The sequence below is a fragment of the Moorena sp. SIO1G6 genome (assembly GCF_010672795.1).
Lineage (GTDB): Bacteria > Cyanobacteriota > Cyanobacteriia > Cyanobacteriales > Coleofasciculaceae > Moorena > Moorena producens.
Genome location: NZ_JAAHFZ010000013.1, coordinates 1 through 82444 on the forward strand (window position 1 = coordinate 1; position 82444 = coordinate 82444).

Annotated in this window: 45 protein-coding genes and 2 pseudogenes; 29 read left to right on the plus strand and 18 right to left on the minus strand. The window is 42.4% G+C overall.

Annotated features, from left to right (window positions below):
* Positions 1–74: 74 nt before the first annotated feature.
* The 10 genes from F6K63_RS14460 (at position 75) to F6K63_RS14505 (ending at position 37868) form a co-directional block, all read left to right on the plus strand.
* Complete coding sequence (locus F6K63_RS14460) at positions 75–482, plus strand: hypothetical protein (protein WP_287312482.1); 408 nt, start codon at positions 75–77, stop codon at positions 480–482.
* 102 nt (positions 483–584) lie between these two features.
* The gene (locus F6K63_RS14465) at positions 585–2366 is read left to right on the plus strand and encodes a fatty acyl-AMP ligase (protein WP_287312483.1); all 1782 of its coding nucleotides are present in this window, start codon (positions 585–587) and stop codon (positions 2364–2366) included.
* Positions 2367–2526: 160 nt separating this feature from the next.
* Complete coding sequence (locus F6K63_RS14470) at positions 2527–2958, plus strand: fatty acid desaturase (RefSeq protein ID WP_287312484.1); 432 nt, start codon at positions 2527–2529, stop codon at positions 2956–2958.
* A gap of 217 nt (positions 2959–3175) precedes the next feature.
* Positions 3176–9280: a type I polyketide synthase gene (locus tag F6K63_RS14475; RefSeq protein WP_287312486.1), complete on the plus strand. Its 6105-nt coding sequence runs from the start codon at positions 3176–3178 to the stop codon at positions 9278–9280.
* Positions 9277–15255, plus strand: a complete 5979-nt coding sequence (locus F6K63_RS14480) for an SDR family NAD(P)-dependent oxidoreductase (RefSeq protein ID WP_287312487.1) — start codon at positions 9277–9279, stop codon at positions 15253–15255. Before F6K63_RS14475 ends, F6K63_RS14480 begins: the two co-directional genes overlap by 4 nt.
* On the plus strand, positions 15252–21272 hold the full coding sequence (locus tag F6K63_RS14485; protein WP_287312488.1) for a non-ribosomal peptide synthetase: 6021 nt from the start codon (positions 15252–15254) through the stop codon (positions 21270–21272). Before F6K63_RS14480 ends, F6K63_RS14485 begins: the two co-directional genes overlap by 4 nt.
* A gap of 18 nt (positions 21273–21290) precedes the next feature.
* A complete protein-coding gene (locus F6K63_RS14490; protein ID WP_287312489.1) occupies positions 21291–24530 on the plus strand; it encodes a non-ribosomal peptide synthetase in 3240 nt (1079 codons plus the stop codon).
* Entirely contained in the window at positions 24527–29044 is a 4518-nt protein-coding gene (locus tag F6K63_RS14495; protein WP_287312490.1) for a non-ribosomal peptide synthetase, read from the plus strand. Before F6K63_RS14490 ends, F6K63_RS14495 begins: the two co-directional genes overlap by 4 nt.
* Positions 29044–33654, plus strand: a complete 4611-nt coding sequence (locus F6K63_RS14500; RefSeq protein WP_287312492.1) for a non-ribosomal peptide synthetase — start codon at positions 29044–29046, stop codon at positions 33652–33654. The genes F6K63_RS14495 and F6K63_RS14500 overlap by 1 nt, the downstream gene beginning before the upstream one ends.
* Positions 33651–37868 carry a non-ribosomal peptide synthetase gene (locus tag F6K63_RS14505; protein ID WP_287312493.1) on the plus strand — a complete coding sequence of 1406 codons (4218 nt, stop codon included), beginning with the start codon at positions 33651–33653 and terminating at the stop codon, positions 37866–37868. The genes F6K63_RS14500 and F6K63_RS14505 overlap by 4 nt, the downstream gene beginning before the upstream one ends.
* Before the next feature lie 140 nt (positions 37869–38008).
* Here the strand turns inward: F6K63_RS14505 and F6K63_RS14510 are convergent, their stop codons facing one another.
* A complete protein-coding gene (locus F6K63_RS14510; protein WP_287312494.1) occupies positions 38009–39382 on the minus strand; it encodes an RNA-guided endonuclease InsQ/TnpB family protein in 1374 nt (457 codons plus the stop codon).
* 67 nt (positions 39383–39449) lie between these two features.
* On the opposite strand from F6K63_RS14510, the pseudogene tnpA reads away from it, so the two are divergent.
* The 3 genes and pseudogenes from tnpA (at position 39450) to F6K63_RS14525 (ending at position 42390) form a co-directional block, all read left to right on the plus strand.
* Positions 39450–39868, plus strand: a pseudogene (gene tnpA / locus F6K63_RS14515) (IS200/IS605 family transposase).
* A gap of 250 nt (positions 39869–40118) precedes the next feature.
* A pseudogene (locus tag F6K63_RS14520) lies at positions 40119–41262 on the plus strand (ISAs1 family transposase).
* 222 nt (positions 41263–41484) lie between these two features.
* A complete protein-coding gene (locus tag F6K63_RS14525; RefSeq protein WP_287312495.1) occupies positions 41485–42390 on the plus strand; it encodes an alpha/beta fold hydrolase in 906 nt (301 codons plus the stop codon).
* A gap of 332 nt (positions 42391–42722) precedes the next feature.
* Here F6K63_RS14525 and F6K63_RS14530 read toward each other — a convergent pair whose 3' ends face one another.
* From F6K63_RS14530 to F6K63_RS14550, 5 genes are all read right to left on the minus strand, one after another.
* Complete coding sequence (locus F6K63_RS14530) at positions 42723–43454, minus strand: FkbM family methyltransferase (protein WP_287312496.1); 732 nt, start codon at positions 43452–43454, stop codon at positions 42723–42725.
* 4 nt (positions 43455–43458) lie between these two features.
* Positions 43459–45573 carry a nucleotide-binding protein gene (locus F6K63_RS14535; RefSeq protein ID WP_287312497.1) on the minus strand — a complete coding sequence of 705 codons (2115 nt, stop codon included), beginning with the start codon at positions 45571–45573 and terminating at the stop codon, positions 43459–43461.
* 249 nt (positions 45574–45822) lie between these two features.
* Entirely contained in the window at positions 45823–46656 is an 834-nt protein-coding gene (locus F6K63_RS14540) for a PIG-L deacetylase family protein (protein ID WP_287312498.1), read from the minus strand.
* 324 nt (positions 46657–46980) lie between these two features.
* On the minus strand, positions 46981–49065 hold the full coding sequence (locus F6K63_RS14545; RefSeq protein WP_287312499.1) for a glycosyltransferase: 2085 nt from the start codon (positions 49063–49065) through the stop codon (positions 46981–46983).
* A gap of 130 nt (positions 49066–49195) precedes the next feature.
* Complete coding sequence (locus F6K63_RS14550) at positions 49196–53440, minus strand: tetratricopeptide repeat protein (protein WP_287312500.1); 4245 nt, start codon at positions 53438–53440, stop codon at positions 49196–49198.
* Between the two features lie 190 nt (positions 53441–53630).
* Between F6K63_RS14550 and F6K63_RS14555 the strand changes: the two genes are divergently transcribed.
* The 4 genes from F6K63_RS14555 to F6K63_RS14570 all read left to right on the plus strand — a co-directional run bounded on the left by F6K63_RS14555 (position 53631) and on the right by F6K63_RS14570 (position 57286).
* Entirely contained in the window at positions 53631–54083 is a 453-nt protein-coding gene (locus F6K63_RS14555; RefSeq protein WP_287267650.1) for a MerR family transcriptional regulator, read from the plus strand.
* A gap of 149 nt (positions 54084–54232) precedes the next feature.
* Positions 54233–55123, plus strand: a complete 891-nt coding sequence (locus tag F6K63_RS14560) for an Rpn family recombination-promoting nuclease/putative transposase (RefSeq protein ID WP_008190431.1) — start codon at positions 54233–54235, stop codon at positions 55121–55123.
* Between the two features lie 32 nt (positions 55124–55155).
* Complete coding sequence (locus F6K63_RS14565; RefSeq protein ID WP_287312501.1) at positions 55156–55323, plus strand: hypothetical protein; 168 nt, start codon at positions 55156–55158, stop codon at positions 55321–55323.
* Positions 55324–55858: 535 nt separating this feature from the next.
* Positions 55859–57286, plus strand: a complete 1428-nt coding sequence (locus tag F6K63_RS14570; protein ID WP_287312503.1) for an FAD-dependent oxidoreductase — start codon at positions 55859–55861, stop codon at positions 57284–57286.
* Between the two features lie 95 nt (positions 57287–57381).
* Here the strand turns inward: F6K63_RS14570 and larE are convergent, their stop codons facing one another.
* From larE to clpS, 5 genes are all read right to left on the minus strand, one after another.
* Positions 57382–58209, minus strand: a complete 828-nt coding sequence (larE, locus tag F6K63_RS14575; protein ID WP_287312504.1) for an ATP-dependent sacrificial sulfur transferase LarE — start codon at positions 58207–58209, stop codon at positions 57382–57384.
* Positions 58210–58328: 119 nt separating this feature from the next.
* Entirely contained in the window at positions 58329–58529 is a 201-nt protein-coding gene (locus tag F6K63_RS14580) for a hypothetical protein (RefSeq protein WP_287312505.1), read from the minus strand.
* A 6-nt stretch (positions 58530–58535) separates the two neighbouring features.
* A complete protein-coding gene (locus tag F6K63_RS14585) occupies positions 58536–59309 on the minus strand; it encodes an ABC transporter permease (RefSeq protein WP_008190425.1) in 774 nt (257 codons plus the stop codon).
* Positions 59310–59565: 256 nt separating this feature from the next.
* Positions 59566–60336: a CPBP family intramembrane glutamic endopeptidase gene (locus F6K63_RS14590; RefSeq protein ID WP_008190423.1), complete on the minus strand. Its 771-nt coding sequence runs from the start codon at positions 60334–60336 to the stop codon at positions 59566–59568.
* A 105-nt stretch (positions 60337–60441) separates the two neighbouring features.
* Positions 60442–60723, minus strand: coding sequence for an ATP-dependent Clp protease adapter ClpS (gene clpS, locus F6K63_RS14595; RefSeq protein WP_044495357.1), 282 nt, complete (start codon positions 60721–60723; stop codon positions 60442–60444).
* Positions 60724–60847: 124 nt separating this feature from the next.
* Between clpS and F6K63_RS14600 the strand changes: the two genes are divergently transcribed.
* Together F6K63_RS14600 and F6K63_RS14605 are read left to right on the plus strand one after the other, a co-directional pair.
* Positions 60848–61750: an alpha/beta fold hydrolase gene (locus tag F6K63_RS14600; RefSeq protein WP_287312506.1), complete on the plus strand. Its 903-nt coding sequence runs from the start codon at positions 60848–60850 to the stop codon at positions 61748–61750.
* A 532-nt stretch (positions 61751–62282) separates the two neighbouring features.
* Positions 62283–63212 (plus strand): NF038130 family PEP-CTERM protein, encoded by a 930-nt coding sequence (locus F6K63_RS14605; protein WP_287250081.1) that lies wholly within the window; start codon positions 62283–62285, stop codon positions 63210–63212.
* Between the two features lie 351 nt (positions 63213–63563).
* Here F6K63_RS14605 and F6K63_RS14610 read toward each other — a convergent pair whose 3' ends face one another.
* On the minus strand, positions 63564–64871 hold the full coding sequence (locus F6K63_RS14610) for a dihydrolipoamide acetyltransferase family protein (protein WP_287312507.1): 1308 nt from the start codon (positions 64869–64871) through the stop codon (positions 63564–63566).
* Between the two features lie 801 nt (positions 64872–65672).
* Between F6K63_RS14610 and F6K63_RS14615 the strand changes: the two genes are divergently transcribed.
* Positions 65673–66416: a PEP-CTERM sorting domain-containing protein gene (locus tag F6K63_RS14615; protein ID WP_008190414.1), complete on the plus strand. Its 744-nt coding sequence runs from the start codon at positions 65673–65675 to the stop codon at positions 66414–66416.
* A 163-nt stretch (positions 66417–66579) separates the two neighbouring features.
* A complete protein-coding gene (locus F6K63_RS14620; protein WP_287250086.1) occupies positions 66580–67059 on the plus strand; it encodes a hypothetical protein in 480 nt (159 codons plus the stop codon).
* A gap of 110 nt (positions 67060–67169) precedes the next feature.
* Here F6K63_RS14620 and F6K63_RS14625 read toward each other — a convergent pair whose 3' ends face one another.
* Both F6K63_RS14625 and F6K63_RS14630 read right to left on the minus strand, forming a co-directional pair.
* Positions 67170–67619, minus strand: coding sequence for a YlqD family protein (locus F6K63_RS14625; RefSeq protein ID WP_044495479.1), 450 nt, complete (start codon positions 67617–67619; stop codon positions 67170–67172).
* A gap of 649 nt (positions 67620–68268) precedes the next feature.
* Positions 68269–70248, minus strand: a complete 1980-nt coding sequence (locus F6K63_RS14630) for an AMP-dependent synthetase/ligase (RefSeq protein ID WP_071102917.1) — start codon at positions 70246–70248, stop codon at positions 68269–68271.
* A gap of 372 nt (positions 70249–70620) precedes the next feature.
* On the opposite strand from F6K63_RS14630, the gene F6K63_RS14635 reads away from it, so the two are divergent.
* The 4 genes from F6K63_RS14635 to F6K63_RS14650 all read left to right on the plus strand — a co-directional run bounded on the left by F6K63_RS14635 (position 70621) and on the right by F6K63_RS14650 (position 74131).
* Positions 70621–70752: a hypothetical protein gene (locus F6K63_RS14635; RefSeq protein WP_267875534.1), complete on the plus strand. Its 132-nt coding sequence runs from the start codon at positions 70621–70623 to the stop codon at positions 70750–70752.
* 504 nt (positions 70753–71256) lie between these two features.
* On the plus strand, positions 71257–72225 hold the full coding sequence (arsM, locus tag F6K63_RS14640; protein ID WP_071102918.1) for an arsenosugar biosynthesis arsenite methyltransferase ArsM: 969 nt from the start codon (positions 71257–71259) through the stop codon (positions 72223–72225).
* A gap of 524 nt (positions 72226–72749) precedes the next feature.
* Entirely contained in the window at positions 72750–73745 is a 996-nt protein-coding gene (arsS, locus tag F6K63_RS14645) for an arsenosugar biosynthesis radical SAM (seleno)protein ArsS (RefSeq protein WP_071102919.1), read from the plus strand.
* A gap of 80 nt (positions 73746–73825) precedes the next feature.
* Positions 73826–74131, plus strand: coding sequence for an ArsR/SmtB family transcription factor (locus F6K63_RS14650; RefSeq protein WP_071102920.1), 306 nt, complete (start codon positions 73826–73828; stop codon positions 74129–74131).
* Between the two features lie 183 nt (positions 74132–74314).
* Here F6K63_RS14650 and F6K63_RS14655 read toward each other — a convergent pair whose 3' ends face one another.
* Entirely contained in the window at positions 74315–74476 is a 162-nt protein-coding gene (locus F6K63_RS14655; protein WP_287312508.1) for a hypothetical protein, read from the minus strand.
* Here F6K63_RS14655 and F6K63_RS14660 point away from each other — a divergent pair.
* From F6K63_RS14660 to F6K63_RS14675, 4 genes are all read left to right on the plus strand, one after another.
* Positions 74461–75315 carry a phosphate ABC transporter substrate-binding protein gene (locus F6K63_RS14660; RefSeq protein ID WP_287312510.1) on the plus strand — a complete coding sequence of 285 codons (855 nt, stop codon included), beginning with the start codon at positions 74461–74463 and terminating at the stop codon, positions 75313–75315. The two genes, F6K63_RS14655 and F6K63_RS14660, sit on opposite strands and share 16 nt — an antisense overlap.
* Before the next feature lie 249 nt (positions 75316–75564).
* Positions 75565–76422, plus strand: a complete 858-nt coding sequence (pstC, locus tag F6K63_RS14665; RefSeq protein WP_287312511.1) for a phosphate ABC transporter permease subunit PstC — start codon at positions 75565–75567, stop codon at positions 76420–76422.
* A gap of 100 nt (positions 76423–76522) precedes the next feature.
* The gene (pstA, locus tag F6K63_RS14670) at positions 76523–77323 is read left to right on the plus strand and encodes a phosphate ABC transporter permease PstA (protein WP_502708316.1); all 801 of its coding nucleotides are present in this window, start codon (positions 76523–76525) and stop codon (positions 77321–77323) included.
* Between the two features lie 294 nt (positions 77324–77617).
* The gene (locus F6K63_RS14675) at positions 77618–78463 is read left to right on the plus strand and encodes a phosphate ABC transporter ATP-binding protein (RefSeq protein WP_287312513.1); all 846 of its coding nucleotides are present in this window, start codon (positions 77618–77620) and stop codon (positions 78461–78463) included.
* A gap of 152 nt (positions 78464–78615) precedes the next feature.
* On the opposite strand, the gene F6K63_RS14680 is transcribed toward F6K63_RS14675, so the two are convergent.
* The 3 genes from F6K63_RS14680 to F6K63_RS14690 all read right to left on the minus strand — a co-directional run.
* Positions 78616–79602 (minus strand): mechanosensitive ion channel family protein, encoded by a 987-nt coding sequence (locus tag F6K63_RS14680; RefSeq protein ID WP_287312514.1) that lies wholly within the window; start codon positions 79600–79602, stop codon positions 78616–78618.
* 521 nt (positions 79603–80123) lie between these two features.
* A complete protein-coding gene (locus F6K63_RS14685; RefSeq protein ID WP_287254198.1) occupies positions 80124–81302 on the minus strand; it encodes a mechanosensitive ion channel family protein in 1179 nt (392 codons plus the stop codon).
* 407 nt (positions 81303–81709) lie between these two features.
* On the minus strand, positions 81710–82444 hold a 735-nt coding region (locus F6K63_RS14690; RefSeq protein ID WP_287263297.1), incomplete at its 5' end, for a mechanosensitive ion channel family protein.

Sequence of the window (82444 nt, forward strand, 5' to 3'; positions counted from 1 at the left end):
GTTAAAACAGTAAAAAACTGTGGCAGGGGAGCAAGTAAGCGTTGAAAAACGCTATCTACCAAGGAGGTTGAAACTTGAAAAATCTCAGATTTTTAGACCTTGACGAGAAGTTTGACAATCTGGTAGAGTTGTGGCGCTTGAGAGCCCATTCTCAGCCTGAACAAATCCCTTATACCTTCAAGGAAAAAGGGGAAAAAGAAACTGCTCGTATCACCTATGAGGTATTAGAGCAACGCTCAAGGGCGTACGCCTGCCAGTTGCCGTCTCTGGGGGCAACGGGGGAACGAGCAATGCTCGCTAGTAGTACCACCAGGTATAGACTTCATTGCTGCTTTGTTTGGGTGCTTGTATGCTGGCGTAATTGCAGTGCCCACATATCCACCACCGAGACGCAGTCAAAATCTGTCTCGGTGGTTAGCGTACGCATACCTATGCAGAGGAAAGCACTAGAACAAAACCAAGTAATACCCGTCTGTAGCTAGGTTACAGGTGTCCGTAAGGTTATAGGTTGTGGTCAGCCATGGTTAGACCAGAAAATTGCGTACGTTATTGGCAAACAATAGTGGTGAATCCAAATTGAGTATATGAAAAATGAGCAAGAATTTTATACTTTAATTGACCTTCTTCAATATCGCTCCCACTATCAATCTGCTCGAAAAGCTTACAGTTTCCTACAGAATGGGGAAAAAGAGGTAAATAGCCTAAGTTACAAAGAATTAGATGAAAAAGCCAGGGCAATTGCTGTAGAACTTCAAAAACAAGTAGATAGGAATGAAAGGGCTTTACTCCTATATCCACAGGGACTAGAATTTATCGCCGCCTTATTTGGGTGTTTGTATGCAGGAGTGGTTGCCATTCCGGCACCACCACCAGACCCAATTAGACTGAAGCGGACACTACCTAGGCTTGAAGCAATTGTCTTTGATGCCCAAGCTTCGGTAATACTTACTGATTTTTCCAAGTATTCCCAACTCAAAGAATCCACTTCTCAGTTGTCTTCAGAATTCCAAAGCATCAAATGGATAGTTAGCGATAAAATTCCTACTGCACTATCACAAAAATGGCAAAAACCAGATCTAAATAGCGATACTCTGGCTTATCTTCAATACACATCCGGCTCCACTTCAACACCAAAGGGTGTGATGCTAACCCACAAAAATTTAATACACCACTGTAGTTACATAAAAGAAGCTTGGGGTTATACATCAGACAGTATCGCCACAACGTGGGTTCCCCATTTTCACGATTATGGACTCGTTGATGGACTAATCCAACCGCTATATTCCGGTATTCCCTGCTATGTGATGTCGCCCATCGCCTTCTATATGCGACCCATTCGTTGGCTACAGACAATTTCACGCTACCGAGTTACCCATAGTCAAGGACCAAATTTTGCCTACGAACATTGCCTAAGAAGAACCACAGCAGAACAAAGGGCGAATTTAGACCTAAGTAGTTGGCGTACAGCTAGCAACGGAGCCGAGCCAGTTCGCCAAGAAACAGTGGAAAATTTTATTGCCACTTTTGAACCATTTGGTTTCCGTAGGGATGCTCTTTATCCAGCTTATGGACTAGCGGAAGCAACTTTGTTGGTTTCGACTAAAAAACATGGGGAAAAAGCCAGGGTGTTGACCTTAGCAGCAGAAGCCCTAGAAAAAAATAGAATTGTAGTAGTATCACCAGCAGAAAAAGAGCAGGTAGTACGATCTGTAGTGAGCTGTGGACCTCCCATTGGTGGGATGAAAGTGGCGATCGTTAATCGAAACACTTTGAGAAAATGTCAACCAGATGAGGTAGGAGAGATTTGGGTATGCGATCCCAGTATGGCTGTAGGATACTGGCATAGGTTAGAAGAGACAGAAAAGACATTTAATGCAAACCTTGCCGAAAGTGGTGAAGGGCCATTTATGCGCACAGGGGATTTAGGATTTTGGCAAGATGGGGAACTATTCATTACAGGGCGTATCAAAGACGTGATTATTATTCGTGGTCGCAACCATTATCCCCAAGATATTGAATTGACAGTGGAAAAAAGTCACCCATCACTGCGTTCTAGTCATGGAGCAGCATTGGCAGTGGAGATTAAGGGAGAAGAACGTTTAATAGTGGTTCAGGAGGTGGAGCGTAGTTACCAAAAGACACTAGATCTAAATGAGGTAGTAGGAAATATTAGAGAGGCAGTTACAGACGAACATGATCTACAGGTGTATTCTGTAATATTAATAAAAGCTGGGAGCATTCCTAAAACATCAAGTGGCAAAATACAACGCTCTGCTTGCCGAGTTAAGTTTTTGGAAGGGACACTAGAGGTCTTGGAAGCCAGGGTAAAAGTGGCAAGTAAAAGTGGAGCAGCGGTATCAAATTAAATGTAGGTATTTGGGAATTATGGGTTGATTATGATCAAGCATAATGATATCCTTTGAAAGTACAGGCATAAAGCAAATTATGAAACCTGTAAACTAGGTGTTATACCCCTTATAATTCGTTTTTTAAAAAAGAGCAAATGGCCAAAAAGGAGACAGTTTTATGTCAATGCCAATGGATGTGACCAAAGAATCTTTTAAACCAGCCAAAACTCAAAAGTCAAAAACTATATTAAATGACTACATAAAAGGTCTCCAGACCAAACACTTTCTGTTGTACAATGTCATTCCAGCAATCGGAACAGTAATAGCGATCGCTTTACTATGGTGGTACCCGATCAGTAGCGTGGAAATAGGACTACTAATAGGAATGTGGGCATTGAGTATGATTGGGATGAGTTTGGGACTACATCGCTACTTTGCCCATCGTGCTTTTAAAACCAGCGAGACGATGAGAGTCATTTTAGCAATTCTAGGTTGTATGGGCGCTCAAGGACCTGTAGTCTCCTGGGTAGCAGTGCATCGTCGCCATCACGAGTACAGCGACCTGCCTGGTGATCCCCCACTCGCGCTTTGCATCAAGACAATGAATTGAGGGTTAATTTCCGACTGTATCTTCCCTGATCCCATTGGCCTCAAAGCCTTATAGAGTAACATTTTTGGGGCTCATGTCACCCCCTCAGCATTAAATCGCATTAAAATGATATCGTACGATAAAGTTATTATTTGTAATAAAAATTATAAATAAATATCCGAAAAACAATCAAATATTTATTTATAATTTTTTTTGTGGATAAATAGAGCTATAACCCATGGATAGAGAAGCGATTGCAATTATTGGCATGGGATGTCGTTTCCCAGGAGCTAAAAATCCCGAAGCATTCTGGGAATTACTGTGTAATGGTATAGACGCAATTACCGAAGTGCCAGCTTCTCGGTGGGATAACGACTTATTTTACGACCCAGACATCTCCAAGCCAGGGAAAACGAACAGTCGGTGGGGTGGATTTCTCGAGCAGGTAGACCAATTTGATGCTCAATTTTTCGGTATTTCTCCTAGAGAAGTAAAACCCATGGATCCTCAGCAGAGAATCATGCTGGAGTTGAGTTGGTCTTGTCTAGAAGATTCGGGATATTCACCAAATGAACTGTCGGGAAGCCAAGTTGGGGTATTTGTAGGCGCTTGTAACTACGACTACGATCAGTTGCAACACCAGGATGAAAAAAATATTGAAGGACATACGGCAACAGGAACCTACACCTGTATCATTCCCAATCGAATATCTTACTTCTTCAATTTTCATGGTCCGAGTGTCCCTGTAGATACAGCTTGCTCTAGTTCGCTAGTAGCACTTCATCAAGCAATCAATGCGATCAAAGAAAAAGAATGTGAGATGGCACTGGTTGGTGGAGTAAGTGTGTTGTGTACCCCCACCAGTTATATCTCCTTTAGTCAACTGGGCATGTTATCCCCAACAGGTCAATGCAAAACATTTGATAGTCAAGCAGATGGTTATGTTAGGGGGGAAGGAGCTGGAATCATCTTATTAAAACCTCTGGGGAAAGCAATAGAGGATAAAGATTATATTTATGGTGTAATTAAGGGCAGTGCAGTTAATCACGGTGGGAAGGCACGAACTCTAACCTCTCCCAATGTTTATGCCCAAGCTCAAGTACTCAGAGCGGCTTATACAAAAGCGAATATTTCGCCAAATACAGTATCCTATATCGAAACTCATGGTACGGGCACACCATTGGGAGACCCAATTGAAATTAATGGTCTTAAACGAAGTTTTAGACAACTGCATCAACAGCATGAGTTACCCTTACCAGAAAAACCCTATTGTGGTCTAGGAACAGTCAAGACAAATATAGGGCATTTGGAAGCAGCAGCTGGAATTGCCGGGGTAATTAAAGTCCTATTGGCAATGAAGCATCGGAAGTTGCCCAAGATTGTTAATTTTGAGCAATTAAATCCCCGCATAGAGCTAGATGGAAGTCCATTTTACATCGTTCATGAAACCCAAGACTGGCAGCAGTTAAAGACAGACGCAGGAGAGTGGATTCCCAGGCGAGCTGGAGTAAGTTCTTTTGGGTTTGGTGGGGTTAATGCTCATGTGGTTTTGGAAGAGGCTCCGGTTCAAGTCCAAAGTGAAAGTTCTAGGGTACGCCAAATTCATATATTAACCCTGTCAGCCAAAACCGAAAAAGCGCTCTCAGAGTTAGTCAGTCGTTATCAAAACCATTTAGAAACTTATCCAGAATTGGCAGTTGCAGATGTCTGTTACACAGCTAACACAGGGCGTGCTATGTTCAAGCATCGCCTAGCCGTTATCGCCTCTGAGCCACAGGAATTAACACAAAAACTTCGGCAACACACAGCAGGGGAGGAAGTAGTCGGAGTCAACTGTTGGGAACCACGCAGTAGTAATAGTTATCCCAAAGTAGCATTCCTATTTACAGGTCAAGGTTCCCAGTATCTGAATATGGGACGGCAATTGTACGAAACACAACCTACTTTTCGTCAAGCGTTAGATCAATGTGATCAAATCCTACGTCCGGATCTGGAAAATCCGCTTTTAGAAGTACTTTATCCTCAAGAAGAACAAAACTCAAGTTCCTCTTTCCTAGACCAAACGGCTTATACCCAACCGGCTCTATTTGCTATTGAATATGCCCTTGCCAAGTTATGGTTTTCTTGGGGAATCAAACCCAAGGTGGTGATGGGGCATAGTGTGGGAGAATATGTGGCAGCTTGTGTGGCAGGAATTTTCAGTCTCGAAGATGGTTTGAAGTTAATTGCCATGCGGGGGCGGTTAATGCAGCAGTTGCCTGCTGGTGGCAAGATGGTATCGTTGTTGGCATCGGAGGAGCGGGTCAAAAAGGCGATCGCGGACTATAGTTCCCAAGAGGGGTTGCACAAGCCCGCTGTCAGCATTGCTGCCATCAATGGGCCAGAAAGTATCGTGATTTCTGGTGAGAGTGAAGCGATCGCAAGTATTTGTAGTAAACTAGAAGTAATGGGAGTTAAGACTAAACAGTTACAGGTATCCCACGCTTTCCATTCTCCTTTGATGGAGCCAATGTTGGCCAAGTTTGAAACTATAGCCAAACAAGTATCCTATAGTCAGCCTAAAATACCACTAATATCAAATGTCACTGGTCAAAAGGTGGGAGATGAAATTACTGGTCCTGAGTATTGGGTAGACCATATCAGACAACCAGTGCGTTTTGCTGAAAGTATGCAAACTCTTCACGAGCAAGGATATGAATTGTTCCTAGAAATTGGACCCAAACCAATATTGTTAGGAATGGGAAGGCAATGTGTATCAGAAGAGGTAGGTGTATGGTTGCCCTCACTGCGCCCACCTAAAGAAGAATGGCAACAGATGTTGGAAAGTTTGGGAAAGTTATATGTGAAAGGTTTGAAGGTAGATTGGTCAGGATTTAATAAAGATTATGCTGGTCAGAAAGTAGCATTACCTACTTATCCATTTCAAAGAGAACGATATTGGCTTGATATTCAAAACAATGGATACAAAAAAGTAGGTTCGATGAGTGAGTATAACCCAAACAAATCAGAACAACAAAACATAATTTTTGAGAAAGAAGATAAATTTATGCTGACACAAACACCAGAAAAAATATCCAGGCGACGAGATAATATTATTGCAAAAATTAGTGAAATTATCGCCCAAGAATTGGGATTTGAGCAGTCATCTCAAGTGGAGGTTCATAATAAATTATTGGAAATGGGGGCAGATTCACTAACTCTGATGGCAGCCGGAAAAAAGGTAGAAAAAAATTATGGGGTAAATATTACAATTAGGCAATTTTTTGAAGAATTGACAACTGTAGATGCTTTGGCAAAATATATAGATGAACATTTATCGCCGGAATGGGGCAAAGAGGAAACTGCTGAATCGCAATACCTACAGCAGGCTTCGCCAAAGCTAGAAGAAATATCATTGCCACAAACTATTGAAAAGAACAGAGAATTTACCACTGTTAAGCCAGAAATACCAGGAGATTCGACTGCTCTAGAAAGAATTATGCAGCAGCAACTCCAGGTTATGTCTCAGCAGTTAGAAGTTTTGCAAGGAAAGGTTAACTATACAAGCCAGATTTCAGTCCCGAATAATGGACATTCTCATGGGAGATTTGACAGAAAATATTCTGCTCCTAGAGTAGAAGTGAAACCAGAATCGACGAAGCCATATGCTCAAGTTAGCCAAGAGGATTCAAGGGTCAGTTTTGGTCAGTTATTACCTAGTGATTATTTAAGGACACCTGTAGAAATTGAACAGCAACTCAATAAAATTATTCCAGAATTAATAGTTCAGGCAGATTTAGATGGTTATCGGGAAATTCCAACGGAGTTGGAGAATTTGAGTGTAGATTATATTCTACAAGCTCTTAAAAAAATGGGTTGGTATTACAAACCCGGAGAGAGCTTTTACGCAGAATCAGCTGTCCAAAGTTTAAGTGTAGTTAGTGACCAGCAGCGATTGTTCAAGCGTCTGTTAGATATACTAGCAGAAGTTGGAATTGTGCAGTCAACCCAACAGCAGTGGCAAGTGCTGCAAACTATAGAGGGAGCTAAGCCAAAAGATAAAAGTCAGAAGTTGTTAAGTCAATATCCCAATGCTCAAGCTGAACTTACCCTGCTTGATCGTTGTGCTTCCCAACTGAGTGGGGTATTGCAAGGGAAATTAAATCCAATACAACTGGTTTTTCCTGAAGGAGACTTAAGTACCGCAACCCAACTCTATCAAGAATCTCCTCCAGCTCAGGTGATGAATAATATCATCCAAAAAGCGATCGCTATAGCTATAGAGAAGTTACCACCAAATTGTGGAGTAAGGTTGTTAGAAATTGGAGCAGGCACTGGAGGAACTACAAGTTATATTCTGCCTCATCTCAATCCCAGTCAAAGTAAGTATGTGTTTACAGATATAGGAGGATTTTTCAATGTCAGAGCTAAAGAGAAATTCCCAGATTATCCCTATGTCAGTTATCAAACCCTAGATATTGAGAAAAACCCAAAAAATCAAGGATTTGAGTCTCACAGTTACGATGTGATTATTGCGGCTAATGTGCTTCATGCTACTACTTATATGAGTGAGACTTTATCCCATGTGCGGCAATTATTAGCACCAGGGGGAATGTTAGTTTTGTGGGAAAAGACGGCTCCTCAAAGATGGTTAGATTTAATCTTTGGGTTATTAGGCGGATGGCAGAAATTCAATGATTTAGACTTACGCCCTGATTCACCTTTGCTAAGTTCATCCAAGTGGGAGCAGTTACTGAGTGAAAGTGGTTTTGCTGAAGTTGTCACTGTTCCTAAGACTGGGGGAAGATCAACAGCTTTATCTAAAGAAACAGTGATTATTGCTCAAGCAGAGTCAAATAAAATCAAGGAAAAGATATCTGCGACAAATACTTCCAGGAAAGTAGCCTTGAACAAACGTAAAGCAGCTTTGAATAAACAGCAACAGAGCTACTTAGATGAATTTATTACTACTTACACAAGGAAAACTCAAAAATCTCAAGAAACTGCCCAACGTTATCGTCCATTACTGGCTGATAAAAGAGCTACAGCAAAATGGATAATGGAACTAAAAGAGATGAGATATCCCATAGTTGGAGAATCAGCTAATGGGTCTAGGATGTGGGATGTTGACGGCAATGAGTATATAGACATCTCCTTGGGGTTTGGCGTACATCTGTTTGGTCATAAGCCACAATTTATCACTGAAGCTATCCAAAATTGGTTAAATCAAGGGGTACAAGTTGGTCCGCAAGCAAAATTTGTGGGGGAAGTAGCACAGTTAATTCAAGAACTCACAGGTATGGAGCGAGTTGCATTCTGTAACTCCGGTACAGAAGCAATGATGACAGCAGTACGTTTAGCACGTCTGACTACAGGTCGAGATCGGATTGTGATGTTTACTAACTCTTATCATGGTCATTCAGATGGAGTTTTAGCCGTTGCGCCGACTAATCTAGACAACAATCATCAAGCTGTTCCCGTATCTCCAGGGGTATTGCAAAATATGGTTGATGATGTTATTGTCCTAAATTATGGTGCTAGTGAATCTCTAGATATTATTAGAGCTAATGGCCATAAATTAGCTGCTGTTTTGGTAGAGCCAGTACAAAGTCGCCGACTAAGTTTACAACCAAAAGAGTTTCTTCAGGAACTAAGACAGTTTACTAAACAAGCAGGTATTGCTCTAATTTTTGATGAGGTAATCACTGGCTTTCGTATTCATCCAGGAGGGGCGCAGGCTTGGTTTGATATTGAAGCAGACATTGTTGCCTATGGTAAGTGTGTCGGTGGTGGTGTACCAATAGGGATTATTGCTGGTAAAGGTGACTATATGGACGGCCTTGATGGTGGCCAGTGGCACTATGGAGATGATTCCTATCCTCATAAACTACAGACATTCTTTGGTGGTACTTTCAACAAAAATCCTTTAGCGATGGCTACAGCAAAAGCAGTGCTGGAGCATTTGCAAAGGGAAGGACTATCACTACAAGAAAATCTCAATCAAGGTACTTCAAAGCTTGTAGAAACACTAAATACTTACTTTAAACAAGAAGATGTACCAGTTAAGGTGATATATTTTGCATCTATATTTCAGTTTGTTTCATCGGATAATGAGAGCTATATATTTCAACCAATAGAGGTGGAAATACTGATTCATCACCTAATAAAAAAAGGTCTTTATATATGGGAAGGGAGAATTTGTTTTCTTTCTACAGCTCATACAGAGCAAGATATTGATTATATTATTTCTGCTGTAAAAGAAAGCATATCAGAAATGCGTCAGGGTGGTTTTTTCCCGAAAAATAATCAGCAAATTTATCAAATTAATGTCAAACAACCGGAGCGTGTGAGAGGTGCATTATGAATAACTTAGTTGAATTTTTACAAGATATTTATCATCAAGGTTGGCAACTTTGGAGTGAAGATGGACAATTATTATACGATGCTCCCAAAGACCAGTCAACCGACTCAATATTAGCGACATTAAAGCAACACAAAACTGAAATTTTACAGTTACTGCCCAAAATTGACTTTCAGAAAACAGATGGGTTGTTAGTATCCTTTCCACTGACTGAAGCTCAAAAACAATGTTGGTTTCTGGACCAGGTTGATGAGAATAGCAGACAAGCTTATGTCGATCAAGTATGCCTTGAGTTAGAGGGAATATTGAATATCAATGCAATGGAGCAAGCAATCCAAAAAATTGTAGAACGCCATGAAGCTCTACGGACAATAATATGTTCTGAGGGGGATTTTCAGGAAGTCTTGCCTTCAGTAGAAATTAAGGTTCCTTTGATTGATTTCTCAAACTCATTAGCTAGCGGTCGCGAATCTAAAATAACTGAATGGTTAGAGGAAGAGATTCAAAAACCTTTCGACCTGAGTCAAGCACCTCTATTGCAAGCTTATATCCTTAGACTAGAAGAAAAATTACATCGGTTAGTATTAAGAATTCATCATATTATTAATGATGGTTTATCCATAGAAATAATCCTCAAAGAGATAGCTGCTTTTTATTCAGCCCAATGTGAAGGGAAAATCTGCAAACTAGAGCCACCGATGCAATTCAGAGAATATGTAGAGTGGCAAAACCAAATCAGTCAGACAGAAGAAATGGCTGCAAGCGAATCTTACTGGTTGGATAAATTTTCTGGTTCGATTCCGGTTTTAGACTTACCAAGCGATCGCCCACGTCCACAAATAATGGGCTATAAGGGGGGTAGACAAACTCTCAAATTGGATTTTAGTCTGGTCGAGCAAATAAAAAGGGTTAGTAAACAGCAGGGTTGTAGCTTGTTTATGACTCTTTTAGCAACTTATCAAATTTTAGTAAGCAAACTCACGAATGATGCAGATATTGTAATTGGTACTGCAACAATTGGACGTGCTTTGGAAGGAAGTAAAAATATGATTGGCTATTGTGCTAATATATTGCCGATTAAGAGTAGTGTTGATGACTCTTGTAGCTTCTCTGAATTTTTAATAAGTATGAGGGGGAATTTGTTAGAAGATTATCAAAATCAAGATTATCCCTACGCCAAATTGGTGAGTAAGCTTAATCTTGAAAGAGATCTTAGTAGAACAGTTTTGGTATCGGTATTATTTAACCTAGACCGATTCCATACTTTGCCAAGTATGTTTGGGTTGAAAACTAGCTTGATACCTACTCATAAGCGGTTTGTAACTTACGATCTTTTCTTGGATATTACTGAGATAGAGAATGAATTTTTGTTGAATTTAAACTACAATTTGGATTTATTTGATGATGTGACTATCAAGCGTTGGTTAAGTCATTTCCAAATGTTGTTAGAAGCTATAGTCAAGAACCCCGATCGGAAAATATCTCAACTCCCACTATTAACTGTAGCAGAGCAACAACAGTTATTAGAAATTAGTCAGAACCCAGACAAAAACACCTGTATTCCCCTAGATTGGTCAGATAACTTACCTATTTATATTCTAGATAATCACAAACAACTGGTTCCTCTTGGTGTAGAAGGAGAAATCTACATTGCTGCATCCGATAGCTCTTCAAACTCTGGTGACATATACAAACATCCCCAACTCGGTCTTCTACAGAAAACCCAACAGTGGGGACGTCGCTTAGGAGATGGTTTCCTAGAATGGCGAGGTAATGTGGAGCGGCTAGTAAAAGTGAAAGGCAACCGCATTAACCTGCAAGAAGTAGAAGTTGCCTTGCGCACCCATCCAGAAGTAAAAGACTGTTATGTATTAGTAAGAGAGGAACAGCTACTAGCTTATCTAGAAGTATCAAAAGCCATATCCACCGAGTCAATACAAACTCAGATCAAATCTCAATTATCAAATCATCAGCGACCTGATGCTTATGTACAAGTATCAGCATTACCCCTAACAGGATCGGGGAAAATAGATGAAAATGATCTGTTCGCTCTAGAAGTAATAGACTCCCAGTTAATAGAGCGTTGGGAAGAAAAACTGCATTCGCATCCACAAATAGAACAAGCAGCAGTAGTAGTGCAATCCAAACAAACTAAAGCACTTCCACCCGTTCATTTATTAGACCTAATTCCTGAAACAACTCCCACAGTAGAGTTCTCAACAACCACAGCCAAAATTACTTCTGAGGTAGAAATAGCATCTCAATCAGAAAGCCAAACAACTGTTGTTCCTGCCTTCAGTGATGGTGGTAAATTAACAATACCAGAAGATGCACCACAAACCCTAGCAGAAGCATTACAAAAAGCAGCCCAACAGCATTCAGAAAAAGGAATAATATACATCAACTATGATGGTTCCGAATCTACTCAATCCTATGGCGAACTACTAAAAAATTCGCAAAAGATATTAGCAGGATTGAGAAAAATCGGTCTGAAACCTCAAGACAAAGTAATTTTTAAACTTCAACAAAATCAAGATTTTATCAGCGCTTTATGGGGTTGTGTTTTAGGGGGATTTATTCCAGTACCAGTATCAATTGCCCGCAGCTATGACCAACCTAACACCACCCTGAGCAAACTGAAAAATAGCTGGCAAATGTTAGGAAAGCCATTAGTGCTGACAGATAGTAAGTTAGCACCAAAACTTCAGCGCTGGTCTCAAGAATCGAACTTAGAAAACTGGGAACAAGAAACCATAGAAGCTTTACAAAAGAGCGAAGCAGATAGTAATTTTTACCACAGTCAACCAGAAGATTTAGCAATCTTGCTGCTAACTTCTGGTAGCACCGGAATGCCCAAAGCTGTAATGCAAAGCCATCGCAGTTTGTTAAGTCGTTGTGCTGCCACTGCCCAGATGAACAACTTTACAGATAGAGAAATTTCCTTAAACTGGTTTCCCCTAGACCATGTGGGAGGAATAGTCATGTTTCATCTGAGGGATGTCTATTTAGGATGTCAACAGATCCATGCTCCAACAGAAATGGTGGTACAAACACCCACTAATTGGTTAGATTGGATTTACCAGTATGGGGTGACGATAACTTGGGCACCAAACTTTGCTTATGGATTAGTTATTGAGCAAATCGAAAAGCTCTCAAAACTAGGAGAAATAGTAGAGTCTAAATGGAATTTATCTTCCTTGACATTCATCCTCAATGCAGGGGAAGCAATAGTTGCCAAAACCAGCAGAAGATTCTTAGAATTACTGATTCCCTATCAGCTACCAGCTCAAGTAATGCACCCATCTTGGGGAATGTCTGAAACATCTTCAGCAGTAACATACTCCAATAACTTCTGGTTTGAGTCAACAACAAATGAGCAAAAATTTGTAGAAGTAGGTTCCCCAACACCTGGTACGAAAATCAGAATTGTAGATAATCAAAACCAGTTGGTAGCAGAAGGTAAAATAGGGAGCGTACAAATACAAGGAGTATCGGTCACATCTGGTTATTATCAAAATCCAGTAGCAACTAAAGACGCTTTGACAGAAGATGGTTGGTTTAATACTGGGGATTTAGGATTTATCCAGGCAGGAAATTTAACAATAACTGGACGACAAAAAGATGTAATTATTATCAATGGTCTTAACTATTATAGCCATGAAATAGAAGCAGTTGTGGAAGAATTATCAGGAATAGAGGTTTCTTATACTGCAGCTTGTGCTGTGCGAGAAGCTGATGGTAATACAGATAAATTAGCTATATTTTTGAGTACAGAAAAAACAGATGATAATGAGTTAATAAATCTGCTCAAAGAGATTCGCTCGGTTGTCGTTAAATCTATTGGTATTAATCCCGATTATTTAATTCCTGTAGACAAAGAACTAATTCCCAAAACTGCTATTGGAAAAATTCAACGCACACAACTGAAACAACGTTTTGAAGCGGGTGAGTTTAAGTCTATTCAGAAACGGTTTGATATTTTACTAGAAAATAGCAACACAGTACCTAAGTGGTTTTACCGCCCCACATGGCGAGATAAAGAAACAGTAATTGGCAAATATCCGACCCAAAAAGGTTTAAGTTTAATCTTCGTTGATGATTTAGAATTAGGAAATTTATTGTGGAATAAATTACAGCAAAATCATCAATATTGTTTGAAAATTGAGGCTAATTCAGAATTCAAAAAAATAAATGAGTATTATTACTTAATTGCTCCGGACAACCCACAACATTATCAACAGTTACTGGAGTCAATAGCACTCACAAAAGCACCCATTAGCAGAATCATACATCTAACTCAATACCAGGAATATGAAGAAATTACCAAGGTAGAGAGCATAGAACAGTCAAACTCTCAGGGAATTTATAGTTTATTACATTTGATTCAAAGCTTAGAAAAAATTCAGGGGACAAAACATCCGGTAGAATTATTGTGGGTGAGTAGTTACAGTCAGTCAGTTCTACCCACAGATAAAATAGCTTGTGAGAAAGCAACAGTGTTAGGGTTACTGAAAACTATCCCGATGGAAATGCCTTGGTTAAGTTGTCGTCACATCGATCTACCTGTAGCTGATTTGGAGGTAAATAGTAATTATATTTGGCAAGAGTTGTGGGATGTTTGCCCAGACTCAGAAATAGCATACCGAGATGGAAAACGCTTGGTATCAGGTATAGAAGCGGTAGATATGACATCAGCACCTCAACAGGAATTACCATTTAAACAAGGTGGTATTTATCTGCTGAGTGGGGGATTAGGAGGAATAGGTATAAAAGTTGCCAAATATCTGTTAGAGTATTATCAGGCGAAACTCATATTAGTGGGTAGAACGCCCCTAGATGAAATATCTGATAAAAATCAAACCTATCAACAGTTGCAGCAGTTGGGGGAAGTGACTTATGAAGCAGTAGATATTTGTAATTTAGAGAAGTTACAACAGATAGTAGGCAAAACTATATCAGAATGGGGAGGTCAACTGGATGGAGTAATCCATTTAGCTGGAATCTACCAAGAAAAAATGCTAGTTTCGGAAACCAAAGAAAGTATAGCTAGAGTTCTAAAACCGAAAGTTTGGGGGACTTTGGCGCTGCATGAATTACTTAAAGAAAATCCAGAGGGTTTGTTTGTCCACTTTTCTTCTATATTTGGCTTGTTTGGGGGAATATCTATAGGAGCTTATTCGGCGGCTAATCGTTTTATGCAAACCTTTTGTGATTACCAAAAATCTCACAACTCTATCAAAAGCTATTGTTTGGCTTGGAGTGCTTGGGATGAAACCGGTATGAGCCGAGGTTACCAAATCGAAAAACTCAAGCGTCAACAACGTGACAGAGGTTACTATTCTATGTCACCCTTACAAGGTATGTATTCGTTTTTGGCGTCTCTATCTTGTCATCATACTAATCTGCTAGTGGGTTTGGATGGTAGTAAGCCTCAGATCCAACGTTGGAGTTTTGATTGTCAAAGTTTACAACAGTTAACTGCTTATTTTACTGCTAAGACAGGGTTTATTATGAATCAGTTGCAAAAGTTGGAGGTACGCGATCGCTTTGGTCAACGAACTGATTGTCGGTGGATACAACAAGCACAAATACCTTTGACTGAGACTGGAGAAATAGATCGAGAGCAGTTGATAACGAGTGAGTTAGTCGGTTATAGCACTCATCAACAAACTAAACCACGGAATGAAACTGAACGTCAGCTTGTAGCTATTTTCCAGGAGGTATTGGGGGTATTAAGTGTGGGTATCCATGATAACTTCTTTGAATTGAAAGGCGATTCCCTAAAGATGACTCAAGTTGTTTCTCGTGTGCGAGAAACTTTGAACGTGGAGTTACCTGTAAGTCGTTTGTTTGAAAGTTCCACTGTGGCTAAATTAAGCGATTTATTTGAGGAGCGCGATAATAGTCACTTATCTTTAGCAAAACAACTACAAACTGCTTCTAATAATCAAGAAAATCGGGAGGAAATTGAACTGTGAAAACCTTAGAGAATTTTTTGTCTGAGCTAGCTCATCAAGATGTCAAATTATGGGTTGAGGATGGACGCTTGCGTTGTAATGCCCCAGAGGGGGTTTTAACATCAGATATCCGAACTCAGCTAACCGAACTTAAGCAAGAAATTATCACTTTTTTAGAACAAGCTAATTTAAATACAGACGACAAGCAGCTCCCACTTACACCTATTGAGCGAAATGGTAATCCTCTACCATTATCATTTGCCCAACAACGGTTGTGGGTTTTGGAAAAATTGGGTACAGTAAGCAATGCCTACAATGCCCCGTTGACCTTCCATCTGAGAGGGACATTGCAGCTAGTAGCTTTAAAGCAAAGTCTTAACCAGATAATCACTCGTCACGAAACTCTCAGAACCACATTTAAGGAAATCAATGGTACACCTATACAGGTAATCCAATCTCCTTATGAGTTAGAACTACCAGAAGTAGACTTGAGTGGATTAACACTATCCCAACAGAAAACACAGGTACAAAACTTGCTCCAACAAGAAAATCAGCAACTCTTCAACATAGAAGAACAAGATACACCAATACGGGCAAAGTTATTCAAGTTGGGTGAAAAAGAACACATACTCCTAGTGATATTACATCACATCGCAACTGATGGCTGGTCAGTGCCAGTATTTGCTAAAGAACTTTCAGCCTATTACCAAGCAGCAGTCACGGGGAAACCTTCTCCATTGCCAGAACTACCAGTGCAGTATGCTGACTTCGCTGTATGGCAACGTAACTGCTTGCAAGGGTCAGTCCTAGAAACACAACTGAATTACTGGAAGGAAAAACTCAAGGAACTACCTCAACTGCAACTGCCAACAGATCATCCCCGACCAGCTACAGAAACTTTCCGGGGTGGGGAGCAAATCATTAGTTTATCAGCACCACTGACAGCAAAATTAAACAAAATTAGCCAGGAGCAGAGTGTTACTTTATTTATAACTCTGTTAGCAGCTTTCAAAGTGTTACTGTGTCGTTACAGTGGTCAGGAACGGATAGTAGTGGGTTCACCCATCGCCAACCGCAACCGCAAGGAACTTGAAGGGTTGATCGGGTTTTTTGTGAACTCCCTGGTGATGTATACAGACCTGAGTGGGGAACCGACTTTCCTAGAAGTTTTGAATAGAGTCCGACAAACAGCATTAGAAGCTTACGCTCATCAAGACCTACCTTTTGAAAAATTAGTGGAGGAGTTGCAACCAGAGCGTTCTTTAAAGCATAATCCTTTATTTCAAGTTGTGTTTGCCCTTCAGCAGACAGAAACAGTGGTGTCAAATTTTAGCTTGCCCAACTTAGAGATGAGTTTACACCCAGTGGCAGAAGTTGAAATGACGGTGCGAATGGACTTAGAATTGCACTTATGGCAAGAGGGAGAAGAACTAAAGATATGGTGTGCTTATAACCGAGACTTGTTTGAAGCAGAAACAATCGGCAGAATGCTGTCACATTATCAAGTATTGTTATCTGCAGTTGTTGAGAATCTAGATGTACCAATCAGTCAATTGCCATTGATGACAGAGGCAGAGTTAGACCAGATACTGGTAGAATGGAACAACACAACAACAGATTACCCAAAAGACAAATGTATCCATCAATTATTTGAGGAACAGGTCGAAAACAACCCAAATTCCATAGCAGGAGTATTTGAGGAGCAAAAGCTGACCTATTCGGAATTAAATAGCAAAGCTAATCAACTAGCACATTATTTGCAAAAGTTGGGAGTAGTTCCAGAAACCCTAGTAGGTATATGTGTAGAGCGTTCAGCAGAGATGGTAGTAGGTTTATTAGCCATACTCAAAGCCGGAGGAGCTTATGTGCCATTAGACCCGGCCTATCCCCAAGAACGCCTAGAATATATGTTCGCTGACTCCCAAGTGTCAGTGTTACTAACTCAAGAACAATTATTAGCTCAACTCCCCCAACATCAAGCCCAAGTAGTCCTTCTAGATAAAGATTGGGAAAAAATAGCAACTGAAACACCAGAAAAAATAGAGAGTGAAGTCAGCCCCCAAAATTTAGCTTATGTAATTTATACATCAGGTTCCACAGGTAAACCGAAAGGAGTATTGGTAGAACACAAGGGACTGTGTAATCTGGTTACAGTTCAAATCCAAGGGTTTCAAGTCAACTCAAACAGCAGAGTCGTTCAGTTCGCATCATTAAGTTTCGATGCCTCCATCTGGGAAATAGTCATGGCTTTAGGTTCAGGAGCCAGTTTGTATATGGGCAGCCGAGATACCTTAATGCCTGGAACTGCTTTTTGTCAGTGGTTGCAGTCGAAAAAAATCACCCATATTACGATTCCTCCCTCAGCTCTGGCAGTGATGCCCAAAGAGGAATTACCTGATTTAAAGACCATAGTGGTAGCAGGAGAAGCTTGCCCACCAGAGCTAATATCGCACTGGGCAAAGGGACGACAATTTGTTAACGCCTACGGACCAACAGAATCAACAGTATGTGCTACCATGGCCGAATGCTCACCAGAGTGTTCTATGCCAGCCATAGGTAGGCCGATCAGCAATACTCAAATCTACATCCTAGACAGGAATTTACAACCAGTCCCCATAGGAGTACCTGGTGAAATTTATATAGGTAGTGTTGGTTTAGCTCGTGGGTATCTCAACCGAGAGGATTTAACAAATCAGAGATTTATCCCGAACCCCTTTGAAAAGTCAAAATTATATAAGACGGGGGATAATGGCCGTTATCTAGGTGATGGGAATATAGAATTTATCGGGCGGATAGACCACCAAGTCAAAGTCCGAGGATACCGGATAGAAACTGGAGAAATAGAAGCAACCTTAACTCAACATCCCAGTGTCAAACAAACAGTAGTAGTAGCCAGGAAAGATAACTCAGAGGCTCAACGTCTAGTAGCATATGTAGTACCTGAAGTTGAAAGCAGCATCACATCAAATCCAGAAGTATCAAACACTCAAATCAACAGTTGGCAAAACCTATTTAACCAACAAATTGATGAACAGAAGAGTGAAGTAACCGACCCATTATTCAACATCTCAGGTTGGAGTAGCAGTTACGACAACCAATCCTTACCAGAAAGGCAAATGCGAATTTGGGCAGGGGATATTGTAGCTCAAGTATTAGCACATAAACCGAAAAAAGTATGTGAAATAGGTTGTGGAACCGGGTTGCTACTATTTCAAATTGCCCCCCACACACAAGCCTATTATGGCATGGATATATCTAGTATTTCCCTAGAGTATATCCAACAACAAATACTCCAGGAACCAGAGAAATATGCTCAGGTCAATCTAGCACAGAAAAGAGCAGATGAGATAGGTGACATAGCAGGTCAAAGCTTCGATGTAGTGCTATTAAACTCGGTGATTCAATATTTTCCGAATGTAGAGTATTTGTTAGAAGCAATACCTGAGGCAATTCGGATAGTCAAACCAGGAGGGTTCATTTTACTAGGAGATGTCCGGTGTTTGCCATTAATGAAAGCCTTTCACAGTTCGGTGCAACTGTATCAAGCAACTCCCTCACTGTCACGACAAAAACTAAAGGAAAATATAGACAGAAACATGGAGCAGGAGAGAGAGTTGTTAGTGTCACCAGAGTTGTTTGTAGCTCTGAAAGAAAAACATCCAGAAATAACTCATGTACAAATGCGTTTACAGAGGGGAACAGAACACAATGAACTGAATAAATATAGGTATAGCGTACTGTTGCATATAGAGGCACAACCAGGAAAAGTAATAACACCGACTGTAGAAAGTGGAGCGGCTCTGAGTGTTCAACAGATAGAAACTTATCTGCGAGACAAAGGGCCAGAATCAGTTTGCTTTAGTGGTTTAGTCAATGGCAGAGTAGCTAATGATGTAGAGTTGGTAGAGTTGCTATCACAGACAGAATCAAAACAGAATGTGCAGCAGTTGAGGCAAAAATTAGAGTCAAAGGAAACCAAAAGCATTGATCCAGAGAGCTTATATGAACTAAGTACATCTTTAGGGTATAGTTTAGAGTTGTGTTGGTCTGCTCAGGGGAATCCAGAATTGATGGATGGGGTATTTGTGCGCAGTGAGTTAGCCAAAGAAGAGATAGTGTTAACACCCCTAACTCAAAAATCAGTGGTAGCAGGTAACTGGGTCAATTATGGGAATAATCCGTTGAGTTCCCAGTTGAGAAAGGAACTGATCCCGCAGTTGAGAGAGTATCTGGAGTCGCGGTTGCCAGAGTATATGGTGCCATCGGGGTTGATGGTGTTGTCGCAATTGCCTCTGACTCCCAATGGCAAAGTAGACCGTAAGGCTTTGCCTGTACCGGATGTGGCCAGTAGTGTGTCAACGGAGTATGTAGCTCCTGAAACGGAGACACAGAAGGTATTAGCAGAGATTTGGAGAGAAGTGTTGGGTATAGAACAGGTGGGTATACACGATAACTTCTTTGAACTAGGAGGAGATTCAATTATTAGTATTCAAATAGTAGCCCGTGCCCAAAAAGCAGGTATTCAACTGACGACTAAACAGCTATTACAAAATCAAACCATCGCCGAACAAGCAGCAGTGGCAGGAGCGATGGCAAACGTGCAACATCAACAAGGTTTAGTGACAGGGGAAATACCGTTGACTCCAATTCAGCATTGGTTTTTTGAACAAAATCTCCAACAGATGCACCACTTCAACCAATCTCTGCTGTTATCAGTTTCACCCGATATCAAACCAGATTTGCTATTGCAAGTAGTCGAAAAAATACTAGAACATCACGATGCCCTACGTTTGCGGTATCATAAAACAAGTAATTCTTGGCAGCAAATCAATTCTGGTAAGTTGGAAAGTATGTCATTCCAAGTAGTAGACTTATCAAAATTATCAGAAACTGAGCAACTAACCCTCTTAGAGCAGACAGCAACAGCACAACAGGCCAGCTTAAACCTGAGTGATGGTCCCATAATCAGAGTAGTGCTGTTTAACTTAGGTAGTCAAGTTGAGGGGCGTTTATTAATTATCATTCATCACCTAGCAGTAGATGGTGTCTCCTGGCGCATATTGCTAGAAGACCTATTTGAAGCATACGAACAATTGTCTAAGGGAGAAACTATAAAACTGCCAGAAAAAACTACAGCTTTTCAAGATTGGGCGATGCGCTTAGTAGAATATGGGCAATCTCAAAAGTTGCAGCCAGAACTGGATTATTGGTTAAATCAGCCCTGGTCAGAGATAGTTTCCTTACCGATAGATTATCCAGAGGGAAAAGCCAACAACACTGTAGGCAATGCTGTCAATGTGACTCAGACATTGAGCAAAGAGGAGACAACAGCTTTACTACAGGAAGTCCCATCTGCTTACAACACTCAAATAAATGATGTATTGGTGACAGCCTTAGTCGTGAGTTTAGGAGAGTGGATGGGAACAGAAACAATACTAATAGACTTAGAGGGGCACGGACGAGAAGAATTATTCGCAGATGTTGATTTATCTCGCACGGTGGGGTGGTTTACCAGTATGTTCCCAGTACAGCTACAACTGTCATCAAAAGAAGTTGGGGAGGTGCTCAAGTCTGTAAAAGAACAGTTGAGGGAGATTCCCGAACGTGGCATTGGCTACGGTATTCTACGGTATTTGAATCAGGATGAACAAATCCGCACTCAGCTAGCAGCATTGCCACCAGCAGAGGTGAGTTTCAACTACCTGGGTCAGTTTAAGAGTAGTCAATCTCAACAGGTGAGTTGGCAAGGGGCCTGGGAGTCGACTGGAGCTAATGAAAGTCCTCAAATAAATCGTGCCCATTTGTTGGAGATTAATGCCTTGATTGTAGAAGGTCAGTTCCAAATTATCTGGACTTACAATAGTCGTAATCATGATCCTTTAACCATTGAAAGCCTGGCAGAAAAATACATAAATGTTTTGCAAAATTTGATCGCTCACTGTCAGTCACCAGATGCTCAAGGATTTACTCCTTCAGACTTTCCTGCAGTTGATTTTACTCAGGAAGAACTTGACGATCTAATAGCAGAAATTAACTAAAATTAACTAAGATTAGCAATGGTAGGATCACAAAAATATCAAAAAAAAAATAATATTGAGTCGATCTATCCCCTTTCTCCTATGCAAGAAGGGCTCCTGTTTCACACCCTTTCCGACCCCAATTCCGGTGTTTACTTGGAGCAGATTTTACTAACACTCTCTGGTCAAGTCAATCAAGAGACCTTAAAACAGTCATGGCAACAAGTAGTACAACGACATGGAGTTTTACGTACCATGTTTGTTTGGGAGGGTCGTAAACAACCTTTACAAGTGGTGAGAAAACAGGTAGATTTACCTTGGAGCTATTTAGATTGGCAAGATTTGTCCTCAACAGAGCAACAGCAAAAACTAGAAGAATTTTTGAGGGAAGACCGCGAGAAAGGTTTTCAACTGAATCAAGCACCTCTGATGCGATGTACATTGATTAGGCTAGGAAATCAAACTTGTAAACTGATTTGGAGTGTCCACCATATCCTTGTAGATGGTTGGTGCTCCCCTATAATTGTCAAAGAAGTTCTGAGTTGCTACGAATCTTATAATCAAGGTAAGAGATGCAACCTACCACCTGTACCTCCTTACCAAGATTATATTCTCTGGTTACAACAGCAAAATCAAGAGGCAGCAGAAGAATTTTGGCGACAAAGTTTGCAAGGGTTTACTACTCCCACCCCGTTAGTAGTAGAAAGAAGCCAACAACAGCGACGGCAACATTCCTCCTCTTATCAAGAAGAGCAAATCAATTTAGGACAGACAACAACTAAAGCTCTCCAATTCTTAGTTAGAGAGCACCGTCTGACTATGGCTACTTTACTTAAAGCAGCTTGGGCTTTGCTACTAAGTCGCTATAGTGGGGAATCAGAGGTACTCTTTGGGGTAGGGGTATCTGGTCGTCCAGGTAATTTGTTGGGAGTAGAAAAGATGGTGGGGCTGTTTATGAATACCTTACCATTGCGGGTGCAAGTTTCCTCACAAGTCCAGTTAATTCCTTGGTTACAGCAGTTAAACCAAAAACAGTTGCAGTTACAGGAATATTCCTACAGCCACTTAGTTGAGATTCAACGGCTAAGTGAAATACCAGCAGGAATACCTTTATTTCAAAGCATTTTGGTTTTTGAAAACTATCCTGGTATTTCTTGGGAGCAGTGGGATAGCAATCTAAAGATAGCAAAGATAGATAGTTTTAGTCAAACTAACTATCCCCTGAGCGTCATAACAGGAGTAATAAATGAAGATTTATTATTGAATATTAGCTATGATACAAGTTATTTTGAAGCAGATCCTATTGCTAGGATGTTGGGACATCTACAAACTTTGCTAGAAGCAATGGTGGTAAAACCAAATATTAAGTTAGGGCAACTACCTTTAATTAAAGAGGCAGAGCGAGACCAAATACTGGTGGAGTGGAACAATACCAAAACAGATTACCCAAAAGACAAATGTATCCATCAGTTATTTGAGGAACAGGTCGAAAAAAAACCAGATGCAATAGCAGTAGTATTTGAACAACAAAAGCTGACCTATTCCCAATTAAATAACAAAGCCAATCAACTAGCCCATTACTTGCAAAAATTGGGAGTAGTTCCAGAAACCCTAGTGGGAATATGTGTAGAGCGTTCAGGAGAGATGGTAGTAGGTTTATTAGCCATACTTAAAGCAGGAGGAGCTTATGTACCATTAGACCCGAATTATCCAACTTCGCGTCTCAATTACATGGTAGAAGATGCACAACTATCCATCATCTTGACTCAAGAAAAATGGCAACATCATCTATCGGACACAAAAGCATCTGTGATTTGTTTGGATACAGACTCCGAAATTATTAATCAACAGAGTCAGCAAATGCCCGAAAATCAGGTAACAGCTAATCAGTTAGCTTACGTTATCTATACTTCGGGTTCGACGGGTCAACCAAAAGGAGTAACTATTCCTCATCAAGGATTGTTAAATTTAGTATTCTGGCATCAACGAACTTTTGAAGTCAAATCATCAGACAGAGTCTCGCAAATAGCAGGAGTAGCTTTTGATGCCTCGGTTGAGGAAATTTGGCCTTGTCTAAGTGCAGGAGCTTGCTTACACTTAGTTAACTCAGAAACTATCCTATCTCCAGAAGCGCTGAGAGATTGGTTAGTCTCAAAGAAAATAACGATTAGTTTTGTGCCTACACCTCTATTAGAAAACTTGTGTTCCTTAGAATGGCCTCTAGAAGCAGAATTGAGAATTGTATTTACAGGAGGAGACAAGCTGCGCCAGTATCCATCAGCAACCTTACCATTCCGTGTGTTTAATATTTATGGTCCGACAGAGAATACAGTTGCGACTACATCTGGGTTAGTAGTTTCAGGTCAAGGAGGTAGTATTACACCACCCATCGGTAAGCCAATATCCAATACCAAAGTATATATTTTGGATAGAAATTTGCAACCAGTGCCCATAGGAGTAGCAGGAGAACTACACATTGGAGGAGATGGTTTAGCAATAGGCTACCACAACCGCCCCGAACTCACAGCCGAGAAATTTATAGTCAACCCCTTTGACAAGTCACAAGCCACAAGATTATATAAAACTGGAGACTTAGGACGTTATCTACCAGATGGCAACATCGAATTTATAGGTCGAATTGACCATCAGGTAAAAATTAGAGGATATCGTATTGAAACCGGAGAAATAGAAGCTACCCTAACTCAACATAATACAGTCAAAGAAACAGTAGTATTAGCAACAGAAGATAACTCTGGCAATAAAAGTATAGTAGCTTATATAGTGCTAGAAAGTGAAACTCCAGAAGTATCAGAGACAGAACAAATAGATAAAGTGAAACAGTATCTGAAAGGGCAGTTGCCGGAATATATGATACCTAGTAGGTTTATACCGTTATCACAGCTGCCTCTGACTCCCAATGGCAAGGTAGACCGCAAGGCTTTACCAGCACCAGATTTAGCTATTAGTGCGTCAACAGAGTTTGTGGCTCCTGAGACGGAGACACAGAAGGTATTAGCAGAAATTTGGGCAGAAGTGTTGGGTATAGAACAGGTGGGAATACACGATAACTTCTTTGATTTGGGTGGCCATTCTTTGAAGGCAACTCAAGTTGTGTCTCGCTGCCGTCAGGCTTTTGGGAATGAACTGACTTTACAGCGTTTATTGGAGTCACCAACTATTGCTGGCATAGCTAAAAATATTGAAGTGCTGCGTCAGCTACCCCAAGATAAGACTACGTTAATTTCAGAAACAGAAGAATATGAGAGATTTGTGTTATGAAAACAGTTAATTTTATTTCTTACCTGCAAAATATGGGTGTTAAACTTTGGATAGAGCAAGAGCAACTGGAATGTTATGCTCCCAAGGGAGTAATGACAGCAGAGCTAAAACGGAATCTAGTGGAGCGCAAGACAGAAATTTTAGAGTTTCTTCGAGAAGTACAAATAACTCATAAATCTGTAGCTAGTTCCATTCAATCAATTTCTAGGGAGCAAGTTATCCCATTATCCTATGCACAACAAAGGCTATGGTTTATAGAAAAAATGGCCTTGAGTAGCAACGCCTACAATATGCCATTAACCCTACATCTAGTAGGTAAACTAGACTATGTAGCCCTGCAAAAAAGTATCAACCAAATCATTGCTCGCCATGAAACCCTGAGAACCACCTTCAGTGAAATCAATGGCACACCAGTACAAATAATTAAACCCCCCTTTGAATTAGAACTACCCAGAAAAGACCTAAGTGGATTAACACCATCAGAAGCTACCACCAAACTACAACAACTACTCCAACAAGAAAATGAACTTTCATTCAATCTAGAAATAGACCCCCCCATACGGGCTCAGTTGTTTCAATTAGGAACAACAGAACACATACTGCAAATCACATTACATCACATAGCTTCCGATGCCTGGTCAGTGACAGTGTTACCCAAAGAACTCTCAGCTATTTACACTGCTACACTGTTCGAGAAACCATCCCCATTACCAGAGCTACCCATACAATATGCCGACTTTGCAGTGTGGCAAAGGAACTACTTACAAGGTGAAACCCTCGAAAGTCAACTCAACTATTGGAAGCAAAAGCTTCAAAATTTATCTCAGTTACAACTACCCACAGACCACCCTCGATCCCCAGTTCAAACTTTTAATGGAGCAGGTATACCGATAAACATACCAGCAGCACTAACATCAAAAGTTAAACAACTCACCCAAAAGCAGGGAACTACCCTATTTATGACCCTGTTAGCAGTATTCAAAGTATTGTTATCTCGTTACAGTGGTCAAGAAAGTATAGCAGTAGGAACACCCATAGCTAACCGCAACCGCAGTGAAATAGAAGGATTGATAGGTTTCTTTGTCAACTCCCTAGTCATGTACACAGACCTAGGAGGAAACCCAAGTTTCACAGAAGTATTAAACCGAGTCAAACAAACAGCTCTAGAAGCATACTCTCACCAAGATATACCCTTTGAGAAGTTGGTAGAAGAGTTGCAACCAGAGCGGGTACTATCGCAAAACCCGTTATTTCAAGTAGTGTTTGCGGTGCAGCAGGAGGAAATATTCAAACCATCCTTTAGCCTGCCGAATTTAGATGTAGGTTGGTATGAAGGGACAGGAGCTGAGATGACAGTGCGGATGGACTTAGAGTTACATCTGTGGCCAGTAGGAGAAGAAATCAAAGGATTATGTGCTTACAACCGAGACTTGTTCTCAGCCGAAACAATTAGTCCCATGGTGTCACATTATGAAAACTTACTATCAGCAGCAGTAGAGACGACCGAGCGACCCATCAGCCAGTTGCCATTAATGACAGAGGCAGAGTTAGACCAAATACTGGTGGAATGGAACAATACGAAAACAGATTACCCAAATGACAAATGTATCCATCAGTTATTTGAGGAACAAGTAGAGAAAACCCCAGATGCAATAGCAGTAGTATTTGAAGAGCAAAAGCTGACCTATTCTCAATTAAATAGCAAAGCTAATCAACTAGCCCATTATTTGCAAAAATTGGGAGTAGTTCCAGAAACCTTAGTGGGTATCTGTGTAGAGCGTTCAGTAGAAATGATAGTAGGTTTATTAGCCATACTCAAAGCGGGAGGAGCTTATGTGCCATTAGACCCGGCCTATCCCCAAGAACGCCTGGAGTATATGTTCGGTGACTCCCAAGTGTCAGTGTTACTAACTCAACAACAATTATTAGCTCAACTCCCTCAACATCAAGCCAAAGTAGTTTTTTTAGATAGAGATTGGGAAAAAATTGCAACTGAAACACCAGAAAAAGTCAAGAGTGAAGTCAGCCCCCAAAATTTAGCATACATAATTTATACATCAGGTTCCACAGGTAAACCGAAAGGAGTATTGGTAGAACACAAGGGACTGTGTAATCTGGTTACAGTTCAAATTCAAGCGTTTCAAGTCAACTCAAACAGTAGAGTGCTTCAGTTCGCATCATTAAGTTTCGATGCCTCTATCTGGGAAATAGTCATGGCTTTAGGTTCAGGAGCCAGTTTGTATATGGGCAGCCGAGATACCTTAATGCCTGGAGCTGGTCTGAGTCAGTGGTTGCAGTCGAAAAAAATCACCCATATCACCATACCCCCCTCAGCTCTGGCAGTGATGCCCAAAGAGGAATTACCTGATTTAAAGACCATAGTGGTAGCAGGAGAAGCTTGCCCACCAGAGCTAATATCCCAGTGGTCTGTGGGGCGACAATTTGTTAACGCCTACGGACCATCAGAATCAACAGTCTGTGCCACCATGGCCGAATGCTCACCAGAGTGTTCTGTGCCAGCTATAGGTAGGCCGATCAGCAATACTCAAATCTACATCCTAGACAGGAATTTACAACCAGTTCCCATAGGAGTAGCTGGTGAAATTTATATAGGTGGTGTTAGTTTAGCTCGTGGCTATCTTAACCAACCTCAATTAACACAGGAAAAATTTATTTCCCATCCTTTGAGGAATTTAACCGAGGAGAGGCTGTACAAAACAGGAGATTTAGCTCGTTACTTACCGGATGGAAATATTGAGTTTATTGGTCGCATAGATAATCAGGTGAAGATACGAGGTTTCCGAATTGAACCTGGAGAAATTGAATCAGTTCTCAGGAGGCATCCCCAAGTCCAACAAGCTGTAGTAATCGACAGGGAAGATACTCCAGGGAACAAGCGGTTGGTAGCATATTTTGTTCCCGAACCAGAATTGGAACAAAATATCCAGAAGATGAAAGGCATAGAACTTTGGCCATCAATAGCAGAATACTATGTTTATGATGAGTTATTGTACTATGCGATGACTAATGACCATCGTCGAAACCAAAGTTATCAAGTGGCAATTAATCAACTTGTTAAAGATCGAGTAGTGGTAGAAATTGGTACAGGTAAGGATGCTATTTTGGCGAGATTTTGTGCCCAAGCAGGAGCTAATAAAATCTATGCTATTGAGAGAGATCGAGAAACCAGTCAGTTAGCTAAAGCTTGCGTGGATAAGTTGGGATTATCGGCACAGATTGAAATCATACATGGAGATGCGATGACGGTTAACCTACCAGAGTTAGCGGATGTATGTGTTTCGGAAATTGTGGGAGCAATAGGTGGTTCTGAAGGAGCAGCAGTAATTATTAATAATGCCAGAAGGTTTTTGAAGCCAGACGGTGCGATGATTCCCGAAAGAAGTGTGACTAAGATTGCAGCAGTAACTCTTCCAAAAGCATTACTCAATCAACCCAGATTCACAAAGGTTTCTGGTTATTATACCCAGAAAATTTTTGAACAGGTTGGGTATCCTTTTGATTTACGGGTTTGTATTAAAGGATTTCCTCAAGCAAATTTACTTTCCAATCGAGAAATATTTGAGGATTTAGACTTTACTAAATCTTTAGATACAGATTTGACTCATCAAATTCAGTTAAAGATAGAAAAATCAGGCAGATTAGATGGTTTTATGGTCTGGTTAAATTTGCATACTATTGAGAGTGAGTGTATAGATATTATCGAACATGAGCATTCTTGGTTACCAGTTTATTTTCCAGTGTTTGAGCCTGGTATTGATGTGAGTGAAGGAGATGTGATAGAAGCTGTTTGTAGCCGAAAGCTTGGCGATAATAATTTGAATCCAGATTATGCTATCCAAGGACGTATTATCAGGCAACAAGGAGAATATATTGATTTTGAACACATTTCTTATCACTGGAAACAACAGTTTAAGCAAACTCCTTTTTATCAAAGGTTATTTGCGGAAACAGAAACAGTTAGCCCTTATGACTTACAACTATTGAATCAAGAATCGGTTGTAACAGGTAATGGGAATAATCCCTTGAGTTCGTATCTAGGGAAGCAACTGATAGCACAGTTGAGAGAGTATCTGGAGTCGCAGTTGCCAGAGTATATGCTGCCATCAGGGTTGATGATGTTATCACAACTGCCACTGACTCCCAATGGTAAGATAGACCGTAAGGCTTTGCCTGCACTGGATGCAAGTAGTGTGTCAACAGAGTATGTAGCTCCTGAAACAGAGACACAGAAGGTATTAGCAGAGATTTGGAAAGAAGTGTTGGGAATAGAAAAGGTAGGGATACATGATAACTTCTTTGAATTGGGTGGCCATTCTCTGCTGGCAACTCAGGTTGTGTCTCGGGTGCAAAATACTGTTCAAGTGGAGTTACCTATCAGTAGGTTATTTGAAAATCCTACTATCGTTCAACTAGCAGAAGTTTTAGTTGAACAACAATTGCAACAAGTAGACAGTAATATACTTGAACAAATTTTAGCTGAGGTTGATCAATAATGAATGATATAAAAAAACGTTTGGCTAATCTTTCGCCAAAACAACGAGAACAGGTATTGGAAAAGCTCCGACAGCAGCAGTTGCTCCCAACTGCCAAGGAAAGTCAAGCTATTCCAATGATTTCTAGGGAGCAAGTTATCCCATTATCCTATGCACAACAAAGGTTATGGTTTATTGAAAAAATGGCCTTGAGTAGCAACGCCTACAATATGCCATTAATCCTACATCTAGTAGGTAAACTAGACTATGTAGCCCTGCAAAAAAGTATCAACCAAATCATTGCTCGCCATGAAACCCTGAGAACCACCTTCAGTGAAATCAACGGCACAGCAGCACAAATAATTAAACCCCCCTTTGAATTAGAACTACCCATAATTGACCTAAGTGGGTTAACACCATCAGAAGCTACCACCAAATTACAACAACTACTCCAACAAGAAAATGAACTTTCATTCAATCTAGAAGTAGACCCCCCCATACGGGCTCAGTTGTATCAACTAGGAACAACAGAACACATACTGCAAATCACATTACATCACATCGCTTCTGATGGCTGGTCGCTCACAGTATTACCCAAAGAACTCTCGGCTATTTACACTGCCACACTGGAAGACCAACCATCCCCATTACCAGAGCTACCCATACAATATGCCGACTTTGCAGTGTGGCAAAGGAACTACTTACAAGGTGAAACCCTAGAAACCCAACTCAACTATTGGAAGCAAAAGCTCCTTGACTTACCTCAACTACAACTACCCACAGACCATCCCCGACCCGCAGTTGAAACTTTTAATGGAGCAGGTATACCCATAAACATACCAGCAGCACTAACATCAAAAGTTAAACAACTGACCCAAAAGCAGGGAACTACCCTATTTATGACCCTGTTAGCAGTATTCAAAGTATTGCTGTCTCGTTACAGTGGTCAAGAAAGTATAGCAGTAGGAACACCCATAGCTAACCGCAACCGCTCAGAAATAGAAGGGTTGATAGGTTTCTTTGTCAACTCCCTAGTCATGTACACAGACCTGGGAGGAGACCCTAGTTTTACAGAGGTATTAAACAGGGTTAAACAAACAGCTCTAGAAGCTTATAGTCACCAAGACATACCCTTTGAGAAATTGGTAGAAGAGTTGCAACCAGAACGGGCACTATCGCAAAACCCCTTATTTCAGGTGATGTTTGCGGTGCAGCAGTCGGAAATCTTCAAACCATCCTTTAGCTTACCTAACTTAGAAGTAGGTTGGTATGAAGGGGCAGGAGCTGAGATGACAGTGAGGTTTGACTTAGAGTTACATCTATCCCAAGTAGGAGAGGAAATCAAAGGATTCTGTGCCTATAACCAAGACTTGTTTGAAGCCGAAACTATTAGCAGGATGCTGTCACATTATCAAAACTTACTCAAAGCAGCAGTAGAGACAACCGAGCGACCTATTAGTCAGTTGCCATTAATGACACAGAAAGAGCTAGACCAGATACTGGTAGAGTGGAACGATACCATAACAGATTACCCAAAAGACAAATGTATCCATCAGTTATTTGAAGAACAAGTAGAGAAAACCCCAGACGCAATAGCAGTAGTATTTGAGGAGCAAAAGCTAACCTATTCTCAATTAAATAGCAAAGCCAATCAACTAGCCCATTACTTGCAAAAATTGGGAGTAGTTCCAGAAATGCTAGTCGGTATATGTGTAGAGCGTTCAGTAGAGATGGTAGTAGGTTTATTAGCCATACTCAAAGCCGGAGGAGCTTATGTGCCATTAGACCAAAATTATCCAACTTCGCGTCTCAATTACATGATAGAAGATGCACAACTCTCTATACTACTGACTCAACAGAAATGGCAGCATCATCTATCGGAAACCATAGAAACTGTGATTTGTTTGGATACAGATGAAGAAATTATTAATCAACAGAGTCAGCAAATACCCGAAAATCAAGTAACAGCTAATCAGTTAGCTTACGTTATCTATACTTCAGGTTCGACGGGTAAACCAAAAGGAGTAACTATTCCCCATCAAGGATTATTAAATCTAGTGTTCTGGCATCAACGTACTTTTGAAGTCAAATCATCAGACAGAGCGTCTCAAATAGCAGGAGTAGGTTTTGATGCCTCTGTCTGGGAAATCTGGCCTTACCTGAGTGCAGGTGCTGGCTTACATGTAGTAAACTCAGAAACTCGTCTGTCTCCAGAAGCACTCAGAAATTGGCTAATCTCAGAACAAATAACAATTAGTTTTGTGCCCACACCTCTATTGGAGAATTTGTGTTCCTTAGAATGGTCAGCAGAAACAGAATTGAGAACTGTACTCACAGGAGGAGACAAACTGCACAATTACCCATCGGCAGCTTTACCATTCTGTGTATTTAATAACTATGGTCCGACAGAGAATACAGTTGTTACAACCTCTGGGTTGGTAGTTTCAGGTCAGGAGGGCAGTATTGCACCACCTATTGGTAAGCCAATATCCAATACCAAAGTATATATTTTGGATAGAAATTTGCAACCAGTCCCCATAGGAGTAGCAGGAGAACTCCACATCGGAGGAGATGGTTTAGCCAGAGGCTACCACAACCGCCCCGAACTCACAGCCTCCAAATTTATTCCCAACCCTTTTGAGGACTCAAAAGTAAACCCACCCCTCCCTAAGAAGTTGGGAAGTCAAAAGTCAAAACTATATAAGACAGGGGATTTGGCTCGCTACTTAGGGGATGGGAACATCGAATTCTTGGGTAGAATAGACCACCAAGTAAAAATCCGAGGTTTCCGCATCGAAACAGGAGAAATAGAAGCAGTTATCAATTCATACCCTCAAGTCAAAGAAACAGTAGTAGTAGCAAGAGAAGACAATCCAGGAGATAAACGTTTAGTAGCATACATAGTACCCGAAACTCAAACTACCACCACCACCAACCCCGAACTATCAGAAACTCAAGTAGACAGTTGGCAAAACATATTCAACCAACAAATCTATAATCAACTCAGTGAAGTAAGTGACCCACTATTCAATAATCAAGGGTGGTTAAGTAACTATGACAACCAAGCCATACCAGTAGAGCAAATGCGCATCTGGGCAGGGGATATTGTTAGCCAAGTATTAGCCCAGAAACCAGAGAGTGTGTGGGAAATAGGTTGTGGCACAGGAATGCTGCTATTTCAAATTGCACCCCAGACACAAAAATATTTAGGCACAGATATCTCCAAGGTCTCATTAGAATACATCAAACAACAAATAGAACAGGAACCAGACAAATATAGTCATGTCTCCTTAGCACAGAAACGAGCTGAAGACATGGCTGATATACCAGATAACAGTTTCGATGTAGTGCTACTGAGTTCAATAGTCCAGTATTTCCCTAGTGTGGAGTATCTGTTGCAAGTAATAGAAAACAGTATCCGGGTAGTCAAACCAGGAGGGATGATTTTCTTAGGGGATATCCGGAGTAGGCCATTAATGAAAGCCTTTCACAGTTCGGTGCAGCTGTATCAAGCAACTCCCTCACTGTCGTGCCAACAACTCAAGCAAAAGATAGACATAAAAATGGAGCAGGAAACCGAGTTGTTAGTGTCACCAGAGTTGTTTGTAGCTCTCAAAGAAAAACATCCAGAAATAACTCATGTACAAATCCGTTTACAGAGGGGAACAGAACACAATGAACTGAACAAATATCGCTATAGCGTGCTGTTGCACATAGAGGCACAACCAGGAAAAGTAATAACACCGACTGTAGAAAGTGGAGCGGCTCTGAGTGTTCAACAGATAGAAACTTATCTGCGAGACAAAGGGCCAGAATCAATTTGCTTTAGTGGTTTAGTCAATGGCAGAGTAGCTAATGATGTAGAGTTGGTAGAGTTGCTATCACAGCCAGAATCAAAACAGAATGTGCAGCAGTTGAGGCAGTTTTTAGAGTCAAAGGAAACCAAGAGCATTGACCCAGAGAGGTTATATGAACTAAGTGCATCTTTAGGGTATAGCTTAGAGTTGTGTTGGTCTGGACAAGGTAGTCCGGAATTGATGGATGGGGTATTTGTGCGCAGTGAGTTAGCCAAAGAAGGGATAGTGTTAACACCCCTAACTCAAAAATCGGTGGTAGCAGCTAACTGGAGTAATTATGGGAATAATCCTTTGAGTTCCCAGTTCAGAAAGGAACTGATACCGCAGTTGAGAGAGTATCTACAGTCGCGGTTGCCAGAGTATATGGTGCCATCGGGGTTGATGGTGTTGTCGCAACTGCCTCTGACTCCTAACGGTAAGGTAGACCGTAAGGCATTGCCTGTACCGGATGTGGCTAGTAGTGTGTCAACGGAGTATGTAGCTCCCCAGACGGAGACACAGAAGGCATTAGCAGAGATTTGGCAAGAAGTGTTGGGAATAGAAAAGGTGGGAATACACGATAACTTCTTTGAATTGGGGGGGCATTCTTTGCTAGCTACTCAAGTTGTGTCTAGGATACAACAAGCTTTTGAGAAGGAAGTGACTTTGCAGGATTTATTTGAGTCCCCTACTATTGCTGACATTGCCCAGAACCTTGAAGTGCTGCATCAAGTTGCTCAAAATCAGACTTCATTAATTTCTGAAACAAAAGAACATGAGGCATTTTTATTATGAAAACATTTGAATTTGTATCATACCTGCAAAATCTAGGGGTCAAACTTTGGATAGATAAAGGGCAATTAGGTTGTCATGCTCCGAAGGGAGTAATCACACCAGAAATGAGACAAGATATGGTTGAGCGCAAAACAGAAATCATAGAGTTTCTGCGGAAAGCTCACACAACTCAAGAATCATTAGCAACGACTATTAAACAAATTCCTAGGGATGGTAAGTTGCTCTTATCTTTTGCTCAGGAAAGGTTATGGTTTCTCAAGCAGCTATTTCCTGATAACTCTTCCTATAATCAGCCAATTGCCTTAAACCTGAAGGGGCCTTTAAACGTTGTAGCTTTGGAGCAAAGCCTGAAAGAAATCATCCAACGCCATGAAACTTTAAGAACTAGTTTCCCCGAAATAAATGGACAACCCGTACAGATAGTTGATCCTGTAATGGAACTGCCACTGACTGTGGTAGATTTGCAAAGTGGTGACTCGACTTACCAGCAGTCAGAAAAGGTTAAAAAATTAGTCAGACAGGAAGCTATGGCAACTTTTGACATAGCTAACAGTCCAGTGCTACGAGTTACTTTGTTGCAACTAGAGTCAGAACATCATGTGTTGCTGATAAACATGCATCATATTATCTCTGATGGTTGGTCTTTGGGAATTTTAGTTAGAGAGTTATCAACTCTGTATGAGGCTTTTGCTCAAGGAAAGCCATCGGCTTTACCAGAGTTGCCCATCCAATACGCGGACTTTGCTAGCTGGCAACGAGAATGGTTGACAGGAGAAGTCCTTGAGAAACAACTGAATTACTGGAAAAAACAGTTGTCTGGAATTTCCCCTATTCTGGATATTCCTACCGACTACCCTCGTCCTACTGAACCTACTTTTAAAGGTGGGATGGAGTATTTTCAGCTTGACTCCAATTTAACTCAAAAACTGAGACAGTTAAGCCAAGAGTCAGGAAGCACATTATTTATGACTCTGCTGACTGCATTTTTTGTTTTACTATCGCGCTACAGTGGTCAGTCCGATCTAGTAGTGGGTTCTCCCATTGCCAACCGCAATCGAAGGGAAATAGAACCATTAATTGGTATGTTTGTTAATACCCTTGTTTTGCGGGCTAACTTGTCAGATAACCCTACCTTCAGAAAATTATTAGAACGAGTACGAAAAACTACGTTAGACGCTTACAATTACCAAGATTTACCCTTTGAAAAGCTACTGGAGGAATTGCAAACGGAACGAAACTTAAGTCATAACGCTTTAGTACAGGTGATGTTTGCTCTCCAGAATAACAAAATGGAGGCTTGGAATCTACCAGGCTTAAGGGTAAGTGAAATGGAATTTGACTTTGATTTCACTAGATTCGATTTGGAAGTTCACTGTTGGGAAGTTTCATCTGGTATAGAAGCTTATTGTGTTTACAGCACCGATATCTTTGAGCCAGAGACAATAGCTCGAATGATGGGACATTTCCAGAATTTGTTAGAAGCAGTGGTGGCAAATCCCGAACAGAAAGTATTGCAGTTGCCACTAATGAAACCATCAGAGCTACATCAGATATTGGTGGAGTGGAACAACACTAAAACAGATTATCCTAGAGATAAATGTATCCATCAGTTATTTGAAGAGCAAGTAGAGAAAACACCAGATGCAGTAGCAGTGGTCTTTGAACAGCAAAGTTTAACTTACTCCCAATTAAATACTAAAGCCAATCAACTAGCCCATTACTTGCAAAAATTGGGAGTAGCTCCAGAAACGCTAGTGGGAATATGTGTAGAGCGTTCAGTAGAGATGGTAGTAGGATTATTAGCCATACTCAAAGCCGGAGGAGCTTATGTACCATTAGACCCAAATTATCCATCGGAACGTTTAGCTTATATGCTATCTGATGCAGGAGTGTCAGTATTGCTGACTCAGCAGTCATTAGTAGCATCCTTGCCAGAACATCAAGCTGAGGTAGTGTGTTTGGATAATGATTGGGAAACTATTGCTAATCAAGGTATTCAAAATCTTCCCAGTAAGGTAACAGCAGAGAATTTGGCTTATGTAATCTATACTTCTGGGTCTACAGGTAAGCCCAAAGGAGTTGCCATTGAACATCATAGTCCAGTAGCTTTATGCAATTGGGCTAAAAAGATATTTACAATCGAGCAACTTGCTGGTGTATTAGCCTCTACCTCTATCTGTTTTGACTTATCTATTTTTGAAATATTTGCGACATTAAGTTGTGGTTGTCAAGTAATTCTGGCCAAGAATGCCTTAGATTTACCTAATGTTAAAAAGGCATATAAAGTAACTCTAATTAATACAGTTCCTTCGGCAGTTACTGAACTTTTAAGAATCAAGGCTATACCTTCAAATGTAAAAATAATTAACCTAGCTGGTGAAGTGTTTACAAATCAACTGGTACAAAAACTATACCAGCAGGAAAGTGTTCAGGGTGTATACAATCTTTACGGTCCATCAGAAGATACAACATATTCCACATTTACTTTGTTAGAAAAGGGAACTAAGACTGAACCTTCTATTGGTAGTCCTATTCCTAATACTCAAATCTACATTTTAGATAGCAACACTCAACCAGTACCGATAGGAGTACCAGGAGAACTACACATAGGCGGAGATGGATTAGCTAGAGGCTACCTCAACCGTCCAGAATTAACGGCAGAAAAATTTATCGCTAACCCCTTTGACCATAACTCAAAATTATATAAAACAGGAGATTTAGCTCGCTACTTACCAGATGGCAATATCGAATTTATCGGTCGGATAGACCATCAAGTAAAAATCAGAGGTTTCCGCATTGAGTTGGGAGAAATCGAAGCCATACTCAGTAGCCATCCCCAGGTTGCACAAGTGGTAGTGGTGGCGCGGGAAGACAACCCAGGTAATAAACGGCTGGTAGCTTACATAGTCAGTGAAGAAAACCCCCTCAGTAAAAGTGAGTTACATCAGTTTGTGCAACAGAAATTGCCAGACTACATGGTGCCATCAGCTTTTGTCATTTTAGAAGCTTTACCTTTAACCCCCAATGGCAAGGTCGATCGCAAGGCTTTACCTGCACCAGAAGCGAAGTTGGAAGGAGATTTTATCCTACCTCGCGATCCTGTAGAACGTCAACTCGCCCAAATTTGGTCAGAAGTTCTGAATGTGTATCCCATCGGGGTTCAAGACAACTTCTTTGACCTTGGTGGTCATTCCCTGATCGCTGTTCGTCTCATGTCTCAGATTGAGAAGCAATTTGGTAAAAATCTCCCCCTAGCTACTATCTTCAAAGGTCAGACAATTGAACAACTTGCAAGTATTCTCCAGGAGTCAACAGATTCTATTTCTTGGTCTGCCCTCGTTCCCATTAAACCTAATGGTAATAAGCGACCTTTCTTCTTAGTACCTGGAGGTGGAGGGAATGTTGTTTATTATTCTTACTTAGCTCGCTATATAAGTTCAGAACAACCCTTCTATGGTTTGCAAGCTATTGGTCTTGATGGAGAATCAGAGCCTTATACCCGAGTTGAGGACATAGCTGCTCATAATATCCAAGAAATACAATCAGTTCAGCCTCAGGGACCCTATCTACTGGGTGGTCATTCTTTTGGTGGAAAGGTCGCTCTGGAAATGGCTCTACAATTACAAAAACAGGGACAGGAAGTTGCTTTACTAGCAATCCTAGATACTACTGCACCAGAGCCTGGAAATAAGATGACAAGTCTAGGCTGGAATGATGCGATGTGGATGGTTGCCATTAGTAAGTTGCTAGGATATCTATTCGATAAAGAGCTAGAGGTATCCTACGAAGCACTTGAAAAGCTAACTCCAGATGATCAATTAAGCTACCTCTACAAACAGTTGCAACAAATCAATTTTTACCCGCCCGGAGCAGGGATTAAGCAACTTCGTGGTTTTTTGAGAGTTATGAAGACAAATAACCTTTGTTCTTATTTTCCAGAGGAGGTTTACCCTACTCCAATTACTTTATTTCGGTCTATTAACCCACAGCCAGACAATCTTAAGCCAGAAAATATAAAAAAAGAGGTATATGAATCTCTTCGTCCTCAAAACATGAGTCTTCCGGACTTCGGGTGGAGTCCATTTTCTTCTAAACCAGTGGAGATTTATGATGTTCCAGGCGACCATATCTCAATGGTGACAGAACCTCATGTTCAGGTTTTCGCTCAAAAGCTGATGGCCTGCATTGAAAAAGCACAAGTGAAAGACAAATAATCCTGGGGGGGGGTGACATGCAAGCTAAAATCATTACTGGGTAATAAGTTCAGCCCATCAGTTACTTAGGGCTTGCTGAAAAAGTATTTGGGTAGGGTTGACATCTCCCCCACTTAAAAGAGGGGGATTCTATAAGGATGTTACGAAGGAGGGTAAACCCGTCCTTCTTCACTTTTATATCGATATGATTTAGACATGGAATTGAATAAATCGTATCGATGTGGAAGTGTCAAAGCTTCCCTAGCCACCTTGGTCATGTCAAAGGACTGTGTGGTTACTTTTCGTAGGATATTGGCAGCGCCGTTAGTATCGGCGTTGATCAAATTTCCTGAGGCTGTTCTATACAATCCACGCCTAACTCTTTTTCCGGAAGGGTTCCATCCTGCGGGTTTTTCACCATATTTCGGCAAGGAATCTCCATCCAAGAAAGACGCTTTACTCGTATACGACTCCTCAGTCGTTATTAGCTTAATTCCATATTCAGAACAAAGCTGTCTTAGTCTTTCTATCAATCGTTTAGTGGGGATAATTACATTTTTATGATTCCCACTTCTTCCCATGTTGGAGCGTTGTTTTTGTCCTTCATTCCATCCGAAAACAATGTTTCCTATGCCGTCAGCCAAGCAGCGATTTACAATAAATCTAGCTGCCTTGTTTATAGCGTCGCGCATTTGGTTGTTGCGCTTTAATTGAATACGATCAAGATTAGAATCCCAATAAAAATCCGATTTACCAGCTTTGTGTTTAGCGACTAAGCGGGCATGCCCCTGATTCATTGATTTAAGTTTTTTTCCATCAATGATAAAACTTTGACCTAAGGTGGTCACGCAGGTGAGCCAGTTGTCTCCACCATGATCTATACCCAGGGCTTGAGAATAATCCAATTTGCTATTAACAGAAACTGGTTTTTTTCCGTCGTCAATGACCCAGTCAATCCATAGCTGCCCGTAACAGGGGCGGATTGTAACTTCTTTTACCCAATCTGAATCTATAAAATCAGGAAGTTCAAGAGATATCTTGGTTAGTAATTCTGGCTTACTTTCTTTGCTTACAGATGGGTAAAATAAACCTTCTTTGTAAGTCAAGGCTTGTCTTGGAAAAGTAACAGACGCTAGGCCGCCTTTCTTCCTATATCTAGGAAATTTTGGCCTGTCTACACTTCCTTTGTAATAAAGTCCGACTAACTGATTGTAGCTAGCAATTGCTTCCCCTACCGTCTTTAAGGTTTGTTGAGCGGATTGTGCCGCCATTCCTTTGTAATGGGGACTGAGCTTCAAAGCTTTATCTAGTTCTGGATACCTAGTCGCACATTTGTAAGTCTTCCAGCCACATTTAAGTTCATCTTTGCACCAGAAAGTAGTGTAAGCATCCTGGTCTTGTAGCCATTGATAATGTTTTTGCTTGGCGTAATATATGGCGCAATTATACAAGCTATTTGCTTGTTCGCATTGAAAGACCCAAAAAGCCTTTTCTTCGTCTGAAAACGTCGCTCTTACCGGTATTGTTCTGTACAATTTGCTTCGCCTCTTTGTATACCATTATCATTGATACTACATCCCTCGTCAACAAAAATTGGGAACAATGGCAAAATTATCCTCAAAAGACCATGAATACCGCCGTACCGAAGGATCTCTGTCATCAATCAACTATCATTTCGTTTTTGTGCCAAAACGTCGAAAGCCAGTGCTAGTAGAGCATGTAGCTCGACGACTTCAAGAGATAATCTTCAATTTAGTTTAGTATCTGAACATGGTTGGAACTTGATCGCCCTAGAAATAATGCCTGACCACGTCCATCTATTTATCAATGCCCCAACTCATGAATCTCCTGCTGAAATAGCGCGATGGATAAAAGGACGAGCTTCTCATCATTTAAGAAAGGAGTTTCCAAGTTTGAAGAAATTACCATCACTTTGGACTCCAACCTATTTCGTAGCGTCAACAGGTCAAGTCAGTACTGAAATAGTCAAAAAATATATCGAGAGCCAAAGAGGTAAATAGCCAGGACACGACGCAGGGCTGTTTCATTGTCGATGTAAAAATTTTTTCTGAGGTTCTGAAACCGCCTTGAAGTAACGGCTTCACCCTTTTTTTATTATTTAAGTATTTCAACCTAAAAAAGTCTTAAATTCTCTAAGCGCAAAAAGCTTGGGCAACGGAATAAAAAAGCGAATGATATCAACAAAACAAAAAGCGTTCGCCGATACTGTAAAATAAAAGCGAACGCTATTTAATTATAAAAAGTTTATCTATGAATAGCCTAATTCAAGCTCTCAAAAAAGTCAAGGACTTTCGTAAACTCCAAGGACAACGGCATCCTTTATGGAGGGTTTTATTAATTATCATTCTCGGACTCATGCAAGGATATACTGGGTATAGAGCTTTAGGATATTTTGCTAGATTTAATCAAGACTTATTATTGACTACCTTAAATATTGTCCCGGAGAGAGTTCCTTCTTATTCAACCATTCGACGAGTGATGCGCTTGTGTAGATTGTTTAAATTTATTGGAGATTTTTAATCAGTGGGCAAGTCAGTTTGCTTTTGATAAATCCTTAAGAGATTGGATAGCTATTGATGGTAAAACTTTAAGAATTACTGTTAATAATTGTCACAATAATTATCAAAATTTTGTGGTAATCGTTTCTTTGTTTAGTCAGAAGTCAGGGGTAGTTTTAAATTTAAACTATTTCTCTTGGTGCGCGTTCCCTAGCGCTTTGAAAAAGCGCGGGGTCGCACCGCTTGAAAATAAGAAAAGTTCAGAAATTCACCAAGTCCAAGGAGCTATAAGAACTTGCCCCCTTCAGAATCAAGTATTTACTCTCGATGCTCTTCATTGCCAAAAAGCAACTACTCAAGCTATTATTGACTCAAATAATCATTATACTATTGCCGTTAAAAAAAATCAAAAAACACTCTATAATTATCTAGAATATGTTAGTACTCATCAAACACCAATTACAGTTAATTGCACTATTGACAAGAGTCATGGCCGAGAAATTGAGCGCACTACTTACGTGTTTGATCCTCCGGCTTATTTTTGCTTATATTGGTGGGATGTCAAGAGTTTTATAAAAGTAGTTAGACAAGGAAAAAGAGGAAATGCTAATTATACTAATATTGCTTATTATATCAGTAGCTTGTCAGAAACAGCTAAAGTATTTGCTGATAAAATTAAAGGACACTGGGCAATCGAAAATAAATTGCATTGGATTAAAGATGTGATTTTACAGGAAGATCATTGTTCTTTTAATGACACTCAAGCTACTACTAACTTTTCTATTCTCAACACAGTAGCTCTGAATCTTTTCCGAATTTTGGGCTTCGACTCAATTACCGAAGCCCAAAGATGGCTTCGTAACAAGTGGTCTAGGCTTTGGGTTTTGTTAGAATGAAACAGCCCTGAGGACACGACGGGGTCAACCCCGTCTCTGTTTTTCATCCCCGGTCTAAAGACACAGGGTTCTCAAATTTCAAGTTTTATTGATAGGCAAGAGGCAAGAGGCAAGAGGCAATAGTTCCGGAGTGCTCATCCGTGCAAGACAAGCACTGACTAACACAATTGCGCTTGTGAGGGGGAGAATCAGGATTGTCCTCTGATTACAGCAATTCAACTGATGTTTCCTGATTTTCTGCCCTCCAATACCAAGCAGCTAGTTGAGTCTACCTCGATTGACCTTGCTCAAAGTATCCAGCGTCAAGCTATCTCAACTCCCCTGAGCCCCCAGGCCATTGCCACAACTTACGTTAATCAGGGTAAGGGTGGCACACCAATTCTGTTACTCCATGGCTTTGATAGTTCCGTGCTGGAATTGCGCCGCTTGCTACCACTGCTGGCTCAGGAAAATGAAACTTGGGCAGTGGATTTGTTGGGTTTTGGGTTTACTGACCGCATGGCAGGGACTCCATTTAGTCCCAATGCCATCGCAACCCATCTCTATTATTTCTGGAAAACCCTGATTAGAACACCAGTGATTGTAGTCGGTGCTTCTATGGGGGGTGCAGCGGCGATTGATTTTACCCTCACTTACCCCCAGGTTGTTAAACAGTTAGTATTAATAGATAGTGCTGGCTGCACCAAGGCTCCCCCGATGGGGAAGTTCTTATTTCCGCCCTTAGGCTACCTAGCCACAGCATTTTTGGCTAATCCCAAGGTAAGGCAAGGTATAAGTAAAAACGCTTACTATGATAAAGGTTGGGCCTCTGAAGATGCCCGAATTTGTGCTGCATTGCACCTAGAAATGCCTGGTTGGAATCAAGCCTTGATTGCGTTTACCAAAAGTGGTGGTTATGGTGATTTTGGGGATAAGCTGGCTCAGATTAGCCAGCCAACTCTAATTTTATGGGGTGACCATGACCAAATTTTAGGGACTGCTGCTGCTAGCAAGTTTAAAAATGCGATCGCCTTTGGCGCGGCTTCGCCGATCGCACAATCTCAATTAATCTGGATTAAAGACTGTGGTCATGTGCCTCACCTGGAACAAGCTCAAATTACTGCTGAGCATATTTTAGAATTCGCCTAGAATTCGGCGGGGTGGATCTCATTAAAGCTGTTTGACCCGGTGGGTGGAATGGGCATCAGGCGTGGAATGGGCATCTTGCCCGTTACAATTTTCAAACGGGCTGTCCCAACAAAGCGCGAAGAGGCGGAAAATGACGCTAGCCCTTGGGTGGTGCGTTACGGGGCGGGCTGCCCCAACACTGGCTACGAGGTTGAACATGAGGGCAAGCCCGCCCCTAACGCACCCTACGCACCCTACGCAACTTTCCCCTATTGCTAGCATGCCTATTGCCTTTTGCCTTTTTCGGCAATTCGTGTGTTTACAACCCAGATACAAACGCGCTTATAGCATTTTCAGTTGAGATTTGAAAACGCGATCGCATGTCCAACATACCAAGGAATATTGGGATAAGCTGGTTCCAGGGGCATGATTTTATATCCTAGAGAGTCAATAAACATCTCAATGGTTTGATTCTTCAGTTTGAAGGACTCTTGATTCCCATCATCTACTTCATAAATCAGGATGGGCTGATAGTCTTTAATAGTTTGAATCATCCCCCTTAAAACATTAATTTCTGCTCCTTCCACATCAATTTTGACAACAGTTGGGGGTTTCAAAGTCTTTTGAGACACCAAATCATCAATAGACACAAGGTCAACTGTCATTTCACCCCTGAGATCTGGAGGTGTACCCGCTGTAGCTAAAGTCGCTCCCCCTGAATGATGAGCCAGCAACAATTCTCCAGTTCCGGTTGACTCAGAAACTGCTTGTGGGAAAACAGTAACATTGGAGAAATTATTAAGCTCGACATTCCGTAGAATAATGTCAGCATTGTTTGGGACTGGCTCAAAAGCATAAACCTGTCCAGATGGCCCAACTAGCTTCGCAGCGATAACAGTAAAAAAGCCAATATTGGCACCGATATCATAGAAGATATGATCACGGTTTAAGCAGCTTGCTAAAGCGTTCTGAAGCGGAAGTTCATAGGTACCACGTGCAAAATCAGGATTAGAACCATCCCCATGGAATTTTAGTCCTGCACCTACTCCATTGTTAAGGGTTACCTGTTGATTGCTTAAATTCATTAGTCTAAACCTTTGCTACAAAATTTTGAAATACACTTCCTGTATCATTTCCCCATTCCCAGTTAGCGACAATCCCAACTCGGTTAATTCTAAGACGCGCCGCATCTGGATAAACATCTGTTAGGGCACGATACAATACTGGTTCATCATTAATGAAGATCATGTAATTCATGCCGTCAAAAATCATGCGGAGCCGATGGGAGACACCCCAGGAAATGCGTTTACCCACATTTGTCCAGACAGCATCAAATAATTCTTCAAAGCCATTGAGATAGAAAAAGGAAGACATTGAAGCACCACCGTAACAGTCATCTAACCAGTTATTGATAATGATATAATTGTCAGCATCCTGCCAAAAGATAAACCCTCCACGACCTTTTTCTCCCTGTCCTCGTCTAGTTCCAGGGGGAGTAATGTCTACCTGTAAATCCGCTATGTCTGGCTGATCCCAATCAATGGTGTAGGCAGTGCGACCTGGATTAGGATGCTTAGCATCAGCTTGGACTTTGGCTGTACTATTCCCAGTCAGCTCAATTACCCCTAGCCCAAGATTCCGATGCCAGACTTTGCTACCACTAGTAGTGGTTTTTCCCATCAAGTCCCTAGCTGCACCAGCAAAATCTTCAGTGATAGCCATTTCGGTACCCTCTACTACCCAAGGGGAGCCCAGGTCGAGTTCAGAAGGAATAGGGATAGTGCGTGGGTGAGCCTCAAAGGAGCGAAAATACAGACTATTATTAGGGTTAACCCCACCAATGCCAACACCGGTAGCGTTTTCCAGGCGGGTATCTGTAAACCACTTGTTAAAGACTAACCGGCCATTGAGATACAGGCTAAAGGTCTTACCATCATCCAATATCTGTAAAGAGTTGATCGCTCTTGGTTGTAAATACCATAGATCGCTAACAGCTAAACATTCCCAGCTATCATGGTCTTGAATCATAAGTTGACATTTCTCCCCGTCTGCTAGGAAACTCCAGAATTGGTTTTTATCCTGAACACGCCACACAATGCGGACTCCAGTTATCTGAGTAGAGGTTTCCACCAGCAAATGGATTAGCCCAGAGGGTGTGGCACACTCCAACATAGCGAGGCTCTCCGGTTGAGTGGCTCTAGCACCATCAGCTGTTAACTCATAACTTCCTTGAGAGACACTCCAGAAACCACCCTTGTCCGCTTCAGCACCATCTAGCAAACCATCACCAATCAGGTCATCTGCTGCGTGAGCTGTACCGTACCAGGTGGCGATGTCTGAAATTTGGGCTACATTAGCGCCATAGATTCGGGTATCGACTTCAAAACCATTCTGTCCCAGAATACTTTGGTATACACCAGCATATACTGTGGCATCATCATTGAAAGGATCAATAGCAATGGGACGCATGTTAGGGTAAGCGGCAAGACCATGAGCATTAGGAACAGAAGCAGCATAATAGGCAGCTCCCTTTTCCCGCAGAACTACAATGTAATAAACCTGGAGATTTTGTAAGCCCCTAAATGCTGAGAGCAGATACCCCCCCAACCGAGTCCACAACTCTCCATTTTCTGTCCCAGTGGCATGAACAATAAAGGCATTTCCCTCTACAGTTGGGTCAACAGGAACTTCCCTGGGGAACCAACCCACTGCTAGATTCTCATCAATATTGGGCAATTTAAACGGTTTGAAATATCTGGAAATTCTGGAGGTACTACGAATCCACCATAGGAGCTTTCGCAGCATCCTGCTTTTTTCCTGACTGGAAGTCCAACGCAGAAGCCGTTTAGCCGGTTTATCTGTCTCAGGACCAATCATCCACCGATGGAGTCGTTCTTTAAGGGGCTCAATCCTTTCGGTCTGGGATGTATTATGACCATTGCTCAGAAACACTGCAAAGGCGAGTCCATTGGTACGGGTGTAGGGACCATAAGCAATGCCCTGTCTGCCCCACGCAGGTTTTAGCAGGGGCTGGAGACGTAATGCGCCATTGTCAATCCCAATCAGCTTTTCGACATCTATACCCTTACGAACTGCACCACTGGAACTTTTAGTACCAATGGTTTTACCTGCACAACAGTTGTCTGAGAATGAGTCTGTGAAGGATTTGTTTACTAAATTTTCTGGTGGATTTAATTGTTGCATGTTGTTACTTCTTTCTTTATATAGGGTTTTCAAATAAGATGTGAAACTAGGATTGATGGGAATTATGACTTCCCTACTCCCTACTCCCTACTCCCTAACCAATTGAGCAGATAAACAAAAAATAAAATGGATATATGATGTCCCATATATCCAGAAGTGATATGACTGATAAAGGTCTTGAACACTCTTGTTACTTATGATTCCATGATTATCTTGAATGAAGTTGCCAAATTGGCTAATTTATCGCTACTATTCATAATTATGATTCAAACTATAACGACGAAATAATTCATAGTTTTGAAAAAAGCAGTCTAAAAACTCTCCGTCTGACACATCTCTCAGGGTTAGCCAGCGTGGATGATTAATTAGTTGTTTCATTTGAGATTGATGTTGGTCTAGGGCAGTACGTTTGATATCAAAAACATCACCAATATAGACAGATAATCTAAAATCATTCAGTAAGCGAAACCCTGACATGATGGTTTTTTTAAAAAAGGAGACTAGATTTGGTTTACTCCCTTCCACCCTTGTCCAAGGCCAGTGATTCCAGAACCATATAGGATACTCATAAACTGTCACATCAAATTTAATTGTTTTGAGTGCAGCTACGACAATTTCATTGGTAGCATTATGGTCAGATACCCCATCGTTGTAGTAGGGAATAAAAATTTCTTCAGGAAGATACTTAAGAATAATTTGTGCGACGTTCTGGATAGCCAAATTTCGGGTTTTATCTAATGTTCCATCTTTGAATTCCAGGAAGCTTACATCATGCTCTTGCATACCAAGTTTTTGAGCGGCTGCCAAGGCTTCATTAGCACGTATTGATTTTACCTGATTTGCTGGAATCAGATGAGCATGAGATTGACAACCATCTGTCATAAAAACAATTTTTACATCGGCTCCAGCTTGCTTTTTACGGATAATTGTTCCACCACAGCCAAGGGTTTCATCATCCTGATGGGGTGAAAAAATAATCGCCGATCGTCTTAGATTTTTTCTGTCATACTCAACTCTAGTACTATGGATTAGAAAACGATAAAACTGGCGTACCAGAGTTTGTAAGGATAATTTATTGCTCATTTTTAACTTGTCACTTGTCACTATTCCCTGTTAGGATGTTCAACACTTCTGTCTTTTGCTTTAAAATAAGGCGTTGCTGATTCTGGGTATGATTGTGCCCCCCTAGGGCGTGTTTTCAAAGTTTTCCGCAAGATTATGATCCCCCCCAGCCCCCCTTAATAAGGGGGGAGCCATACTCAAAGTCCCCCTTTTTTAAGGGGGATTTAGGGGGATCTCCGAGGCAAGAAGACACGCCCTAGCCCCCCAAGTTTGGGAGTTTGGGGGATTTAGGGGGCTTTAGCAAAGCCAAACGATCGCGCATTCATACTTCAATTAAGTAACGCCTCAAAGAATAGTCTTGTACTGCGTAAGTAAATCATCAACAACTTTCTCGAAAGAAAATAGTTCAACCGCTCGCTGATGTCCAGCTTGTCCCATGGATGTTCTAAGTTCTTGGTCAGAAAGAAGTTGCAAGATGGCCTCTGCCAAAGCATCAGCATTACTCCGTTCAACCAGCAGACCTGTCTTACCATCTTCCACAATCTCGGGAAAAGCACCAGCTTGGGTAGCAATAATGGGAAGACCTGCGACCATAGCTTCCACAATTGGCATCCCAAATGCTTCGTGACATACTGACGGAAATACAAAAATGTCTGCCTGCTGATAATAATTGACTAACTTAGATTGAGGAAGGGAGCCAGTGAAGGATACTTGGCTGGCTAGATCAGCACCAAAGTGATCATTTAATTCGGACAGGTATCGTCTCAGGTAACCTGTCCAACTTTCATCACCGTAGAATGACGTTAACTCTGCCACTTTGGAGTCATCACTTAATCCCACAAGATAGTCGTAGGGTAATGCACCTACAGGACCAACGAGATCAAGTTTGGTTTCAGGGCAGCGCTCGAGCACTTTTTTAAAAGCTTCTAATAAGACATGGGAGCCTTTTTCTGGAGATACTCTCCCCACGTATAGTAATCGTTTGGCAGGATTGTTGGTGCTGCCATTTTGCTGATTATGGCTGACATAGAAATTCATGAAGCGATCAAGGTTTACCCCATTAAAAACCGGCTGACAGCGCTCGGCAAATTTAGGGAAACGCTGGCGAATCCCTGCTGTGATATACTCACTAGTACCAATAACTAAATCTACCTTACTAAGCCGCTTTTCTAGAATTTTGTGATCGAGTTGGGTCAACCACTCACAATGCATGTGCAGGGCAATTTTTATTCCTGGGTTCAAGGCTCGTATCACTGGAATAAACTGAGATAAGTTGTGAATGTGAACAACATCAAATTTCTGTTTTCTCAAGTCATTGGCTACCTGTAAAATATATCCCATGTAATAGAGTTGCGAACCAAATATAGGACGTTTTTGATTCTGGAATCCTGGAATTTTTTCCAGATAGTTTAGCAGTTTTTTATCCCGGCCTATGGGAATATATCGATAGTCTACTCCGTCATGACTTGCTGTCTGAAAGCGTTCTCCTGGTGTATAGACAATAACATCACCATCTTGAACTAAAAGACGCACGAATTCATAGGTCAAAATACCGATGGAATCCATCGGGTTTGGAAACGATGTCATCACAAAAGGTTGACAGACAAATGCTATCTTTAATCGTTTTTTAGAATCTGCTCCGTTTAATTGATGATTTAATTTGTTGTTTAATTTGTTTTGCTCTCGGTCAATCCTAGCTAATTTATTCTGCACTAAAGTCGTGTAGACTATAGTTTTACTGGGATTGAGTTTGAGGACATTGTTATAGGATGCGATCGCATCATCTAATTTGCCTTGTTCTTGGAGAGCAACCCCTAAGGTATAATGACTGTTTACCAAGTCTGGCTGTATTGCGATCGCATTCCGATAGTAGGCCACCGCAGTCTTCACATCGCCTCCTATTTTCCGAGTAACGCCCAAATCGTGATTTAAGGCAGCGTAGTAGGCGTGTTTCTCTTGGCAAAGCTGCCCTTGAGCGTGGAGAGCATTACCCAAATTCACATCAGCTTCAGCACAGTTGGGCTGAAGCTCCAAAGCTTTTTGATAGCATGCGATCGCATTTTCCCACTTGCCTTGTTGTTGTAGAGCATAGCCAAAGTTGTTATAAAGCGCTACCGAGTTCGGCTGTAGGGCTAACGCTCGCTGATAAGCTTCCACTGCTTCTGACAATTGACCTTGAGCTTGACGCAAATTGCCTAAACTGAACCAAGCCTTGAAAGACTCCGGATCCACAAGCAGGGTTGTATTGAAAAACTCCTCAGCAGTTTGGTACTTACCTACCTGTTGTGCTAGCACTCCTAACCCATACAAGGCATCTGGTTGGTTAGGTATTCCTGCCAGAATGTTACGATAAACTTGCTCAGCTTCGACCAAGCGATTGGCTCGATGATATTGAAGAGCAACTTGAAGTGCTTCAGAAAGTTGTGTCACTGTTGTAATCCTAAATTTTTAATTTTTAATTGGTAATTATCAATTGGTAATTGTATAGAGTTGTGAACATAGTCGCCCTTGGTAAAGGCAATAAGTGTGTTCACAACCCAGATAAAAACCCTATATCTAACTAGGGATAAGCAAAGTAAAAACTCTCTGAATTATGATTCAACATAATCGAGCGCAACTTTGAAGCAATCTCATCCCGTAAGGGAGCAGCTTCGGCTTTAGTTAGCCAAGTAAATAATTTCTCTACAGCTTGAGGAGACGGATCAATTTTGAGCGCCTCTTGGAGCAGACGAAACGCACCAGAAAGATTCCCAGCCTTTAGGGGAATTACCATATGGTTTAGACAATAATTAAAGTAATGGTTACGAGCGTTGGCTGTAATTGCGGCACAATGCTCAGCAGGAAGATAGCTCTCGGAAATTTCAATCCCCTGGCGGATAGACGTTGCTTGAGCTCCAGATAAGATCAGTTCGCTAGTCATATTATTATCATGCTCACGGTAACGTGCCAAAATATCGCCTTCGTACCACCAATCATAAAAACTAGCAATACGCTTATAAAGTTCCCAGTCAGGAGTATACGTGTTCCCCGGATCGTAACACCCCAGATGTTCATGAGTAGAGCGACGAATCACAACTGCACAGGGATTCAAGACATTGGAAGTGCCAATCTTCCACAGCCAATCTTGATGGATACCCGTATCTTTTCCATACACTTGTTGGGAGAAAATTATCTTTCCTTTCTCATTGATATTTTCATAACCCGTAAATGCTGCTCCCACAGAATCACTACATGTTTCTAGACTCTTCTTCAACCGGGAATAAAAACCTGGAAGAACATATTCATCTTCAGGAAGCACATGAATCCACTGACCGCGACTGAGGGCAATACCAAGATTAAAATTGCGTCGGGCACCGATATTTTCTGGATTGCGGTAGTAGCGAACTACCCCTCCCCCAATCGAATTCACCAAATCGTATAGAGGAGGTGTGCTGGCATTATCCATAACCAAAATTTCCATCTCCTCTTCGCCCTGCCATTGAGCCAATACACTGGCCAGACATTCCAGAAGATAGTCAGTACGGTTATATAAAGGAATAATTACTGTCCAAAACGGTCGTTTGTCTTCACTTACCGATACCCTCGGAATCCCTGGAAACTGATATCCCCCGATCGTAATGTCTGGTTGTTCTACCTGCGGTGGTGTTAGTGTCTCAGGAGATACTGTAGAACCGTTGTCAGGATTGACTACTTTCCCATACCGGGGATTGACTAGCATTAACCCTTGTCGATAAGCAGATGCTGCCTCCTCTAACTGCTTCTGGGTTTGGTAAATCCTGCCTAAATTAAAGTAGACTTCCCCATAACTAGGATTGAGCTCCAGAACCTTCTGATAAGATGCGATCGCATTTTCAAACTCACCTTGGTCTTGAAGCACCACTCCCAAATTGTAATGAGCGCTTACCAAATCTGACTGCATCGCCACCGCTTGGCGATAGTAAGCCACAGCATTAGTCAAATCCCCTGCTCTTTGCCGGGTAACCCCTAGCTCATAGTTCAACCCTGCGTAGTGTGCTTGTTTTTCTACGGAAAGCTTCTCTTGAGCGTGGAGTGCATTGCCCAAATTCACATCAGCTTCAGTGCAGGTAGGCTCAATCTCCAAAGCTTTTTGATAGGAAGCGATCGCATCGTCCCAATTACCTTGTTGTTGTAGAGCATACCCAAGGTTGTTGTAAACCGGTACTAAGTTCGGCTGTATTGTTAAAACTCGTTGGTAACACTCCACCGACTCAGACAACTGACCTTGACCTTGGCACAAATTACCTAAACTGAACCAACCCTTGACAGAATTCGGCTCCGCTTCCACAGTAGCTCTGAACAACTTCTCGGCAGTATCATACTGACCTGTTTGCTGTGCCAGCACCCCTAAGCCATATAAGGCTTCCGGATGATTAGGCTGTTGTTCCAAAATCTTATAGTAAACCTGTACAGCTTTGTCTAAGCGATTGGCTTGACGATGTTGAACAGCAAGTTGTAGTGCTTCAGAAACAGTTTCCATCGCAAATTGTCTTGGTTTATGGACTACATTCAATAGAAAATCTTCCAATGCTCTTACCGGTTTTAAGTCACCATATAACTTATGCTTATTTTCAGCAACTTGATCAGATATGTATTGACGATATTGAGCATCTTGACCCAAGCGTACCGCAATTTTCACATAATCCTCTTTACTCGAAGCAATTGTCTCTTCCAGACCCATCATTTTTAGAATTGCCATCGTATGCCGACCACGCATCAAATCTCCTGGGAATGTCACAATCGGAATATTATGGGCAATAGATTCGAAACTAGAGTTACATCCAGACCAACCAATGCTATCCAGGAATACATCCGCTATCGCTGACGTTCCAGCAAACCTCGTGTCATTCAGGAATGGTAAAAATATGCAGTAGTCTTTATAATCGAGTCCAAATTCCTGAAAAGCATCCCTTAAACGCTGCTCAAATATCTCAGTAACATGGTCACTTTTGACATATTTAATAAATACAAACTTACACCGTTCTAACTGCTTAGCAATTCTAGGAAAAACATCATCATAGTGAGGTAAATACTTATATAAAGATTGGCAGCACCAGAACATAATATCATCATCGTCTAAGCCTATGTCCTTTTTAGCGATCGCTTCCGGTGTAATCTCCAAAGGCGTGTAATGGATAGAGAGATTCGGTAATCTGACTAACCTCTCAGTGTAATGCTCTTGAGCATTTTCTGCCTCCATTAAATCACTACTCAAGTAATAGTCAATCGTCGGCATCCCACTAGTATCCGGATGTCCCCAAGATGTCATTTGAATCGGAGCCAGTCTTAAACAACCCAACTTCACTGTGGTTGGGGACATCCCGAATTCCGGAAAAATAAGGATGTGTAATTTATCTTGCGTAATTACCTCACACCATTCTTCGATAGTCAAAGAACCTTGAACAAATTTGACAAATGATTTCGCCGCTATTGCTGTTTCCTTATCCTGTTTTAACCCTGTGTGATAACCAAATAGTTCAAAATTCGATCTATCTATATTTTCTACCCAGCCCTTAATCGGTATTTTCCAATTAGAATGATCCCAAAAGAATTCCGAAATAACCCCGATCCGAACTTTTTCATTAGGCGCTAAATTTGGTAGAGGAATTTTATGGATCCACCGGGGATAGCACTTCCACATGATCTGACAAATCATTTCTCCATAAATTTTCTGTAACTCTCGGTTATTTAACCCTTGATAGGCCAGATAAAAAGGCTGAAACGCTCCCACCGCATTAGCAGCACTTACCAGTTCCCTTGGACTTAGCTCTGTATCGCTCTCTGTATAGCTATCCGCTAATTTTTGGAGACTAGCTTGGTAATTCTTTCGCCTTACCTTGATTTCATCAAGACTTGAATAAATGATCGGAATCTGACACACGCACATGGCCAGTTTAGCTTCAGCAAAGTTAGGGTTAATACTTAATACTTGCTGGTAAGACTGTAGCGCTTCCTCTAGCTTGCACTGTTCGTGGAGTGTATTTCCTAAATTGTGATAAACCTCAGCAAAGTCAGGTTTCAGCCTAATCGCTTCCTGATAGGACTGTACCGCTTCCTCTAACTTGCCCTGTTTTTGGACTATTGTTCCCAAATTGTTATGAGCGTCAGGATAGTCAGGTTTAAGCCTAATTGCTTCTTGGTAAGACTCTCTTGCAGCATCTAACTTGCCCTGTGTTTGGAATAGAGTCCCCAAATTGTTATGAGCCTGAAAACAATCTGCTTTAAGCTTAATCGCTTCCTGGTAGGACTCTCGTGCCGCATCTAACTTACCCTGTACCTGCAGTACATTTCCCAGATTACAATAAGCCTGAGCATAGTCAGGTTTAACCCTAATCGCTTCTTGGTAGCAATGTACCGCTTCCCCTAACTTACCCTGATTATGAAGCAAATTTCCTAAATTATTATGAGCCACAGCATAGTCAGGTTTAACCTTAATCGCTTCTTGGTAATACTGTACCGCTTTGTCTAACTCTCCTTTTGCCCAGAAGATATTGCCCAAATTGTTATGAACTTCAGCAAAGTCAGGTTTTAGGGTTAAGGCTTGTTGGTACAAGGCTACCGCTTCCTCTAGCTTGTTTTTTTCCTCAAATATACTTGCAAAATTAGCAATGGCTATCACGTTATAGGGCTTCAATAAAGACTTTTCCTCACCCTGATAATCCCCCTGAATCTGTATTACCTGTCTGTAGATAGATTCAGCCTCATCTAATTTACCCAACTGATGATTTTGAGCGGCTGTATTGATTAGAGATTCAAGGTTTGATTCTAACAATTGGTTGGTAGTCATATAGCGGTTTGCAGGGCAGAGCTAGGTTGCTGTAATACTAAATCCGGTTTGATTAGATATCAATCATGAAAAATTATTTCACCCTAGTTGTCCGGTCAGTTTGGCAAAACTTTACATAACTTTACATTAAGGCGTCCAGGAATAAATTTTTGCTATACTATTTTTATAGGAAGAGTTAGGGAATCCGAACATGAACCACTGCGTTGGTACTACCGAAGCCGCATCTCTATTAGGTATTTCTTCTCGACGATTGCGCCAACTCCTGGAGAAGGGTCGGGTCAGGGGTGCCTATAAAAGTGGCAAATTCTGGATTATTCCTCTTTTCAAGCACCTACCACAAATCACCAAAGGTACCCGTGGACCAAAGGGCAAATGGCGTACCAGTCGTCCTCCCGCTTTAGCCACCATCAATGTCAACCGTAATCGGATTGGCAGCAACAATGCTAAACCTCCCCAAGACCGTCAGCCAGTGATTTCGGTAAAACGAAGCGGCAACAATCTATATGGCAACCAGATCGAAATCCTTGGTCCATGTCGGATTGTCTATCAGCCCGATCACCCACTGCGTTGTGGTGCTCGTCTATGGATCGAAACCTTCAGTGATGTTCATTTTATTGGTGGTAGTTTTCCGGCTAGTGCTTGATACTAAGGGCATTGCTGATTCTGGCTATGGTTTCCCCAATTCTGGGGGTAACAAAACTTTCAAAGTCCCTCAGAATTCGAGGAGCAACAGGGGCTTTAATAAAACCAGATGATCGCGCATTTATTCCTTAATTAAGGAACGCCAAAACTATGAGATTTATCAGCCCTAAAATAGATTATGTATTCAAAAAAATATTTGGTTCCAAAGAAAGTAAAAATATATTAATTAGTTTTCTAAATGCCATTATTTATGATGGCGAACCAATCATTCAATCTTTAACCATTATTAATCCCTATAATCCCGGTCAAGTGTTGACTTTAAAAGACACTTATTTGGATGTAAAAGCAGTGTTAGCGGATGGAGAGATTGTCCTAATTGAAATGCAAGTATCATCCATGACTGGTTTTAGCAAACGGGTACTTTATAATATGGTGAAAGGATATGTTAATCAGTTAAAAACAGCAGAGGACTATATTCGTCTTAAACCTGTTATAGCTGTCACAATTACGGATTTTATTTTGTTTGACGAAACTCAGCAAATTATTAATCAATTTGTGTTTCAAGAAAAAACAGAAAAGTTTGAATGTCTGGAAGAGGAATTGCAGTTAATATTTATAGAATTACCGAAATTCCATAAAAGACTCTCAGAATTAGAAACTTTAGCCGATAAATGGATTTATTTCATCAAAGAAGCTTCTAGTTTCGATAACATTCCTCCTTCTTTAGGAGAAGTATCAGAGATAGAATCAGCTTTAAATCTTGCTAATCAAGCTGGTATGACGCCAGAAGAATTAGAAATTGCCGATCGCCGTGCTATGGCATTACAAGATGAAAGAGGGAAAATAACTTATGCTGAAGAAATCGGTAGAAAAAATGAGGCGATCGCCTTAATAATACGTCAACTGAAAAAGCGTTTTGGGGAAATTGATAAAAAAACCATTAGCAAAATAGAAATTTTAACAATTGAAGAGTTGGAAAATTTGGGAGAAGACTTCTTAGATTTCAATAACATAACTGATTTAGAAAATTGGCTTAACTAGCATTCAGCCCGGATATAGCGTTCATAGGACTCATGAGGTACACATTATTTTTTACCTCTTCCCTCTTCCCTTTTCCCTCTTCCGTTCGCGTTCGCCTTTGGCGTGGCCTACGGCCAAGCGTGGCCTACGGCCTCAGTCCCTGCTCCCGTCTTGATGCAAAGCGCGAGTGGGGGAAGCCACGGCAGTCGTTCATGGTTTGAAGTTACCGTAAGATAGTGGAGCCTTATTAACAAATATTTAACCCTTTTCTGCATAACCTGCTAACTATAAAGGCTCCACTATCTAAGGTTTCGTCTCCGGGGGGAACCACGGCAGTCGCTCATGGTTTGAATTTACCGTAAGACAGTTGAGCCTTAATCAATAAGTTAAACCCCATGCATCTGCATAGCCTACCTCAAAGTTACCGTAAGGATGGTGGAGCCTTAATCAACAAGTTTTAACCTTTTCCGCATAGCCGACTAACCATTAAGGCTCCACCATCCTAAGGTTTCGTCTTTAACCATAAAGGCTCAACGTAATCAGGCGCGCGTCTCCGGGGGAAACCCCCGCGTGAAGGCGCTGCCTCCCCAAGACCGCGCTGCCTCCCCAAGACCGCGCTGCATCACTGCTACCTCCTCCCTAAAAACCAGAAATTTGACCTCACAAGTCGTAGAATTCCTATAGTTGGTAGGGTAATGGCATTGCCCAAACAGCAGTAGCGAAGCTGATCGCAAAAACGATCGCAAAAATATAATTATGATCGACACTTATGATATTGTTGTAGTTGGTGCTGGTCCAGTGGGATTAGCCACTGCCATTGGCTTACAGCAGCGAGGTATCTCTAATTTTATAGTCCTTGATCAAACTCGTGCCTTTCGTCGAGTGGGTCAGGTTATCGATCTTCTGCCCAATGGATTAAAAGCCCTCAACCACATAGCGCCTTCTGCTTACGAAGCCGTTAAAAACACGGATATGGAGTTTTTGCAGAAAGTGCAACCCAATCAAAAATGGGTTTACAAAAATTTGAAGGGAGAGCAAATTCACTCTTTTCCTCTTAGCTATGAAGATTGGTTCAAGGATTATGGAGAGGGTCGAGTCTCAATTTCTTGGTATGATTTACAGACCACTCTAAGACAGCAACTTCCCGTTGAACAGGTTAAAGCGAATCATCGTTGTATGAATGTAGTGGATGAAGGAAACACCGGATATGTTCGCCTAGATTTTGTTTCTGATTCAGCCATAGAAGCAAATCCCTATGCTCATTGGTCAAACAGACAGAACGATCAGGATACAGTCTCCTTCAATTCAGAACATAGTGGGCAACAATTTCAAAAAAAATCAATCCGGGCTAGGCTAGTTGTTGCTGCAGATGGTATCAACTCTACCATTCGTCGAATTGTTTATAATGATAGTCCCTACAGTGGTTTAGCACGACCTGACTATTCCGGGTTTGCCGCCCTATTCTGTATGGAAATCACAGATATTCCCCCAGAGCTAAGCACAGAGCTTGAAAACAAATTTTTTCAGCAGGAACGGATTATCACCATCACTAATGATCAAATCTCAGAGGATTCCGCTTCTATGGAATCTCCACGGATGCTCCTATTTCGCCGTTCCAATGCTCAGTTTGGGTATTTGCTCCATCTTCCTTTAAACCAGGAGGAGTTGACAGAAAAATCTGGAAGTGCCTTGATTGCTTTAGGATTACGAGAGTTGGAGAACGCTAATTTTCCCAAAGCTCTCACACAATTAGTGGCTTTATCTCCTCCTGTCAAGATGCAATCCCGTCCGTATTACATTCACCGTGCAGACAATCTATCTCCCTGGAGTTCAGGTAGAGTTGTCTTAGTGGGTGATGCCGCCCATGGGATGCCTCCTTTCATGGCTCAAGGGGCTAATCAAGGATTAGAAGATGCTCTGGTTGTAGCTACTATAATCGCTAATATTGTACAGAAAAATAATCTTGATAATATCCAAGCAATCGCTAATGCTTTCCTTAACTATGAATCTCTTCGTCGTCCATTAATGGAGAAGATTCAACAAGCAACATTGACCAGAATTCCCTACAATAACAAACAAGCATGGCAAGACTACCAACAATTGGTATATTGTCGTAATTTTGACCAACTACTGGAGCAATGTAACCATTCAGCAGTCAGCAGTCAGCCGTCAGCCTTGGCCTAAGGCCACGCTACGCGAATGGCTGATAGCTGATAGCTGATAGCTGATAGCTGATAGCTGATAGCTGATAGCTGATAGCTTACACAAAGCCAAACTTATTAAGCTTTCATACTAATCACATCCTGGCCCAAAACTTGATTCAATTTGCCACTGCGATATCCTTCTAAATCCAGGGTCACATAGACAAAACCCAACTCCTGAAACTCTGCTACTAACTTTGGTAAATCTGTTGTTACCACAAATTCCTTAATCTCTTCCGGTAGTAACTCAATTCGTGCGGTATCTCCTTCTGAACGAACTCTCAAATTGGAGAAACCTAACTTCCGTAAATAGATCTCTGCTCGTCCTACCCGTTGTAACTTAGCCACTGTAATCATTTCCCCATAGGGAAAGCGAGAACTCAGACAAGGTTGGGCAGGTTTATCCCACCACGGCAGTCCTAATTGTTTCGAGAGTTGGCGCACTTCCGCCTTAGTTACCCCCACTTCCGCTAAAGGCGATCGCGCACCTCGTTCCTTGGCCGCCTGAATCCCTGGACGATAGTCCCTTAAATCATCCCCATTCACCCCATCGACTACATAAGGATAGCCTCGCTCCAGGGCTAGAGGTTTGAGAGTGTCGTGGAGTTCACTTTTGCAAAAATAACAGCGATTGACCGGGTTAGAGGTATAGTTGGGATTATCCATCTCATGGGTTTGGACAACCTCATGGGTAATGCCAATGGTAGCGGCTTGGATGCGAGCGTCTTCTAATTCTTCTGGTAATAGTGACGGGGATTCAGCAGTGACCGCTATTACGCGATCGCTTAAAACATCGTAAGCAATTTTAGCAACTAGCGTGCTATCAACTCCCCCAGAATAGGCAATCAAAGCCCGTTCCATCTCCGCAAATATAGTTTTTAATTGCTTGAGTTTCTGCTCTAGCATGGTTTTGATAAATCATTTTCCCTATTTGTAGCATTATCCCATCTACTATCATGCCCCATTTGTTATCATTAAACTTCGCGGTAGTTGTCGGGAACGCTGACAGGTCTTTTGATATAGCACTATGCATTCAGATGTTTGACATTGTCTTGATGCAGTCGCTCATGGGGGAAACCCCCCGCGTGAAGGCGCTGCATCGCTCCTAAACTCCGAAACGTAAGTAATCGCTGACTTCTGACTTCTGACTTCTGACTTCTGACTTCTAACTTCTGACTTCTGACTTCTGACTTCTGACTTCTGACTTCTGACGCTAAGCGTAGCACTATAAATCAAAACTCCCGTTGCCAGAAGATTAGGATAGCGATCGCTAAAAGTAGCACGATGTACAGTAATCCATAAAGTCCATTTAAAAACAGTTCTGGGAACGGGGGTAAGACACCATAGACGGCATCATTCTTTAAATTGAGCCGTGATAAATCCGGGATAACCAAGTATAGGGTTTCGGTCATCCGCTCAATGCCAGGGTTTTCGCTCAACTTGCTTAACTCCACTAAATCACGGCTCAAGTGTCCCATCATATAAATCCCAAACGTAAGTAACGTTGCTAGGAGTGAACTAGTAAAGACACCAAACATTAGCGCTACTGCTGTGATTAGAGACAGTTCTAGAAATTGGTAAAGCACCGAAACCAGGATGCTAACCACAGGGTATTCAATACTAGAGGCACGTAAGCCCAGCAGATAAATGGCAGTCATAGCCACAACCAGCACAGCCAATACACCCGATAACCCTAAGTGTTTGCCAATGATAAATTCAGCCCGGCTAAGAGGCTTGGGAATTAACACTAAGACAGTACGCTTTTCGATTTCCTTGTTAATCAACCCGGTACCAACAAATACCGCCACGATTACACCCAGGATACCCATCCCAGCTAGACCCAAATCCAGAAAAATTTTCTCTTCTGTGGTTGCTGCTATCTCAGGTAACAGCCTCAGAGCTATGCCTAGGGCTAGGGCAAAAAAGCCGATCAGATATAAAACGCGATCGCGTATCACTTCCCGAAAACCATTAGCTGCGATCGCCCAAATTCTTGCCAAACTCACCTACTATCTCCTATCCTCCTCTTTTGCTTCCATCATAGGAGAGGTACACAAGTTTGGGATTTTTGCTATAAGCTTAAGTCATGGATGATAGAGAAGTCATCAAGAACCGCCCAGAATTCGCTTAGGTGCGCTTGACCTTGGCGAATTTAATTCGCCACGGGTCGCACCTCTTGCTATTTAGACTTTTAAACTATTATCACTTTGGACTCTAAATACCAATCACTAATCACTAATTATTACTAATCACTAATTATTACTAATTACTATGATGATTGCGCTTCATCCACCAAGCAACTAAAGCTAGAAATAGCAATCCCATTATCCCAGCAGTAGGATCGCGATTAATGCCAGTAATCCAGGGAGCAACCTTGCCTGAATAGACTACTAATTGCCCAACATCAATAATATAATAACCCCAAACTAAGCCAGCATGGAGACCAATCGATAAACCTAGCCGTCCTTGAGTTGATCGCTTTGCCCAAATCAGGATTAACCCTAGCAGCAATAAACTGGGAAATCTCGGTAAGCCGCGAATCATTTCTGGAATTGGTTTAAGGAAATGCAGCAGCGCAAATGCGATCGCACCAATCCACTGTGATGTCTTAAAACTATAATCCCGTTGCAACTCATCAAGCAACCAACCCCGAAACACCAATTCTTCAGCGAAGCCTATGGCCAAAGCACTGATTAATCCCTCTACAATCAGCCGTGACCATGGGAGTGGAGGAGTTTGGAATGCTAGCCAACCCAGCCACCCTTGTAATCCAAACAGACTAAGAGTCATTAACAGACCTAGGCCTAGTCCTCTGATTAACTCAAGAGCGTTTTGCGCTGTTAGCCGCAAACCATATTTTTTTAACAGTCCTGGCTGGCGATAAACCTTCCTTCCCCAAACTCGGACTAAGTACAGAAATACCCCGAACATTAGCCCCATAGTCAGGATTGTCACTGAGTTTGGGTCGCTACCAATTAAGTATATTGGTGCTGCTATGGGTAACCAAAGCAACAGCAAAGCTAGTATAAACATCCCCAACCTGAATGGTGCTGGGTATAGGGATAATCTAGCCAGCCTGGGTGTAAAACGTTTTATAATTTCAAGATTTGGAAAGGGAAGAATCTCTCCTATTGCCCCTTATTCGTCAGGTTCAATTGTACTAGTCAGACCCCGGTTCTTCAGGGTTTCGCAATAAAACTCAGCATGCTCTTGAGCACAGGTAATCACCAATGCCAGCCCGGATTGATGGGCTTCCATCATAATGTTGACTGCTTGAGGTTGAGTCAGACTCGCCACAGTTTCCATCAAGGTTTTCACCACATACTCCATAGAGTTGAAGTCATCATTATGGAGCAATACGCGATAGCGAGGCGCGTGTTTACGAACTGTTGAACGCTTCTCAATGGTTTCGACTGACAAAGCTTTTCCCTCTCTCTTTTATATGTTTACACAAACTCTCCATTATATACTGCCATTATTATAACATCAGACAACTGACAGGGAGCGCTATGATCAAAAAGTTAACATTACTTAATAGTTTACCGTGATTACCCAGGTAAGTGCTACCCCTTCTAATACTCCCATCCCTGGAACTTACTGGCAGTGGCGGGGGGAATCTATATATTATGTACAGGCTGGACAAAAGCCATCAGGATACCCACCGTTACTGCTAATTCACGGATTTGGGGCATCTACAGACCACTGGCGCAAAAACATTGCTCAATTGAGTCAGGATTTTGAAGTTTGGGTGATTGACTTGTTGGGGTTTGGACGTTCTGCTAAACCAGATCGGGAGTACAGTGGCAATTTGTGGCGAGACCAGTTGCATGATTTTATTACAGAGGTGATTGGTCAACCAGTAGTCTTAGCTGGAAACTCCTTGGGGGGTTATTCAGCTTTGTGTGTGGCTGCACAGCGTCCTAGCTCCGCCGTAGGTTTAGTATTGCTCAATAGTGCTGGACCATTTAGTGATACTCAACCGACCACTAAGGTCAATCCTGTTAAAAAAGTTCTCAATCAGGTAACCAAATCAATTTTTCTACAACCTTGGGCAAGTTTCCTGTTATTCCAGTACCTGCGGCGACCGTCAATCATTCGCAAAACCCTCCAGAAGGTTTATCTTGACCAGGGTGCGGTAACGGAACAGTTAGTAGACGAGATTTATCGCCCCTCTTGTGATCCTGGTGCTGCTCAGGTATTTGCCTCCGTGTTCAAGTCACCCCAAGGGGAAAAAGTCGATGTGTTGTTGGAACAGATGACTTGTCCGTTATTGATGCTATGGGGAGAAGGGGATCCTTGGATCAAGAGCAGAGAACGGGGAGCAAAGTTTAGGGAATATTATCCTCAGTTAACGGAATATTATCTACAAGCAGGACACTGTCCCCATGATGAGATACCAGAACAGGTGAATAATCTGATCAGGTCTTGGGTAATCGGTAATCGGTAATCGGTAATCGCTACAAGATTGAAAATTTATAGCACTACCCATTAAGGTGTTTGACATTGATACACCTTGAAAAAGGTGCGACCCGTGGGGAATTTAATAATTAGATGCGGGAACGAAGTTACCGCATTAAGAGGGTCGCCTTTATGGGTTACTGGCTATACGTAAAAGAGGTGCGACCCGTGGCGAATTTAATTCGCCTACGGAAAGCGCACCTTTGGTTAAAACTTTTGTAATAAGGCGACCCTCTTCAAGATTTCCTCTCCGGAAAGCGCACCTAAGCTGTTGTAGTCAACTTTAGCATGCATGCCAGCCCCCCTTACGCGCGGGGGGTTAGGGGGGATTCCTCTTGCCTTGCGCGTAGCGCTATATTGCCCTATTCAGGACTGAGGAACTGACGCACTCAGGATTATGTCAAAGATTAACATAACTTAAACCCCATCAAAAACGCGATCGCTAACATCCAACTCCGATACTAAAAAAAAGACACCAAGTCCTGCCAGCAACCTGAACTAACTCGAAGGGAGACATGTCAATGAAAAGCACAGTAATGAAAATGTGGCTCGGTGCCTCAATTATTGCCGGTATCAGTGCGATCGCCACTACCCCAGCTGTTGCTGGAAGCCTCACAGGAGCGACCCTAATCGGTAGTGACTACCTCAAGATTGCATCTGACGGTACGAATACCTATATAGATCCAGGTGCTAGTTTGTCAACCCTCTTGCAAGGTGACGCTAGTGACCCTGGTGGAAACGTAGAGCTATTTGCCAGCAGTGAAACCCTGGAAAACTTCCAATTTTTCTTCTCTAACGATGTCACTAGCCTAACAGGTCAAATCGGTGGTAAGGACATCACCTTGAGCAGTCTGACATTCGCTGACTGGGCTACTGATTTTGGTGGCATCACCTTAGCTCAGAAGTGGTTCAGTGATGCCTTAACTGCAAACGGTCTTGTATCTTTGATTGGGTCAGGTCTAGATAATGTTCTGTATGGACAATTTTTCGGCAATGGAGGATTGCAACGATTTAGCGATCCCAATATTTCCTACCTCAACCAAGATGACACAACAGGCCTAATTACCATTGGGCTAGCAGGTCACTTTAATGCTAGAGATATGTTGGCAGAGATAATTCCTCCAGCCTTCGCTGGTTTCCTACCACCTAGTATACAGGCTAGTGAAATTGTCAAGGTTGAATACGATGGGAAAACCCAATACCTTTATGGTTTCGAGGCCACAGATTCTGGGCTGGTCAGCCTTGACGATAATAACGATTACACGTATTCTCACACAGGCAACTACCAACTGGCGTTCGGTGGCTCTCTTCCACCGCATTTATCGAACCCACAAGATGTGCCTGAATCCTCTACTTTGCTTGGTCTAATTGCTTTGGGTGGTTTGTTTACTGCTGGAGGGTTAGTGGACAGTAGGCAAAAGTATCACAAAGCTTGCCAAAAACTCAAGTAATTTGCTATACTTTAACTATGTTCTTAGTGCCACCACCTTGTCTCAATTAAATAAATTTCCCGAAAACCAAGGGTTTTGTAGTGACATTGGATCTGGTTTACGCACTTTTATGGCGCACGAGGAATATTTCTTCGTGAAGCGCGGAGATACCCCCTGGCGTTCGAATCAGCTGGCATTGGCGGGCTAAAGTTGATATTGGTAGACTTTGGTAGCTAAAAAGTATCGGAAACTGCGAAAATCTCACTGTTAAGCGAAATAGTGAACAATTTTACTGGGAGGGGCGCACGGTTGGTTGTGCGCCCCTCTTAGTGATTAAGCGTGAAAAACTAGCTTTAACCCAAACGAATAAGTTTAAAGAGTTAACGATTGCGGTTCAGTTTCAATCAACTTCGCCAAGTCTTGCAAGAACGCTGCCGCATCAGTACCATAGATAATCCGGTGGTCACAGGTAATATTCACTTGCATCTGACGCTTTACTCCCATCATGCCGTCAGGGCTAGCTACTACAGTAGGACGGGATGCACCAATGGCCAAAATAGAACCCTGTCCTGGGGGCAAAATCGCATCAAACCGGTCTACACCAAACATGCCTAAATTGGATAGGGTGAAAGTACCGGAATTATATTCCTCTGGCTGCAACTGCTTAGTTCTGGCACGGTCTACTAAATCTTTCCAAGTGCGAGACAGAGAATAAATATCCAGCTGCTCCGCATGGCGCAATACTGGGGTAATCAAGCCACCATCAGCCATTGCCACAGCCACAGCTACATTAATAGAACTGTGATACTGAATTCCCCGTTCGGTATAACTAGCATTGACCAAGGGATGCTTCTGTAAGGTAACCGCTACTGCCTTAGCCAGCAGCCCTGTCATCGTAACACCCTTAGGCTTGATTTTTTTGTATAACTTATCCAACTCATCCGTAGTGATGGTGTAACCAACCCTGAAGGTAGGCACTTGCAGGCTGACCATCATATTCCGCACCACTGCATTTTGCAGGGTATTGAACGGCACCACTTCTCCCAGGGGTACAGCCGCAGGAGGTGCTGGCAGAGGAGCTGGCATAGTTGCTGGGGTGGGAGTGGGCATTACAGCCGGTGTCGGCGGTGCTGCTGGGGTGGTGGCTGGTGCTGGGGGAGTACTGACTTTACCTGCTGCTGCTTCCACATCCTCAGCCACAATCCTGCCATGGGGACCACTTCCTCTTAAGGTATTCAGATCAACCCTTAATTCCTTCGCTAGTTTACGAGCTCGGGGAGAAGCAATAATTCGTCCATTACGGCGGCTGGGAGTATCAGCAATGGCAGCGGGAGCGGTCTGTACCGGTTCTGGGGTTGAGGCCGTTGCTTGCTGAGGCGTTGCTGTGTCAGTAGCTGGTGTAGATTGGGCAGCTTGTTGTTTAGCTGCTTCAATTTCCGCTTCCGTTTCCGCAATCAGAGCAATCGGGGCTCCCACCGGAGCAGAGTCACCAGCTGATACCGTGATTGTGGCCAGATATCCTTCATAGAAGGACTCAACGTCCATATCAGCCTTATCCGACTCAACCACCACCACGGTTTCACCTTTTTCGACTTTGTCTCCGGGAGATTTTTCCCAGGAAACGATTTTGCCTTCGGTCATGGTTGAACTGAGGGCGGGCATGAAAACTTCGTGAATCATGGGGTGGTCTTCTAAATCAATTCTAGTGAGCTAGCAAAAACATTATGCCAGCTTGCATTGTAGCTTGAATAAGCCCCAGAAAGCCATCGTACTGTGTAAAGAAACCATGAGGCAGAGGGCTTCGATGGTTTTATACAATACGGATATCCTCTTTTTGCTCAGGATTAGGGATTAGGGGAGTGGGTAGCTACCAATCACTCTATACATGCTAATAGCTCTTATCGGTTGACTGCTGAGAGGGTCAGTCTAAGAGCTAGTTTAGTATAACCTTAAATCCTATCGATTTTGGTGGCCGGATGAAGGTCATTTCACTGAATCTTTAATTAACCGACTCAAACGTTAAAGAAATGAATAATTTATCCCAAGAGAGGAAACTTATACCTAATCTATAGGTTAATTAACCATAAAATAACTATAGCAATCCGATCTGATTCGTGAAATAAATGGGCTGCTTTAAGGCAGGAGTAATCCCCCCTCCTTAATAAGGGGGGCTGGCAGAAGGCAGAAGGGACCGGAGTTGGAGCTATTTTTTAATAAGTCCAGTGATTTTAAAAATGATTGAGGATTGCTATATAATAATCTATTTATAGCATTCGCCAGGGTAATTAGGACATGACAAAAGTCTCAAACTACAGTATGGCAAGAGTTTCAATTCAGAATTCTGAATTCTGAATTCTGAATTCTGAATTCAGCTATATTACCTGAATAGTAGATAGTAAAGGTTAATAAAAATCCTCAAAAAAAGATATAAAAAAAGATTTTAGCGCTAAAATTAAGTCAGTATTGAGGGGTTGAAAAACCATGAAAAAGTTATCAACAGTTACGCTCACAGCTGCCTTAGTTACTTTGGGAACAGTAGGTGGTAATCCCGCTCTAGCTGATGAATACTTACTGGATTTTGAAAAGGATGATGCTGGTAACATTCTCAAGGCGGGGACTAAGAAAAATATTGGTGAGCAATGGGCAAAATTCGGTGTGCATATAACCAGTAACAAAGGGTCTAATCATCCCTTAAGGTTATTCAACAGCAATTGCGGACCTGATTTTGGGATTACATGCACCGGTGGAGACGATGACTTAGCCACGGGACCTTCATTTGGTACGAAGCCACAGGGTAACGTTCTAATTATCAACGAGGACAAAAGTAAAACACCCGATGACTGGGCTGGCGGTGGTATCATTTCCTTTGTTTTTGATCAAGCCGTTTCTGTTGATTACGTCACGCTTCTAGACATTGATGAGAATCCGAAGAATAAAAACGGATATGTTAAAGCGTTTCTGGAGGATGGCACAACAGAGAAACAATCACTAAAATTTGGCACAGACAACTCCCTATCCACTTACGATTTCAGCTATCTTCCTGAGTATTCAGTGACCAAGCTGGATATTAAACTACCAGGAAGTGGTGCGGTTTCTGGCATCAAGTTTACCGATTTCCCAGATCCCCCTAAGCCTTCTAAGAAAGTTCCCGAACCAACTTCGACATTGGGTCTGTTGATGTTGGGTGCTATCGGTGCTGGGTCAGTGTTCAAGCGCTATAAATAATGCCATCAGTAATTAGATGGACTTGGGCCCCCGGGGATAATGTGTTTTGTTAAGTGTTAAGTGTTAAGTGTTGACTGTTGACTGTTAAATGTTGATCGTTGAGAGTTGACTGTCAACAGCCGACAAGTTAGCTTGATTTCTATCGAATGCAACTTGATATGAGATGCTTAACAAAAAACTTTCCCTGACCGCGCTTACAGGTATTATCCTAATCCTGAGTGCTTGCAATCTGATTAGCAAACCCCCTGAACCCAAACCAATTCAGTCTCCTGCTAATGTCCAGACTAAGCGAGAAGACTATAAAGCCATTGACCTAGCCAATAAGGCAAAACCGGATCAACTGATTGGTGCCGATCCAAAAGCGATCGCATTATCTACCTTTGGTCAAAACCAATCGTTGATTGAAGGAAACTTTGATCAACAGGTCAAGGTAGATTATCCTCAACCTGATCAAGCGGTAGTCACCATCACTCAAACGGGTTTACCGGATGACTCTGTACGTGGCATCCGGTATCGTATTGAGTTATCACCCAAGGAATCAGCCCAAACTGGCAAAAAGTGGCAGATCATGTGGGCTGGTCAACAGTTTACCTGTCGAGAGGGACGGGGTCATCAGGATTGGTCAACGGAATTTTGCCAGTAATGGCTGGATCTATGGCAAAGGCGTGAAAGACAATACAGAGATTTTTAAACAGGGATACACGGATAATCAGATATCCGTGTATCCCTGTTTATTCATGTCCTGTGTTTCCGTTAAATATCACCGCGAATCTCTTCGATAACCCCATCCCGCAGCAGAATTTCCACGTTCATCTTTTTGACTAGGTTATCTCCCTCTTCCACCCTGAAGAAGCTTTCTAGCTGACCTTGACTAACTTCCTGGTCGAGTTCAAGGGTTTGGACTTGTTGTAGTTGCTGAAGTTGCTGGTTTTTCTGCTCTAGCAGTTCACTTTTCTTTTGATTGACCTGGGTTTGAATGCTTTCAATTTGTTGCGATACCTGAGGACCAGGAGGATTCACGCTCTGGTTTTTAATCTCAGCGATCGCTTTTTGTCCCTGCAGATCAATCTGTTGCAGTTGGCCGTCGAGTTGGTTGATTTGATTTTGTAGTTGTTGCTGAACCTCTTCCTTCCATCGAGGGGTAACGATGGCTTTGATATTAATTGGCCGTTTCAAGAGTAAGTTCTTATTAGAGTCGTCCATATGCGTTCCACTATGTAACTTTGAGGGATTGAGAGTTTGACTGGTTATATTGCTCAATAATTCTTCAAAAGAAGATTGAGGTTCAGTCTCAAGGTTTGAGGCCCACACCTCTTAACCTTCTAAAGTTTTAACAGAAACTCGCGGAATTCCCCACCTTCTTTGAAGGTGGGGATGGATAGCGAGACTACGGAGGCGCGCTTTCCGTTTGAAGAATTTAATTACGGGGTCGCGCCTCAACTTACGACGATTCGTGATATAATCAACTTGGTCGTTGACCCGCCTGACTGACTAAAAGGCTACCTTATGAAAGGTTTACAAAGTACTAGCTCCAGCTCAGGGAAGAGACTTGCCCCGGCTGGTTAGCCATAGAGCTGTAATTCCATGGTAAGTCTGTCGTAAAAGTTATACGTCGATAGAAGGCGGATGTCTGCCTGTGGACGCCTCGTCAACGACCAATTCCAGCAGGCGCGCGCCTCCTAGGCCGGGGAACCCGGCCTAGGAAAGCGCCTCTGGTTTAGGCGTCGGGGACGCGCGCGGGAAACCTGTTCGCGTAGCGTCGGCTTTGCCGATAAGACGAATAAGACCGTCCCTGAATTGACCTGAGAATGCGAGCAATCCCATGACCTTTGGTCAAGCAGGTTGGGGTACTTCACGCAAACATCCCGTCAATGATAGCGCGATAGCGTTCTGTGACTACAGGTCGTCGGATTTTAAAGGTTTGAGTCATCATGCCATTTTCCTGGGAAAACGGCTCTAGAATCAGCCTAAAGGTGCTGATGCGGTCATCTTGCCGATAACCTGGTCGATTTTGGACTTCTCGGTTTAATTCAGACCGGAATAAAGTCTGAACCTCTTTAGTATTTAAATCAACATCTTGAGCGAATACATCAAGGGTAAGATTTTGAGCCGCTGCCCACCCTTGCAAGGCATCTAGATTTGGTACTATTAAGGCACCTAATGCCTTTTGGTCTTGACCCACTAGCATAATCTGGTCAATGTAAGCACTGCGCAAACAAGCATCTTCTATTGGTTGTGGCTCGATATTTTCCCCATTGGTCAGAACTATAGTATCTTTGGCTCTGCCAGTTAGGACTAAATCATTCTGGGGGGTCACCCAACCTAAATCCCCCGTATCAAACCATCCGTCTGGATCAATTGCCTTAGCGGTAGCTTCTGGTTTGTGATAATATTCCTGCATCACCTGTGCTCCTTTTACCATCACCAAGCCTCGTTGACCTTGGGGTAAAGGCTGATGAGTCTCAGGGTCAACAATCCGGATTTGAGTTTCCGGTAAAGGTGGTCCAGCACTAAAACGCAGGTTACGATAGGAACGCCGGGCATTAGTTACGGGAGAGGTTTCGGTTAAGCCATAGCCGACTAGGACTTCGACACCAATAATCTCAAAGAAGTTATCCAGGTGCCGAGCTAAGGAACCCCCACCACTAATGACTTGCTTGATTTCTCCCCCAGTGGCTTCCCGGACTTTTTGATAAACTAGTTTATTAGCCAATTGATGAACCGGCCATAAATAGGAAGCTTGCACTGTGGCCAATAGTTTTTGGATTGGTGAAGGATTTAAATTATCTAAGGTCAACCCCTGAGCAAGCCGCCGTGCCTCAATGTAGCGTTGACTGAACCCTAGCAGGTTTTGGACTAATTTCTGCTTACCTTCCGGTTGCTCACGAAACTGCTTTTGCACTCCCTCATAAATCGATTCCCACAGTCGGGGTACTCCGACCATAAAGTTAGGTTTGAAGGTTTTAAGGTCTTTTTTGACATGGCGCAGGTTGGTGTAAATCTGGGTGGAACCCTGAGATAATAGAAAATACTCTGCTGAGCGTTCGTAGGCGTGCCAGGTAGGCAGGATAGAAAGAACGCGATCGCTTTTTTGGATTTCTATTACTGTACCAAGGGTGTTGACCTGATGCAGGAGATTACCATGGCTCAGCATCACCCCTTTGGGTTTACCTGTGGTACCAGACGTATAGAGCAGAGTTGCCAAGGTTTCCCGGTTATGGTTAGCTTTGGTAACAGACCGAGATGCCCCGGCTTCCATGAGTTGGGTATAGTTAACAATCTGTCGGGATGATCCGGTCGATAGTGGTTGTTCTTCAGAAAGGAGAATCACTAATTCAATCGGTAGCCCATCCAAGCGATCGCCTAATTTTTCCAAAGTTTTGAGGTTTTCTAGCACCAGAGCAGTGCTACCGCTATCTTCGAGAATATAAAGCAATTCCTCTCGTTCTGCTTGACCTGAGCGCACCACATTTACTGCTCCTGCAGTCATGATCCCCTGATCCGCAACTAGCCATCGAGGAGAGTTATCAGCAAATAAAGCAATTCGGGTAGGAATACCCTTTTCATCCAGTGTTGGCTGGAAGCCTAGGGATTGTAATCCAGCCGCAAATTGCTCGATTTGCTCGTGCAACTGGGTATAGGTCAGGGTCGAAGCTGGAGCACCATGAGCTCCCACAGCGTGAGGGTCTTGCAGAGCAATGATTGACCCAAAGCGTTGGGCAGCAAGGGGCCAGATTTCTGGTATCGACTGTAGTGAAGAGTAATCAGCAACACGCCTGAGGTAAACTCTCTCTTGTTGTCTGAGGCGTTCTGCATACTGGTTTTTCGACATTCATCAACTCCCTGATTGCTTAGGTAGCTCTTTCTACCATACTCTTCTGCTCAGAGGTGATTGGCAGTGTTGAGTGGACACTATAGTTTCTGTCTTAGATGAAGTCTGGTTAATCACTTGTAGAATAGTCCACACTCACCCGAGTCACCCGAGTCACCAGAGTCACCCCATGACCTGATCGTAAGCATTCAGCTATCAGCTCTCAGCTCTCAGCTCTCAGCCAAAGGTCAAGGCCAAAGGCCACCCTAAGCGAATGGCCACGCTACGGGAACAGTTTATGCCAATAGCGCACTCTAGTTGAGCTGCTTTTGAATCAAAAAAGCTGACAGCTGACGGCTGACGGCACCTCAAGCAGCACCTCAAGTAGCGCATATGCTTACACTTGATCACCTGATTACCCCATTATTCCATGCCCTAACCATGAGCGATCGCGTGGTAATCTCAGTAAAAATTCATGGTGTACTACTCGAAAAATTCATCTGGCATGAGTTTAATAGCATCTAAGGGTGAGGCAAGGGATTGTACCGTTGCTTACCTGAAGACAAATTGGAGCAAAAGCCTGCAACAGCGCGTTAATTCCAAATTCCCTATTGTAGCTTCCCTATAGCCTAAACGAATAATATAGCAGTCGCCAGCGATGCAGCGCGGTCTTGGGGGTTTCCCCCACTCGCTATTGCATCAAGACAGGGCAGTTAGGACATGACAAAAGTCTCAAACCTAAGTAAGCGCAAGAGTTTGACTTCTGACAAATGACTTCTGACAAATGACTTCTGCTATAAATCGCGGCTAGACATAGGCGAAGCCTTCTCGAAGATGACAATGTCCGCGCAACGCTTACTATGATGATCAAAATAATCAACGAGGTTTTGAACTGGGATTTGGGATCAGAAGATACATGAATTTTGTAGCATTAAAGCTCAACTGAGGAACTATACTGGTTCAAAATTAGTTTTCAATTTCCACCCTATTATCAATAGCATTACCATCTTTGCCAAGTAAAGGATTCAGATGACCTATCTCGAAACAACTGCTGAATTTTATTCTGAAGTCGCCCAAAAACCCCAAGTTGGTTTGTGTTGTGTCCAAAGTAGCCCCTTACAACTGCCAGGACTGAAAATTCCTCCAATGATGGCGGATATGAATTATGGCTGCGGTACTACGGTACATCCCACCGAACTCAGCAATCAGCCAACGGTCCTCTATGTCGGTGTTGGTGGTGGCTTGGAGGCGTTACAGTTTGCTTATTTTTCCCAACGTCCAGGGGGTGTGATTGCTGTTGAGCCAGTCGAGGCCATGCGGGAGGCTGCTACCCGTAACCTGAAGATTGCTGCTGAAGACAATTCCTGGTTTGACCACAGTTTTGTGGAAATTCGGGAAGGGGATGCCTTTGCCCTACCTATGCCAGATGATTCTGTAGATGTGGTTGCTCAGAATTGCCTATTCAACATCTTTGAACCAGCTGACCTGATGAAGGCACTCAAAGAAGCCTATCGAGTCTTAAAACCAGGTGGACGACTGTTAATGAGTGACCCGATTGCAACTCGTCCGATTCCACCCCATCTACAGGAAGATGAGCGGCTACGAGCTATGTGTCTGTCTGGTGCGCTCACTTATCAATCCTATGTCCAGCACCTGGTCAAGTCAGGTTTTGGTCAAGTAGAAATTCGAGCAAAGCGTCCCTATCGGCTTCTGGATTGCCAAAACTACAACCTCGAAGAACCCCTGCTGCTGGAAAGTCTGGATTCTGTTTCTTTCAAAGTTGTGATCCCAGAGGATGGACCATGTATTTTTACTGGCAAGACAGCAATTTACATGGGCGCGGAAGAGTTTTTTGATGACAATGCGGGACACATCCTTTCCCGTGGTGTGCCAGCAGCTGTTTGTGATAAAACAGCTGCGAAATTAGGAAAGGTGAATCCAGAAGAAATCTTAATCACCGATTCAACTTGGCACTATATTGGTGGTGGTTGTTGTTAGAAGTGAAGGATAAAGTCTGTTCGCGTAGCGTCGGCTTCGCCGAAAGTCTGAAGTCTGAAGTCTGAAGGATGTTCGCCTTAAGCGTCTCTTGTCCGGGAAGGTGAAGGATAAAAAAAATAGGAGTTTTTAATTAACCAATCCATGGTACCATTAACGTTTATCAAAGCATAACTATCACTTTATATAGCAGTCGCCAGGGCAGTTAGGACATCGACATTAGTCTCAAACCTAAGTAAGCGATGCAGAGGTGCGACCCGTGGCGAATTTAATTCTTAATGCGGAAAGCGCACCTAAGCGGTCTTGGGGGTTTCCCCCACTCGCTATTGCATCAAGAAGCGCAAGAGTTTGACTTCTGACATTTGACTTCTGACTTCTGACTTCTGCTATACTTCACACTTCATACTTCAGATTTACCCAAGACTAAATCCTAGTTGATAAGTAATAATTTAGACTTTCGGCGAAGCCGACGCTTCGCGAACAGACTTTAGACTAAATAAGTCTCACAATCCCAAGGCGATAAAAATATGATTCAAACAGACGTTTCAGCTGTTACACCGTTCCGCAAAAAACTGCAAGCTCCCTTAAGGAAACAGCCAATCACGGTTTTACAAATTAATCTGGGGAAGCGTTGTAATCTAGCTTGTGCTCACTGCCATGTGGAAGCTGGTCCTAAACGAACTGAAGAACTTTCTCCAGAAATTTGTGACCAGCTGATTACGCTGATTCATCAGTTTCCTCAAATTAAGACAATTGACTTGACTGGTGGCGCACCAGAGATGAACTATGGCTTTAAGCCATTAGTTGAAGCAGCATGGGAAACCGGAAAGGAGGTGATTGTTCGGTCAAATTTGACCATTTATTTTGAACCGGGATATGAGGATATACCTGACTATTTCGCTAAGCACCAATTACGAGTAGTGGCTTCTTTGCCTTGTTATCTGGAAGATAATGTAGATAAAATGCGGGGCAAAGGGGTTTACGATGATTCGATTCGGGCGATTCAATGGCTGAATCGGTTGGGCTATGGGAGAAACCCCAAATTAATTCTTGATTTGGTCTACAATCCTTCGTTGCCACTGAGTCAAAAGTTTTCTCTCACTCCTAATCAGGTTAAGTTGGAAAAGGATTATAAAGTGTTCCTAAAAAAACAGTTTGATATTGACTTCAACCAGCTATTTACAATTACCAATATCCCCGTTGGTAGAACAAAGTTTCATTTACAACGCACCAAGCTATATGCTCCCTATATGGCGTTTCTAGAAAACAGTTTCAATGCCACTACGGTGCAGCATTTGATGTGTCGCAATGAATTGTCTATTGACTATCTGGGTAATGTCTACGATTGCGATTTTAATCAGATGGAAAATGTAGCAGCAACGTCTGGCACTGGAGAAAGGTTGACAGTTAGTAAACTGATCGAAGCAGGAAGTTTAGACATAATTGAGGAAATTCGAACTGCTTCCTATTGCTATGGCTGTACAGCAGGGTCTGGTTCCAGTTGTGGTGGTGCTTTGATTTGATCCAATCAGAGTTTTTTTTGATTATAATATGAATGGATTTTCATATAAATGATAATTCAACTGCTAACAAGTCCTGAATCATGAACTCAAAAAGTCCATCATCTCAAGCCTTCTGTGTCCGTAAGCTGAAAGTTTTAGCGGACAACACTCGTCTCACTGTTCTGGAAATCCTGATGGAAGGACCAAAACATGTTGGGGAGCTCAAGGCTGTCTTGGGAATAGAGCAAAGTCTGCTATCCCATCATCTCAGAGTTTTGCGGGATGAGGGATTTGTGAGGGCGACGCGAGATGGTAAGGCGGTGCTTTATCAGTGTTCCCTCGCCATTCGGCAAGCCAATGGTAATAGAGCAATTGATTTGGGATGTTGTTGCCTTTGTTTTGATTAAAAACGTGCTGAGTAAGTGCTCAGTTTTGAGGTAAGCATTCAGCCGTCAGCTATCAGCTATCAGCGTATCCGCTACTTGAGGTGCTTATGCGGATCACAGGCTAGAAGCCTGTGCCACGGTACTTGAGGTGCTAGCAGGGGCTTTAACTGCACGGGTTCGGATCAGTAAAACGTGCAGGGATTTTCAAGCAGCCATACCAGCACCCCCCAGCTTTTTGACTCCCGACCGTTGATTAGCTGACGGCTGACAGCTGATAGCTGTTCGCGTAGCGCATATGCTTAGCTGAGCACTATCACTAGTTTCTAGATAAGATGACTGACTGATGATTGATGAAAAATTTAACAACTCTCGCATCAATGTCTATGGGTTTAGTAGCTTGCTTTTGGCTACAATCCTGTGCCCAATCCCCAGAAGTAGCTACCCAATCAACAGATCAGTTGCAGGGTAAGTTAGTTTTAACCGGTTCTAGTACAGTAGCCCCCCTGGCGTCGGAAATTGGCAAGCGTTTTGAATCAGAAAATCCTGGTGTACGGGTGGATGTGCAGACAGGAGGCTCGTCTCGCGGTATTGCAGATGCTCGCCAAGGAGTCGCTGATATTGGGATGGTGTCTCGTGACCTCAAGCAGAGCGAGAAAGATCTGCAAGGGTTTGCGATCGCTCGTGATGGGATTGGCATTATCGTCCATAAAACTAATCCGGTGCAATCCCTGAGTAATCAACAGATTTTGGATATCTATCAGGGCAAAATTGATAACTGGCAAGATGTGGGAGGCAAGAGGGCACCAATTACAGTAGTCAACAAAGCCGAGGGGCGCTCTACCTTGGAGTTATTTCTCAAGTACTTCCAGCTCAAAAATAGCGAGATTAAGGCAGATGTGGTGATTGGGGATAATGAGCAGGGGATTAAGACCGTGGCGGGTAATCCTAATGGGATTGGTTATGTCTCCATTGGCACAGCAGAATATAGCAGCAAACAGGATGTTCCGATTAAGTTACTGCCCGTTGCTGGAATAGCGGCAACCACAGAAAATGTTCAAAACGGCACATTCCCCCTATCTCGTTCCCTGACGTTAGTGAGCAAAACTATTCCGGTTGGGTTAGATAAAGCATTTATTGAGTTTTCGCGATCGCAAAAGGTACAAGACATTGTTAAAGAGCAAAACTTTGTCCCCCTCGAAGAATGAAGAATGAAGAATGAAGAATGAAGAATGAAGAATGAAGAATGAAGAATGAAGAATGAAGAATGAAGAATGAAGAATGAAGAATGAAGAATGAAGAATGAAGAATTATACCTTTGCTCCTTACCAATTCTAAATTCCCAATTCTAAATTCTAAATTCTAAATTCTAAATTCCCAATTCTAAATTCTAAATTCCCAATTCTAAATTCTAAATTCTAAATTCTAAATTCTAAATTCCCAATTCTAAATTCTAAATGCTCAATTTTTTTCGGAGTGATACTCTCCTGATCTCGATCCTACAAGGCTGTGCTGTGGTGGCTGGTGCTATCGTGGTGCTGATTCTTGTGTTCCTAATCACGGAAGCCTTGCCAGTATTGGGAGAAGTGGGATTACTCCCCTTTTTTACTGATCCATCCTGGCATCCTGCCGAGACTCTGTACAACTTCACCCCCATGCTTTGGGGCACCCTATTCCTCACGGCTGGGGCGATGCTAGTAGCCACACCCCTGGGCATTCTATCTGCAGTATTTTGTCAGTATTACGCGCCTCCACCCATTGCTGGACTTTATCGACGGCTAATTGAATTGTTGGCAGGGATGCCCTCAGTTGTTTATGGCTTCTGGGGTTTGGTGGAGCTAGTTCCGTTAATTGGACGCTTTCAGCCACCAGGAGCCAGTCTCCTAGCTGGAATAGCGATTCTGACCCTGATGATTTTGCCAACTATTGCTCTGACCGCAGAGGCTAGCTTTGCCAAAGTCCCCCCAGAATACCTACAGGGAGCAGCAGCCCTGGGACTATCCCGCTGGGCAACAGTCAGAGGTGTTGTGTTTCCGGCTGCTAAGTCGGGGCTGTTTACTGGCTTGATTTTAGGAACAGGACGGGCGATTGGAGAAACTATGGCGGTGCTGATGGTGTGTGGCAATGTGGTGCAAATTCCCAAAAGCTTATTTGAGCCGATGCGAACTCTTACTGCCAATATCGCCTTGGAAATGGCTTACGCTATGGGCAATCACCGCTCAGCACTTTTTGTCAGTGGCTTGCTGCTGATGGCAATAATTTTAGTACTGGTAGCAATTGCAGAAATGATCAGCAATGGAGGAATCTATGACTAAGAATCCTCCCAAAACCAAGCCACAACTGACAACCGACAACCTGCAACCTGCAACCGACAACCGACAACCGACAACCGACAACTTCCAAGTTTCAACGGTGATGATTTGGGCGATCGCACTGTTTGTAACTGCTGTATTCCTCTGGATTTTGAGTGATATAGTCTGGCACGGTGTCGGGCAAATTAACTGGGAATTCCTGACTACTCCACCAAAGAATGCTGGACGGGAAGGAGGGATTGCTCCAATTCTGGTCTCCACTGTCCTAATTTTAGGTGTATGTATGACCGTTTCTGTTCCGATTGGAGTAGGAACAGCAATACTGCTAGCTGAGTTCACAGATACTAAGAGTATTTTCGGGCGTCTGGTTCGTCGTAGCTTAGATGTGTTAGCAGGAGTACCGTCAATTGTCTTTGGACTATTTGGCAATGCCTTTTTCTGCAAAACCCTAGGGCTAGGCTTTTCGATTTTGTCTGGGGGCTTAACATTAGCCTGTATGGTGTTGCCAATCCTAATTCGATCAACAGAGGAAGGGTTTCGCGCCGTTAGTGATGATTATCGGCTTTCTGCCACTGCCCTTGGTTTATCCCGCACTACCACTCTCTGGAATTTGCTGTTACCAGCGGCAGCACCGGGACTAGTGGTGGGATTAGTGTTAGGCATAGGGCGAGCGATCGCTGAGACCGCAGCACTGATATTTACTAGTGGTTATGTGGATCGGATGCCAGAGTCTTTGCTCGATTCTGGGCGATCGCTCTCGATTCATATTTTCGATTTGTCGATGAATGTAACAGGGGGAAATGCTAATGCTTACGCCTCAGCTTTAGTGTTGCTGGTGTTGTTGTTGCTGATTAATGGTACAGCAGCATGGATCACTGAGTATTGGTTGGGTGCATCTCATTAAAACTGTTTGACCTAGTGGTGCGTTACGGGCAGCAAACTAACGCTGGTTACGAGGCGGAAAATCCCCGGCTCCCCTAACGCACCCTACGCAACTAATTCCCAATTTCCAATTACTAATTACTATAGAGTTTTTCATAGCTATGAGGTAGACATTTTTTTCGATTCCCGATTCCCGATTCCCGATTCCCGATTCCCGATTCCCGATTCCCTGTTCCCTGTTACCTGTTCCCTAAAACCCACGACGAAAGTACCTCACCAAATTGAAAACCGCTAGAATTTCCAATTACCAAAAACAATGGTTAACCCTTTAGATACAATTGAGAAATTACCGGTAAGCCAGTCTATAAACGACCCATTGATTCAGACCGATCGGCTATGTTTACATTATGGAACAAAACCGGCCTTTGCTGATGTATCGTTGCCAATTTATACAGGTTCCATTACCGCACTAGTGGGACCATCTGGTTGCGGAAAGACTAGTTTTTTAAGTTGCCTCAACCGCTTGACAGATTTGATTCCTAATGCTAAAGTTACCGGTAGGATTCGCCTTGGTTCCCTGGATGTGCTGAGTCCTCGGATGGATGCGATCGCAAAGCGTGGTGCTATGGAGCTAATTGCACTTCGCCGTCGTGTTGGAATGATTTTCCAAAAGCCGAGTCCCTTTCCCTTCTCAATCTGGAAGAATCTGGCCTTTCCGTTGCGGGAACATGGTGTTAAAAACCGGGATAACATTGCTCAGCTCATAGAAACCGCACTCCGGGATGTTGGTTTGTGGGATGAAGTCAAAGACCGACTCCACACCTCGGCTCTTGCTCTGTCTGGTGGTCAAAAGCAGCGCCTGTGCATTGCCCGTGCCTTGGTATTGCAACCGGAAGTACTCCTGTTAGATGAACCCTGTAGTGCCCTCGATCCCATATCCAGCGGTGTAGTCGAAGATTTGATCGCTAGGCTCAGGGGACGCTACACCCTGGTGATTGTTACCCACAACCTAGCTCAAGCTAGACGAATCGCTGACTATACTGCCGTCTTCTGGGTTAAAGAAGCAGTGGGGCGATTGATTGAATACGGCTGTGTGGAGCAGATTTTTGAATCACCTCAACAAGCCTTGACAGCTGCCTATGTCAATGGAATGAGAGGATGAAGCTGTGCTCTTCCGTGCTCCGAATTCCCGTATGCATATGCGCTACGCGCACGCTGCTTGAGGTGCCGTCAGTGGTCAGCCGTCAGCTTATTTTATTCAAAAGCTGATAGCTGATACGCGACACGCTGATAGCTGATAGCTTACGATTGTTTCTAATTCATACTTATTTCACTCCACCAGTTAAGTTCCTTTCTCAGAGAAACATACAGCTGATCAATCTCCTCTTGTTCCAGGATTTCTAATACCGCTAGATTCAAGTTGCTCTGGACATCATAGTAGAGCTTGGGCTCAATCACAAATACCCTAATTTTAATCACACGAGCATTCTGTTCAAGGCTGGAAAATACAACTAAAATTTTATCCTTGTGCAAGCCATCGATAGAGGAAACGTTTTCTTTAATAGCCTGACAAATTCGCCTAGTTTGCTGGGACGAAATTCCATCAATTTTCAGAGTTAAATTTATGCCCCACTCAACCGTATCGCCAGCCTGATCTGACCAACTTGCAAAAATTCCAGCAATCATTTGAGAATTGGGAAGTTTTTTGATATAACCCCACTCAGTAATAAGAAGCCTTGTACTTCTCAGACCAATACTGAGTATCTTAACCCTACCACTTACTCCGTCCAATACTATCACGTCACCAGGTTTATAGAGACCATCAGCGTAGATAATCACTGTAGAAAACCAGTCATAGACAATGTCTTTTAATAACAAACCTAAGGCGACACCTGCACCACCGAGTAGACCAATCAGTGCACCGGCAGATGACCCCAACACAATCTCACTGGCTTTAATGGCAGCAATCAGGATTGCTGCTATCTGAAAAAGCTTTGGGAAGTAGGGAACTAACAAATCGTCGAGTTCAGTTTCAGTTTTTGCAGCCAATCCGGCTAGAAGCTCCCCCAATAGTGGAGCAGCACGGTAAAGAATATAGGTGGCAATGAACAGAACGCTCACAAACAGAATCTCGGGGATTTTCTGATTCTGTGTATCACTAAGATGGGTTGCCACAACTAGATGTACTAGCCATAGTCCACCGATCCAAATTAGCCAGCCTAATGGTCGCCTAAGAATCCTAATGAACTCATCGTCTAGGGTGGTTTTTGTACGGCTAGTTATCAGCTCGAGTCTGTGCATGATTATTGAAGTGAACAAGCCTCGCAATATATGGGTGAGGAGGAGGATTACCACCGCAATAACTATCGTGGCAACAGGAATGTTGGGGAGCTTGAAGTCGGTATCAAATATCCTTTCTTTGATTAGGTTTATTGTACTGTTGAATGTACCCTTAAGGTTTTCCATCGTTTCGACCAAAATACACTAACAGAAATCGACCTGTGCTTAGTTAAATGGCAAGTCGATGGCCAGTCGATGGCCAGTCTATTGCTCAAATGATTTTACTATAAGTTGCGAATTTAGCGAATCCTGCTAGGTATGCAATAAACAGGATTTAGAGCAATTGCCCGTTTGCGCAGCAAATTATGACCCAGTTTGAAAGGTATAATATCTGTTTGTATAAAAAAAAATCGGTCAATCAACTCGGGGATTGACCGAAAAGTATTAGCTAGTAGACGGCGTAAATAGCGACGGTTGCGCCTTAATTGGGGAGTTTACCTGTTCGCTTTCTGCATCGGCTGCATCCCTTGTGCAAAGGATTGCTAGGATTTAGATATCACCTCACTAACTAAATTTACCTTCATCTGTTTGTAGTCTTCAATTTGCTTTTCCAGCTCAATATGCAGGTGATCAATCTCTTCTTTCTCCAGAATTTCTAATAGGGCTAGATTCAAGGATTGCTGGGCAGCAGTGTAGAGGTTGATATCAATCACATATACTATAATTTTAATTACCCGAGCATTATCTTCAATGTGGGAAAACAAAACTTTCATTTTTTGCTTGTGCAAGCCATCGATAGTCGGGATTAGTTCTTTAATAGCCTGACAAATTCGGGAAGTTTGCTCAGCTGAAATTCCATCAACTTTCAGAGTTAAATTTATGCCCCACTCAAACGTCTTACCAGTCTTCTGGGACCAATTTTCCACAACTCCAGCAATCATTTTAGAATTGGGAACTTTTTTGACAGAACCCCACTCAATAATACAAAGTGTTGTACTTCTCAGACCAATACTGACTATCTGAACAAAACCATTGACTCCGTCCACTACTACCCAGTCACCGGGTTTATAGAGACCATCAGCGTAGATAATCACCGTACAACACCAGTCATAGATAATGTCTTTGAATAACAAACCTAAGGCGACACCTGCACCACCCAGTAGACCGATCAGTGCACCAGCAGATGCTCCCAACAAAATCTCACTGGCTTTAATAGCGGCAATCAGCACTGCTGATATCTGAAAAAGCCTTGGGAAGTAGGGCACAAACAAATCGTCAAGTTCAGTTTCAGTGTTGGCCGCCAATCCGGCTAGAAGCTCCCCCAGTAGTGGCGCAGCACGGTAAAGAATATAGGTAGCAATGAACAGAGCGCTCACAAACAGAATCTCGGGGATTTTCTGATTCTGTTCAGGAGTAAGATGGGTGGCCACAACTAGATGTACTACCCATAGTCCACCGATCCAAATTAGCCAGCCTAATGGTTGCTTAAGAATCCTAATTAACTCATAGTCTAGGGTGGTTTTTGTACGGCTAGTCAGACGCTCGAGTCTGTCAATGATTATTGAAGTGAACAAGCCTCGCAATATCTGGGTGACGAGGAGGATGAGCACCACAATCACTATCGTGGAAACAGGAATGTTGGCGAGCTTGAAGTCGGTATCAAAGATCCTTGCTTTGATTAGGTTGATTGTCGTGTTGAATGTACTTTTAAGGTTTTCCATAGTTTCGACGAAAAGACAACAGCAGAGATCGACCTGTGCCTAGCTAAATGGCAAGTCGATGGCAAGTCGATAACTAATCGATTGGTGAAATAATTTTACTAGAAGTTGCCAATTTACCCAATAGTGCTAGGCGTGCTAGGTATGCAATAAACATGATTTAGAGCAATTGCCCGTCTGCGCAGCACCCTAGGAGCCAGTTTGAAACGTTTACTATCTTGGGTGCATCTCATATTTGTAAAAAAGAAGGGACCCGGGCGCGGGGCCCGGGCCTGGGAATTTTATTAGAATTTTTGCCTAATTTCAAAGGTGCCCTTGACCGATTAAGAATTAAATTTGCGCGATTGTCGCGCCTAAAAGCGATGCAGCTTCGAAGGGAACGAGCGCTGCATCCCTTGTTCAAAGGATTGCTAGGATTTAGATATCACCTCACTAACTAAATTTCCCTTCATCTGTTTGTAGTCTTCAAGTTGCTTTTCCAGCTCAATATGCAGATGATCAATCTCCTCTTTCTCCAGGATTTCTAATATTGCTATATTCAAGGATTGCTGGGCAGCAGTGTAGAGGTTGGTATCAATCACATATACTATAATTTTAATTACCCTAGCATTATCTTCAATGTGGGAAAACAAAACTTTCATTTTCTGCTTGTGCAAGCCATCGATAGTCGGTATTTTTTCTTTAATAGCCTCACAAATTCTGGTAGTTTTATCAGCTGAAGTTCCATCAACTTTCAGAGTTAAATTTATGCCCCACTTAAAGGTCTTGCCAGTCTTCTGGGACCAATTTTCCACAACTCCAGCAATCATTTTAGAATTGGGAAGTTTTTTGATAGAACCCCACTCAGTAATAAGAAGTGTTGTACTTCTCAGACCAATACTGACTATCTGAACAAAACCACTTACTCCGTCCACTATTACATAGTCACCCGGTTTATAGAGACCATCAGCGTAGATAATCACCGTACAACACCAGTCATAGATAATGTCTTTGAATAACAAACCTAAGGCGACACCTGCACCACCCAGTAGACCGATCAGTGCACCAGCAGATGCTCCCAACAAAATCTCACTGGCTTTAATAGCGGCAATCAGCACTGCTGATATCTGAAAAAGCCTTGGGAAGTAGGGCACAAACAAATCGTC

What these genes read in the sequence shown, in the direction of transcription:
- F6K63_RS14505 (WP_287312493.1), top strand. Translation starts at nt 33,651, where the DNA reads ATGAAAACATTTGAATTTGTATCATACCTGCAAAATCTAGGGGTCAAA.
- F6K63_RS14560 (WP_008190431.1), top strand. Translation starts at nt 54,233, where the DNA reads ATGAGATTTATCAGCCCTAAAATAGATTATGTATTCAAAAAAATATTT.
- F6K63_RS14470 (WP_287312484.1), top strand. Translation starts at nt 2,527, where the DNA reads ATGTCAATGCCAATGGATGTGACCAAAGAATCTTTTAAACCAGCCAAA.
- F6K63_RS14590 (WP_008190423.1), bottom strand. Translation starts at nt 60,336, where the DNA reads ATGTTTATACTAGCTTTGCTGTTGCTTTGGTTACCCATAGCAGCACCA.
- larE (WP_287312504.1), bottom strand. Translation starts at nt 58,209, where the DNA reads ATGCTAGAGCAGAAACTCAAGCAATTAAAAACTATATTTGCGGAGATG.
- F6K63_RS14555 (WP_287267650.1), top strand. Translation starts at nt 53,631, where the DNA reads ATGAACCACTGCGTTGGTACTACCGAAGCCGCATCTCTATTAGGTATT.
- F6K63_RS14495 (WP_287312490.1), top strand. Translation starts at nt 24,527, where the DNA reads ATGAAAACAGTTAATTTTATTTCTTACCTGCAAAATATGGGTGTTAAA.
- F6K63_RS14565 (WP_287312501.1), top strand. Translation starts at nt 55,156, where the DNA reads ATGAGGTACACATTATTTTTTACCTCTTCCCTCTTCCCTTTTCCCTCT.
- F6K63_RS14650 (WP_071102920.1), top strand. Translation starts at nt 73,826, where the DNA reads ATGAACTCAAAAAGTCCATCATCTCAAGCCTTCTGTGTCCGTAAGCTG.
- F6K63_RS14635 (WP_267875534.1), top strand. Translation starts at nt 70,621, where the DNA reads ATGCTTACACTTGATCACCTGATTACCCCATTATTCCATGCCCTAACC.
- F6K63_RS14525 (WP_287312495.1), top strand. Translation starts at nt 41,485, where the DNA reads ATGTTTCCTGATTTTCTGCCCTCCAATACCAAGCAGCTAGTTGAGTCT.
- F6K63_RS14610 (WP_287312507.1), bottom strand. Translation starts at nt 64,871, where the DNA reads ATGATTCACGAAGTTTTCATGCCCGCCCTCAGTTCAACCATGACCGAA.
- pstA (WP_502708316.1), top strand. Translation starts at nt 76,523, where the DNA reads ATGATTTGGGCGATCGCACTGTTTGTAACTGCTGTATTCCTCTGGATT.
- F6K63_RS14465 (WP_287312483.1), top strand. Translation starts at nt 585, where the DNA reads ATGAAAAATGAGCAAGAATTTTATACTTTAATTGACCTTCTTCAATAT.
- F6K63_RS14500 (WP_287312492.1), top strand. Translation starts at nt 29,044, where the DNA reads ATGAATGATATAAAAAAACGTTTGGCTAATCTTTCGCCAAAACAACGA.
- F6K63_RS14530 (WP_287312496.1), bottom strand. Translation starts at nt 43,454, where the DNA reads ATGAATTTAAGCAATCAACAGGTAACCCTTAACAATGGAGTAGGTGCA.
- F6K63_RS14680 (WP_287312514.1), bottom strand. Translation starts at nt 79,602, where the DNA reads ATGCACAGACTCGAGCTGATAACTAGCCGTACAAAAACCACCCTAGAC.
- F6K63_RS14625 (WP_044495479.1), bottom strand. Translation starts at nt 67,619, where the DNA reads ATGGACGACTCTAATAAGAACTTACTCTTGAAACGGCCAATTAATATC.
- arsM (WP_071102918.1), top strand. Translation starts at nt 71,257, where the DNA reads ATGACCTATCTCGAAACAACTGCTGAATTTTATTCTGAAGTCGCCCAA.
- F6K63_RS14475 (WP_287312486.1), top strand. Translation starts at nt 3,176, where the DNA reads ATGGATAGAGAAGCGATTGCAATTATTGGCATGGGATGTCGTTTCCCA.
- F6K63_RS14570 (WP_287312503.1), top strand. Translation starts at nt 55,859, where the DNA reads ATGATCGACACTTATGATATTGTTGTAGTTGGTGCTGGTCCAGTGGGA.
- F6K63_RS14620 (WP_287250086.1), top strand. Translation starts at nt 66,580, where the DNA reads ATGCTTAACAAAAAACTTTCCCTGACCGCGCTTACAGGTATTATCCTA.
- F6K63_RS14660 (WP_287312510.1), top strand. Translation starts at nt 74,461, where the DNA reads ATGAAAAATTTAACAACTCTCGCATCAATGTCTATGGGTTTAGTAGCT.
- F6K63_RS14535 (WP_287312497.1), bottom strand. Translation starts at nt 45,573, where the DNA reads ATGCAACAATTAAATCCACCAGAAAATTTAGTAAACAAATCCTTCACA.
- F6K63_RS14605 (WP_287250081.1), top strand. Translation starts at nt 62,283, where the DNA reads ATGAAAAGCACAGTAATGAAAATGTGGCTCGGTGCCTCAATTATTGCC.
- F6K63_RS14630 (WP_071102917.1), bottom strand. Translation starts at nt 70,248, where the DNA reads ATGTCGAAAAACCAGTATGCAGAACGCCTCAGACAACAAGAGAGAGTT.
- pstC (WP_287312511.1), top strand. Translation starts at nt 75,565, where the DNA reads ATGCTCAATTTTTTTCGGAGTGATACTCTCCTGATCTCGATCCTACAA.
- F6K63_RS14615 (WP_008190414.1), top strand. Translation starts at nt 65,673, where the DNA reads ATGAAAAAGTTATCAACAGTTACGCTCACAGCTGCCTTAGTTACTTTG.
- F6K63_RS14675 (WP_287312513.1), top strand. Translation starts at nt 77,618, where the DNA reads ATGGTTAACCCTTTAGATACAATTGAGAAATTACCGGTAAGCCAGTCT.
- F6K63_RS14550 (WP_287312500.1), bottom strand. Translation starts at nt 53,440, where the DNA reads ATGACTACCAACCAATTGTTAGAATCAAACCTTGAATCTCTAATCAAT.
- arsS (WP_071102919.1), top strand. Translation starts at nt 72,750, where the DNA reads ATGATTCAAACAGACGTTTCAGCTGTTACACCGTTCCGCAAAAAACTG.
- F6K63_RS14540 (WP_287312498.1), bottom strand. Translation starts at nt 46,656, where the DNA reads ATGAGCAATAAATTATCCTTACAAACTCTGGTACGCCAGTTTTATCGT.
- F6K63_RS14490 (WP_287312489.1), top strand. Translation starts at nt 21,291, where the DNA reads ATGGTAGGATCACAAAAATATCAAAAAAAAAATAATATTGAGTCGATC.
- F6K63_RS14480 (WP_287312487.1), top strand. Translation starts at nt 9,277, where the DNA reads ATGAATAACTTAGTTGAATTTTTACAAGATATTTATCATCAAGGTTGG.
- F6K63_RS14685 (WP_287254198.1), bottom strand. Translation starts at nt 81,302, where the DNA reads ATGGAAAACCTTAAAAGTACATTCAACACGACAATCAACCTAATCAAA.